Annotated in this window: 106 protein-coding genes, 1 tRNA gene and 5 pseudogenes (1 of these 112 only partly in view); 66 read left to right on the top strand and 46 right to left on the bottom strand. The window is 64.3% G+C overall.

The features are described 5' to 3' along the window. The 3 genes from AS156_RS14760 to AS156_RS14750 form a co-directional block, all read right to left on the bottom strand. Window positions 1-1337: the 5' portion of a rhodanese-like domain-containing protein gene (locus AS156_RS14760; protein WP_066505228.1), read on the bottom strand. It extends 256 nt beyond the left edge of the window; the window shows 1337 of its 1593 coding nt (coding positions 1-1337); it begins with the start codon at window positions 1335-1337; its stop codon lies beyond the left edge, outside the window. A 76-nt stretch (window positions 1338-1413) separates the two neighbouring features. After that, window positions 1414-2586, bottom strand: coding sequence for a cystathionine beta-lyase (gene metC / locus AS156_RS14755; RefSeq protein ID WP_066505225.1), 1173 nt, complete (start codon window positions 2584-2586; stop codon window positions 1414-1416). A gap of 4 nt (window positions 2587-2590) precedes the next feature. After that, the gene (locus AS156_RS14750) at window positions 2591-3076 is read right to left on the bottom strand and encodes a cysteine dioxygenase family protein (RefSeq protein WP_283807920.1); all 486 of its coding nucleotides are present in this window, start codon (window positions 3074-3076) and stop codon (window positions 2591-2593) included. Window positions 3077-3299: 223 nt separating this feature from the next. Here AS156_RS14750 and AS156_RS14745 point away from each other — a divergent pair, with 223 nt between their 5' ends. From AS156_RS14745 to AS156_RS14735, 4 genes and pseudogenes are all read left to right on the top strand, one after another. Then, entirely contained in the window at window positions 3300-4172 is an 873-nt protein-coding gene (locus tag AS156_RS14745) for a LysR substrate-binding domain-containing protein (RefSeq protein ID WP_066505222.1), read from the top strand. Between the two features lie 227 nt (window positions 4173-4399). Next, window positions 4400-5315 (top strand): annotated as a pseudogene (locus AS156_RS45995) (diguanylate cyclase); the annotation flags it as partial. 1 nt (window position 5316) lies between these two features. Beyond that, window positions 5317-7494, top strand: a 2178-nt coding sequence (locus tag AS156_RS14740; RefSeq protein WP_245312814.1) for a putative bifunctional diguanylate cyclase/phosphodiesterase, incomplete at its 5' end; no start/stop codon positions are given. A gap of 71 nt (window positions 7495-7565) precedes the next feature. After that, entirely contained in the window at window positions 7566-7970 is a 405-nt protein-coding gene (locus AS156_RS14735) for a YccF domain-containing protein (protein ID WP_066505220.1), read from the top strand. 9 nt (window positions 7971-7979) lie between these two features. Here AS156_RS14735 and AS156_RS14730 read toward each other — a convergent pair whose 3' ends face one another. From AS156_RS14730 to AS156_RS14710, 5 genes are read right to left on the bottom strand one after another with little or no spacing between them, the layout of a single operon-like run. Continuing rightward, complete coding sequence (locus AS156_RS14730) at window positions 7980-8372, bottom strand: VOC family protein (RefSeq protein WP_066505218.1); 393 nt, start codon at window positions 8370-8372, stop codon at window positions 7980-7982. A gap of 24 nt (window positions 8373-8396) precedes the next feature. Further along, a complete protein-coding gene (locus AS156_RS14725; RefSeq protein WP_066505362.1) occupies window positions 8397-9278 on the bottom strand; it encodes an isocitrate lyase/PEP mutase family protein in 882 nt (293 codons plus the stop codon). A 32-nt stretch (window positions 9279-9310) separates the two neighbouring features. Continuing rightward, the gene (locus AS156_RS14720; RefSeq protein ID WP_066505216.1) at window positions 9311-9727 is read right to left on the bottom strand and encodes a Rieske (2Fe-2S) protein; all 417 of its coding nucleotides are present in this window, start codon (window positions 9725-9727) and stop codon (window positions 9311-9313) included. Between the two features lie 10 nt (window positions 9728-9737). Continuing rightward, window positions 9738-10859: an amidohydrolase family protein gene (locus AS156_RS14715; protein WP_066505215.1), complete on the bottom strand. Its 1122-nt coding sequence runs from the start codon at window positions 10857-10859 to the stop codon at window positions 9738-9740. A 28-nt stretch (window positions 10860-10887) separates the two neighbouring features. Continuing rightward, on the bottom strand, window positions 10888-12276 hold the full coding sequence (locus AS156_RS14710) for an MFS transporter (protein ID WP_066505213.1): 1389 nt from the start codon (window positions 12274-12276) through the stop codon (window positions 10888-10890). An 88-nt stretch (window positions 12277-12364) separates the two neighbouring features. Here AS156_RS14710 and AS156_RS14705 point away from each other — a divergent pair, with 88 nt between their 5' ends. Beyond that, window positions 12365-13300, top strand: a complete 936-nt coding sequence (locus AS156_RS14705; RefSeq protein ID WP_066505211.1) for a LysR family transcriptional regulator — start codon at window positions 12365-12367, stop codon at window positions 13298-13300. A gap of 9 nt (window positions 13301-13309) precedes the next feature. Here the strand turns inward: AS156_RS14705 and AS156_RS14700 are convergent. Continuing rightward, window positions 13310-13756: pseudogene (locus AS156_RS14700) on the bottom strand (alpha/beta hydrolase); the annotation flags it as partial. A 151-nt stretch (window positions 13757-13907) separates the two neighbouring features. Beyond that, window positions 13908-14984 carry an LLM class flavin-dependent oxidoreductase gene (locus tag AS156_RS14695; protein WP_066505209.1) on the bottom strand — a complete coding sequence of 359 codons (1077 nt, stop codon included), beginning with the start codon at window positions 14982-14984 and terminating at the stop codon, window positions 13908-13910. A 138-nt stretch (window positions 14985-15122) separates the two neighbouring features. Between AS156_RS14695 and AS156_RS14690 the strand changes: the two genes are divergently transcribed. From AS156_RS14690 to AS156_RS14655, 8 genes are all read left to right on the top strand, one after another. Then, window positions 15123-15199: transfer RNA gene (locus tag AS156_RS14690), tRNA-Arg, on the top strand. Window positions 15200-15794: 595 nt separating this feature from the next. Continuing rightward, window positions 15795-17018, top strand: a complete 1224-nt coding sequence (locus AS156_RS14685) for a metallophosphoesterase (protein ID WP_066505202.1) — start codon at window positions 15795-15797, stop codon at window positions 17016-17018. A 219-nt stretch (window positions 17019-17237) separates the two neighbouring features. Next, complete coding sequence (locus AS156_RS14680) at window positions 17238-18803, top strand: sensor histidine kinase (RefSeq protein WP_082747515.1); 1566 nt, start codon at window positions 17238-17240, stop codon at window positions 18801-18803. Further along, window positions 18788-20206, top strand: coding sequence for a sigma-54-dependent transcriptional regulator (locus AS156_RS14675; protein ID WP_066505201.1), 1419 nt, complete (start codon window positions 18788-18790; stop codon window positions 20204-20206). The genes AS156_RS14680 and AS156_RS14675 overlap by 16 nt, the downstream gene beginning before the upstream one ends. Before the next feature lie 73 nt (window positions 20207-20279). Further along, window positions 20280-21011 (top strand): hypothetical protein, encoded by a 732-nt coding sequence (locus AS156_RS14670; RefSeq protein WP_136626225.1) that lies wholly within the window; start codon window positions 20280-20282, stop codon window positions 21009-21011. Window positions 21012-21055: 44 nt separating this feature from the next. Further along, window positions 21056-21673, top strand: coding sequence for a hypothetical protein (locus AS156_RS14665; RefSeq protein ID WP_066505197.1), 618 nt, complete (start codon window positions 21056-21058; stop codon window positions 21671-21673). A 58-nt stretch (window positions 21674-21731) separates the two neighbouring features. Further along, the gene (locus AS156_RS14660; protein WP_082747514.1) at window positions 21732-22994 is read left to right on the top strand and encodes an MFS transporter; all 1263 of its coding nucleotides are present in this window, start codon (window positions 21732-21734) and stop codon (window positions 22992-22994) included. Between the two features lie 3 nt (window positions 22995-22997). Next, window positions 22998-24398: an anion transporter gene (locus AS156_RS14655; protein ID WP_082747513.1), complete on the top strand. Its 1401-nt coding sequence runs from the start codon at window positions 22998-23000 to the stop codon at window positions 24396-24398. Window positions 24399-24960: 562 nt separating this feature from the next. Here the strand turns inward: AS156_RS14655 and AS156_RS43305 are convergent. Continuing rightward, the gene (locus AS156_RS43305) at window positions 24961-25128 is read right to left on the bottom strand and encodes a hypothetical protein (protein WP_201456041.1); all 168 of its coding nucleotides are present in this window, start codon (window positions 25126-25128) and stop codon (window positions 24961-24963) included. A 27-nt stretch (window positions 25129-25155) separates the two neighbouring features. Here AS156_RS43305 and crcB (AS156_RS14650) point away from each other — a divergent pair, with 27 nt between their 5' ends. From crcB (AS156_RS14650) to AS156_RS14630, 5 genes are all read left to right on the top strand, one after another. Beyond that, entirely contained in the window at window positions 25156-25545 is a 390-nt protein-coding gene (crcB, locus tag AS156_RS14650; RefSeq protein WP_245312813.1) for a fluoride efflux transporter CrcB, read from the top strand. Between the two features lie 8 nt (window positions 25546-25553). After that, a complete protein-coding gene (gene crcB / locus AS156_RS14645; RefSeq protein WP_066505359.1) occupies window positions 25554-25991 on the top strand; it encodes a fluoride efflux transporter CrcB in 438 nt (145 codons plus the stop codon). Window positions 25992-25993: 2 nt separating this feature from the next. Beyond that, entirely contained in the window at window positions 25994-26335 is a 342-nt protein-coding gene (locus AS156_RS14640) for a DUF190 domain-containing protein (protein ID WP_066505187.1), read from the top strand. Window positions 26336-26520: 185 nt separating this feature from the next. Further along, entirely contained in the window at window positions 26521-26709 is a 189-nt protein-coding gene (locus AS156_RS14635; RefSeq protein WP_066505185.1) for a thermonuclease family protein, read from the top strand. 314 nt (window positions 26710-27023) lie between these two features. Continuing rightward, complete coding sequence (locus AS156_RS14630) at window positions 27024-28244, top strand: S1C family serine protease (protein ID WP_082747512.1); 1221 nt, start codon at window positions 27024-27026, stop codon at window positions 28242-28244. A 433-nt stretch (window positions 28245-28677) separates the two neighbouring features. Here the strand turns inward: AS156_RS14630 and AS156_RS14620 are convergent, their stop codons facing one another. The 4 genes from AS156_RS14620 to AS156_RS14600 form a co-directional block, all read right to left on the bottom strand. Beyond that, complete coding sequence (locus AS156_RS14620; RefSeq protein ID WP_066505177.1) at window positions 28678-30708, bottom strand: YgiQ family radical SAM protein; 2031 nt, start codon at window positions 30706-30708, stop codon at window positions 28678-28680. A 151-nt stretch (window positions 30709-30859) separates the two neighbouring features. Continuing rightward, on the bottom strand, window positions 30860-34018 hold the full coding sequence (locus tag AS156_RS14615) for an efflux RND transporter permease subunit (protein WP_066505176.1): 3159 nt from the start codon (window positions 34016-34018) through the stop codon (window positions 30860-30862). After that, window positions 34015-35250, bottom strand: a complete 1236-nt coding sequence (locus AS156_RS14610) for an efflux RND transporter periplasmic adaptor subunit (RefSeq protein ID WP_082747511.1) — start codon at window positions 35248-35250, stop codon at window positions 34015-34017. Before AS156_RS14610 ends, AS156_RS14615 begins: the two co-directional genes overlap by 4 nt. Before the next feature lie 721 nt (window positions 35251-35971). Continuing rightward, entirely contained in the window at window positions 35972-37108 is a 1137-nt protein-coding gene (locus tag AS156_RS14600) for a hypothetical protein (protein WP_136626224.1), read from the bottom strand. 491 nt (window positions 37109-37599) lie between these two features. Between AS156_RS14600 and AS156_RS14595 the strand changes: the two genes are divergently transcribed. Next, complete coding sequence (locus AS156_RS14595) at window positions 37600-38712, top strand: helix-turn-helix transcriptional regulator (RefSeq protein WP_066505171.1); 1113 nt, start codon at window positions 37600-37602, stop codon at window positions 38710-38712. Window positions 38713-38740: 28 nt separating this feature from the next. On the opposite strand, the gene AS156_RS14590 is transcribed toward AS156_RS14595, so the two are convergent. After that, entirely contained in the window at window positions 38741-39508 is a 768-nt protein-coding gene (locus AS156_RS14590; RefSeq protein WP_066505168.1) for a dienelactone hydrolase family protein, read from the bottom strand. Between the two features lie 48 nt (window positions 39509-39556). Next, window positions 39557-40822, bottom strand: a complete 1266-nt coding sequence (locus AS156_RS14585; RefSeq protein WP_245312812.1) for a serine hydrolase domain-containing protein — start codon at window positions 40820-40822, stop codon at window positions 39557-39559. 183 nt (window positions 40823-41005) lie between these two features. Here AS156_RS14585 and AS156_RS14580 point away from each other — a divergent pair, with 183 nt between their 5' ends. Genes AS156_RS14580 through AS156_RS14570 form a run of 3 tightly spaced genes read left to right on the top strand, consistent with a single transcriptional unit; the run spans window position 41006 to window position 42495 of the window. Further along, the gene (locus AS156_RS14580; protein WP_066505165.1) at window positions 41006-41311 is read left to right on the top strand and encodes a hypothetical protein; all 306 of its coding nucleotides are present in this window, start codon (window positions 41006-41008) and stop codon (window positions 41309-41311) included. A gap of 13 nt (window positions 41312-41324) precedes the next feature. Continuing rightward, window positions 41325-41966: a glutathione S-transferase family protein gene (locus tag AS156_RS14575; protein ID WP_066505162.1), complete on the top strand. Its 642-nt coding sequence runs from the start codon at window positions 41325-41327 to the stop codon at window positions 41964-41966. Between the two features lie 7 nt (window positions 41967-41973). Further along, entirely contained in the window at window positions 41974-42495 is a 522-nt protein-coding gene (locus AS156_RS14570) for a DUF1697 domain-containing protein (protein ID WP_066505160.1), read from the top strand. Between the two features lie 152 nt (window positions 42496-42647). On the opposite strand, the gene AS156_RS14565 is transcribed toward AS156_RS14570, so the two are convergent. The 13 genes and pseudogenes from AS156_RS14565 to AS156_RS14510 all read right to left on the bottom strand — a co-directional run bounded on the left by AS156_RS14565 (window position 42648) and on the right by AS156_RS14510 (window position 50737). Further along, window positions 42648-43877: a threonine ammonia-lyase gene (locus AS156_RS14565; protein ID WP_066505158.1), complete on the bottom strand. Its 1230-nt coding sequence runs from the start codon at window positions 43875-43877 to the stop codon at window positions 42648-42650. A 167-nt stretch (window positions 43878-44044) separates the two neighbouring features. After that, window positions 44045-44194 carry a hypothetical protein gene (locus AS156_RS42850; RefSeq protein WP_160331096.1) on the bottom strand — a complete coding sequence of 50 codons (150 nt, stop codon included), beginning with the start codon at window positions 44192-44194 and terminating at the stop codon, window positions 44045-44047. Window positions 44195-44294: 100 nt separating this feature from the next. After that, window positions 44295-44441, bottom strand: a complete 147-nt coding sequence (locus AS156_RS14560) for a response regulator (RefSeq protein WP_066505156.1) — start codon at window positions 44439-44441, stop codon at window positions 44295-44297. Between the two features lie 63 nt (window positions 44442-44504). Beyond that, entirely contained in the window at window positions 44505-45002 is a 498-nt protein-coding gene (locus AS156_RS14555) for an aminoacyl-tRNA deacylase (protein WP_245312811.1), read from the bottom strand. Window positions 45003-45081: 79 nt separating this feature from the next. Continuing rightward, a pseudogene (locus AS156_RS40660) lies at window positions 45082-45635 on the bottom strand (magnesium-protoporphyrin IX monomethyl ester cyclase); the annotation flags it as partial. Window positions 45636-45752: 117 nt separating this feature from the next. Then, window positions 45753-46493, bottom strand: coding sequence for a di-trans,poly-cis-decaprenylcistransferase (locus AS156_RS14540; protein WP_066505140.1), 741 nt, complete (start codon window positions 46491-46493; stop codon window positions 45753-45755). 30 nt (window positions 46494-46523) lie between these two features. Next, complete coding sequence (locus AS156_RS14535; RefSeq protein ID WP_066505138.1) at window positions 46524-46904, bottom strand: transcriptional regulator; 381 nt, start codon at window positions 46902-46904, stop codon at window positions 46524-46526. Further along, window positions 46891-47508: a hypothetical protein gene (locus AS156_RS14530; RefSeq protein WP_066505132.1), complete on the bottom strand. Its 618-nt coding sequence runs from the start codon at window positions 47506-47508 to the stop codon at window positions 46891-46893. The genes AS156_RS14535 and AS156_RS14530 overlap by 14 nt, the downstream gene beginning before the upstream one ends. A 123-nt stretch (window positions 47509-47631) precedes the next feature. Then, a pseudogene (locus tag AS156_RS14525) lies at window positions 47632-47987 on the bottom strand (DUF1428 domain-containing protein). A 23-nt stretch (window positions 47988-48010) separates the two neighbouring features. After that, complete coding sequence (locus AS156_RS14520) at window positions 48011-48748, bottom strand: DUF899 domain-containing protein (RefSeq protein ID WP_066505129.1); 738 nt, start codon at window positions 48746-48748, stop codon at window positions 48011-48013. Window positions 48749-48770: 22 nt separating this feature from the next. Continuing rightward, a pseudogene (locus tag AS156_RS14515) lies at window positions 48771-49133 on the bottom strand (SRPBCC family protein); the annotation flags it as partial. Then, window positions 49118-49573 carry an ArsR/SmtB family transcription factor gene (locus AS156_RS40655; RefSeq protein WP_082747510.1) on the bottom strand — a complete coding sequence of 152 codons (456 nt, stop codon included), beginning with the start codon at window positions 49571-49573 and terminating at the stop codon, window positions 49118-49120. The gene AS156_RS40655 and the pseudogene AS156_RS14515, both read right to left, overlap by 16 nt. A 192-nt stretch (window positions 49574-49765) precedes the next feature. Beyond that, a complete protein-coding gene (locus AS156_RS14510) occupies window positions 49766-50737 on the bottom strand; it encodes a Bug family tripartite tricarboxylate transporter substrate binding protein (protein ID WP_066505119.1) in 972 nt (323 codons plus the stop codon). Window positions 50738-50978: 241 nt separating this feature from the next. Between AS156_RS14510 and AS156_RS14505 the strand changes: the two genes are divergently transcribed. Both AS156_RS14505 and AS156_RS14500 read left to right on the top strand, forming a co-directional pair. Next, window positions 50979-51398: a VOC family protein gene (locus AS156_RS14505; protein ID WP_066505117.1), complete on the top strand. Its 420-nt coding sequence runs from the start codon at window positions 50979-50981 to the stop codon at window positions 51396-51398. A 190-nt stretch (window positions 51399-51588) separates the two neighbouring features. Further along, window positions 51589-53169 (top strand): AMP-binding protein, encoded by a 1581-nt coding sequence (locus AS156_RS14500; protein WP_066505115.1) that lies wholly within the window; start codon window positions 51589-51591, stop codon window positions 53167-53169. A 70-nt stretch (window positions 53170-53239) separates the two neighbouring features. On the opposite strand, the gene AS156_RS14495 is transcribed toward AS156_RS14500, so the two are convergent. From AS156_RS14495 to AS156_RS14480, 4 genes are all read right to left on the bottom strand, one after another. Further along, a complete protein-coding gene (locus AS156_RS14495; RefSeq protein ID WP_066505113.1) occupies window positions 53240-54529 on the bottom strand; it encodes a cytochrome P450 in 1290 nt (429 codons plus the stop codon). 206 nt (window positions 54530-54735) lie between these two features. After that, window positions 54736-55830, bottom strand: a complete 1095-nt coding sequence (locus AS156_RS14490) for an HD domain-containing protein (protein WP_066505110.1) — start codon at window positions 55828-55830, stop codon at window positions 54736-54738. Window positions 55831-56039: 209 nt separating this feature from the next. Then, window positions 56040-58325, bottom strand: coding sequence for a xanthine dehydrogenase family protein molybdopterin-binding subunit (locus tag AS156_RS14485; RefSeq protein WP_066505108.1), 2286 nt, complete (start codon window positions 58323-58325; stop codon window positions 56040-56042). Further along, a complete protein-coding gene (locus AS156_RS14480) occupies window positions 58322-58813 on the bottom strand; it encodes a (2Fe-2S)-binding protein (RefSeq protein WP_066505105.1) in 492 nt (163 codons plus the stop codon). Before AS156_RS14480 ends, AS156_RS14485 begins: the two co-directional genes overlap by 4 nt. A gap of 307 nt (window positions 58814-59120) precedes the next feature. Here AS156_RS14480 and AS156_RS14475 point away from each other — a divergent pair, with 307 nt between their 5' ends. The 3 genes from AS156_RS14475 to AS156_RS14465 are packed head-to-tail and all read left to right on the top strand — an operon-like array spanning window position 59121 to window position 60970. Next, window positions 59121-59909 carry an alpha/beta fold hydrolase gene (locus tag AS156_RS14475; protein WP_066505095.1) on the top strand — a complete coding sequence of 263 codons (789 nt, stop codon included), beginning with the start codon at window positions 59121-59123 and terminating at the stop codon, window positions 59907-59909. After that, complete coding sequence (locus AS156_RS14470; protein WP_066505092.1) at window positions 59906-60244, top strand: hypothetical protein; 339 nt, start codon at window positions 59906-59908, stop codon at window positions 60242-60244. Before AS156_RS14475 ends, AS156_RS14470 begins: the two co-directional genes overlap by 4 nt. 54 nt (window positions 60245-60298) lie before the next feature. After that, window positions 60299-60970: a dienelactone hydrolase family protein gene (locus AS156_RS14465; RefSeq protein WP_066505089.1), complete on the top strand. Its 672-nt coding sequence runs from the start codon at window positions 60299-60301 to the stop codon at window positions 60968-60970. Between the two features lie 162 nt (window positions 60971-61132). Here the strand turns inward: AS156_RS14465 and AS156_RS14460 are convergent, their stop codons facing one another. From AS156_RS14460 to AS156_RS14450, 3 genes are all read right to left on the bottom strand, one after another. Continuing rightward, a complete protein-coding gene (locus tag AS156_RS14460; RefSeq protein ID WP_066505086.1) occupies window positions 61133-61885 on the bottom strand; it encodes a polysaccharide biosynthesis/export family protein in 753 nt (250 codons plus the stop codon). 108 nt (window positions 61886-61993) lie between these two features. Further along, window positions 61994-62650: a peptide-methionine (S)-S-oxide reductase MsrA gene (msrA, locus tag AS156_RS14455; RefSeq protein ID WP_066505085.1), complete on the bottom strand. Its 657-nt coding sequence runs from the start codon at window positions 62648-62650 to the stop codon at window positions 61994-61996. A 117-nt stretch (window positions 62651-62767) separates the two neighbouring features. Next, complete coding sequence (locus AS156_RS14450; RefSeq protein ID WP_066505083.1) at window positions 62768-63085, bottom strand: hypothetical protein; 318 nt, start codon at window positions 63083-63085, stop codon at window positions 62768-62770. Between the two features lie 372 nt (window positions 63086-63457). On the opposite strand from AS156_RS14450, the gene rpsT reads away from it, so the two are divergent. From rpsT to AS156_RS14405, 9 genes are all read left to right on the top strand, one after another. Next, window positions 63458-63724 carry a 30S ribosomal protein S20 gene (gene rpsT / locus AS156_RS14445; protein ID WP_066505081.1) on the top strand — a complete coding sequence of 89 codons (267 nt, stop codon included), beginning with the start codon at window positions 63458-63460 and terminating at the stop codon, window positions 63722-63724. Window positions 63725-64947: 1223 nt separating this feature from the next. Beyond that, entirely contained in the window at window positions 64948-66378 is a 1431-nt protein-coding gene (gene dnaA / locus AS156_RS14440) for a chromosomal replication initiator protein DnaA (RefSeq protein ID WP_066505079.1), read from the top strand. A 238-nt stretch (window positions 66379-66616) separates the two neighbouring features. Then, window positions 66617-67735, top strand: coding sequence for a DNA polymerase III subunit beta (gene dnaN / locus AS156_RS14435; protein ID WP_066505076.1), 1119 nt, complete (start codon window positions 66617-66619; stop codon window positions 67733-67735). A 51-nt stretch (window positions 67736-67786) separates the two neighbouring features. After that, entirely contained in the window at window positions 67787-68074 is a 288-nt protein-coding gene (locus AS156_RS14430) for a GIY-YIG nuclease family protein (RefSeq protein WP_066505073.1), read from the top strand. Window positions 68075-68120: 46 nt separating this feature from the next. Beyond that, the gene (gene recF, locus AS156_RS14425) at window positions 68121-69260 is read left to right on the top strand and encodes a DNA replication/repair protein RecF (RefSeq protein WP_066505072.1); all 1140 of its coding nucleotides are present in this window, start codon (window positions 68121-68123) and stop codon (window positions 69258-69260) included. Between the two features lie 232 nt (window positions 69261-69492). Next, window positions 69493-71928 carry a DNA topoisomerase (ATP-hydrolyzing) subunit B gene (gyrB, locus tag AS156_RS14420; RefSeq protein WP_066505064.1) on the top strand — a complete coding sequence of 812 codons (2436 nt, stop codon included), beginning with the start codon at window positions 69493-69495 and terminating at the stop codon, window positions 71926-71928. 15 nt (window positions 71929-71943) lie between these two features. Beyond that, window positions 71944-73236 (top strand): UDP-N-acetylglucosamine 1-carboxyvinyltransferase, encoded by a 1293-nt coding sequence (gene murA / locus AS156_RS14415; RefSeq protein ID WP_066505061.1) that lies wholly within the window; start codon window positions 71944-71946, stop codon window positions 73234-73236. 149 nt (window positions 73237-73385) lie between these two features. Continuing rightward, window positions 73386-74783, top strand: coding sequence for an MATE family efflux transporter (locus AS156_RS14410; RefSeq protein ID WP_066505057.1), 1398 nt, complete (start codon window positions 73386-73388; stop codon window positions 74781-74783). After that, entirely contained in the window at window positions 74780-75253 is a 474-nt protein-coding gene (locus tag AS156_RS14405) for a DUF2867 domain-containing protein (RefSeq protein WP_066505055.1), read from the top strand. Before AS156_RS14410 ends, AS156_RS14405 begins: the two co-directional genes overlap by 4 nt. Before the next feature lie 14 nt (window positions 75254-75267). On the opposite strand, the gene AS156_RS14400 is transcribed toward AS156_RS14405, so the two are convergent. Beyond that, window positions 75268-76407: an FUSC family protein gene (locus AS156_RS14400; RefSeq protein ID WP_066505053.1), complete on the bottom strand. Its 1140-nt coding sequence runs from the start codon at window positions 76405-76407 to the stop codon at window positions 75268-75270. 134 nt (window positions 76408-76541) lie between these two features. Here AS156_RS14400 and AS156_RS14395 point away from each other — a divergent pair, with 134 nt between their 5' ends. Further along, on the top strand, window positions 76542-77912 hold the full coding sequence (locus AS156_RS14395; protein ID WP_066505051.1) for an MmgE/PrpD family protein: 1371 nt from the start codon (window positions 76542-76544) through the stop codon (window positions 77910-77912). Between the two features lie 292 nt (window positions 77913-78204). Next, complete coding sequence (locus AS156_RS14390) at window positions 78205-79467, top strand: IS4 family transposase (RefSeq protein ID WP_136626221.1); 1263 nt, start codon at window positions 78205-78207, stop codon at window positions 79465-79467. A 119-nt stretch (window positions 79468-79586) separates the two neighbouring features. On the opposite strand, the gene AS156_RS14385 is transcribed toward AS156_RS14390, so the two are convergent. The 3 genes from AS156_RS14385 to AS156_RS14375 form a co-directional block, all read right to left on the bottom strand. Beyond that, a complete protein-coding gene (locus AS156_RS14385) occupies window positions 79587-81014 on the bottom strand; it encodes a serine hydrolase domain-containing protein (protein ID WP_066505047.1) in 1428 nt (475 codons plus the stop codon). Between the two features lie 305 nt (window positions 81015-81319). Beyond that, entirely contained in the window at window positions 81320-82381 is a 1062-nt protein-coding gene (locus tag AS156_RS14380) for a helix-turn-helix domain-containing protein (protein ID WP_066505045.1), read from the bottom strand. 53 nt (window positions 82382-82434) lie between these two features. Then, window positions 82435-83010, bottom strand: a complete 576-nt coding sequence (locus AS156_RS14375; RefSeq protein ID WP_066505044.1) for a GNAT family N-acetyltransferase — start codon at window positions 83008-83010, stop codon at window positions 82435-82437. A 233-nt stretch (window positions 83011-83243) separates the two neighbouring features. Here AS156_RS14375 and AS156_RS14370 point away from each other — a divergent pair, with 233 nt between their 5' ends. The 4 genes from AS156_RS14370 to AS156_RS14355 all read left to right on the top strand — a co-directional run bounded on the left by AS156_RS14370 (window position 83244) and on the right by AS156_RS14355 (window position 87184). Next, window positions 83244-84161 carry a pirin family protein gene (locus AS156_RS14370; RefSeq protein ID WP_066505041.1) on the top strand — a complete coding sequence of 306 codons (918 nt, stop codon included), beginning with the start codon at window positions 83244-83246 and terminating at the stop codon, window positions 84159-84161. 77 nt (window positions 84162-84238) lie between these two features. Further along, entirely contained in the window at window positions 84239-85153 is a 915-nt protein-coding gene (locus AS156_RS14365; protein WP_066505038.1) for a phosphoribosylaminoimidazolesuccinocarboxamide synthase, read from the top strand. A gap of 89 nt (window positions 85154-85242) precedes the next feature. Continuing rightward, window positions 85243-86049, top strand: coding sequence for a crotonase/enoyl-CoA hydratase family protein (locus tag AS156_RS14360; protein ID WP_066505037.1), 807 nt, complete (start codon window positions 85243-85245; stop codon window positions 86047-86049). An 88-nt stretch (window positions 86050-86137) separates the two neighbouring features. Next, on the top strand, window positions 86138-87184 hold the full coding sequence (locus tag AS156_RS14355) for an alpha/beta fold hydrolase (RefSeq protein ID WP_136626220.1): 1047 nt from the start codon (window positions 86138-86140) through the stop codon (window positions 87182-87184). Here the strand turns inward: AS156_RS14355 and AS156_RS14350 are convergent. After that, window positions 87181-88551: an NAD(P)/FAD-dependent oxidoreductase gene (locus AS156_RS14350; protein ID WP_066505032.1), complete on the bottom strand. Its 1371-nt coding sequence runs from the start codon at window positions 88549-88551 to the stop codon at window positions 87181-87183. The two genes, AS156_RS14355 and AS156_RS14350, sit on opposite strands and share 4 nt — an antisense overlap. Before the next feature lie 63 nt (window positions 88552-88614). Next, the gene (locus tag AS156_RS14345) at window positions 88615-89310 is read right to left on the bottom strand and encodes a GntR family transcriptional regulator (protein ID WP_066505031.1); all 696 of its coding nucleotides are present in this window, start codon (window positions 89308-89310) and stop codon (window positions 88615-88617) included. A gap of 139 nt (window positions 89311-89449) precedes the next feature. On the opposite strand from AS156_RS14345, the gene AS156_RS14340 reads away from it, so the two are divergent. The 6 genes from AS156_RS14340 to AS156_RS14315 all read left to right on the top strand — a co-directional run bounded on the left by AS156_RS14340 (window position 89450) and on the right by AS156_RS14315 (window position 92032). Further along, on the top strand, window positions 89450-90349 hold the full coding sequence (locus AS156_RS14340) for a transporter substrate-binding domain-containing protein (protein WP_066505028.1): 900 nt from the start codon (window positions 89450-89452) through the stop codon (window positions 90347-90349). A 148-nt stretch (window positions 90350-90497) separates the two neighbouring features. Beyond that, complete coding sequence (locus tag AS156_RS14335; protein WP_136626219.1) at window positions 90498-90731, top strand: hypothetical protein; 234 nt, start codon at window positions 90498-90500, stop codon at window positions 90729-90731. A gap of 13 nt (window positions 90732-90744) precedes the next feature. Beyond that, window positions 90745-90981, top strand: a complete 237-nt coding sequence (locus AS156_RS14330) for a RebB family R body protein (RefSeq protein WP_066505020.1) — start codon at window positions 90745-90747, stop codon at window positions 90979-90981. A 62-nt stretch (window positions 90982-91043) separates the two neighbouring features. Beyond that, window positions 91044-91298, top strand: coding sequence for a RebB family R body protein (locus tag AS156_RS14325; protein WP_066505019.1), 255 nt, complete (start codon window positions 91044-91046; stop codon window positions 91296-91298). Window positions 91299-91361: 63 nt separating this feature from the next. Next, the gene (locus AS156_RS14320; protein ID WP_066505016.1) at window positions 91362-91604 is read left to right on the top strand and encodes a RebB family R body protein; all 243 of its coding nucleotides are present in this window, start codon (window positions 91362-91364) and stop codon (window positions 91602-91604) included. Between the two features lie 50 nt (window positions 91605-91654). Beyond that, window positions 91655-92032, top strand: a complete 378-nt coding sequence (locus AS156_RS14315) for a RebB family R body protein (RefSeq protein ID WP_136626218.1) — start codon at window positions 91655-91657, stop codon at window positions 92030-92032. 109 nt (window positions 92033-92141) lie between these two features. On the opposite strand, the gene AS156_RS14310 is transcribed toward AS156_RS14315, so the two are convergent. Both AS156_RS14310 and AS156_RS14305 read right to left on the bottom strand, forming a co-directional pair. Then, the gene (locus AS156_RS14310; RefSeq protein WP_066505012.1) at window positions 92142-93635 is read right to left on the bottom strand and encodes an NAD-dependent succinate-semialdehyde dehydrogenase; all 1494 of its coding nucleotides are present in this window, start codon (window positions 93633-93635) and stop codon (window positions 92142-92144) included. 178 nt (window positions 93636-93813) lie between these two features. Then, entirely contained in the window at window positions 93814-94134 is a 321-nt protein-coding gene (locus AS156_RS14305; RefSeq protein WP_066505353.1) for a hypothetical protein, read from the bottom strand. A gap of 343 nt (window positions 94135-94477) precedes the next feature. Here AS156_RS14305 and AS156_RS14300 point away from each other — a divergent pair, with 343 nt between their 5' ends. Together AS156_RS14300 and AS156_RS14295 are read left to right on the top strand one after the other, a co-directional pair. Next, window positions 94478-95671 (top strand): serine hydrolase domain-containing protein, encoded by a 1194-nt coding sequence (locus tag AS156_RS14300; RefSeq protein ID WP_066505010.1) that lies wholly within the window; start codon window positions 94478-94480, stop codon window positions 95669-95671. A gap of 159 nt (window positions 95672-95830) precedes the next feature. Beyond that, the gene (locus AS156_RS14295) at window positions 95831-97525 is read left to right on the top strand and encodes an AMP-binding protein (RefSeq protein ID WP_066505351.1); all 1695 of its coding nucleotides are present in this window, start codon (window positions 95831-95833) and stop codon (window positions 97523-97525) included. A 129-nt stretch (window positions 97526-97654) separates the two neighbouring features. Here the strand turns inward: AS156_RS14295 and AS156_RS14290 are convergent, their stop codons facing one another. Then, on the bottom strand, window positions 97655-98656 hold the full coding sequence (locus AS156_RS14290; protein WP_066505007.1) for an adenosine kinase: 1002 nt from the start codon (window positions 98654-98656) through the stop codon (window positions 97655-97657). 165 nt (window positions 98657-98821) lie between these two features. On the opposite strand from AS156_RS14290, the gene murJ reads away from it, so the two are divergent. From murJ to AS156_RS14210, 16 genes are all read left to right on the top strand, one after another. Beyond that, complete coding sequence (gene murJ, locus AS156_RS14285; RefSeq protein ID WP_066504999.1) at window positions 98822-100360, top strand: murein biosynthesis integral membrane protein MurJ; 1539 nt, start codon at window positions 98822-98824, stop codon at window positions 100358-100360. A 130-nt stretch (window positions 100361-100490) separates the two neighbouring features. After that, a complete protein-coding gene (gene trpS, locus AS156_RS14280; RefSeq protein ID WP_066504996.1) occupies window positions 100491-101543 on the top strand; it encodes a tryptophan--tRNA ligase in 1053 nt (350 codons plus the stop codon). A gap of 165 nt (window positions 101544-101708) precedes the next feature. Further along, window positions 101709-102203, top strand: a complete 495-nt coding sequence (locus AS156_RS14275; RefSeq protein WP_066504993.1) for a universal stress protein — start codon at window positions 101709-101711, stop codon at window positions 102201-102203. Window positions 102204-102507: 304 nt separating this feature from the next. Next, window positions 102508-103077 (top strand): NifU family protein, encoded by a 570-nt coding sequence (locus tag AS156_RS14270; RefSeq protein WP_066504990.1) that lies wholly within the window; start codon window positions 102508-102510, stop codon window positions 103075-103077. Window positions 103078-103164: 87 nt separating this feature from the next. Then, window positions 103165-103863 (top strand): tRNA (adenosine(37)-N6)-threonylcarbamoyltransferase complex dimerization subunit type 1 TsaB, encoded by a 699-nt coding sequence (tsaB, locus tag AS156_RS14265; protein WP_066504984.1) that lies wholly within the window; start codon window positions 103165-103167, stop codon window positions 103861-103863. Beyond that, entirely contained in the window at window positions 103860-104345 is a 486-nt protein-coding gene (gene rimI, locus AS156_RS14260; RefSeq protein ID WP_066504983.1) for a ribosomal protein S18-alanine N-acetyltransferase, read from the top strand. The genes tsaB and rimI overlap by 4 nt, the downstream gene beginning before the upstream one ends. Window positions 104346-104398: 53 nt before the next feature. Beyond that, window positions 104399-104851: a Fur family transcriptional regulator gene (locus AS156_RS14255; RefSeq protein WP_066504975.1), complete on the top strand. Its 453-nt coding sequence runs from the start codon at window positions 104399-104401 to the stop codon at window positions 104849-104851. 61 nt (window positions 104852-104912) lie between these two features. Further along, window positions 104913-105587 carry an HAD family hydrolase gene (locus tag AS156_RS14250; RefSeq protein ID WP_066504973.1) on the top strand — a complete coding sequence of 225 codons (675 nt, stop codon included), beginning with the start codon at window positions 104913-104915 and terminating at the stop codon, window positions 105585-105587. A gap of 192 nt (window positions 105588-105779) precedes the next feature. Beyond that, window positions 105780-107171 carry a tRNA (N6-isopentenyl adenosine(37)-C2)-methylthiotransferase MiaB gene (gene miaB / locus AS156_RS14245; protein ID WP_066505347.1) on the top strand — a complete coding sequence of 464 codons (1392 nt, stop codon included), beginning with the start codon at window positions 105780-105782 and terminating at the stop codon, window positions 107169-107171. A gap of 5 nt (window positions 107172-107176) precedes the next feature. Next, window positions 107177-108232 (top strand): PhoH family protein, encoded by a 1056-nt coding sequence (locus tag AS156_RS14240; RefSeq protein ID WP_082747509.1) that lies wholly within the window; start codon window positions 107177-107179, stop codon window positions 108230-108232. A gap of 68 nt (window positions 108233-108300) precedes the next feature. Then, a complete protein-coding gene (gene ybeY / locus AS156_RS14235; RefSeq protein WP_066504970.1) occupies window positions 108301-108798 on the top strand; it encodes an rRNA maturation RNase YbeY in 498 nt (165 codons plus the stop codon). A gap of 1 nt (window position 108799) precedes the next feature. Next, complete coding sequence (locus AS156_RS14230) at window positions 108800-109915, top strand: hemolysin family protein (RefSeq protein ID WP_066504967.1); 1116 nt, start codon at window positions 108800-108802, stop codon at window positions 109913-109915. Then, a complete protein-coding gene (lnt, locus tag AS156_RS14225; RefSeq protein WP_066504965.1) occupies window positions 109912-111525 on the top strand; it encodes an apolipoprotein N-acyltransferase in 1614 nt (537 codons plus the stop codon). Before AS156_RS14230 ends, lnt begins: the two co-directional genes overlap by 4 nt. A gap of 262 nt (window positions 111526-111787) precedes the next feature. Then, on the top strand, window positions 111788-112210 hold the full coding sequence (locus tag AS156_RS14220) for a helix-turn-helix domain-containing protein (protein WP_066504963.1): 423 nt from the start codon (window positions 111788-111790) through the stop codon (window positions 112208-112210). Window positions 112211-112315: 105 nt separating this feature from the next. Next, window positions 112316-113440 carry a M20 family metallopeptidase gene (locus AS156_RS14215; protein ID WP_066504960.1) on the top strand — a complete coding sequence of 375 codons (1125 nt, stop codon included), beginning with the start codon at window positions 112316-112318 and terminating at the stop codon, window positions 113438-113440. Beyond that, on the top strand, window positions 113437-114177 hold the full coding sequence (locus AS156_RS14210; protein WP_066504956.1) for a tRNA (guanine(46)-N(7))-methyltransferase TrmB: 741 nt from the start codon (window positions 113437-113439) through the stop codon (window positions 114175-114177). The genes AS156_RS14215 and AS156_RS14210 overlap by 4 nt, the downstream gene beginning before the upstream one ends. The last annotated feature ends 47 nt before the right edge of the window (window positions 114178-114224 follow it).

The raw sequence follows: 114224 nt of genomic DNA, 5'->3' as shown, positions 1-114224 counted from the left end.
GCAAGAGCCGCAACGGCGGGCGACGAAGCGATCAGAATGACCGGCTTGTCCGGCACGAGGCGCAGGCTGTCGAGGCACGGGCGAATCGACCAGCGTGCTCCGGCGAGATGGCCGGCGCGAAACTCCATGCTCGAGCGGAGATCGACCAGCTGGCAGCCGCCATGCCGCAGTTCGTCCGCCAGCTCCTGAACAGACAACGCAACCGGTCGGGGCGGCCGGATCGCGGCCACCGGCGCCACGGCAACGCGGGCAGCGGTGCCCTGCTTCAGGACAACGGCTTCCCAACCCATCTGCGTCAGCCAGCTCGCCACGACCCGTGCACGGATCCCTTCGTCGTCGAACAGGATGAGCCGCGCGCGCTGCACACCGACATATTGATCGGTCGCCTGGATCAACTGCCCGCCCGGCGTATGCTGGGCGCCCGGCAGCGAGCCGCGCGCGAACTCCTCAGGCGTGCGCACGTCGCACAGGAAGGTCGTCCGGTCCGTCGCGGAGAGCCATTGTTGCGCCGTCGTCTCATCGACGACAACGACGCCGAATCGATCCGCGAGCGCCTCGGCCCGCGCCCGCCGGCCTTCGATCTCGGATGGCTGCACCACCTGGTCGTGGCGACGCTGCACGCCGTGTTCGAGCTCCAGATCCGCCAGGAACCAGCCCTGCGTGCCGTTCTCGAGAGCCAGGACTGGATTGGGCAGCCCAAGGTTGATCAGCGTCTGAGCCCCGATGATGCTGCGGGTGCGGCCCGCGCAGTTCACGACGATGGTAGTGTTTCTGTTCGGCACCAGATCGTCGATGCGAAGCGCGAGCTCTCCGTTCGGGCACGAGGTGGCGCCCGGGATGCTCATCTTCTTGAACTCCGCGAAGGTCCGCCCGTCGAGCACGACCAGATCGTCCTTTCTTTTGATCCGGTCCGCCAGCTCGCGGGCACCGATGCGCGGCGTATCGAAGACATGCTCGGCCAGTTCGCCGAATGTCTTGCTCGGCAGGTTGACGCCGGCGAATAGCCCGTAACCCGCGGCTGCCCATCCCTTCGTGCCTTCCTCAAGCACCGAGATGTCGGAATATCCCATGCGCGCGAGACGTGCGGCGGCGCGTTCAGCAATCCCGCGGCCGTCCTTGTCATAGACGACGATCCGGACGTTCAGCCGCGGCACCAGCCGCGTGATATCGCATTCGAGGCGGCTGAAGGGCACGTTCACCGCAAAGAACAGATGCGCCTCGCCGTATTGACCGTGTTCGCGGACATCGAGAAGCGCAATTTCCTGCTCATCGCCCAGCCAGGCTTTCAGGGCAGTTGCGCTGACGCGCCCGATCGTCGTTTTGGATTGTGGAGGCATCGTTCCTTGACTCATGAGATCGACAGGGCACTGTGGAGGCGGTGCGAAAAGTGTTCAAAGCCGGACCATCGCAGCATCAGGCCTCGAGCGACCGGAAGGCTTGACGAAGGTCGGCAATGAGATCCTCGGGATTCTCGAGCCCGATATGCAAGCGCACGACGCGCCCACGCTGCGACCAGTCGCTGATGGTGCGCGCCTTCGCCATATCGGTGGGCACCACGAGACTTTCGAAGCCGCCCCACGAGGCTCCCACGCCAAACAGCCGGAGCCGGTCGACGGCCGCCTCGACATCCGCCTGCGCGTATTCGCTGCGGAACTCGACCGACAACAGACCATTGGTGCCGTGGAAGTCGCGCCGCCAGAGCTCGTGTCCCGGATGGTTCGGAAGCGCCGGGCAGATCACCCGAGTGACTTGCGGCTGCTGCTCCAGCCACTGCGCCACCAGCATGGCATGGCGTTCGTGCATCGCCATCCGCGGCGCCAGGCTCCGCAACCCGCGCAGCACGAGATACGCGTCGTCGGCGCCTACGGTCTGACCGAAATCGACCGACGCAAGGTGGACCGCCTTCCATGCCCGCTCGTTGGTCACGAGCGCGCCCATCATCACGTCGGCATGGCCGCTTAGATATTTCGTCGCGGCGAGCACGGAGATGTCGGCCCCCAGGGATAGCGGACGATAGAGAAGGCCGGAGCCCCATGTGTTGTCGACAGCCAGCAGGCAGCCGCATCGCCGGGCCAGTTCGGCGACCGCCGGCAGGTCGATCATCTCGAACACCAGCGAACCCGGACATTCGGCATAGATCAGCTTGGTCTCGGGGCGCAGCCGCGCGGCGAGGTCGCTGCCGTCGGGCATGTAGAACTCGACGTTGATCCCAAGTCGCGCGAGATGCTTGGCGCAGAAGCGACGAACCGGCTCATAGACGGCGTCCGTGACCAAGACGTGATCGCCGGGTTGCAGCAGCCCGAGCATCACGTTCGCGATCGCGGCCTGCCCCGTTGGAAAGAGCTGTGCCCGATGGCCGCCTTCCAGCTCGACCAGCGCATCCTCAAGCGCGAAGGTGCTGTCGGTTCCGCGTGCCCCGTAGGAGGCAACGCGCTGCTCCTCCCGAACCGTGCGCGTTTGCCGCCAGTGCGAGACGCTTTCGAACACGTAGGTGCTCGCCCGCGTGACCGGCGTGTTCACCCATCCGACATGAGGTCGGCCGGCGCGCAGGAGCCGCGTCGAACCGCTGAGCGAGTCTTCTCCCACCGGCTCAGTTCCGCGTCTTCACGCCGATTTTCATCACCTCGCACGTGCCTTTGTCGAGATCGTAGACAAGGCGTTCGTCGAGCGTCTCCAATGCACGGCCGTACATGTGCAGGTGGCGGATGATGACGTCGTCGCCTTCGATGTGCACCGAATGAATGTCGTCAGGCATGAGCGCGATGCCGGAACCCGGCTCGATGATCACCTTTTTCGGGGCGCCAAGCACGCCGACCCCGGGCTTGGAACCGTCGTCCAGGCGCTCATAGAGGTAATTGGTCTCCGCGCCTTCGACGGCCGCGATGCAGGCCCACGTCGTGTGATTGTGCGGGGGGATCTTTTTGCCTGAGCGCATGACGTTGAGGTAGAGCGCGTAGGTCTGATCGTCGTCCTGCGCGATCAGATAGCGCGCCTGCTGCTCGCCGTCCGAGGGCGCCGGATACCGGTCGCTCGCCCACCAGTCGCGATGCGACGCGAGGTCCAGGACGACGCCCAAGGCGCCTTCCAGCTTCGCAGGCGTGACACCTCCACCTAAAGCATCTCTAATGTTTGAGACTGCCGAATGGATGGCGCTCATGTGAGGGTGGGCACTTGGCACGCTCGTATCCCCTTCTTTTCAAGGCTCTAGGCTTACGCTACCGTTTGAGCCGCCGACGGTACAAATTAGAATGACAGTTAAACACATTAGGAATTCTTATGTAATTTCCTAAGGAGACCTGATGATCAATCTCGATATCGACCTGCTCAGGACGCTTGTCGCCGTCGAACAGCACGGAACGTACGCCGCGGCGGCAGAGGCGGTGTTGAGAACACAATCCGCCGTGACGCAGCAGATGCAGCGCCTGGAGCAGATGCTCGGCATGCCCCTGTTCGAGCAACGCGGTCGCGGAAAAACCTTCACGCGGCAGGGAGAGATGCTTGCGCGCTACGCGCGGCAGATCCTCGTCATCAATGACGAAGCTGTCAGGGCCATGACCGGCAAGCAACTCGAAGGTACCGTGCGGATCGGGTCGCCGCTCGATGTCGCCGACTCCCTGCTGCCGACCATCCTCACTCACGTCGCGCGCTCCTTGCCCAGCATCAAGATGGAGATTCGCGTCGACCGCAGCCCGTTCCTGATGGATGCCCTCCATGCCGGCGACATCGATCTGACGGTTTCCACCAGGTTCGATCAAACCCTGGAAGGCATGGTGGTCCGCCGGACACCCACCGTCTGGCTGTGTTCCGCCGACTATGTTCACGACCCCGAGCAACCCGTCCCGCTGGTGCTCGCCGATGAGCCAAGTATTTTCAGACGTGTTGCCCTCAATGCGCTGGAGCAGTCGCGCGTTGCCTGGCGCGCAAATTACGTGGCGCCCAATCTCGTAGGCATCAAGGCGGGGTTGCGCGCGGGTCTTGGAATCACCGCGCGCGGGGTCGATTTCCTCAATCCCGAATTCAGGGTGCTGGGCGAGACCGACGGGCTGCCGAAGCTGCCTGACATGACCTATTTTCTCTGGACCAGACCCGGTGCACTGGTCCCGTTGACGCGGCACGTCTACGACCTTCTGACCCGCAGCATGGGCCTGACCGAACCCGGCCGACGGACCTGACATCGCCGCCTTGCCAGAAGCATTCGGTGGCCCGGCGAAACATATCAGTCCCCCCGCGCGGCATGGGTCTGCGCTGGAACCCGTATTCATCCGCAAAATGAGCGAGTTGCCCGCCTCACACAACCAGTGCGATCGACGATTCGACTCACCGATTAAGCGTTGAGTAACCGGTTTTCCTAACGGCTTGTGCGAACTCAGCGGCTTATCCATGCCGCCAGGGGATTGGCATGCGTGGATCGATGCAGGGGCAGGCGGACGTCCCATCAGAACAGGGCGAGAGACCATGGCGCACGGCGGCGCTCCGCGGGCCGGTGCTGTGGCTGACCGTCTGCGGCGCCCTGCTGGTCGCGGCAATCTTCGCCGGCACCATCATGATGGTCGGCGAATTCCGCGAGCGTGCCTTGGTCAACAGCGAGCGCGAGCTGGAGAATACCGTCCTGCTGCTCGCCCGCCACTTCGATCAGCAGTTCGAGGACTCCGACATCATCGCCGAGAACATGATCGACAAGCTGCGAATTTCCGACATCTCCTCGCCTGAGGTTTTCAGGGCGAAGATGGCGACGCCGGAAACGCATCAGATGCTCGAGGCCAGGGGCGTCTCGTTCCTCGGAAAGATCTCGTTGTTCGACAATGAGGGCAAGGTCATCACCTGGTCGGGCGATCTGCCGCCGCCGGCCAGGCTCGACATCTCCGGGCGCGACTATTTCAAGAGCTTCAAATTCGATGCACATCCGGAGCCGGTGCGCAGCGAAACCCTCCGCAGCCTGCTGGTCGGCGGCCTCAGCACCATCATCGCGCATCGCCTGAGCGGACCGGACGGCACCTTCCTCGGCGTCATGACCCGGCGCATCGACCCCCTGAACTACGAGAAGTTCTTTGCCTCGGTTACACCGGGGGCGAGCGCGACGATTACCATGGTCCACACCGACGGAACCCTGCTCGCACGTTATCCGCATGTCGATGCGTTGATCGGCCGCCAGCTCTCCCGCGCGCATCTGGTCGAACTCGCGGCGCGCGAGGGCGGCCAGCATACGATGCGCATGATCAGCCCGATCGACGGCAGCGCACGGCTCGGCTCCGCCGCGAAGCTCGGCCATTTTCCCGCCGTCGTGATCGCCACCAACACAGTGGAGGCCGCGCTCGNCGGGCGCAGACCCGCTTCCTGATCTCAGCAGCGACGCTCGCAGCCACGGTCGTCGCGCTGGTGCTGTATGTCCTGATCCGGCAGATCAGGCGGCAGAATCGCGAGGCGCAGCAGCGGCTCGAAGCGGAGCGGCAGCGGCTCGACACCGCGCTCAACAACATGATCCAGGGGCTCGTGCTGTTCGACGCCTCGGCGCGCATGGTGGTCTGCAACCAGCGTTATCTCGACATGTGCGGGCTCGCGGCCGACCTCATCAAGCCCGGCTGCAGCTTCGAGGAGGTGATGCGGCATCGCAAGGTGACCGGATCATTCGTCGGCGACGTCGACGAGTTCTGCGCGACGGTCCGCACCAATATCGCGAACGGACAGGTGACGGAGGTCGTCACTCCCACCATCGATGGGCGCAGCTTCTCGATCGTCAACCAGCCGCTGGCCCATGGCGGTTGGGTCGCCACGCTCGAGGACATCACGGAACGGCGCAACCTGGAACAGGAGCGCGACCGCAACAACGCCTTCCTGCGCGAGATCGTGGACCATATCCCCTCGCAGATCACGGTGAAGGATGCCCATACGCGCCGCTATCTGCTGGTCAACCGCGTCGCCGAGACCCATTTCGGCACCTCGCGCGAGAACATCATCGGCAAGACGGCGCTCGACATCTTCCCGCCGGCGCACGCCCAGGTGATCGCCGAAGACGACAACATGGTCCTGGAATCGGCCGACGGCTTCTTCAAGGATGAACACCGCTGGCTCAGCCATATCACCGGCGAGCATTACATCACCTCGCGCCGGATCGGCATCCGCGACCAGGCCGGCATGCCGCGCTATATCATCACCGTCGTGGACGACGTCACCGAGCGGCGGCGCGCCAACGAGCGGATCGCACATCTCGCTCACTACGACGCCCTGACGGATCTGCCGAACCGCGTGCTGTTCCGCGAGCAGATCGAGCGCGAGCTGGAGAAGGCAAAGCAAGGCCAGCAATTCGCCCTGCTCTACATCGACATCGACGAATTCAAGAGCATCAACGATTCGCTCGGCCACCATGTCGGCGACGAGCTGCTCAAGACCATTGCCGGCCGCATCAAGGCCTGTCTATGCGAAGGCGACCTCATCGCGCGGCTCGGCGGCGACGAGTTCGCGGTGATCCAGACCGCGATCCGCGGCATCAGCGATGTCGAGGATTTCGTCGCCAGCGTGCATCGCGCGATCCGGCAGCCCTGCGACTGCCTCGGCCATCATCTGTCGACCGACGCCAGCATCGGCGTCGCGCTGGCGCCGCGCGACGGTACCGACCTCGACCAGCTGATCCGCAATGCCGACATCGCGATGTACGGCGCCAAGGCCGAGGGCCGCCGCACCCACCGCTTCTTCGAGCCCGAGATGGGCGCGATGGCCCGCGCGCGGCTGACGATGGAACAGGATCTGCGCCAGGCGATGACCGACGGCGGCTTCGAGATCCACTATCAGCCGCTGCTCGACCTCAACAGCAACCAGGTGACGGGCTGCGAGGCGCTGCTGCGCTGGCGGCATGCCGAGCGCGGCTTGATCTCGCCGGCCGAATTCATCCCGATCGCCGAGGACACCGGCCTGATCGGCGAGCTCGGCGAATGGGTGCTGCGGACCGCCTGCATGGAAGCGGCGAAATGGCCCGATCACATCCGCCTTGCCGTCAACGTGTCCCCGATCCAGTTCAAGAACATCAGCCTGGCGCTGAAGGTCGCGAGCGCGCTCGACGCCTCCCGCCTGAAGCCGAGCCGGCTCGAGCTCGAGATCACGGAAGCCGTGCTGATCGGCGACGACGAGATGGCGCTCGCGATCCTGCACCAGCTGCGTGCCATCGGCGTGCGCATCGCGCTCGACGATTTCGGCACCGGTTATTCCTCGCTGAGCTACCTGAAGCGTTTCCCGTTCGACAAGATCAAGATCGACCGCAGCTTCGTCAGCGACATCACCGTCGACGGCTCGGCGACGATCGTGCAGTCGGTGGTGAACATCGCCACCTCGCGCAACATGACCACGACCGCGGAAGGCGTCGAAACCGAACAGCAGCGCGACCTGCTGCGCGAACTCGGCTGCACCGAGATGCAGGGCTATCTGTTCAGCCCGCCGAAGCCGGCCACCGAGCTCAGGCGCCTGCTCGGCCCATCCGGCGAACCGGCGCTCGTGCGCGCTTAAGGCGCACCTACCGCAGCGACTGCCGCCGGCCTATATTGAGCGCAGTTCCACGCGGCACGAAGGTGTTTGCCATGCAGCCTGTGTCTATCCTCCTGAACATCCTCTGGATTCTGATCGGCGGCGCGTGGATGGCGTTCGGCTGGCTGATTGCCGCCGTGATCATGGCAATCACCATCATCGGCCTGCCCTGGGCACGCGCCGCCTTCAACATCGCCGTTTACACGCTCCTGCCGTTTGGCTCGCGCGCCGTGCGCCGCGATGAAGTCACCGGCTATTCCGATATCGGCACCGGGCCACTCGGCATGATCGGCAATCTGATCTGGTTCATCCTGGCCGGCTGGTGGCTTGCGATCGGCCACGTGATCACCGCGATCCTGCTGGCGGTGACCATCATCGGCATCCCCTTCGCCTGGGCGCATCTCAAGCTCGCCGGCATCGCGCTGTGGCCGATCGGCAAGGTGATCGTGCCGGCGTAAGACGCGGCATCACGCCGCCGCGTAGGACGCGACCTCAATCAGATTGCCGTCCGGATCACTGCAATAGACTGATACGATGGGGCCGAGCGCGCCTGACCGCGTGACTGGTCCTGATATGTCGCGGACCTCGCAGTGCCGAAAATGGTCCAGCACCTGGTCCGGCGGCGACGTCGTGATGAAGCACAGGTCAAGCGAGCCGGGAGCATCCGCCGCACAAGTTTTCCAGTTCGCGGCCCCGGTCCGGCGTACGTTGAATTTCTGCTGGCCGAACACGAGCGCGGTTCGGCCATCGCCATAGCTCTCGGTCCTCATGCCGAGAACCTTCCGGTACCAGGCGACGGTCCGATCGGGATCCGTGCAGTTCAGAACAACGTGGTCGATCCGATCGAGCTCGAACGCCATGCGATGGCCCCCTCAGCGCGAAGATCAGCCGGCAAGCTTCAGCGAAGGATCGCGGAAGCGCTCGCGCAGCGGGTCCCATTCATTGGCGCCGACGCGCGCGAACCCGGCCTTGATATTCATGTCGCCCGCCGGGACCGGGTGCTTGTCCTGCGACCTCAGCCCGGCCAGCACGTCGTCGCAGGTGCCGATCACCGCCTTGAACAGCATGCCGGGGAAGATCATGATCCGGAAGCCCATGGCGCGCGCATCCGAGATCGTGACCTCCGGCGTCTTGCCCTTCCAGACGACGTTGAGCAGGCAGGGCCCCTTCACCAGCTTCGGGACCGCGCGCACTTCCTCCAGCGTCTGCGGCGCCTCGATGAAGGCGACGTCGGCGCCGGCATCGAGCGCGGCATTGGCGCGGCGCACGGCCTCGTCAAACCCGACGACGGCGCGCGCATCGGTGCGTGCGATGATCGTGAAGTTCGGATTGGCTTTCGCAGACTTCGCGGCGCGGATCTTGGGCAGGAACTCGTCCAGCCCGACCACTTCCTTGTTGTCGAGATGCCCGCAGCGCTTCGGAAAGGTCTGATCCTCGATCTGGATCGCGGCAACACCACGCTTCTCGTACTCGCGAACCGTCCGGATCACGTTGAGCTCATTGCCGTAGCCGGTATCGGCGTCGGCAATCAGCGGGATATTGAGGACGTTGGTCATGCGCGCCGCATTGTCAGCCATCTCGCTCATGGTCACGAGGCCGTAGTCCGGAAAGCCGAGCGTTGCCGCGACGCCCGCGCCGGTCATGTAGCAGGCGGAATAGCCCGCCTGCTCGACCATGCGCGCGGTGATACAGTCATAGGCGCCCGGCGCGACGATCATCTCGCCGCTCTTCAGCATGCTTGCGAACTTGTCGGCCTGGGTGGTCATGGCGTTCTCCTTCTCGGTCATTGCGTGTTGGCTCAGGCGGCTGAGGCGTCGGAATCCTGTGTGTCCGCCGCTCCCCTCGCAACCAGAAGATAGATCTTCCGCTCCCGCTCGATCACTTCGTAGAAGCGCAGCCGCGTCGGCACCTTCCTGTAGAGTTCGTCTCCCGTCTTCAGATCGTATTCGAAGCCGTGCCAGGGACAGACCAGAATTTCGCCCTCGCGGTCATAAGCGAGATCGCCCGGCGCCGAGGGGGGCCATGTGCCGCCGATGATCCCCTTGCAGATCGCCGCGCCCTTGTGCGGGCACCGGTTCCGCACGGCTCTGATCGTGCCGTCGCGCAAGCGCGTCACGCCGATGTTCAGCGTTCCCTGCTTGATGATCTTGAACTTGCCCTCGACCAGCTCAGCCGCGTCGCCGACGAGAATCTCCTCCCGTTCCGGGATTGCCATGCACGCCTCCTCAACTCAGCCGCAGAACATTGCGGGCATTCTGTCGCATGATCTTGTCGCGGTCGGCCGGCGCGAGCATGCGCAGCGATTGCATCGGCATGTCGTTGTCCCAGTGCGGATAGTCCGTACTGAAGCAGAGGTTGTCGACGCCGATCATCTTGACGATCCTTTCCAGATCGCGCGGATCGGCCGGCTCCTCGATCGGCTGGGTGGTGAACCACACATGTTCCGCGACATACTCGATCGGCGATTTCTTGACCCAGGGCACTTCGTGGCGCAGTCCGCGCCACAGCCGATCCATGCGCAACATCGCCGGCAACGGCCAGACGAAGCCATATTCCACGAACAGCACGCGCAGGCGCGGGAATCGCTCGAAGATTCCGTTCATGATCAGGCTGGTCAGGTTGGCCTCCGCGGCCTGCGATAAGGTGACGTAACGCTCGATATAGGTGTCAGGCAGCCCGCCGGCCGGCATCGGGGCGCCGGCATAAATGCCTTCGGCACCGGTGACGTGCAGGAAGATCGGCAGGTCAAGCTCCTGCGCCGCCTCGTAGATCGGCCACCAATATCGATTGCCGAGAGCGATTGCGATGGGCGGTACGGCGACGGCACAAATCTGACTGTGCTTGCCGACCCGGCGGATCTCCGACGCCGACGCGTTCGGATCCTGCGAGGGAACCACGATGGCGTAACGCAGCCGGCGATCGATCGGCAGCCATTCCTCGATGTAGTAGTCGTTGGCCGCGCTCGCGATGATCAGGCTTTCGTCCGCGCTCGCCAGCACCGCGCACATCGCGCCGGTCTGCAGGCTGTTGAGCGCGCAGATGCCGATGTCGTTGGCGTCGAGCAGGTCTGACACCAGAAAGTGCGGATCGGAGCCCGCGAACTCTCCGTCGCGCGGGCTGGCATCCTCCCGCACGATGAACCCATTGGGATGGGCGAAGCGCATGATCAGCCCGGCTGCGGCCTGGCCGGCGCGCTTGCGCTCGAAGCGCTCGCGCCACGCCAGCGGCATGTAGGGGTATAAGCTCGCAAAGCCCTGCTTCAGAAGCGGATGGACGTCGCAGTCGACGATGCCTGTCGCGACATCAGGACTGCCGGTCCCGCGCTCGAGCTCCGAAGTGACGCTCATGGTGTTGCTCCGTTCGGTTGATGGCGCTTCAGGCGTGAAGCCGGCGGCCGACTTCGGCGGGTGCTGTGGAGGCGGGCATCACCTCGATATCCTCCAGCGCGCGGCTCTGCGTCTCGCGTCCGAGGACAACGAGCGCGATAGCCTGAACGAGCAGGGCTCCGACCAGGAAGGCCGCCACGGCGGTCACGCCGAAATTCGTGAACAAGGCGACGATCACGAACTGGATGCCCGCGCCGGCGAGACGTCCGATGCTGTTCGCAACCGACACTCCGCGCAGACGCAGCCGTGTCGGGAAGAGCTCGGGAATGTAGAGGCCGAAGCCCAGCGCAACCAGCGCGTAGGCACAGAGCGTGAGGCCAAAGCCGACCGCGACGAGCTCGAGCTGGGTCTGGGTATAGACATAGAGCACGCCGAGGACACCCTGGAGCAGGGTCAACGTCACCAGCGTCTTGATGCGGCCGGTACGGTCTGCCAGCATGGCAGCTAACAGCCCGCCAAGCGGCGCACCGAGCCCCATCAACGCCGTGGAGGCCAGCGACGAATTCAGCGACAGTCCCTGCTTCACAAGAAAGGTCGGCACCCACGACAGGAAGCCGTAAAGCGAGATGCTGCCGACAATGCCGACAATGGTGCCGAGGATCGTCGAGCGGATCAGGTCCGGACCGAACAACTCCGAGAAGCGGCCAGTGTCGATCACCGCAGCCGTGCCCGGCTCGACTGGCGGCAGCGCGCCTTTCTTCGCCGCCTCGGCCTCGATCGCGCGAAGCAGCGCATCGGCCTCGCTTGCGCGGCCGCGCGACTCCAGCCAACGCGGCGACTCCGGCATGTTCTTGCGCATAACCCAAACCAGCAGCGCCGCGACACCGACGATCCCGAACATGTATTGCCAGCCGAAGGTTGGAATGATCCAGAGGCCGCCGAAACCGGTGGCGACCACCGCCGTATTGGTAAGGGCCGACAGGATAGCAACCGTCCGGCCACGCACCGCGCGCGGCATGAATTCCGACAGCGTCGAATAACCGATGACAATCTCCGCTCCCATCCCGATGCCCATCAGGAAGCGCAGCCCGATCAGCACCGCCATGTTCGGAGCGAAGGCGGCGGCGACCGAGGCGCCACCGAAGATCAGCAGATTGAACTGGTAGGAGAATCTGCGGCCGAGGCGATCACCGATCAGGCCGCTGGAGATGGTGCCGATCAGCATCCCGATGAAGGTCGCCGAGAGGAAGGTTGCGTTGGTGGCGAGGTCCGACCATCCGGACTTGATCAACGCGCTGAGAACGCCCGGCGCCATGTAGATGTCGCAGGCATCCAGGAACATCCCCGTGCCGATCAGGAGGATGATGCGACGGTGAAACGCGCAAAACGGAAGGCGGTCCAGTCGCGCGCCCGCATCGACGCCGATCGCTGCACTCATGGGAATTCCTCGCCGGCTTTTCTTGTGTTGCAATTTCGTTGCATGGGCCGGATTGAACAGCAAATCGGATTGTTCTATTGAACTATAAATGTCACTGATCAATATCTCGCCAGCGGATCTTGAGGCCTTCCTCACCGTCGCCGAGTCCGGCAGCTTCAGCCGAAGCGCCGCCACGCTCGGCCTGTCGCAGCCGGCGGTATCGGCGCGCATCAAGCATCTCGAAGACGTCCTCGGCGTTACGCTGTTCCACCGGACGAGCCGTCGGGTCGCCATCTCCGAATCCGGCGAGCGCTTGCGCATTCGCCTGGAACGCACCATGGGCGAACTGCGCGGCCTCCTGAAGGAGTTCGATGCCGAGGCTGGCTTGCGCAAGGGCCGCATCAGGATCGGCGCGTCGCCGTCGATCGCATCGAGCTTTCTTCCAACGGCGCTCGCGCAGTTCAACAAGCGCTGGCCGGAGATCGAGCTGTCGCTGCAGGATGACTTCTACGGGCGCGACCTCGCACGGCTGGCGAAGGGGGAAGTCGATTTCGCCGTCATTCCGTTCGACCAGTCGACCGAGCAGTTCCGCTTTGAGGGGCTGTTGCGCGATTCATTCGCGCCGATCGTCCCCAAAACGCACCGGCTCGCAAGCAAGAAGCGTGTCACACTGGCCGATCTGGCGAAGGAGCCGCTGGTGACAGTGCCGCCGGAGTCCGCCGCCTGGGCAACGCTGAAGGCTGCGTTCGGCAAGGCCGGGATCGCATTCCATCCGCACTTTCAAACCCGCAGCGCGCTGAGTGCGGTTGCAATGGTACGCGCCGGCATGGGCGTCGGATTCCTGACTCGGCTCGGCCGGGAGCAAATCATGACGAATGACGTGACAACTCTCGCCCTTGCGGATTTCGAGATCGGACGCAATGTCGGTATCGTCACCGTTCAGGGCCGGACCCTGTCTCGCGCCGCCACTACCTTGTGCAAGGTGCTTCGAGATGTGACGCGCGCCTATTCCGTCACGGCCAATGAAGGCCGAAGCAGAGCGTGAGATCTTTCTCTAGCGCGCGGCGGCGCAACCGGGAATGTCGAACACGGCGGTCAGGCCGCAGGGCGAGATCAGCATCTTGCCGCCCTCGTGGCCGACACCGGGCACATCCCATTCGCTGTGGTTCGGCGTGCCGTTGTCGTGGGCCTTCATGACATCGACATAGGTGTGCTCGCGCATGTAACGGTACGGGCCCTCGGCCTCCGCCATGCAGGATTTGTCGAGCGCAGGATGGTTGGGATTGGTGTCGAGCGTTCCCAGCAAATAGGTCACGCGCCGCGCGACATAGGCCTGCTCCAGCGCGGCGGGCGTCGGCGTGGCGAGATAGGGCGGACGATTTTCCATGCCGAACTTCCAGTCGTTGTAACCCTGGCAGCTCGCGGCGATCGCCGGCTCCGGGCGGTCCTCGGTGAAATAGGCGTATGAGGACGGGTTGGCGACCACATAACGCACGCCGATACCCTCCTGCAGCAACACCTGATCCATGGTTCGACTCCGGGGTGCTGTGCACGTGACGTGCACTTGGGCGGGACACGATCAGGCGGGATCATCGCGCGTTGCGCTCCGATTCACGCATGAACTTTCGGAAACCTGCTTCACATCTTCCGGATCATGCGAGCCGCCCGCGATTGTTGGCAGCGAGGATCGGGCGGACCAGCCGGCCGAACCGCTCGGCCTCCTCGTCATGCAGATAGCCGGACAGGCAGAAGGAGTGGCAACCGGCGTCGATGAATTGCTGCAGCGTGTCGGCGCATTGCTCGGGATTGCCGACCACGGCAATGCCGGCGCCGGGCCGCACCTTCGTGATGCCGGTCCACAGATGCGGCATCAGGAGATCGCCATAGTCGCGCGCGAGCTGTTGCACGCGCTGATTGGCCTCGGAGCGGTTGTAGAGTGTCTTCATCTCCTGCTTCTGCCGCTCGGTGGCGTGGCGCACCAACTGGTCCGCGGCCTCCCATGCATCCGCCTCGTTCTCGCGGCAGATCACCTGCAGCCGCATGCCGAAGCCGATCGCATCCTCGCGGTCATGTGCGCGCGCCATCTGCCTGATCTCGGCGATGTTCTGCGCAATGCGCTCCGGCAGGTCGCCCCAGAACAGATGCACGTCCGAATGTTTCGCCGACAATTCCCAGGCCTGCCGCGAGCCGCCGCCGAGATAGAATCGCGGAAACGGCTGCTGCAGCGGCCGTGGCCGGATCTGAGCGCCGGAGATCGTGTGGAACTTGCCTTCGAAATGCACCGGGCCGCGCGTGGTCCACAGCGCCTTCAGGATCGAGACCTCCTCCTCCATCAGCGCGTAGCGCTCCTCCTTCGGATAGCGCACGCCTTCGGACGCGACCTCGCTCTCGTTCTGGCCGGCGATCAGGTTGATGCAGATCCGCCCGCCCGACATCTGGTCGAAGGTCGAGATCATCTTGGCCAGCAGCACCGGGTTGATGTAGCCCGGCCGCGCCGCGATCAGCGGCTTGATCCGCTCCGAGCGCGCCGCCATGAACGCACCGGTGATCCAGGCCTCCCAGCACACCGAACCGACCGGAATCAGCAGATACTCGAAACCTGCATCTTCGGCGGCCTTGACCACGCGTTCGCAGAGTTCCGGCGACCCCGCGACCTGCGCCTCCATCAGCCCATAGGCCGTGGTGTCGCCATGAGTGGGCAGATACCAGCCGAATTCCAGCGGATGCATGCCAATCTCCCTCGAAATCGCGCCATTCCCCGTGCGCTTGACCATGTTCGAGGGCAGTTTACAGGCTGCCGCCAGCCCGACAACGCCCGCCAAGGCCGTTGCCGACACCGGACCAATCAGCTAAATGAGGCCCTGCACGCACCCGTAGCTCAGCTGGATAGAGCGTTGCCCTCCGAAGGCAAAGGTCACACGTTCGAATCGTGTCGGGTGCGCCAGATTTTCCTTATAGCGCGATACTCGCCTTCGGACTGAGACTCCAGATCTGCCTCATTCGAGCGAGCAATCTGGAGGAAAATCGTCGCCGAGTGCAGATTGCCTGGAAATGGCGATCTCCGTCGGGACGCTTCGCCTCCGGGCTAAGGCCTGCGATCTGCCCCCTCTTTTTGCCCACGTCGTCGCGCCGGCGGCAACGAACATCCAAACAGCCAGGTAGAGCGCCGCTTAGCGTGTTTCGGCGGCCACTTGGATCCTTCCCGCCTTGTGGGTTCGGCTGGAGTCTCTTGCGGCTGATCATACCGGTGCTCGATCCGCCATTGCTGTTCCCGATCCGGCAGCAGTCTTCCCGCTTTCAAGGCCGCAACGTCGAGCAACGATAATGCGGCGAACCGTCCGCTGATCAGACAACGGTTGTCGTGAATTCTGACAATTCGCGAGGGAACGCGCGCGGAAAATGCCGATGATTGTGTCGCTTCGCAGTTGGCACGAGCTTTGCGGAGGCGACGCTAGGCCTTGGGGCGCGCGCTCAAGTCGGATGGTGGCGCCCTCAACGATATCGATACGATCAATGCTCTTCGGTGAGAGGAAGCGGCAATGCCCACCAATGTCAACGACTGCTGCAATGTGGTCTCTTGGGTTCACTTTGGGGATCTGCATATCACCGGTGCCGATGAGCAGAACTATCAGGATTTTCTGACGCTCATTGCGCACGCCAACGCGAACCTCGCTGGCGGAGTCGACTTCGCGGTCCTACCTGGTGACAACGCCGAGGACGGGACCGAGGAGCAGTTTCTCCTCGTCAAGCAGGCGATCGACCGTCTGACGATCCCGTTGGAGATCATTCCCGGCGATCACGACTCGAAGACCGGCAGCCTCGACCTCTATCGCCGTTGGCTTGAACCCGAACTTTGGCGTTCCCGCTCGATCGGCTCCTATCGCTGCTTATTCCTCAATGCCAGGGACAATGGGAGTTCGAAGGGTTTTGGAATCGGCGCCGCCCAAATGGAGTGGCTCGCAAGGGATCTGGCCGAAGCCGACGCGAGGGAGCAACGGCCGGTCCTCTTCGTGCATACCTATCCGAGCGAGCTCGGAGACGGCGCCGCGACCGTAAGAGCGTTGATGCGGAAACACCGTGTCGTCATGGTCGACATGGGGCACACGCACTATAACGAGATCGCCAATGACGGCCGGACGATCTATGCAGCCACGCGCTCGACGGGTCAGATCGAGGAGGGACCGGCCGGCTTCTCCATCACCAATCTCGACGACGGCGTGGTGAGTTGGAAGTTCAAGCCGCTCGGCGGCTGGCCTTTCGTCATGATTACTTCGCCCGCGGATCAAGCCCTCATCATCGATCCGGATCAGCCTGAACAGCTCGTGCGCGGTGTCGCCGAGGTGCGCGCCAAGACCTGGGACGCCCTGGGAATCGTGTCCGCCATGTGCCGCGTCGATAGCGGGCCATGGCGACCGATGCGAAGGATCGGAACGAGTGCAGGCTGGTGCTGCGCGTGGGACTCCAGCGGGTCGGCTGATGGTGTCCATCGCCTCACAGTCCGCGTCAGGACTGTGGATGGCCGCGAGGCTTCCGACGCGATCTCAGTGCTGACCAGCCAGTTGGGCCACCATGAAATGCACCAGTGCCGGCCGGGCGATGAGGCCAATGCGATCGGCGCCTATCCGGAGAAGGGTATTCTTGGCACTCAACTTGGACCCAACAAGAACGGCCGGATGGTGAACGCAAAGGTCATAACCGCCAAGAAGTTGGCCCGAGTCTCTCTCGGACCAGGAGGCCACGATGCGATATCGGGCGCCGCTTGACTGGTTGAACTTCGCCCTCGCCGATGTCAGGGGCTCGTTGGGTCCGTACCTCGGAATCTTTCTGCTGACCGAACAGCAAAGGCCAGGAGACGCCGCTTATGTCTGCCTGCATCGCTAAAAGAGTTGGACACGACTATATTGGCGTGTCGTGACGAGGATGATCGCCTTGGAGCCTCGCACACGTGAACCAAGGGATAGCCAAGCTGCTCGGAGATCGTCATGCGCTCTGCCGCTCCCTATGACGCGAAGGCGTCTGTCGGGCGCCTAACCAGGATACATCGTCCAATCTCGCACCTTGCGGAGAGAGCCGTACCCCGCTCGATCATCGGCTGGTTCGTCGTCTGCTGGAGCGCCTTCCTGCTGGCCTCCGTTGTCGTGGGTGCGCTGCTGTTGTCTCTCTACGACCAGTCGACCACCGAACAGCTGCGGCGGGCATCAGCGGGCGTTGCCCATGGCTGTGATGCGATCGCGGCGCGCTACCGGTTCTTCACCACGGGTGCAACGCGCGCGCCGGCCGATCTCCACGCCCCTGACTTCACACGCTCCTTGACGGGGGTGGTCCAGATCGCGCTGCGCGATCTCTATGGCGTAGAGGGTGGTGTTTGGCAAAAAGACGAAGGCTCGCTTGCCTACGCGTTCCCGACCTACGAGGGGACCGGACAGAAGACCGACCTGCCGGAGGCCGAGCGGCCGAGCATACGAGAGGCAGCCGAGGCCGCGGCGCTCGACGGCGCTCCTTTCGACCGGCGCCGGGAAGGACGAGCACAGACCCTGCTGCTCCATGCCTGCCCTCTGCCGGGACCGATTCCGGGCCTTTCCGCCTGGACAATGGCACGCGTCCCAACCACGGGCGGTCGGGCCTACATCCAGGCCATGGCGGGGCTCAGCCTTCTGCTCCTTGTCGTGCTCGGGTCTGCCGCCTGGCTTGGGCGTTTGCTCCTTGGCTGGTCGCGGCGGCTGCGGAGGCTGGAATCGGCGCTCGCCACCAGCAGCGAAGAACTGCCCAAGCTCGAACTCACCGGGCAACAGGATCTCGATCGGATTGTCGAGGCCGTCAACCGCGCGGGTACCCGCCTGGCCGATGCCCGGCGCACCTCGGAGGCATTGGTGCGGCAAGTGGCCGAAGCCAACCGTCTCGCAACACTGGGTCGCGTCGTCGCCGGCGTCGCCCACGAGATCCGCAATCCGATCGCTGCGATGCGACTCAAGGCCGAGAATGCTGTCGCCGCCGGCCCCGATCTCGCGCGCAAGGACAACGCGCTCCGGGTCATCGTCGAGCAGATCGGACGCCTGGAGACCCTGTTGCGCAATCTCTTAAGCTCGGTACAGCGCGCGCCCCTGGTCTCGGTGCTGATCAACGACGTTGCAGCCTTCCTTGCGGAGCGCGTCGAGCTGTTCCGCGAGCAAGCGGCCCAGCAGGGGCTTCAACTCGAAGCGCAGGGAGATCGCGTCGAGGCGCGCTTCGACGCCGCGCGGATCGCACAAGCGATCGACAATCTCATACTCAATGCTATCCAGAACACGCCGACCGGCGGTCGCGTGACGCTCGGCGCGGAAGGGACAGGGGATCGCCTGCGTCTGTCCGTCGCTGACACGGGCCACGGTGTTCCAGAAGAGGTGAAAGCCCACCTTTTTGAGCCATTCGTGACAGGACGCTCCGAGGGCACCGGCCTCGGCCTCGCCGTTGTGCGGGAGATCGCCGAGGCGCATGGTGGGACGGTGCGCGCTCTTCACAGAAACGACGGGACCACGTTTGTATTGGAGCTACCATGGCAACCGTCTTGATTGTGGATGATGACGCAGCGCTGCGGGAAGGCCTAGCCGAGACGCTGAGTGATCTTGGCCACCAAGCGGTCGAAGCGCCGAGCGGACCCGTCGCGCTCGATATCGTCGGCCGCGAGCGGATCGATGCAGTTCTGCTCGATCTCCGCATGCCGGGGATGGATGGTCTCGAAATTCTTCAGCGCCTGCGCGCCGACCCCGCCAAGGCACCTCCTGTCGCCATCCTGACCGCCTACGCGAGTGCCGCGAACACCATCGAGGCGATGCGGCTGGGCGCCTTCGACCATCTGACGAAGCCGATCGCCCGTGCTGACCTCGATTTCCTGATGTCGCGGATGCTGCGCGCGCGGGCAGCTTCCGGCCCGACGCTTGCGACCCGCTCGTCGCTGGAGGACGAGGACCTTGTCGGGTCAAGCGATGTTATGCGCGCAGTCCAGAAGACCATTGGTCTTGTGGCCGACAGCGATGCAACTGTCCTGATCACCGGCGAGACCGGAACCGGAAAAGAGCTGGTGGCCCGCGCCATTCACCGCCACGGACGGCGCGACAGCGGGCCGTTCGTCGCCGTGAACTGCGCCGCCATTCCGGCGGATCTGCTCGAGAGCGAGTTGTTCGGTCACGTGCGAGGTGCGTTCACTGGCGCTCTTGCCGAGCGCAGCGGCGCATTCCGCGACGCCGACAGGGGAACGCTATTTCTCGATGAGGTCGGCGATATGGATCTCACGATGCAGGCGAAGATCCTGCGCGCGCTCCAGGAACGATACGTGACGCCAGTCGGCGGTCGTCCGGTTCGCGTCGACGTGCGCGTGCTGGCCGCAACCAACCGTGACCTCGCGGCCGCTGTCCACGATGGAAAGTTTCGAGAGGACCTGTTTTATCGACTCAATGTTGTACCAATTCACTTGGCGCCGCTGCGCGAACGGCTCTCGGACATCGTAGCGCTCGCGGAATATTTTCTGCACCAAGCAACCGACCCGCCTAAGCGTCTAAGCACGGAGGCTACCTTCTGCTTGTCTTCGCACGCTTGGCCCGGGAATGTGCGGGAACTCAAGAATGCGATCGAACGCGTGGCGATCCTCTGCCGTAGCGACACCATCGCAGCGTCGGACTTCGACTTCCTGTCGACGGCCGCCCGCGCGCATGGACCGGCCGGCGCGCCGGAATGGGCGGATGGCGACCTCGCCTCAGCGGTTAGTCGGCTGGAAGCGTTCATGATCACTCGAGCATTGCGCGCAGCTGGCGGTAACAGGACCGAGGCGGCTCGACGCCTCGGCATCCATCGCCAGTTGCTCTATGCGAAGGTGCTGAAGTACGCGATCGACGTCGACGAACCGTCCGCTGATCGGACGGCCGACGTCATGAAGCCGGACGACGCGCGCCGGCCTCCTCCAGAAAACACGAAGTAAATCAAAACCATCACGGTTGGCACGGCCCTTGCGAAAGACATGTCATCGCGGGGGCGAACAGGGAGTGCCAACCATGAAACGATCGCTGCGCCTTGTCACTATCGCTGGAACCGCGCTTGTCTCGAGCGCCATCCCGGCTCTGCTCTACGCCCAACCATTGCCACCATCACCCTCGGCAGGGGCTCCTCCGCCGCCGCCTCCCGGGCCCGCGGCTCCCGCCCCGGTCTATGATCCCCAGCAATTGCCTGCGATCAACGGGACTGTGACGCGCTACACGCTGACCCCGCGCGGAGACGTCGACGGTCTCATTCTCACCGATGGCACCGAGGTGCATTTTCCACCTCACCTCTCGACGCAACTCGTCTATGCGGTCAGGCCCAGTGACGCGGTCACCGTACGTGGCCTCAAGGCGCTGAGCGTCCCGCTGGTTGCCGCGGTCTCCATCACCAACGACCGCTCGGGTCAGACTGTCACCGACAATGGCCCCGGCTTCGGTCCCGGACCCAAGGGTCCGCGTGAGGCGGGTCAGCCTATGACCGTGCAAGGCCGTGTCCAGATGGCGCTGCATGGGCCACGCGGCGACGTGAACGGCGTGCTGATCGAGGACGGCACCATCCTGCGCCTGCCTCCCCCTGAGGCCGAAAGGTTTGTGGCGCTACTGGCTCCCGGCCAGGCGGTCACTGCGCAGGGTGACGCGATCACGACGCCAATGGGGCGCGTCCTCGATGTGCAGTCGATCGGCCCCTCTCCCACACAGCTCAGCTTCATCCAGCGGCCGCCGGGCAAGAAAGGCCCGCGTCCGTAAAGCTTCGAAACCCTTACGTCACTCAACGTCAAAAGGAGAAAACCATGCATTGGCTTGACCCTGACTATCTTCCGGTCACGACGGGCGTCGTTGAACGGTTCACGATCAATCTCGATGGCGATGTCGACGGCTTCTTGCTCACCGACCAAACCCTCATCCATACCCCACCGCATCTGTCGGACCAGTTGAAGGCGGCTATTGGCCCGGGCGACTCTATTCATGTGCGCGGCGTGAAACCGCGTTATGCCGATCTCATCGCCGCTGTTGCAATCGAAAAAGCAGGCGGTGCGATCGTGATCGATGATGGTCCTGAAGAAAAAGAGACGGACGACGCCGAGAAGCCAAGGACGCAACGCGCTTCGATGGAGGCGTCAGGGATCGTGCGGCTAACACTCTTCGCCCCGAAGGGGCAGGCCCGCGGCGCTCTGCTCCACGACGGCACCATTCTCCGTCTCGGACATAAGGAAGCGCGGCGGCACTCCGATCGATTTCGACCGGGCACGCAGATCTGCATCCGTGGCGAAGGTCTCGTCAACGAGCAGGGCCGCGTTATTGAAGTTCGCGAGATCGGCAAGCCCGACGGCAGCTTCGAACCGATCAAGCGGCCCAAGCACGAGGAAGCCAAAGCTGCCGAGCCAGATGCGATCCAAACGGTCGCGTGAGGAAACACACCGGAGCGTCGCATTGGTGACGCTCCGCTCTTCAAAGGCGGAGAGGACGATGAAAAACCGGCTTGCGCTCGATTGGGTCAATTTCCTGCTCGCAAACGTCAAGGATGGACTCGGCCCTTTCCTCGCCGTTTACTTGCTCGCCAGCCAGCACTGGGATGCCGGCAAGATCGGTCTGATCATGATGATCGCGGGTGTCGCAACCGTCGTTGCCCGGGCCCCACTGGGCGCGTTCGTCGACTGGACCCATTTGAAGCGCGCATTAATTATCGTGGCATCCGCAACCGTCGCTCTCGGCACGCTGGCGATGTCTCTATTTCCGGCTCTCATCCCGGTTGCCATCGCCCAGATCGCGATCGGGGTTGCAGACGCGGCCTTTCCGCCCGCGATTGCGGCCATTTCGCTGGGCCTCGTGGGCCCAAAGGCCTTCACGCATCGCGTCGGCCGGAATGAAGCGTTCACCCACGCGGGCACCGCATCGACAGCGGTCGCGGCCGGCGTGGCCGGGTGGCTCATCACGCCAAGTGCGGTCCTGTGGTTCATCGCTGCGCTCGCACTTGCGAGCATCTGGGCGACGCTCCGGATCGACGCAGCGTCTATCGATCACGCACTGGCGCGCGGCGCGGAGAGCGGACATGAAGAGCGACACACTGACTTGCGCAGCCTGCTGCAATCCAAACCGCTTCTTGCGTTTACTGCCGCAATCTCGCTCTTCCATTTCGCGAACGCCGCTATGCTGCCGCTGCTCGGCGAAAAGCTCGCACTCGGCAATCGAGAGACAGCGACCCTGTTCATGGCCGCCTGTATCACCACGGCCCAGATCGCGATGGTGCCGATGGCCATACTGGTTGGCCGCAAGGCCGATGCCTGGGGCCGGAAGCCGATCTTCCTTGCCGGCTTCGCCGTGTTGCCCCTGCGGGGTATCCTCTACACTTTGGCTCAGAACCCTTACGCCCTCGTCTCGATTCAAATTCTCGACGGCATCGGCGCCGGTATCTTCGGTGCGCTGTTCTACATCGTCGTCGCCGATCTAACGAAGGGCACCGGCCGCTACAATCTTGCCCAAGGAGCGACTGCGGCGGTGTGGGGGCTCGGCGCCGCGCTGAGCAATTCGGTCGCCGGCGTCATCGTCGATATGGCTGGCTACAACGCGGCTTTCCTTTTCCTCGCAGCGGTCGCGCTTGCCGCCTTCATCCTGTTTTGGATCGCGGTTCCCGAAACCGGCGAGCAGAGCAAGTCCATCGAGCCTGAAGTCAATGAGTCGCGCATGCCAGCCCAATCAATCCCGGTCGGGTTGCGCATCCCTGCGGAGTGAGTCATGGTGTCGATCGAAACTCAACCCGCCCAACCACCGGTTCAACCCGCAGCCACGAACAATGACGTCCGTCGAACCCGTACGTTCGGATGGATTGCAGTCGCGCTGACCGCAGCGGTGATTGTCCTTGGGATCCTTGGCGCACAATATTTCGGATTTCAGCTTCTCTCAATGGAAGCGCTTCGGGCCAACGCAACCGCAAGCATCGCCGTCGCGATCTTCGCAGGCACCTACCTGGTCATCGCCATCGGCAAGTTGCCCGGCTATCACCTTGACCGCGCCGGCGCCGCGCTGCTCGGCGCGAGCCTCATGGTCGGATCGGGCGTTATGTCGCTCGACGAGGCCTATCGAGCCATTGATTTCGATACGATCGCACTTCTGCTCGGGATGATGATCGTTGTCGCCAACCTGCGGCTCTCCGGCTTCTTCCGGCTAGTGAACAACTGGGTAGTCACGCGCGCCCGCTATCCGCTCGTGCTGCTTGCCTTGATCGTGTTGGTGGCGGGCACTCTCTCGGCTTTCCTGGTCAACGATACGATTTGTCTGGTGATGACGCCGCTCGTGCTCGACCTCGTCACCCGGCTCAAGCGGGATCCCATCCCATACCTGCTGGCGATCGCGATGGCCTCCAATGTCGGGAGCACGGCCACGATCACCGGCAATCCGCAGAACATGATCATCGGCGGACTTTCGCACATTCCTTACGGCACGTTCGCTGCCGCCTTGTGGCCGGTTGCGGCCATCGGTCTCCTCCTCACAGTGCTGCTCATCGCCCTCCTATATCGTAGCGAATTCTTCACCCGCGAGCATTTCTCCGCCGTTGTTATTGGTCCCGTGCGTTACCATGGCCCCCTCGTCGTGAAGTCGGCGCTGGTGACGGTCGCGATGGTCATCTTGTTCTTTGTCGGCCAGCCGGTTGCCAAGGTGGCTATCGTTGGCGGCGCGCTGTTGCTGTTCACGCGGCGACTAAAACCCGAAAAGGTCTACAGCGAGATCGATTGGACGCTACTGCTGATGTTCGTCGGACTGTTCATAGTAGTGGCTGGCTTGGAAACGACGGTGCTTGCGCCCGAGATGATCGCGAGAATCGGAGGGCTGCACCTCGATGCGGTGCCGATCTTGTCACTCGTCACCGCCGGCTTGTCGAACCTTTTCAGCAACGTGCCTGCCGTGCTGGTCCTGAAACCCTTTGTCGCCAACCTACAGAATCCGACGCAGGCGTGGCTCGTCGTCGCTATGGCCTCCACGCTTGCCGGCAATCTGACACTGGTGGGGTCAGTCGCCAATCTGATCGTTGCACAGCGCGCGCGCCGCCACGGCATCACGCTTGGCTTCTGGGCGTATTTCAAAGTCGGCGCGCCGTTGACGGTGCTGACGCTGCTGTTCGGCACCTGGTGGCTTTGATTGCTGCACGGTAGCGATAGCTTTGGGTTGATCCTAACTGATGCGGGTCGCATCCTGCTACGCTGCTCCGTCATCGTTTCCTTTTCTGAAGAAGAACGGACTGACGATTTTAGCCAGGCGACCAACGTTGGCCGACCCAGGCAAAGATCGGCACGGCAGCGTTCGGCCTGTTCACGGCTGGCTATGGTGTCGCCTGGTTTATTGGCAGCGCCATCATTCTATACAACCTGTCCGTCCCTGATCGCGTTCTGCGTTGTGGCGCAACTGAGCACCCTTCCTGTTTTTGCTTGAGTGGAGCGCCGCTATTCTCCGCGCGGCCCAGTGACATAGGGGCAGCAGCTTGCAGTCAACGATATCACCTTGGGTCCTGAAGCTGATTTTTTGAGGCCTACCGATGTAACGGCTTGCGAAGAGGCAGCCGGAACTTGAAACTGCATCAGCAGACGCCGAACCAATAGGTGCCATCACGACTCCATGATACAGTTCGAATTATCGGGCTACACAGGCTGTGGGCCGACGGCTATACGGTAATCTGGCTGGTCCTTGCACTGTTGCTTCTGAGCTAGATATCAAGTTTGCGCTCGAGCGCGGAGGTGTCGCTGCTCCAGCGCAATCGACAATCCTGCTGCTTCTCGCCGTTCTGATCCTGATCGTCGCGATCTGGCAAGCGGTTGGCCCGGGGATTGCTAGAATACACATGATCATCAGAGACATTGATCTTGAGCGGCAAGTACAGGCTTCAAAGAGGACGTGGAACGTGCTGAGTGGCTTTGTTTGCATCGTGATTGGCAGCGTGCTCGGGGGGTGTGCACGCTACTTCATCTCAGGCGTCGTCGCCCGAAACGTGGGCGAGACGTTTCCGTGGGGCACAATGATCATCAATGTCAGCGGAGCCTTCTTAATCGGAATCTTGGGTGGTCTGGCCACCAACCAGTCATCATTGATGGCGTCAACCAATCCGTGGCTATTTGCCGTGACGGGCTTTCTCGGTTGCTATACGACAGTTTCGTCGTTCAGCCTGCAGACGCTTTCGCTGGCCCGCGATGGCGAAACCGGTCGCGCGGTCAGCAACGTCTTACTTTCGCTGATACTCTGCCTTTCCGCGGTGACATGCGGTTTTTCGCTCAGTGAATGGCTTTCGACATAGACCCCCGCATGCTTCGCAAATCCAGTTCAACGATAGCCGATCGATGGAACACCGCGATCCTTTACGCCTGCGTGGCATCAGGGGCTGTAGTTGGCGGCCTGGCAAGATTTCTCGTATCAGTGGCTCTTCAAACAGGAACAGAGTTTCCATGGGCGACACTGTTCATCAACGCCACCGGCTCTTTCATCATTGGCCTTTACGCTACATTGACTGGCCCCGAGGGAAGGCTCTTCGCCAGTGCGCGGCAGCGCCAGTTCGTGATGACCGGCTTTTGCGGAGGCTACACAACGTTCTCCACCTTCAGCCTGGAAACCTTCAGGCTATTCCATTCGGGAATGAAGCAAACGGCTTTGATGTACATTATCGCCTCCACGATCACCTGGCTGGTTTCAGTATGGTTGGGGCAAACAATCGCGAGCCGACTTAACCGCTTGAAGGGGAGTTAACGATGCAAATTCCGAAACAGGCGATCCTACTCCGGATATTTATCGGCGAGGACGATCAGTGTAACGGATCACCGTTATACGAGGCGATCGTTCTGAAGGCGCGCGAACAGCATCTCGCCGGCGCAACAGTGTTGCGTGGTCCTATGGGTTTCGGCAAATCGAGCCGGCTCCATACGACAAAGATCCTCCGCCTTTCTGAAGATTTGCCACTGGTCATTGAGATCGTCGACAGCGAGGAAAACATCAACGGCTTCCTGCCGGTGCTCGATGGCATCATGACGAGCGGATTGATCACGTTGGAAAAGGTTCAAGTCCTGCGATACGGAGAGCAAGCGATGGCCTAGAGCATGATCCGGAAAAGTGTGAAGCGGTTTTCCGGATCATGCTCCAGGCAGCCAAGCGCCGCTCCTCTTCGTGCTCCGCTGAATGGGCGCTAGAAGCCTTCTTCAGGCGCGGGTCATCGATGGTGACACGATCGGCAGATCGGGGACTCGCATCCGTCTCGAGGGCATCGGCGCCCCCCGAAAGCATGCAGAGCTGCACGGACGCGGACGGCAAACCCTGGTCCTGCGGCATTTGTGCCACCCGCGAGTTGCGCAACTGCATTCGCGGACGAGAGGTCACGTGCGAGGAGAAGGCGCTCGACCGCTACAAGCGGATGCTGGCGATCTGCGAGCTCCCCGACGGCAGCGACATCAATGCGTGGATGGTGCGGTAAGGTTGGGTCATCGCTTACGGTTTCGCCAAGACCTATCAGCCGGAGCAGGACGAGGCAGAGCGCGCCAAGCGCGGAATATGGTCGGGGACCTTCGTGCCGCTGTCGGAATGGCGCCGACTCAACCCCAGGCGCGACCCCGATTGATGGGGCGCCGCTGGCGTCGACCAGTCTTTCCCGCATCATCGCATGACGGCCGCGGCGATAAGGACGGAACATTGCACGCAACCGCTCCGCATGCACGCGCGTTGACAGACAAAATGCAGTCGAAGAAGGCGACGGGGAACCGTGCCTCGCCGCGACAAGGGATATGACTCATGCAAGTTTGTCTCTGGAAGGCCGTCAGGCACCCGTCATGCGCCGCGCTGCTGTCTGCAACGTTGTTGACGCAAAGCATGGCGTCGACCCACGCGGAGGGGCCGCCGCACCTTGTTCCCAGCATGACACCGTTGCTTCATGCCGTAGCCGACGAACGAAGGCCCGGAAACTTTGCCGACATCGCCGAGAAGGTCGAGCCCGCCGTGATCAGCGTGAGTTCGAAGGTCGCGCCGCAGCGGAGGGAATCCACGCTTGATCGACCGTTCGGCCCCGGCGCTCCCGATCAGTCCGCGCCCAACGAGGAGATTCCAAAAGGACCGGACCAAGGTGATCAGGGTCAGGACCATGAGGCGTCAAAGGCCGGACAAATGACCACCAGCGGATCCGGCTTCTTCATCTCGGCTGATGGTTATGCTGTGACCAACAGTAAGGTCGTCGAAGGCGGCGGCACCGCCCGGATCCGCACCAATGACGGTAAGATTTACACGGCGAAGGTCGTCGGCAGGGACGCATTGAGCGATCTTGCCCTGATCAAAGTCGATGATCGTACGGACTTCAGCTATGTGACGTTTGCCGAGCAGCCGCCGCGCGTCGGTGACTGGGTGCTGGCCGTCGGCAATCGGTTCGGCCTCGGCGGCACGGTAACGGCGGGCATTGTTTCCGCACGCGAGCGCAACATCGAGGTGACGGGGGCGCCAGACGACCTCCTCCAGATCAGCGCTCCAATCAACAAGGGCGATTCTGGCGGCCCGAGCTTCGATACAGGTGGCAATGTCGTTGGCGTGAACAGCATGATTCTAGCGGCGCCTTCGGGGGACTCGGTCGGCGTTGCATTTGCCGTTCCTGCCGATACGGCCAGAAAAGTCATTCGGCAACTGAGAGATAAAGGTTCAGTCACGCGCGGATGGATCGGAGTTAGCATGCAGTCGGTCACGCCCGATATCGCCGAGGGGCTTGGCCAGAGCAATCTGCGCGGCGCAATCGTTGCCAGCGTGCAAGGCAATGGTCCGGCTGCGAAAGCGGGATTGGCCAATGGCGACGTGATCATCGCGGTGGGCGGCGATCAGATCAAGGGTGCCCATGATCTGACCGCCAAGATCCAGGATATGAAGCCGGGTTCCTCGGCTCAGCTCGGCGTGCTCCGCAACGGAAATCAGCGCTCGGTGAGCGTCACTGTCGGCGAGCTTCCCGATGGGCAAGGCAACGCGCGTGGACGATAGCGCCCGAAACCCCGATGGGGCATGATCCGCGAGGCCAGACATCAGCCTCCGCGCGGCAAGTACAAGGCGTCCAGGCGGAGGTTCTACTCAAGCAGAGAGCGGATCATGATGCGCGCCGCGCTTACCAATGCCGAATCAATGGACGCGCCGGAGAGGCGCTCCACTGCTGGGGCCAGCGGCATTGCGCGCCTCGTCGGAGAAGTTGCCTCTTTCCTGTATTTTTTATGGAAAAGCATCGGTCCCGTGCCTACGGGGGGTCGGACGTCTTCTCAGCTCACCGAAGCCTCAAATTTTTAATGATGTTTCAATGTCTTAACGGAATTCACGCGGCATCCAGCGGCGATCGCCGGCTACTTTGCATGAGGTTGTTTTCGACATTTTTGTTGCGGAGACGAAAGCGTCAGGCCGAGCCTGATCACATCCCCATTTCCCGTTACTTCATGATCCGCAGGCCCTTGGTGGTGAAGCGCTGTGTCCTCCCGCCGGGGCGCATGGGGCGTCGCGTGCCGGCGGCCTTGCCGGTGCCGGGTGGCTGATGGGCTGGCACGAGCTGATCGGGGCGCGAGCCGATCAGATCGGCGCGGCCCATCTCTTTCAGAGCCTCGCGCAGCAGCGGCCAGTTGTCCGGGTCGTGGTAGCGCAGGAACGCCTTGTGCAAGCGGCGCTGCCGCAGTCCCTTGATCGCCTCGACCTTGTCGCTTCCACCACGGCGCACGCCGCGCAGCGGATTGACGCCGGTGTGATACATCGCCGTCGCAGTCGCCATCGGTGACGGCAGGAACGTCTGCACCTGATCGGCACGGTAGCGGTTCTTCTTGAGCCAGAGCGCGAGGTTCATCATGTCCTCGTCGGTCGTGCCCGGATGCGCCGCGATGAAGTACGGGATCAGGTAATACTTCTTCCCAGCCTGCTCCGCGGCGGCATCGAACATCCGCTTGAAGCGATTATAGGCGCCGATGCCCGGCTTCATCATCTTGTCGAGCGGACCGCGCTCGGTGTGCTCGGGCGCGATCTTCAGATAGCCGCCGACGTGATGGGTCACGAGCTCCTTGATGTAAGCGGGGCTCTCCACCGCGAGGTCGTAGCGCACGCCCGAGGCGACCATCACCTTCTTGACGCCCTTCACCTCGCGCACCTTGCGATAGAGCCGGATCAGATCGTCATGCGAGGTGTTGAGGTTCGGACAGATCTCCGGGAAGACGCAGGACGGTCGACGGCACAGCGCTTCGACCTTGGGATCCTTGCACGCCATCCGGTACATGTTGGCGGTCGGGCCGCCGATGTCGGAGATCACGCCGGTGAAGCCCGGCGTCTTGTCTCTGATACGCTCGATCTCGCGCAGGATCGAGCCCTCCGAGCGGTTCTGGATGATGCGGCCCTCGTGCTCGGTGATCGAGCAGAAGGTGCAACCGCCGAAGCAGCCGCGCATGATCGTCACCGAGAACCTGATCATCTCCCACGCCGGGATCTTGGCATCGCCATAGGAAGGATGCGGTGCGCGCGCGTAAGGCAGATCGTAGACGGCATCCATCTCGGCCGTCGTCAGCGGGATCGGCGGCGGGTTGAGCCACAGATCGCGGTCGCCGTGACGCTGCACCAGCGGCCGCGCATTGCCGGGATTGCTCTCACGGTGCAGCACGCGCGAAGCGCGGGCATAGGCCTCGCGATCCTGCTCGACCTGCTCGCAAGCGGGCAGCCGGATCACGACATCGCCGGGATGGCGCGCCGCACCCTCATCGGCGGTGTCGAGATCGTCGGCATGCAACTCGGTGCAATCCTCGGGCACCCGGCGAAACAACGCAGTCCCCCTGATCGAGGCGAGATCGCGTGGCGCCTCGCCCGCGGCAAGCCGGTGCGCCACTTCGACGACGGCACGTTCGGCATTGCCGTAGAGCAGGATGTCCGCCTTGGCGTCGGCCAGCACCGAACGGCGCACCTTGTCGGACCAATAGTCGTAATGCGCGATACGGCGCAGCGACGCCTCGATGCCGCCGAGCACGATCGGCACGTCCTTGAACGCCTCGCGGCAACGCTGGGCGTAGACGATGGTGCAGCGGTCCGGCCGCCGGCCGCCTTCGCCCTCCGGCGTATAGGCGTCATCGTGGCGCAGCCGACGATCCGCCGTATAGCGGTTGACCATCGAATCCATGTTGCCGCCGGTGACGCCGAAGAATACGCGCGGCCTGCCCAGCGCCTTGAACGGCTCCGCCGACTGCCAGTCGGGCTGCGCGATGATGCCGACCCTGAAGCCCTGGGCCTCGAGCAGCCGGCCGACGATCGCCATGCCGAAGCTCGGATGGTCGACATAGGCATCGCCGGTCACCAGCACGATGTCGCAGGCATCCCAGCCGAGCATTGCCATCTCGGCGCGAGTCATCGGCAGGAACGGCGCCGGCTTGCCGGGATGCGCCCGGTGGCGGGGCCAGGAGCTCAGGGGCTTCGCAGAGGCGGTGAGGGTTTCCATGGCGCCACGCATAGGACTCTGGGACCGCGAATTCAACCGGCCGACACGTCTCCGAGCCCGACGGCCCCAGCCATTGCACCGTCGATGAGGCTCAATTCGCCACACAAATCAGGCCGTTACGCTCCGGGAACGCCCCTCGGGCGCTCCAGCGTCAATCTGCTGGCGGATGGGTCGGAGCCTCCGGCGTCTTGCCCCTTCCGCCGAACCGGCGCTTCACGCTCTCACGCCAGCGCTGGAAGGTCACGTAAAGCATCGGAACCAGGAAGATGCCGATCGAGCTTGCGGCGAGCATGCCGCCGAACACGGCCGTGCCGACCGCTCTGCGGCTGATCTGGGCAGCGCCGGTCGCAACCACCAGCGGAACGAGACCCAGGATGAAGGCGATCGACGTCATCATGACCGCGCGGAACCGCATCTGCGATCCGAGCAGCGCAGCCTCGGCGATCTCCATGCCGGCCTCGCGCTGCTCCTTGGCAAACTCGACGATCAGGATGCCGTTCTTGGCGGCGAGCGCGATCAGCACCACGAGGCCGATCTGGCCGTAGAGATTGAGATCCAGTCCGGCCACCTTGATCGCGAGGAAGGAGCCGAAAACGCCGACAGCGATCGACAGCAGCACGGGAATCGGGATCGTCCAGCTCTCGTACAACGCGACCAGGAACAGATAGGCGAACAGCACCGCGAGCGCGAGGATGATGCCGGTCTGGCCGGAGGCCGCCTGCTCCTGATAGGCAGTGCCGGTCCATTCAAAGGAATAGCCGGCCGGCAGCGTCGCCTTGGAGATCTCGGACATGGCCGCGATCGCGGTACCCGACGAGACGCCCGCTGCGGGACCGCCGTTCACGGTGACCGAACGATAGTTGTTGTAGCGGGTGATCACCTGCGGTCCGGTGACTATCCGCAGGCTCGCGATCGAGCGGATCGGCACCATCTCGCCGCCGCTGTTGCGCACATAGATCTGCCAGATGTCCGGGATGTCGGCGCGGTTGCCCGCTTCACCCTGCACATTGACCTGCCAGGTACGGCCAAACAGATTGAAGTTGTTGACGTAGATGCCACCGAGTGTGGCCTGCAGCGCAGTGAAGACGTCGGCCATGTTGAGGCCGAGCGCCTGCGCCTTGGCGCGATCGATGTCGAGATAGATCGACGGATTGGTCGCGGTGAAGGTCGAGAACACGCGGGTCAGCCTCGGGTCGCGGTTGGCGGCGCCGATGAGCCCGCCCATCACGCTGCCCAGCGCGGCCGGATCTTGTCCTTCGAGAGCTTCGAGCTGATACTCGAAGCCGCCCGACGTCGACAGCCCGATGATCGGTGGCAAGTTGAACGGCAGAATGGAGGCCTGACGGACCTGCGACCCCGCAATGAAGGTCTGGCGGATCGCGGCCTGCACCGAATCGGTGACGGCCTTGCGGTCGGCAAACGGCTTCATGCGGGCCACCATGAAGGCCGAATTGGGTTCGTTGACCCCGTCGAGCAGCGAGAAGCCGATGATCGAGAGCGTGTGCTCGATCGACGGATTCTTCTTCAGGATCGCTTCGACCTGCTTGGTCACTTCGCTGGTGCGCGACACCGATGCGCCGTCGGGCAATTGCACCGAAATGAAGAACGCGCCCTGGTCCTCCTCGGGCAGGAAGCCGGTCGGCGTGATCCGCGACACGCCGAAGATGCCGCCGGCGAACACGAGCACGGCGACGAGCGACAGCACTGCCAGGCGCAACAGCCGCCGCACTATCCCGGCATAGCGATCGCGCACCCAATCGATACCGCTCAGCACCCGCCCCATGATGCCGCGGCGCGGTCCGGTGTGGCGCAGGAATACCGCGCAGAGCGCCGGCGACAGCGTCAGCGCGTTCAGCGCCGAGATCACCATCGCCGCGCTGATCGTCACGGCAAACTGACGAAACAGCGTTCCGGAGATTCCAGGTATGAACGCGATCGGCACGAACACCGAGAGCAGCACCAGCGAGATCGCGATGATCGGCGCGGTGATCTGCGTCATCGCCTTCTTGGTGGCGTCGGCTGGCGAGAGCTCCGGCTCCTCCTCCATGACGCGCTCGACGTTCTCGACCACGACGATGGCGTCGTCGACCACGATGCCGATGGCGAGCACCATCGCCAGCAGGGAGACCGTATTTGCCGAATAGCCCATCGCGAGCAGCACGGCAAAGGTGCCGATCAGGCTGACCGGAACCGCGACTGCCGGAATCACGGTGGCGCGCAGATTGCCGAGGAACAGGAAAACCACGATCACGACGAGCACGAAGGCCTCGCCGAGCGTCTTCATCACTTCCTTGATCGTGTCGGAGACGAAGGTCGTGGAATCATACTGCACGAGATAGGTGAGGCCCGGCGGGAACCGCTCCGAAAGCTTGGCCAGCGTGGCCTGGACGGCCTTGGCCGTCGTCACCGCATTGGCGCCGGGAGCAAGGTAGATACCCATCGGCACGCCGGGATTGCCGTCGATCCGCGACTCGGAGTCCATGTTCTGCGCGCCGATCTCGACGCGCGCGACATCCTTGATCCGCAGCACCGATCCGTCCGGGTTGGCCCGCAGCACGATGTCGCCGAACTGTGCCGATGTCGTCAGGCGGCCCTGCGTCTGCACGTTGAACTGGAACTGCTGATCATTGCTGATCGGGCGCGCGCCGATGCGGCCGACCGGCGCCTGCACGCTTTGCGCCCTGATCGCCGCGATCACGTCGGACGGCGCCAGGTTGAGGCTGGTCAGACGCTGCGTGTCGAACCAGATCCGCATCGAGTAGTTCAGCTTCGCAAACAGCGACGCCTGTCCGACGCCGGGCGTGCGCGAGATCGCATCCAGCACATTGATGATGGCGTAGTTGGTGATGAACAGCGGATCCTGCTGGCTGTCCTTGCTGTACAGCACGATGAACTGCAGCACGGCCGAGGATTTCTTCTGCACCGTCAGGCCCTGCGCCTGCACCTCGGTCGGTAATTGCGCCAGCGCGCTCTGCACCCGATTGTTGACGTTGACCGTGTTGATATCCGGATTGGTGCCGAGCGCGAACGAGACCGTCAGCGTGTAGCTGCCGTCGTTGCCGCTGGTCGACTTCATATAGAGCATCTTGTCGACGCCCACGACCTGCGCTTCGAGCGGTTGGGCGACGCTGGATTCCACCACGTCGGCGGAAGCTCCGGGGAACGTCGCCGAGACTGTGACCTGCGGCGGCACGATGTCGGGGAACTGGGCGACCGGAATCTGCAGCAGCGCCAATGCGCCCGCGATCGTGATCACGAACGCGATGACGATCGCAAGCCGCGGACGATCGACGAAAACCGATGAAATCATGGGTTAGCGCCCGACTTCTGGCCGCCGGCCCCACCATTGTCCTCGGCCGAGGCCTTCATGCTCGACTGGATCAGCGCGCTGGCCGGCCCCGGGGCGACCACCTCGCCCGGCCGCACCTTCTGCAGCCCCTCGACGATCACCTTGTCGCCAAGCGAGATACCGCTCGTCACCGCCGCAATGGTGGATGTCGACTGCCCGAGCTTGATCCGGCGTTGCTCGGCCTTGTTGTCGGCGCCGACGACATAGACGTATTCACCCTCCTGGTCCGAAAGCACCGCCGCGCGCGGAATCGCCAGCACATCGACCGGCTCCACGCCCTGCAGCAGAACCGTCACGAATTCATTGTCGGTGAGCTCACGCACCGCGCCGCCGGTTTCAGCCGAAGTGTAGATTGTCGGATTCGGGATGGTGCCGCGCAGCGTGATCGTGTCCGTGTTCTGCGCGATGGTATTGTTGACAAAGTTCAGCTCGCCGACCTTGTCATAGAGCCGGCCGTCCGGCATGCGCAGCCTGATGACGACCGCCTTGAAGCCGCCGCGCGTTATGTAACGCTGGCGCAGCGTCAGCGCCTCGCGCACCGACACCGGGAACGTGACATACATCGGGTCCTGGCTGACGATCGTCGTCAATGTTCCCGAACTCGGCGTCACCACGTTGCCTTCGGTCACCGCGGTGCGCCCAATCCTGCCGTCGATCGGTGAATGGATCTCGGTGTAGTCGAGATTGATCTGGGAAAGATCGACCTGCGCCTGGGCGGCCTGGATCTGGGCCTCGAGGCTCTGCTGATTGGCAACCGCGGCGTCGACGTTCGATTGCTGGCCGGCCGGCCCGCTCATCAGGGTTTGTGCGCGTTGCGTGGTCAGCTTGGCGTTGACCAGCGTCGCCTGCAATTGAGCAACCTGCGCCTTCTTCGCCGCCAGATCGGCCTCGAACGGGCCGCGCTCGAGCTGATAGAGCAGATCGCCCGCTTTGACCTCGGCGCCTTCGACGAAGTTCCGCTTGTCCAGGAACGCCGTGACGCGCGCGACGACATTGACGCGATTGGGCGCTTCTATTCGCCCCAGAAACTCATTGGACTCGGTGATCGGCCGCTTGATCGTCTCGATCACGCCGACGGCAGGGGGACCCGGAGGAGCCATCTGGGCATCGACGGCCGAGATCCCCGCAAGCACCAATCCCGCCGATACGAGAAGACCTGCCGTTCGACCGAGCGCTCTTTCCGTACCATTCATGTTGTCGAACCCTTTTCGAACCCTTGGGCTACCGGCGGCTTCCACGAAGCGAATTCGAGGTCGAGTTCCTTCAGGCCGCGAAGATCAGGGATAGGCAGGCTGCGCTGCAGCAGATCATAACGCGCCCGATCCGACAATCCTGTAACCCGATGACCTTGTTCCGCATCTGTGCCCGTGGAGCAGCCTTTCGGACGATCGCGTTCATGCAGGAATAGCAGTGTCTGTCGGACTACGCGGGCCGGAACGGCGCGCCGCGCGGACACCGACCGTAAACGCAATTGTACTCAAATGCTCGCGAGCTGCGGCTTCGGTTCGGCGCGGTACAGCCGCGCAAGCGATCGCGGCGCGTGCGCATCTCAGGGGCGACCGTCATCAGGGCGTCGCGACGGCCATACCGAGGTAGCGAGCCAGAGCGGTATCGAACAACGCGGCCGTGGCGTGTTCGAGCCCGTCGATCACAACATGCGGAAGACGGATGACGCCCGCGCGACCAATCCGCAAGACGCGCGAACCATTCTTCGCGGGCCTCCGGATTGTCGTACGCACTGTACCCGCGGATTGCGATCTTCCGCAGCAGGATTTGAGTGGAGTCAAGCATCCCCGGGGCACGAACTGATCGCGCTGATCGAATCCTGCCTGTCCAGACGGCGCGCTAGAGCAGGCGCGAGATCGCGAGTCTACCGATCTTCGCGACCGGTGTGCGGGAGGCGACTGCAGCGCCTCACAGGGCGATGCTGTTCTTCAGGCGAGACGTGACCTGATAGGCGGGCGACGCCAGCCGCTCCTGCAGCCATGGCCGTGCGCGCTTGCCATTGACCTCGTGCACGCCTTCGAAAATCGTCATGCCGATCAGGTCCGCATGGCCGGATGACGCGTACACGGATCGCATCTCCGCGAACTTCTCCTCCCGCCCGTACTCGACCGAGTTTGCGATATCGCGGTTGCCGAGCTCGATGAAGAGTGGGCAGGGAGAGATCAGGCTCGCCAGCTCCCGCCCGACATATCTGGCGCGACTGTTGTTGAAATGGATGTATGTCGCGAGCTCGATGCCAAGATTCTTGCTGAAGGTCGGCGACATCAGAAACTTCCGTTCGTCGCGCATGTATCCGGAGACGACGGTCGGCCTCATGCGTCCGGTTGCGGCCTCGAGATGAAGCGCGAGAAACGCGCCCCAGGACGCGCCGTACACGCCGACATTCAGATCGGACAGTCCGGTCAATCTCCTGCAGATGATCTCGCCGGCATCGATCGATGCGCACGACACGTTGTGCGCGGAGATGCGATGCGACGCCAGCATCGCGGCGATGTTGTTCTGGCTTTCCTGATTCCCGATCTGGACGATGTACGGGCACCAGACAATAAAGCCATCCTGGCACAGCTGCTTGCCGATGGCGTTCATGTAGTCGGGATCATCGTCGACGAAGCACCGCTCCGGTGTGCTGGCCATGCCGTGAGCGAGCAGCATCAGTCCCTTGACCCCTTCGTCGGGAATTCCGAGGCATCCCCTCACCGGTAGCCCGCATTCCAGATTGAACTCGACCTTCACGACGGAAAAGCCGTCCTGCTTCCGCCGCCAGAGGATCTGCATCGCCTCCCTGGCCGGACGGTAGAGGCGGCGCTGCAGGAACAGCGATCTCATCTCCCTTCGAATCTCGGGACCCGTTGCGCCAGCCCGCAACTTTCCACCGGCCGCGAGGTCGAAGAAGGATCGGCAGAACACGTCATAGCCAAGCGCCGGCAGGTCGACGTTGGCGCATGCTCCACGGCAATGGCCGAGCCCCAGTTCGTCGCTGCCGGCAATCGAGGCCGGCCCGACCAGGGTCATCAACAATCCGGACAGCGCCCTACGGCTGATCATCGGTCCTCTCGCGCCCGCTGGTTGTCTAGCTGGCGTGAGAACTTATCGGGAGGCAAATTAAACGATGTTCATCGTCGAAGATTCGCAAGCGACGTTGCAAACGTGCGACGTTTCCAGGTTCGCCTCCGCGAGATTCCCGCCGGATTTGTTTCTGCACGCTTCAGAACGTTTCGATCCGTCAATGACGTTCGATCCACGACATACTGGAGCTCGTCTGCGCGTAGCGCGTGGTCGCCAGCGTCTGCTGCGAATGCGACGCCCACGGGATGGCCTCTACTGCACGATCTTGGGCTTGGCGTCGGCGACCTTGTCGGTGGCCGGCATCGAAGCGGAAGTCGCGTACAAAGCCGGCATGACACGGCAATCCGCAGGCGGGCGCTGTCATGCCCCCGGACTCTCCCGGTCTCCCGCGCCAGGGCGAATCGCACTAACGAGATATTTCCGTGATCGGCGCGTATATCTGTCGGGCAACAACCCTTCCGGAACAAGCGATGAAGAACGACCTGAACGGGCATCTGATCGAGTTGATCTATGAGGCCGCGGTTGTGCCGGAGCTGTGGCCGCAAGTCCTGCATAAGGTCGGCGGCATCGCACGCGCCCGCGGCATCGTGCTGCTGACGGCCGACCCCCACGATGTGCGCTGGGTTGCGTCACCCGACATGCACGACGACACCGTCGCCTATGTCGAGGGCCGCTGGCACGAGCGGAATGGACGACTGCCGCGGCTGCTCGCGGCCAATCATGCCGGCTTTCTGCGAGACATCGACGTGTTCGATTCTCCCGAAGAAGTGCAGCAGGACCTGCAGATTCGTGAATTCTTCCGTCCGCGCGGGCTCGGCTGGGGCGCAGGCACCGCGATCCCCGTGCCGAGCGGCGACGTGCTGATTTACAGCGTCGAGCGCGACTACGACCGCGGACCGATCGAGCAGGAAGCGATCGAACAGCTCGACGCGCTGCGCCCCCATCTCGCGCGTGCGGCGCTGCTGTCGGCGCGGCTCGGCATGGAACGCGCCAGGGCCGCCACCGCGTCGCTGGCGATGCTCGGGCTGCCCGCGGCGGTGCTGCGGCACGGCGGTCGGCTGATGACGGCCAATGCGTTGTTCGACCGCCTGGTGCCCGATGTGATGCAGGATCGCGCCGACCGCCTCGCGCTGGCATCGACGGCTGCCGACGCGCTGTTCGCGCAGGCGCTGGCAGCGCTCAATCACGGGCTCATCAGCATCGAGGTGCGCTCGGTGCCGATCGCGGCGCAGAACGATCGCCCGCCAATGATCGTGCATCTGGTGCCGATTCACGGCGCGGCGCACGACCTGTTCGACCGCGCATCGGCGATCGTGATGGTGACCCCGGTGGTGCCTTCGGAGGTGCCGACGGCGGAGGTGCTGCAGGGCTTGTTCGACCTGACGCCGGCGGAAGCTCGCGTCGCGCGCGGCATTAGCGAGGGACGCACCGTCGATGCGATTGCCACAGCGTTCGGCATCTCCCGCGAAACGGTGCGCAACCAGCTCAAGGCGGTGCTGGCGAAGACCGGGCTGAGACGGCAGGTGGAACTGGCCGGGCTGCTTGCCGGCGCAAAGGTGCCGCCGGGGTCGACCGCAGAGTGAGAGCCGGGACACGGCCGACCGGTGCCGCTCAGGTCGGGTTCAGGCGAGCCTGAAGAAAGCGGGACACGCGGCCGACGGCATCGGACGTCGTCGGATCGTTGTCCGCGAAGTCGAAGCCGTGGCCCTTCCCCGGATATGTGACGATCTCCGCCGGCGCGCCGACCGACTTTCCCAACCTGACCAGCGCCTCGCCCGCCGCGAGCGGCACGTTGCGGTCAGCCTTGCCGTGCAGTTCGAGCATCGGCGGCAGATGCTTCACCTGTGGCGCAATCTTCTCCGGCATACCGGCGTACAGCACGGCCAGCGCATTTACCCGCTCGTCGCGCGCCGCCGTTACGGCGGCAACATAGCCACCCAGCGAGAAGCCGAGCAGGCCGACCCGGCCGGAACTGTCCGTGCGCGACAAGATGGTGGCGACCACGGACGAGACGCGTGCGGCCCAGGCATCGAAACGCGCGGTCTCATAGGCCTCGCGGCTCTCGCGCGAGTGCATCGTCTCGATCGCATGCTCGTCGGCCGGTGTGTAGTAACGAACGAAATAAGTATCGATGCCATCGGCGGTGAGCGCGTCAGCGTAGCGTTCATAGGCGCGCAACCTGAGACCGAAGCCGCGCGAGCCGTGCAGAACAAGCACGGCAGGACGCTTGCCGCTGCCGGCGGAGATATAGCGGCTCACCGCGACGGGCTCATCGCGCGCATCGATGCTCAGCTTCTCGGCGGTCGCCGCCAGAAGCGGACGGGACGCCGCGACGAGAGCGAGGCCCGCAAGCAGGCTTCGTCGGCTGAATGTTCGCATCGCCCCCTCAATTGGACTGCGCGGTCTGCGGCTGCGTCGACGGCTATATCACGTCGCAACGCGCGCATGGTAGAGCGCGCGTTCGAAGGCCCGATAGGTTGCCAGCGCACGTGCATCCGCAAAGGGCAGGATCTGCATCATGATCACGCCGGCAAGGCCCGACGCCGGGTCGATCCAGTAATAAGTGTTGTAGAGGCCGGCCCAGGTAAGGCTGCCGGCCTTGCGCCCGCCGTCGACCGGATCGAGGTTGATCATGTGGCCGAGGCCCCAGCGCAACCGGACGCCGGGAAAGAAGTCGACATCGTTCGAGATCGCCGGATTGGTCGTCTTCATCACACCGGCGTCGAGATCGCCGATCTGGTTGGCCGCCATCAGCGCCACCGTCTGCGGCCGCAGGATCGATTTTCCCCCGAAGCTGCCGCCGTTCAGGAGCGTCTGCAGCAGAGTGAGGTAATCAGGCGCGGTGGAATAGATGCCGCCGCCACCCGAGAATATCCTGGGCACCGTGTGCCTTTCCAGCGGCTGAGCGGCCAGCGAGCCATCGCTCTGGCGGACATGCAGATGCGCCTCGCGGGCGCGCTGCTGCTCGGAGAGCGTGAAGCCGGTATCGTTCATGCTGAGCGGACGCAGGATGTGATCCCTGAAATAGCGGTCGAGCGTCACCCCGCTTGCGATCTCCACCAGCCGGCCGACATGGTCGAGGCTAGCCCCATAGGCCCAGCGGCTACCGGGATCGAACATCAGCACATTGCGCGGCAGCGCCGGATCGGATCGCGCAGCGCGTAAGTAGTGCACGACGTCGGCGTCCCACAACGGATAGCTGAAGCCCGACGTATGCGAGAGCAGGTTGCGCAGCGTGATCGGCCGCCGTGCGGGGCGCAGTTGCGGGATGCCCTTGGCATCGAAGCCGATGAGAACCTGCAGCGAAGCGAGCTTCGGATCGATATGGCTTGCGGGCTCGTCCAGCTTCAGCCTGCCCTGCTCGACGAGCTGGAGCGCTGCAACCGAGGTCAGGAGCTTGACCATCGAGGCGATGCGAAACACGGTATCGACCGACATTTTCGCCGGCGCATCCTGGGCGCGGAGGCCGAATGCCCCCTCATAGATCGTGGCCTGGGCGCCGGCGGCCATCGCGACGATACCGGGTACTTCTCCGCTGTTGACCCTGGCCTGCAGCGCCGCGTCGATGTCTCTGATATCCCGCAGGGCGCGGAACGGTGCCGACCTCGCGAGGGGCACATTTGCCATCGTGCCCACGGCGGCCATCGCCGCCGCATGCATCACCACGTCGCGCCGACTGAACCGCGCAATCATCCGCGGGCGCTCTCCTCAGGGCTGGCCAGTTATGCCGGAGCCGCCGGGCGGAGACAATCTTTGCGGCCGTTGGACGGCCGCAAAGGAGCGCATGTTCAAACCGCGCCGGGTGCGCTAGTGATAGCGCCCTTCCCAGACCCGTGCGCCCCTCCCGGCGCACATCCAGTTTATGAGTGCACCTGAATGGCTGAAGCCGACCTCGACGCCGTCATCCGGCAAACCGCAAGAGCGCAGACCAAGGCCCTGATGGCGGCCGCGAAGAAACGCCAGGCCGTGTGGACGGCCCGAGCCGCCAAGGCCAGGGACAAGGACGCCAAGGCGCGGTTCCGCTTCATGGCGAAGAGCACCATGCTGAACGCGACCGCGACCGCCAAACGGTTGCAGAACTCGGCAGAGAACGCCGCTGACGCCTATGCCCGCGCCATCAAGAAGGCGCTGGAGGAGCCGCCGCCGGCGAAGAAGCCCGCGAAGAAGACAGAGGACGCTTGAGAAGGGCACGGACATGCTGACCGTCCATCACCTCGGCAGGTCACAATCGGAGCGGATTGTCTGGCTCTGCGAGGAGCTCGGGATCCCGTATGAGCTGAAATGCTACACGCGCGATCCCGTCACAATGCTCGCGCCGGCCGACTACAAAGCGCTGCATCCGACCGGCACCGCACCCGTCATCACCGACGGCGAACTGGTGCTGGCCGAATCAGGTGCGGTCGTCGAATACATCATTGCCAGATACGGCGACGGACGGCTGGCGCTGAAGTCCGATCATCCCGACTTCGCGCAATTCCTGTACTGGTTCCACTTCGCCAACGGTACGCTGCAGGCCCAGATGGGCCGCAACATGATCCTCGATCGGCTCAACCTCGCCGCCGACAATCCGATGCTGGTCGCGACCAAGGCGCGGGTGGATCGCTCCTTCGACATGGTCGACGCGCGCGTGCGCGACGCGACATATCTCGCCGGTGACGAGTTCACCTCGGCCGACATCATGATCGGCTTCTCGCTGACGACCATGCGCTATTTCCTGCCCTATGATCTCGGCCGCTGCCCTAACATCAGGAACTACGTCGGCCTCGTTGCCGCGCGCCCGGCCTACCGGCGCGCGATGGAGAAGGGCGATCCTGGCATGGCCCTGCTGCTGACGTGAGACCCTGATGCCCCGTTACGTCGCCCTGTTGCGCGCGGTCAATGTCGGCGGCACCGGCAAGCTGCCGATGACCGAGTTGAAGGCGATGTGCGTCGAGGAAGGGTTCGGCGACGTGCAAACCTACATTGCGAGCGGCAATGTGGTGTTCTCATCGAAGCTCGGCGCGGCCAAGGTCAAGGCGGCGCTGGAGAAGCGGCTGCATGCCTATGCCGGCAAGCCGGTCGGCGTCGTGGTCCGCAGCGCCGGCGAGATCGCCGCGGTGCTGAAGGCCAACCCGTTCCCGAAGGCGCCACCGAATTACACAGTCGCGATCTTCCTCGACGATCCGCCGGCGAAGGATGCCTTGAAGGACATCAAGGGCCAGCAGGACGAGCAGGTGCGGATCGGCAAGCGCGAGATCTATGTCGCCTATGGCGGCGGCATGGGCCGCTCGAAGCTGAAGATCCCCGCAGCCGCCAACGGCACCGCGCGCAACATCAACACGATCGCCAAGCTCGCCAAGATGGCGGCTGAAGATGCGTCGACGTGAGGCCATGAACCCGTCATCCTGAGGAGCTTGCGCAGCAGGCGTCTCGAAGGATCGACGGCCACCAGCCGGGCCGCGCATGCTTCGAGACGCGCGTTCCGCGCTCCTCAGCATGACGGAAGGGCCAGCGCAATGCGCGCGGACGCCCCGTGGCTTCAAGTCTCCCGCACAACGAATCCGGCAGCGCCGAGTCTCGCCAGCACGTCTTCCAGGTGCGCGCGATCCCGAGTCTCGATCACGAGCTCCAGCAGCGTTGCCTTCGCCGGCAGATCGGAGAAGGTGCGCTGATGCGAGACCTCGATGATATTTGCGCCGGCCTCCGCGAGCAGGATCGACACCGCTGCGAGTTGCCCGGGCCGGTCGACGATATCGAGCGCAAGCTGCGTCAACCGGCCCTCGCGCGCGAGCTCGCGAGTCAAGACCGAGGCGATCAGGCGCGTATCGATATTGCCGCCGGTCAGCACGAGGCCGACATTGCGGCCGACAAAGCGTTCCGGCGCCGCGAGCACGGCGGCAAGCCCGGCCGCACCGGCGCCTTCGACGACCGTCTTCTCGATAGAGATCAGCATTGCGACCGCGCGCTCGATCTGGTCCTCGCTGACCAGCACGACATCGTCGACGAGCTCGCGAACGATCTTCGTGGTGATCTGCCCCGGTGCCTTGACCGCGATGCCCTCGGCAAGCGTATCGCCACGCATCGGCAGCTGCTCGCCGCGGACCGCGTTGTACATCGACGGATAGAGCTGCGCCTGCACGCCGATCACCTGAATGGATGGCTTCAGCGCCTTCGCCGCGGTCGCGATGCCCGAGATCAGCCCGCCGCCGCCGATCGGTATCACCAGGATGTCGAGCTCCGGCACCGCCTCGAGCATCTCAAGCCCGATCGTGCCCTGGCCGGCAATGATCAGGGGATCGTCATAGGGATGAACCAAAATCAAGCCGTGCTCCGCGGCATGCGACCTGACGAATGTGAAACACTCCTCCAGGGTCTGCCCGGTGATGATGACCTCGGCGCCGTGACGCCTGGTGTTCTCGATCTTCACCATCGGCGTGCCGATCGGCATCACGATGGTGGCGGGAATGCCGAGCCGCTTGGCATGGTATGCCACGCCCTGGGCATGATTGCCGGCCGACATTGCGATCACGCCGCGCTTGCGCTCCTCGGGCGACAGCGCCTGCAGACGGTTCAGCGCGCCGCGCTCCTTGAAGGTCGCGGTGAACTGCAGGTTCTCGAATTTGAGGAACAGGCGGCAGCCGCAGATCTCGCCCAGCGTGCGGCTTTCATTGCACACGGTGACCATGACCGAGTCGCGGATCACGGAAGCGGCACGGCGTACGTCCGCGAGCGTCACGGCGGTTTGGGCACTCTCGGGATATCGCGGCATCGGTTGGCTTCGCTTCGAACGTTTCGGAAAGCGAAGCCTAGAGCATTTTAGGTTCCGATAGAATCAGAACCGAAGCTCTGGATTCCTGTTTTGACGCGTTTTCTTCACGCGAACCGACGTCCACCTCGCTCGAAAACGCTCCAGCGGATTTCAGAACCAAAACCGCGCTATCGCGCGGTTAACACTTCTTCCGCCCGCTCGACCGGCCGGGCCAGCTCGACCTCATCGCATTTGAGGCATACCAGCGCGGTGCGGAAATGCTTGTCGAGCACAATCGTTCGCGTCCTGCCGCACTGGCAGCGCATCGGCTTGTCCATGAGAGATCGGCCCAGGTTCGAGATGCAAGGGAAGCGTGCGCTTAGCTAGCCCGATGCGGTTAAGCTAATATGACTTGCGGCTGAAAAAAGCGTCGTCGGCCTAAAAGAAGCCCGGGCTGAGGTCGAGGCCATAGGTTGCCCTGAGGACCGCAACGAACAGCACGGCCAGCGCGAATAACAGCAGATTCCGGATAATGGTGATTTGCAACGAATTCGCAGAAAACGCACGGACGATCGACTGAGCCAAAGCAGTCATTCACGACCTCCAAAGCCATACCTCGGAGGTAGGTCGCGCGTCATGCGTCGAGGTTCAATGCTTGTCGAATATCGGCCGGCGTCGGCCGGCTGCCGCGCGTTCGGGATCACGTTGCACGCGCCCGCGATTTCTGAAGCGATGACCGACGACGATTAGCGCGCCCGGTGCACGGGTCATGGCCTCGGCCACCGGCGGCGGCGCCGGCGCAAGATTGTCCTGTGTCACAGCTTCCAATCCGCGCAGGAACTCGCGGCCGGCGGATGTGATCTGCCACCCTTCGGCGTCACGCAACACGTAACCGCTGCCAAAGATATTGATATCAGGGACCCGCGCCGCCAGACGCTTGATCCGCATCTGCCAATCGGCACCACTCGTTGAGAGAATTGCGAGATCGTGCTTGAGGGAATTGAGCGTAGCTCGACCGCTGCCGTGACTCGCCAAAACCTTTAGAATCGCAACTTGTATGCTCACTCCAACGCCTCGACCGCCACGGTTCTTTTTGTTCTGCGCAGCCGATCTGGAAATTATCGTGCGGATGACTCGACGGTCCACCCGCTGGCGGTCGTTATCCAGAACTCAGCACGACGGTATGAACTTACGCTGCGCGCGAGGCGCCGGCGCCAGCTCCTTCGAAGCGCACGGGATCGCGATGCCGCCATCGCGTCCAGAAGCCGCGCTGGCCGCAATAGTTGCAGAGATGCGGACAGCCGCGCGAGAACTGCACGACGACCGCGCGCAAGCCGCCCCAATAGCTGTAGCGCGCGTGATCGATCAGTTCCCAGCCCACGCGATAGGCATCGAGGTCGCGGATCACGGGCGCGGGCTGTGTGGCACGTGGCCCGTGCCTATCGTGGAACGCGATGCCAGCGACGGCCCCCAGATCGCCGTGATGTTCGAGCGCACGCATCAGCCGTCGCGCCGTCTCCTCGCCTTCACTGCGCACGATGGCGGCGACATAGGGCTCCTCGTGGAATGGCCGAACAACACCGCGTCCGGCGCGAAGGCCGTGGCTTCTTCGATCGCCTGCACCGGCTGCGGCCCGAATTCGGCGTCGACAAGACGAACGTCATGCCCGTCGTCGATCAACGGCCCGCCGATCGACAGCAGGCCGAGCGGCGGCAAATGGTCATCAGGAATCCGGCTGCCGATCGAGGGATGCGGCACGTTGACAAGAGGAACGCGCATGGATGATCGCTCCCGCTGTGGTTGGCGTGACCGGTCGTCCCCGCATCTTTGTCAGAGAGAGCTCCCCCCCGGTCGGGCTTTTGAAGGAGCTGTCGCAGAACGCGCTCGCTCCTCGCGCTAGAGGTTCGGCACCACCTCCGGTGCGATCGCCGTCAACCCGCCGAAGCGGCGCTCACGGCGATGGAAAGAGGCGAGCGCATCGGCGAGATCCTCGGCCTCGAATTCGGGCCACATCCGTTCGGTGAAGTGCAACTCGGCATAGGCGCCCTCCCAGAGCAGGAAGTCCGACAGCCGCTTCTCGCCCGAGGTGCGGATGATCAGATCGACGTCGCGCAGGCCGGCCTCGCCGGTGATGAGATCGGCGAAGGTCTCGCGGCTGAGCTCGCCGACAGCGCCGGCACGTACGGCCGCGTTCAGGATCGCGTCGCGCGCCGAATAATCGATCGCGATGCGCAGATGCAGCGTCGTGCCGCCGGCGGTCGCAGCCTCCGCACGCGCGATGGCGCTGGCGATGCCGTCGGGCAGCCGGTCACGCCTGCCGATCACGGTGAGGCGGACGCCGTTGCGCACGAGCGCGGCGACCTCGTTCGCGAGATAAAGGCGCAGCAGCGCCATCAGCGCGGCGACTTCTGTCCTTGGACGCCGCCAGTTGTCGCTCGAGAAAGCGTAGAGCGTCAGCGTTCCCACGCCCTGGTCCGGCGCAGCCTCGACCACGCGGCGGATGGCTTCCACCCCCGCCTCGTGCCCGCGCAACCGCGATAGCCCGCGCCGAGTCGCCCAGCGGCCGTTGCCGTCCATGATGATGCCGACATGCAGCCGGGCGGCAGCTTCCGGCTTGAGCGCGACGTTGCTTTGCATCACAAAGTCTCCAGGCAAAAATGGGGATGATCAGACCGGCTGGATACCGAGCCGGCGCGACGCGCCTTCGTCGGGACCCGCGGCCTTCGCGGCATCGCGCACCAGCTGTTCGAGCACGACTAGATAGTCGAGGAAGCGGCGGCGACCGGTCTTGGTGAGACGGCAGGTGGTATGCGGGCGGTTGCCCTCATAGCCCTTGATGACGTCGACCAGGCCCGCCTCCTGCAGCACCTGCAGATGCCGGCTGAGATTGCCGTCGGTCAGGCGGCAGAGCTGCTTGAGGTCGGCGAAGGCGAGCCCTTTCGGGTGCGCCATCAGCGAGGTCAGCAGGCCGAGCCGCGCTTTCTCGTGAATAACGCGGTCAAGGCCGTCATAGGCGAATGGCGCGCTGGTCGCGTCAATCTTCGACATCGATCTCTCCGGAGGCGAAATAAAGCAGCGTGGCAAGCACGAGCTGGCCGATCACAAAGGGCAGCCCCATGGTCCAGGGCGACAGCGCGTGGCTCTGGCTTGCGATCAACAGCACCGTGAAGCCCGACAGAAAATACCAGGCGCCGCCAAGCGCAATCGTGCGCGGCAGCGAGCGAACTGAAGCAAACACGCCGAGACTGACCAGGACCTGCCACAGGCCGGGCAGCATCCACAGCGTCTCGGGCGCGAATTTCCATTGCAGGATCGCAAGCAGCACGCCGGCGATGGCCGCGGGAAGGAACTGCTCGATCGCCTGCTGGATCATCGCATCGGCAAGGCCGGAGTGATGCCGCCGCGAGCGCGCCTGCATCTCGATCCAGATCAGCACGGCGGACACCAGGGCCGCGACGGCCCAGCCGGCGAGGAACGCAATCGGATGGCCCGTGGGATCGTCGAGCCAGAGGTGTTGGGCGAGTGCGGTGATGAGCGCAATGCCGCTGGTGGCGGCGACAGTCGCAGGACCATAGCCACGGAATGCAGTTCCCGCCGCAATCTGGCTGCGAATCGCGAGAATATCGGCCAAGGCCTTGTCGAGGTCGCGCATCGGTTCACCCGAACTTTGTACCGCAAAGTATACGGGATTACCAAGCAAAGGCAAGCCGGATCACAACGGCGGACCCATCAACATGTTTAACGGTCAGTTACTGCAAGAATGAGGCGAACCGCCTCACACTTTCACCAAGCTCGCAAAGCCGCCATAGATCATCCGCTTGGGATCGAACGGCGCGGTCTTCGCGTCCATCATCGCCAGACGAGGATCCGCCATCACCTTGGCGTTGATCCTGTCGCGCTGTGCGCGAGACTTATAGGTGATCCAGGCGAACACGACGGTTTCGCGGCCTTCAGCTTCACGCTCTGCGGAAACGACGTCAGCTTGCCCGGCTTGACGTCGTCCGCGACCCATTCCTGATAATCGAGCGCACCATGTTCGCGCCAGACCTTGCCGGCCTTCTTCGACAGTTGCGCATAGGCCTTGAGCTTCTTCTTCGGCACGGCGACGATGAATCCATCGACGTAAGGCATGGGCGATTCCCGTTGCTACACCGTCAACTATGACAGCAGGATGCCTGAACCTGTGACGGTTGGTACTGGTCACGTAGCCGCACCCAATCCATCGGATAGGGCAGCCCTTCCTCATGACGCCCGAGCGGCGTCAGATCGAGATAGTGATAGGCGGCATTCATCATGTCGAGGCCGCGCGCGAAGGTGGAATAGGTGTGGAACACACTGCCGGTCTCGTCGCGATAGAACACACTGATTCCCGGCAATTCGTCGCCATAGGGCGGCGTTGTTCCGAAGTTGTAGCGCGCTTCGCCCTTTTCCATCTGCTCGCGGGTAAACGACACGCCGTAATCGTAGTTGAAGTCATTACTCCCCGACGAAACCCAGTCGAAGGTCCAGCCCATCCGCGCCTTGAAGGCCTCGAGCTTGGCCAGCGGCGCACGCGAGATCGCGACCATCGTGGTGTCGCGCGCCGCCAGGTGCGGCACCATGCGCTCGTAGCCATCGGCCCAGAACGAGCAACTCTTGCAGGCTGCGTCCCATTCGGGCGCGAACATCACATGCTGCACCACGAGCTGCGGCCTGCCTCTGAAGAGATCGCCGAGCGTGAGCTTGCCGTTCGGCCCGTCGAACACATAGTCCTTGTCGACCTTGACCCAGGGCAGTTCGCGCCGCGCCCGGCTGAGCGCTTCGCGCGCCTGCGTGAGCTCCTTCTCGCGGGCCATGAGGGCCTTGCGCGCCGCAGTCCATTCTTCGCGGGAGACGATCTTGTGCGCTTGCATCGGATGCTCCTTGTGTTGGCTTTCAGGTAGCGACGAAATTTTCCAGATTGCCGAGGAATTCGGTCCAGCCGCGCTGGTGATTGTCGCGAGCGGCCTCATCGACGAACTGCGCGTGATTGAAGGTGAGCAGCGTGCCGCCGGCGTCGGGTTTGATCGAGATCGTCACGACGGACTCGCGTTCCGGCGTCGAATGCCACGCCCAGCTGAACACCAGCCTTTCGTTCGGCACCACCTCGCGATAGACACCGCCGACCTCGTGATACTCACCGTTCGACCCGGTGAAGCTGATGCGGTAGCGCCCGCCGACCCGAACATCGAGATCCGCGCGTGTGGTGCCGGGCTTGACCTGCCCCGGCCCGAACCACCGCGCTAGGTTTTCCGGCTCGGTCCACGCGGCGTAGACCTTTTCCGGCCGCGCGCGGAGCCGCCGCGCGAGGGTGAGGCTTGGGCGCGCGGCGAGGCCGGCGTCGGCGGCGACTGCGGATTTGTCGGCCATGGGTTATCCTCCACGAAGGCGGCAAGACGGTCGAGGTTGTCGGACCAGAACTGCGCGTAGCGATTGAGCCAATTCATCGCCTGCTCCATCGGCCGGGCGGTGAGCCGGCACGCCACCGTGCGGCCGGTCTTTTCGCGTGCGACCAGGCCGGCATCCGAGAGCACGTCGAGATGCTTCATGATCGCCGGCAGCGACATCGCAAACGGCTGGGCCAGTTCGCTCACCGACAGACTGTCACGTTCACCGAGCCGCGCCAGCAGAGCCCGGCGGGTGGGATCGGACAGCGCGGCGAACGTGCGGTCCAGCGTCTCGTCCTGATACTTAACCATAAGGTTTAGTATAGCCGCAAACGGCGCCACGTCAAGCACCGCGCTTCACGATGGCGTTAATGCCGGCACGCCGCCGATACGAATGTCAGGAATGTTCACCGAGCGCCTTGTGGCCGGGGCTGCCTCTGGCAACAAACCCCGGCGGCAACGGCGCGACACGTCAATCGCGCCGCCGCTCGGTTGAGAAAGAGCCTATTCGACCTTGAGGCCGGCGAACTGAACCACCTTCTGCCACTTGTCGGTCTCGGCCTTGATGTCGTTGCCAAAAGCTTCCGGCGTCTGGATCAGGGGATCGCCGCCGAGCTCGACCAGGCGCTTCTTCATCTCGGGTTCGGCCAGAACGGCATTGATCTCGGCATTGAGCTTGGCGATGTATTCCTTCGGCATGTTCTTCGGCGCCCCCATGCCGAACAGCGCACTCGCCTCATAGCCCTTCACGGTCTCGGCGATCGCCTGCACGTCGGGCAGTTGCGAGGAACGCTCCGCCGTCGTCACGCCGAGCGCGCGCAGCGCGCCCGAGCGGATGTGCTGGATGATCGACGGCATATTATCGAAGATCACCTGCACCTGGCCGCCGAGCATGTCGGTGATGGCGGGCGCAGCACCACGGTAGGGCACGTGCTGCATTTTGCAGCCGGTCATCGACATGAACATCTCGCCGGAGAGATGCACCGAGGTGCCGTTGCCGGAGGACGCCATGTTGACCTTGCCGGGATTGGCCTTCACGTATTCGATGAACTCCGCAACGTTCTTGGCGGGCACATCCTTGTTGACCGTCATCACGTTCGGCACACGATTGAAGGAGGCGATCGGCGCGACGTCGCGCACGAAATTGAACTTCAGGTTCGCATAGAGCGAGGCGTTGATGTAGTTCGCCGGATTGACCAGCAGCACGGTATAGCCGTCCGGCTCGGCATTGACGGCGGCCTCCGTGCCAATATTGTTGCCCGCACCCGGCTTATTCTCGATCACGAATTGCTGCCCGAACTTCTCCGACAGCCGCTGTCCGATCAGGCGTGCGATGATGTCGGTGGCGCCGCCCGGCGGATAGCCGACGATCCACCGCACCGGCCGCGCCGGATAATCGGCGGCAGTTGCGCGGCCGATCGCAAATGTCGAAATCCCCGATCCGATCAGGCCCAGCGCAGTGCGGCGTGAAATCATGAAGTTGCCTCCCGATGCGGCAGGGTTTGGCTCCCTGCCCGTTTCTGTTGAATTACTCGCGCGGCGATTCTAACAAACAAAGCCGGAAGCGACCAGTGCGACACTCCGACCGCGACGAAAGGCTAAGCTTCAGCTCTGACGGCATCAGAACCGACGCTCTGAATTCTTGTTTTGACGCGTTTTCTTCAGGCGAACCGGCGTCCACTTCGCTCGAAAACGCTCTGGACCGAAGGGATCAATCATGTCCGTCAAGGTGAATGCGCTCGACCACATCGTGATCAATGTCGCCGATGTCGCGCGCTCGGTTGTCTGGTACAGCAAGATCCTCGGCATGGAGGCGAAGGTGTTCGATCCCGGCCAGGGCAAGACACCGCGGACCTCGCTGGTGTTCGGCAACCAGAAGATCAACGTGCGGCCGCAAGACGCCGACAAGGTCGATTGGTTCACCGCCGATCACGAGACCGCCGGCAGCGACGATCTGTGCTTCCTTACCGCGAGCACGCCCGAGGAGGTGGTCGCGCATCTCAAGGCCAATGGCGTTGCGATCGAGGAAGGTCCGGTGGCCAAGCAGGGCGCACGCGGCACGCTGCACTCGGTCTACTGCCGAGATCCCGACGGCAGCCTGATCGAGATTTCGTCGTATGAGGGAAACGCGGGCTGACCTCTCCACGTCATTGCGAGGAGCGTAGCGACGAAGCAATCCACGCCTCCCGTGGAAGGTATGGATTGCTTCGCTCCGCTCGCAATGACGCGGAAAGACGACGCCAAACTCCGATTTGCTCCCCACCGCAAGCGGTGGCACAAAGGCCCGACAACAAGCAAGCAGCCGCTGAAGCGACGCGGGAGGACACATGACCAATGCAAAAGCAGCGCCGGGCGTCGTAGGACCGTTTGCGGGGCTCGACGTGCCGTGGCTGCTCGGGATGCGCGCCCAGGTGCGCCGCGATCACCCGTTCCTGATCTGGGCACCGTTCGACGCGCCGGCACGGCGCTGGACCTACGGCGAATTCCATGAGCGCGTCGGCGCGCTCGCAGCCGGTCTTGCGAAGCGCGGCATCAGGCAGGGTGACTACGTCCTGATCCATCTCGACAATTGCATCGAGGCGGTCATGTCGTGGTTCGCCTGCGTCGAACTCGGCGCCATTGCCGTCACCACGAACACCCGCTCGGCCGCGGCCGAGATCGAATATTTCGCCGATCATTGCGGCGCGGTCGCCGCGATCACCCAGCCGGCCTATGCCGAACTGGTATCAGCCAACTGCAAGAGCCTGCGCTGGATCGCCGTGACCGCGCACGACGCGGGACAACCGCCGGCCCAGGCACCAACGGGCGGTGACCGCTTCGAATCGCTGTTTGCCGACAGCGCCGACCGGCCGCGACGCGCAATCGATCCGCTCGCGCCGTGCAGCGTGCAATACACCTCCGGCACGACATCGCGCCCGAAGGCGGTGCTGTGGACGCATGCGAACGCCCTTTGGGGCGCCAAGATCAACGCGGCGCATCAGGACCTGCATGCCTTTGACGTGCACCAGACCTACCTGCCGCTGTTCCACACCAACGCGTTGGCCTATTCGATGCTGTCGACGCTGTGGGTCGGCGGCACCTGCGTGATCCAGCCGCGCTTCTCCGCCAGCCGCTTCTGGCCGGTGGCGCTCGAACACGGCAGCACCTGGACCTCGACGATCCCGTTCTGCATGAAGGCGCTGCTGGAGCACGAGATCCCGAAGAACCACAAATTCCGGCTCTGGGGCACCGCGGTGAACGAGCCGCCGCCATTCGCGGTGTTCGGCGTCAAGATCATCGGCTGGTGGGGCATGACCGAGACCATCACCCACGGCATCATCGGCGAGGTTGATCAGCCCAACACGCCGATGTCGATCGGCCGCGCCGCACCGGAATACGAGATCCGCATCACCAATGACGACGGCACGCCGACCGGCGTCGGCGAGACCGGCAACCTGCTGATCAAAGGCATTCCCGGCCTGTCGCTGTTCGCAGAATATCTGCACAACGAGAAGGCGACGCGCGAGAGCTTCGACGAGCACGGCTATTTCATCACCGGCGACCGCGTCACGATGCTCGAGCGCGGCTACATCAAGTTCGGCGACCGCTCAAAGGACATGTTGAAGGTCGGCGGCGAGAATGTCGCCGCATCCGAAATCGAGCAGGTGATCGCGGTGGTGCCGGGCGTGCGCGAGGCGGCGGTGGTGGCGAAGAAGCACCCGATGCTGGACGAAGTGCCGGTCGTCTTCATCATTCCGCACGCCGGTGTCGCCGCATTGCCCGCCGACCTGCACGACAACGTCATGGCCGCCTGCCGCTCCGGTCTCGCCGACTTCAAGGTGCCCCGGGAAATCCGCTTCGTCGACGACATGCCGCGCTCGACGCTGGAGAAGGTAGCGAAGGCGGAACTGCGGAAGATGCTGGAGTGAGCTCCCTGCTGCCGTCATTGCGAGGAGCGAAGGCGCTTCACCTTGCCCACCTCAGCGGGGACGAGAGTTCTCAATTCACCTCGAACCGGATCGGCAGCTTCTTCGGCCCATTCACGAAGTAGGCCTGCGTCATCTTCACCTCGCCGTCGAGCGAGAGCGATTTCAGCCGCGGCAGCAGCTCCTCGAACAGGATGCGCATCTCGAGCTTGGCCAGATACTGGCCGAGACAGAGATGCGCGCCGTAGCCGAAGGCGACGTGGCGGTTGGGCTTGCGGTCGCTGCGGAAGCGATAGGGATCCTCGAACACCTCCTCGTCGCGATTGCCCGAGGCGTAGCACAGCATCAGCCAGTCGCCCTTCGCGATTCTGCGGCCGCCGAGTTCGGTATCCGCCGTCGCCGAGCGCATGAAATGCTTGACCGGCGTCATCCAGCGGATCGCCTCGTCGACCAGACCCGGGATCAGCTCCGGATTGGCCTTCACCTTGGCGAACTCGGCCGGGTCCTCGGCCAGCGCCCAGATCGCACCGGCGGTCGAGGACGAGGTGGTGTCGTGCCCAGCGGTGGCGACGATCATGTAGTAGCTGGTCTGATCGTGCTCGGGCATGTAGTCGCCGCCGATCTTCGCGTTGGCGATGACGGTGGCGAGATCGTCGCGCGGGTTGCGGCGGCGATCCTCGGTGATCTTGCGGAAATAGGCCGAGAAGTCTGCGACCACCGCCTGCATCATCGCGGAGAACAGCTCCGCGCTCAGCGACTCGCGGCTGCGCGCCGTGTCGGGATCCTGCGGACCGAACAACTCCTGCGTCAACTTGAGCATGCGCGGCTCGTCCGCCTCCGGCACGCCGAGGATCTCCATGATGACATGCAGGGGATAGCCGAGCGCGACGTCCTCGACGAAATCGCAGGCGCCGCCCTTGTCGAGCATGCGCTGCACCGTGGCCCGCGCGATCTCGCGAACGCGGGCTTCGAACTTCCCGAGATTGGCCGGCATGAACCAGCCCTGCGTCAGTGCGCGGTATTTCGGATGGTCGGGCGCATCCATCTGCACCAGCGAGCGCACCAGATTGGGCCCGCCGGTGATCTTGCGGACGCGCTCCTCGACCGCCTGGTTCGTCAGCGTGGTCGGGCGGTCGGCGTTGTGGAACAGTTCGTTCTGCCGGCTGATCGCCTGGATATGCGCGTGCTTGGTCACCACCCAGAACGGATCGAACCGCTCCGGCCTTGCGATGCCGAGCGGATTGTTGGCGCGCAGCCAGCGATAGCTGTCGTGGATGCGATGGTCGGCATAGGCCACCGGATCGACGAGAGTGGCCGCAATATCCGCGGGAATGTCGAGATTCCCGGCCGCTGTCGTATCCATGGTGGTCCTCGCCGCCTGCGCCTTGGTCGCGCCGATGATCGCCGGAATCTAGGCGGAGGTAAGGACAGCGACTTGCGTTGAATGGCTAAGTACCTCGCCACTCGCGTCATTGCGAGGAGCGAAGCGACGAAGCAATCCATCTCACCGCGCATGTCGAGCGATGGATCGCTTCGCTCCGCTCGCAATGACGCGAGGATCTTGGCGGCTCAATAATGCCCGAACGCCACCGGGCGGAACGCCTGCAGCAGCTGCTGGTCGAGCTTGCCGCTCATGTCCTCCATCATGGAGAACGCCTTGGCGTGGGTGAACTGCAGCCGATATGCGCGCTTCTCCACCAGCGCAGCATAGACGTCGACGATCGTGGTGACGCGGACGATGTCGCTGATCTGGTTGCCGCTGAGGCCGTTGGGGTAGCCGGTGCCATCGAGGAATTCGTGGTGATGCAGGATCACGTCGAGCATTTCCGGCGGGAAGCCGCCCTGCGCGGACAACGCCTCATAGCCGCGGCGCGGATGTTCGCGCATCTCGGCCATTTCCTCGACCGTCAGCGCGCCCGGCTTGTCGAGCAGCGCCACCGGGACGAACGCCTTGCCGACATCGTGCAGCAAAGCGGCGCGAGCGAGCCGCCGCTGATCGTCCTCGCGCATGCCGAGATGCTGGGCGAACGCCACGGCAAAGCCGGTCACGAACAGGCAGTGGCGATAGGTCTCATGGTGATGGCAGCCGACGGTGGTCAGCCATTCGCGCAGCGAGTTGTGCTTGATCGCCTTGATGATCTTGTTCTCGGCTGCGACGATGTCGTCGAACTTCAGCGGCTCGCCGGCGCGCATCCGCTCGAACATCTTGACCATCACCGCATGCGCAGCCTCGACGCCGCGGTTGAGCGCCTTGCCGCGATCGGTCTCGTCGTAGCCGCTGTTGTCGGGAAATGCGGCGCGGATGCGCTGCAGGATGCCGCGCGCATCGAACGGCCGCGAGATCGTGTCGGTGGCGCCGAGCGCCCAGGCCTGCATCGAGGCATGATGCAGCGCGTCCGCCAGCACGAACAGCCGCGGCATCTCGCGATAGGCCTCGCCCTGCAGCTTGGCGCGGACGAGCTGCACGCTTTCCGGCGAACGCAGGTTGATGTCGACCACAATGCCGGAGAGATCGCGGGCGGGCTGCTCGGGAATTTCCGAGGTCGGGATGGTATCGACCTCTCCCACCGACCGCAGGATGCTGGCGAGCTCGTTGCTCTGATCGCTTCTGTCAGACGCCAGCAGCAGGCGGCGCTTCGAAGTCTTGTTCATTAAGGCAGTCATGGAATCCCCGTCGCGGTAACGACCGACGGCCAACGCTTAACCTGTGAGGGGTTCCCTCCGGCTTAATGGGGATGCTGAACGGCGATTGAGCGGAATGGATACAATTTGAAGAGCCGCAGATTCCGGCAGCAGAATCAGCGCGGCCGGACAAGGAAAATCCGCCGAGGGGGCTCCTCGGCGGATTATCTTTTTTGGATGGCGAAAGCTCCTTACGCCTTCATCGCCCCCTTCACCGCCTCGGCGGAGATCGGCAGGCTACGAACGCGGGCACCGACCGCGTTGAAGACGGCGTTGCCGATCGCCGGCGCCACCACCGTCACCGCGGGCTCGCCGACGCCGGTCGCCTTTTCGCCATTGGCGATGACGTTGACCGCGACCTCCGGCAGCTGGCTCATCCGCAACGGGGTGTAGCTGTCGAAGTTGGTCTGCTCGATGCCGCCGTCCTTCAACGTCGCCTTCTCGAACAGCGCAAGCGACATGCCCCACAGCGCCGCGCCCTCGACCTGGGCCCGGATGCCGTCGGGATTGACCTGCGTGCCGACGTCGGTTGCGACCGTCAGCTTCTTCACCGTCACCTCGCCCGACGGCGCGACCGCGACGTGGGCGACACAGGCGGTCCAGCTGGCGGTGGCGCGCTCCTGCGACGACACGCAGGCAACGCCCATGCCCTCACCCTTCGGCAGCTTCTTGGTGCCGTAGCCGGCAAGACCCATCGCTGCCAGCAGCGTGTTACGCAGCCGCTGTGCGCCGCCGTCGTTCTTGCCCTTGCCGTCAAGCAGTTCGACCCGGAACAGGGCCGGATCCTTGCCGGTCGCATGCGCGATCTCGTCGATCATGCTTTCGACCGCCCAGAAAGTCCAACCCGGGGCCACCGAGCGGAGCTGACCGGACGGGGTGGCGTTGTGCGCCATCTCGTTCTTGATCGCCCGCACATAGTGGTTGGGCACGGTGTAGAAGAAGTCCGCACCGTTGACAGTGAAGGCGTCGAGCGGCCCCTTCTTGTCGACCGAGGGCGACAGGAAATCGGGGATTCCCCACCGCGCGGTCGGCCAGGCCGAGACCACGTCGTGGCTCAGCGCGATGAGCTTGCCGTCGCCGTCCATGCCGGCCTTGATCTTCTGGTAGGTGAGCGGACGCGAGAAATCCATCGTCATGTCGTTCTCGCGCGAGTAGATCACCTTGACCGGCTTGCCGACGGCCTTCGCCGCCTGCACCGCAGGCACCATCATGTCGGCGTCGAGACGCCGGCCGAAGCCGCCGCCCAGCCACATCTGGTGCATCACGACATACTTCGGATCGATCCCGGCCGCGCCCGCGGCGATCGCGCCGGAGCGTGTCGCGAACTGGTTGCCGGAATAGATATGCAGGATGTCGCCCTTGAACTCGGCCGTGGCGTTCATCGGCTCCATCGGGCAGTGGATGTTGATGTTGGTGGTGTATTCCGCCTCCATCACCTTGGCCGCCGAGCCATAGGTCGCGTCCGGATCGCCGTCCTTGACGAAGAACTGGCCGGAGTCGCTCAAGCCCTGCAGCCGCTTGGCTTCAGTCAGCAACGACTCGCTGGACAGCTTCGCGTTCGGACCGCCGTCATAGTCGATCTTGAGCGCCTCCGCCGCCTTGCGGGCATTGGCGTAGGTGTTCGCGACCGCGACCACCCAACCGGTCGTGGTGGTGGTCTTGTCGTCCAGCGTGACGGCCTTGATAAAGCCGGGCACCTTCTTGGCCGCGGAGTCGTCGACCGATTTCACCGTGGCGCCGTAGCGTACCGGCGGAGTGACCAGCGCGCCGTACACCATGCCGGGCAGCATGACGTCGATGCCGTACTTCGCGGTGCCGTTGGTCTTGTAGGGGATGTCGATCTGCGGCACCGAGACGCCGATCTTCGTATATTGATCGGGCGTCTTCAGCGTGATCGCCTTGAGATCGTCAGCCGTGAAGGTCTTGGTCGCCTTGCCGCCCTTGACCACATCGGCAAACGACATCGACTTCTTCGACTTCGGATGGCTGATCACGGAATCGCGGACCACCAGCTCGCTGGCCGGAACGCCCATCGCGCCTGCTGCCGCTTCGGTCAATGCGATGCGGCCGGCGGCACCGGCGCGGCTCATCGCATCGAAGTTCATCATCGTCGACCAGCTGCCGCCGGTGATCTGCGCGCCCAGTACGGGGTCGTTGAACTTCGGATCGTTGGAGGCGAGCTGGACCCGCATATCCCTCCAGTTCGCGCCGAGCTCCTCGGCCACGATCTGCGCCATGGTCGAGGCGATATGCTGGCCCATGTCGGCCTTGCCGCAGGTCACGGTGACAAGCCCATCGGGCGCGATCGAGTACCAGACGGTCGGCTCGAAATGCGCCGGTGCCGCGGCAAGCGCATGATCGATGCCGGGAACGGCGGCGTAGCCGAGCACGAGACCGGTCGCAGCGGTGCCGACGAGGAAGGAACGGCGGCTGAGGTCGGCGGATGTGCTTTGCGGAATCTTCACGTGGCTATTCATGTGGCCCTCCGCTCGCTTCCGGTGGCCGATGCGGTGCGCATGTCCGACGCAGCCCGCATGATCGCCTTCTGGATTCGTGAGTAAGTCATGCAACGGCAGAGATTGCCGTCCATATGCGCGACCACTTCCTCTTTTGTCGGGTTGGTGTTCTTCGACAGCAGCGCCGCCGCCTGCATGATCTGCCCGGACTGGCAGTAACCGCATTGCGGCACTTGCTCGGCGATCCAGGCCTTCTGCAAGGGATGATCGCCCTTGGCGGAGAGCCCTTCGATGGTGGTGATCTTCTTGCCGACGGCGTCGGCAAGCGAGGTCTGGCAAGACCGCACTGCTTCGCCGTTGAGATGGACCGTGCAGGCGCCACAGAGGCCCGCGCCGCAACCGAATTTGGTGCCGGTCATCTGCAGTTGCTCGCGGATGACCCAGAGCAGCGGTGTATCGTTCGCCGCTTCGACGGACATATTCCGCCCGTTGATATTGAGATTAGGCATCTCTCTCCCCTTCCGGTGTATGAAGCCGCTTACGGCGGCATCTCACTGTTGGGTCTTGGCTGGCGCCCACCGGGTAAGCGACAGTTGCCGAGACAATGATCCGGTTACCGGCAGGAGGCAATCCAATTTGGAACCGTTCGAAAAGAATAAGTTCCGAAACAACCGATTGTGCGATGCGGCAGGGATTTGTCGCGTCGACCTCAACAATGACGCGCCAAGTTGCTGGCATCCTCTGCCGTCTGCGCATTTCTCAACGGCAAATGGATCGCGCTAGGATCGCCAGGGGTTGGAAAATTGGGAAGCCAGAATGCCAAAGCTCAATCGCGACGGGGTCAACATCCACTATGAGGTTTACGGCAGCGGCCCACCGCTGATCCTCACCCACGGCTATTCGTCGACGTCGGCGATGTGGCAGGGCCAGATCGCGGCGCTCTCGAAACACCACAAGCTCGTGCTGTGGGACATGCGCGGCCACGGACAATCGGACTATCCCGACGATCCCGCAAGCTACAGCGAAGCCCTGACGGTCGGCGACATCGCCGGCCTGCTCGACGCCGTCGGCGCCGACAACGCGATCGTGGGAGGCCTGTCGCTCGGCGGCTACATGTCGCTCGCTTTCCATCGCGCCCACCCCGAACGGGTGCGCGCGCTCCTGATCATCGACACCGGCCCGGGCTTCAAGAAGGATGACGCCCGCGAGGTCTGGAACAAGCGTGCCCGCGACACCGGCGACCGGTTTGATCGCGAAGGGCTCGAAGTCTTGAAGTCGCTGAGCGCCGAGCGCTCATCCGTGACGCATCGCGACGCCAAGGGCCTGGCGCGCGCCGCCCGCGGCATGCTGGCGCAACGCGATGCGCGGGTGATCGAATCGCTGCCCGATATCAAGGTGCCGTCGCTGGTCGTGGTCGGCGCCGACGATACGCCGTTCCTGGCCGCCTCCGACTACATGGCGGCGAAAATCCCGGGCGCGGGCAAGGTGGTGATCCCGAACGCCGGCCACGCCGTCAACATCGACCAGCCGCAGGCGTTCATCGATGCCGTGCGGCCATTCCTGGATGAGCTTGAGGCCGGCGCGCGGGGAAAGGCCGCCTCGTGAAGACGGTCGTCATCGCCCTGCTGCTGGCCGCCGGCACCACGGCTGCCAGCGCGCAGAAGCTACCGCCATTCGGCGGCTCGGCGTCCTCGTTCACCGCAACGCTGTCGAACAACACGCCGCTGGTGTTCGGCATGGGCGTCGACCAAGCCCAGCGCGCGCTCGGCACGCCCTTCACCCGTGTCAGCGGTCGGCCCGGCGAGGAGGTCTTCCTGACCTTCCGCGATATCGGCGGCAGCGGGCTATTCCCACACCATGACCGTCTCTATCTGCAGTTCCGCAAGGGCCGGCTTGCCGGCTGGAAGGGCGATTGGGGCGAGAACTGGATGTGGCGATAGCGCCTCGCGTGGACCGAGACCTTCATGCAACCCGCAACCAGACAAGGATGAATCATGGGACAAGATATCAAGCTCAAGGCTTCGGACGGCTTTGAATCCGGCGCCTATCGCGCCGATCCCGCCGGTGCGCCCAAGGGCGCGATCGTCGTGATCCAGGAGATATTCGGCGTCAATCACCACATCCGCTCGGTCTGCGACCGGCTGGCGACGGAGGGCTACGTCGCCGTCGCGCCGTCGATCTTCGACCGTATCGAGCCGAACTTCCAGAGCGGCTATTCGCCCGACGAGATCGCCAACGCGCGGAAGTTCGTCGCCAATCCGGACTGGGCCGCGATACTGCGCGACACCCAGGCCGCGATCGACGCGGTGAAATCCGTTGGCCCGGTCGGCATCGTGGGCTTCTGCCTCGGCGGCAGCGTCGCCTATGCGGCCGCCACCAAGCTGTCCGGACTTTCAGCTGCGATCGGCTATTACGGCGGCGCGGTGGTGCGCTTTGCCGACGACAAGCCGACCGTGCCGACGCAATTGCATTTCGGCGAGAAGGATGCCGGCATCCCCTTGAGCGATGTCGAGACCATCAAGTCGAAGCGGCCCGAGGTCGAGATCTTCATCTATCCCGGCGCCCAGCACGGCTTCCACTGCGACGAGCGCGCAAGCTACGACAAGGCGAGTGCCGACGTCGCCTGGCCGCGCAGCATGGCGTTCTTCGCCAAGCATCTGCGCTGAAACGTCATTGCCGGGCTTGCCGCCTCCGCTAAAGCTTCGGCGTGCCTCAGACCATTAGCCCCGTCGAAGCCTTGGCGCAGACGGGACCCGGCAATCCATCGCCTTCGAAAAAGTTCTTGCCGGATGCATGCGCGGGTCAAGCCCGCGCATGACGAGCTGTGATCAGAACCAGCGCTCGTTGACGAACACAGTGTCGCCGGGGTTCATCGGTGTGCCGAGCGGCACCACGAAGCGGCCGGAGCCCGACGCATCGGAGTGCGTCAAGGTGACGCTGTCGCGCTTGGCGCGCGGCGAGAAACCGCCGGCGATCGCCACCGCGCTCTCGACCGTCATGTTGGGGACGTAAGGATATTGCCCGGGGGCCGCGACCTCGCCGAGGATGAAGAACGGGCGATAGGCCTCGATCTCGACCGCCACCGACGGCTCGCGGATATAGCCGTTGCGCAGACGTCCCGTGATCTCGGCGGCGAGCCCGGCCGGCGTGCGGCCGCGTGCCGGCACCGAGCCGATCAGCGGCATGGTGATCGCGCCTGCGGCGTCGATCGCATAGGTGTTGGTGAGGCCTTCCTGGCCGTAGACCACGACGCGAAGCCGGTCGCCGGCATCGAGATGATAGCTGCTGTCGTAGCGGGCCGGTCCGGCCGGCGCGGCGTAGACGACCGGGGCCGCGACCGGCGCAGCATAGCCTCGGGGGGAACTTGCAAAGGCCGAGCGCATCGCGCTGATGGCACCGCCACCGCTCGCATCCGCGACTGGAGCCGGCGCATAGACCTGGCCGTAGGCGACGGAATCGGGACTGCCTTGCGGGCCGACGGCCACCGGACCGGACGTGCTCATGCAGCCCGACAGCGCGAGCGCCGTCGTGACGGCAATGATCGGCAATCGTAACGCGCGTGCAACCGGCACCGGACCCATCCCTCAAACGAGACAGCCCCAGTCTTGCACCGGTTATGGTTAACAAAGGGTTTTCGGCGCGATATCGAACGGGAAGCCGGCACGGCTTCCCGTTGACGCATGGCGCGATCAGGCCGTGACGCCGACGCCGATCGGGCAGGACACGCCGGTGCCGCCGAGCCCGCAATAGCCCGCCGGATTCTTGGCGAGATACTGCTGGTGGTAGTCCTCGGCGAAGTAGAACTCGCCGGCCGGCGCGATCTCGGTGGTGATGGCGCCGAGGCCCTTGGCGGCGAGCGCCTTCTGATACATCGCACTGGATGCTTCCGCGGCTTTGTGCTGCGCATCGCCGACGGTGTAGATCGCCGAACGATACTGCGTGCCGATGTCGTTGCCCTGCCGCATTCCCTGCGTCGGGTTGTGGTTTTCCCAGAACGTCTTCAGCAGCTTCTCGTAAGAGATCTTCTTCGGGTCGAACACGACGAGCACCACCTCGGTGTGGCCGGTGCGACCGGAGCAGACCTCTTCATAGGTCGGGTTCGGCGTGTGGCCTCCGGCATAGCCGGCGGCGGTGGTGTAGATGCCGTCGCCAAGCTCCCAGAACTTGCGCTCCGCGCCCCAGAAACAGCCAAGTCCGAACACCGCGTGCTCGAGGCCCTGCGGATACGGCGGCTGCAATCTGCTGCCGTTGACGAAATGGGTGGTCGCGGTCGGGATCGGCGTCGCGCGGCCCGGCAGCGCTTCGGCGGCGCTCGGCAACGCAGTGGTCTTGCGCATGAACAACATGGATCACCTCCAGGCAGGACATCGGCCGACGCGGCAATGCCTGCGGGCCGGCTGCCAACTATATATGTCCTTACGCTGAAGATGGCAGTCCTGTTACGGGCTTGTAGCGGCGATCGCTCAGTCCCGCGCGTAGCCTATCAGCGGCTTGCGAGGCCGGAACAGCAGCATCAGGAGAATGCCGGCGATGCCGAGCACCGCGAACGCCGGCTGGTCCAGCACGACCCTGATCACGTCGTTCCAGAGCCACGGCGCGTGGCTCTCCACCCAGACGCGGAATGCCTGCTGGCTGGACTGGTGGATGTCGTTCCAGAACTGGCCGAACCGGGTGAAACGCAGGCTCTGGTCGGCGACATAGCGGGCGCCGTCATAGACCAGGAAGATGAATCCGCCGGCCAGCAGCACGAGGCCGATGAGACGGAAAAAACCGCGGATCATGCGTCACCCTCATTCCCTGTCGCGCCCCAGGCGTCGTCAGGCCTTACCGGGCGCCCCCAGGAAATTCAACCTCTTCAGCAGCTTATCCGGCCATCGCGGGCCCAATTTCAGGCTCTTTTTGGTCTGGAAAGCGTTGACGGTGAAGGCTGCGGCATCTATAAGACCGGCCGATGGCGGCGGGCGCAATCCTGCCGCCGCTGTTCTTTGGACAGTGCCGCATGTGGGGGCAGCGTTTCGCTCCCTGGCATGGCCGCCTCAAGAACACCCTTGCTCAAGAACACCCTTGAACAATACACCCGAGTAGAGATTTGAACCGGCCGGTGCGCGCGAGCCCGACCACCGAGCGATCACCGCCGAAGGACAGTTGAGACCATGGCCAATACCACTTCCGCCAAGAAGGCGACCCGCAAGATTGCCCGCCGCACCATCATCAACAAGTCGCGTCGCACGCAGATGCGTGGCGCGGTTCGCACCGTCGAGGATGCGATCAAGCGCGGCGACCGCGATGCAGCAGTCAAGGCGATGACGCGCGCGGAGCCCGAACTGATGAAGGCAGCGCAGCGCAACATCGTTCACAAGAACAACGCGAGCCGGAAGGTGTCGCGCCTCTCGCGTCAGATCGCGAAGCTCGCGAAGTGAGCTGACTGAGAAACTCAGCTGACTGAGAAACCTATTCGTCACGAAGCCCGGCTCGCGCCGGGCTTTTTGTTTTTCAACCGTGGATAGTTTCGTCACGCAAGAAGGATTGGGTTGCGGCGCAGACGATGGCGCGCCATGTTTCGTCATGTCCGTAGTTCTACCGGATCGATCTGATCGACGCGTTAAGCTTGCGCGTAAACTCTTCTCAGCTACGCAACGCAGATGGAATAGCGCGACGCAACTTCGTCTCGAGAATTATGGGGTGGGAGTTACCCTGTAAAAGTAATCGTGAAAAATGACGCTTCGCGAATTACTTATGCACATAGTGCTGAAGAGCGATTGGAAAAACGACCATCGCAAGAGCAAATGTAAATTTTCTATGAAAATTTTTTGGTATTGCACCGTGGTTTGTGACACGCAGGATTCTACGCGCTGATTCAAAAACTTGCTTTCGCGGTGTCGCATTTGCAGCATCGCAACAGTCGCGAAGAGTCTCGATGTCAGTCGAATCCACGGATTGTCAGGAAATCCGCTTGGTGTATTTATTTGTTGTCCGCGACGCCCACGGCTCTCCAGATCAGCGCGGTTTGAGACCCAGGGGCGGACGTGCAAATCGGCGGCGGTGTGCGCGTTAGCGACGCTTTCCAAGCGAAGCTAGATTGGTAGCTCATAGCGATATGAGGACGGTCGACCTGTGTCAAAATTTCTCCAGTGATGCCCCCGGTTCTCCGGATGCGTCAAACAAGAGAGACCAGGATGACCGTCGGAATCTGGCAGCGGGAACGCGAAGCGAGTGGACGGGTTGAAAAGGAAGACACGCGGCGGCGCAGCGCCGGGCATCTCGATGTTCGGTAGCGGCAATCGAATTTGAAGACACAAGCGAGCTGATAGCTTGCCGCGATACGTCGCGGCGGGAGGGGGAGGACTTATGACTTACGGGATCATCACTGCAGTCGACACCACGACCGCTGGCGTGCAGATTTCCAATGGTACCGTAATCAACCCCTCGGACTCCGGCTCTAACTCCCAGAGACCGTCGAGTACCCGCTGACCTCGCGAGAGGCTTCTTCTCCAAACGTCTGATCTGACATGTGACGCATTGTCGTCACACGGGAGATCTTTGTCTGGAGCAGACAGCGCCCGCTAGAGGTCGCGCCGTCGCAAGAAATCTGCGCGGCGCTTACGCAACGAACATCCCTCAGTTTTGGAAAAGTACGAAGGCAATGACGAATATGGAACAGGAGCGCTGGTCGCGGGTGAAGGGGCGGTTGCGGACGAGCGTTGGCGAGGACGTCTATACGAGCTGGTTCGCACGGATGGATCTGGAAAGCGTGCATGACGAGAGCGTGCACCTGTCGGTTCCGACCCGGTTCCTGAAGAGCTGGATCCAGGCGCACTATGCCGATCGCGTCCTCACCTGCTGGCAGGCCGAGATGCCCGAAGTGCATCGCATCGACCTGACCGTGCGCTCCGCGATCCGTGCGATGGCTCCGGTGAAGGAAGCGGCAGCGCCGGTCGAAGCGCGCCGCGTCGAGCGCACCGACGGCCGTCCGGCGCCCGAGTTGCGCTCGGTTGCAATCGCGCCGGTGTCGGCAAGCCATGACGCGCTCGGCGGCTCGCCGCTCGATCCGCGCCTGACCTTCGCAAGCTTCGTCGTCGGCCGTTCCAACACGCTGGCGCATGCCGCCGCGCGCCAGGTCGCCGAAGGTCGCCGCGGCGATCCGGTGATGTTCAACCCGCTCTACATTCATGCCGGCGTGGGCTTGGGCAAAACCCACCTGCTGCAGGCGGTGACTTGGGCCGGCAACTCCGGCAGTGAGCGCAAGGTGCTGTATCTCACCGCCGAGAAATTCATGTACGGCTTCGTCGCTGCGCTGAAGACGCAGACGGCGCTTGCGTTCAAGGAAGCGCTGCGCGGCATCGACGTGCTCGTGATCGACGACCTGCAATTCCTGCAGGGCAAGTCGACCCAGGCCGAGTTCTGCCACACGCTGAACGCGCTGATCGATGCCGGCCGTCAGGTCGTGATCGCGGCCGACCGTCCGCCGTCGGATCTGGAAAGCCTTGACGACCGCGTCCGCTCGCGGCTCGCCGGCGGTCTGGTGGTCGAGATGGGGTCGCTCGGCGAGGAGCTGCGCCTCGGCATCCTCAAGTCGCGCGTCGCCGCGGCCCGTGTGCATCATGCGAGCTTCGACGTGCCGGAAGAGGTGCTCGACTATCTGGCACGCACCATCACCCATAACGGCCGCGACCTCGAAGGCGCGATCAACCGCCTGCTGGCGCACTCCAAGCTCAACAACCAGCCGGTGACGCTGGAGATGGCCGAGCGCGAGGTGCGCGACCTGATCCGCCCGCAGGAACCGAAGCGGATCAAGATCGAGGATATCCAGCGCGTGGTCGCCCGGCAGTACAATGTCAGCCGCTCCGACCTCTTGTCGTCCCGCCGCACCGCCAATGTGGTGCGACCGCGCCAGGTCGCGATGTATCTGGCGAAGACGCTGACCTTGCGCTCGCTGCCCGAGATCGGCCGGCGCTTCGGCGGCCGCGACCACACCACGGTGCTGCACGCCGTGCGCAAGATTGAGGCACTGGTCGCCAAGGATACCGCCCTCTCCGAAGAGGTCGAATCGCTGAAGCGCCAGCTGCAGGAGTAAGGCAGCCGCCTTTTCCTCGCCCTCCCCTCTCACGCGGGGAGGGCGGCGCATTTTCCGGCCCAAAACGTGGGGAACGGGCGCCGTTTCCCTTGCGTCGGCCCGCCATCCGCGCCACCTTGCGGTCCCCCGTGGGTTTGATCAAATCCGATACTGATCAGCTTTTCGGGTTTCCAATGCCGTGGTGCTGCCGTCAACGGCCGCCGGGCTTTTCCATCTGAGGGATCTGGCGGGTATTGCAATGAAGGTCACCGTCGAGCGCGCGCAACTCCTGAAATCGCTGGGCCACGTCCATCGCGTGGTCGAGCGTCGCAACACCATCCCGATCCTCGGCAACGTGCTGATCCGCGCCGAGGGCGCCAAACTGTCGCTGAAGGCGACCGACCTCGACCTCGAAGTGACGGAGACGCTGGCCGCCGAAACCGGAACCGCCGGCTCGACCACCGTGCCCGCGCACATGTTCTACGACATCGTCCGCAAGCTGCCCGACGGCTCGCAGATCGTGCTGGAAGCCGACGGCGACCGCTCGATCCTGGCCGTACGTGCCGGCCGCTCGCGCTTCACGCTGCAGACGCTGCCCGAGAGCGATTTCCCGGATCTCGCCGCCGGCGACATGACGCACTCGTTCTCGCTGCCGGCTTCCGACATCAAGCGCCTGATCGACCGCACGCAGTTTGCGATCTCGACCGAGGAGACCCGCTACTACCTCAACGGCATCTATCTGCACTCGGCCGGCAGCGCCAAGGCTGCGACCCTGCGTGGCGTCGCGACCGACGGCCACCGCCTGGCGCAGATCGACCTGACCTTGCCCAAGGGCGCGACCGGCATGCCCGGCGTGATCGTGCCGCGCAAGACCGTCGGCGAAGTGCAACGGCTGATCGAGGACGGCGAGGCCGAGATTGCGATCGAGCTGTCGCAAGGCAAGATCCGCTTTTCGCTCGGCAATGTGGTGCTGACCTCGAAGCTGATCGACGGCACCTTCCCAGACTACGGCCGTGTCATTCCGCAGAACAACGACAAGGAACTGGTCGTCGACAAGAAGGATTTCGAGGCTGCCGTCGACCGCGTCTCGACCATCTCCAGTGAGCGCGGCCGCGCCGTGAAGCTCGCGCTCTCCGCGGGCAAGCTGGTGCTCTCGGTCACCAATCCGGACTCCGGCAGCGCCACCGAAGAGCTCGAGGTCGAGTACGCCTCCGACGCGCTCGATATCGGCTTCAACTCCCGCTACCTGCTCGACATCGCCGCTCAGATCGAGGGCGAGGTCGCCGTGCTGAAGCTCGCCGACCCCGGCTCGCCCACCCTGGTGCAGGACAAGGACAACAAGGGCGCGCTCTACGTGCTGATGCCGATGCGGGTGTGATTTCTCCTCTCGTCATGGCCGGGCTTGACCCGGCCATCCATCAAACCAGAAATGACCTATTGGGTGCAAATCCTCGCCAGCAAGCCCGGTGGGACCCTATACGTCGGCATCACGAACAATCTGATCCGGCGTGTCTACGAGCATCGTGAGGGTCTCGCAGAGGGCTTTACGAAGAAGTACGGCGTCAAAACGCTCGTCTACTTCGAGACGCATGAAACGATCGCAGCGGCCCTCCAGCGTGAAAAGAACATCAAGCATTGGTCCCGCGAGTGGAAAATTGACCTGATCGTTGCCGGCAATCCCGAGTGGCGCGACCTATATGATGAGATTGTCCGCTAACGCGGACGATGGATTGCCGGGTCAGGCCCGGCAATGACAAGGAAACATGACCCCGTCCCGCATTCATCGCCTGTCGCTGACGCATTTCCGCAATTACCGGGCGGCGACACTGTCCGCGCGGGGTGACATGGTGGTGCTGGTCGGGCCGAATGGCGCCGGCAAGACCAATTGCCTGGAAGCGATCTCCTTCCTGTCGCCAGGCCGCGGCCTGCGCCGCGCCACGCTTGAGGACATCGCCGACAATCAGGGTAACGGCTCCTGGGCGGTGTCGGCGGAAGTCGAAGGCGCGCTGGGGCTCGCAACGCTCGGCACCGGTATCGATGCGCCCGCCGGCGAAGCGAACTCCACCAGCCGGCGCTGCCGGATCGACCGCGAGCCGGTGGGTTCCGCGACTGCCTTCGGCGATCATCTGCGTATCGTGTGGCTGACGCCTGCGATGGATGGCCTGTTCATGGGCGCGGCGTCGGAACGGCGGCGCTTCTTCGACCGTCTGGTGCTGGCGATCGATTCCGACCATTCCAGCCGCGTCTCGGCGCTGGAGCGCTCGCTGCGTTCGCGCAACCGGCTGCTCGAAGTGCGCAATTATGACGACCATTGGTGTGACGCGATCGAGCGCGAGACCGCGGAACTCGCCGTCGCTGTCGCCGCATCGCGCGGCCAGACCGCCGCCAAGCTCGCCGTGATGCTGCGCGAGCGCGGTGCGGCCTCGGTCTTTCCCTCCGCCGAGATCGCACTCGACGGCTGGATGGAGAATGCGCTGCTGCAGGAGCCGGCGACCGCGGTCGAGGACCGCTGCCGCGAGATGCTGCGCGCCAGCCGTCCGCGCGACGCCGCCGCCGGCCGCACGCTCGACGGGCCGCATCTGACCGACCTGCAGGTGGTCTACGCGCCGAAGAACATGCCGGCGCGCGACGCTTCGACCGGCGAGCAGAAGGCGCTCCTGATCGGTCTGGTGCTGGCGCATGCGACGATGGTCGCGGAGATGACCGGCATCGTGCCGTTGCTGTTGCTCGACGAGGTCGTCGCGCATCTCGATCCCAACAGGCGCAAGGCGCTGTTCGACGAGCTCGCCAAGCTCGGTGCGCAGGTCTGGATGACCGGCGCCGATCCCGCCGCCTTCGTCGACATCGGCCCGACCGGCGAGATCTTCGACGTCGAATCCGGCCGCGCCACAAGGCGCGGCTGAGACGTGCCGAATCGCGGCCAAAAGAGGCGCCGAATCCGCACCCGAATCGGACTTTTTCGAGCCATAAGAATCGGCTCTTGAAGACCTTGAAAAAGAGCTAAAAAACCCCATCTATTCAACACTTTGTGGAGAGAGACTTTGCGCTAGGCGCAACTCCGCTTTCATGGCACAAATAGCGTAATCAGCGCCTCATATTGCGCAGCTGATTCGGGACATTCCTCGAAGGCTTCACATGACAGAACCTGCCCGGCAGACCCCTGCCGAATCTGAGCATCCCATTCCTGCCGAATACGGCGCGGAATCGATCCGGGTGCTGAAGGGCCTTGATGCCGTGCGCAAGCGGCCCGGCATGTATATCGGCGACACCGACGACGGTTCCGGCCTGCACCACATGGTCTACGAAGTCGTCGACAACGCGATCGACGAAGCGCTCGCGGGCCATGCGAGCCGCGTGCTGGTGACCCTCAACGCCGACAATTCCGTCACGGTGTACGACGACGGCCGCGGCATTCCGGTCGACATCCACAAGGGCGAAGGCGTCTCGGCGGCCGAGGTCATCATGACCCAGCTCCATGCCGGCGGCAAATTCGACCAGAACTCCTACAAGGTCTCCGGCGGCCTGCACGGGGTCGGCGTCTCCGTCGTCAACGCGCTGTCCAGCAAGCTCGCGCTGCGCATCTGGCGCGACGACAAGGAGCACTACATCGAATTCGCACACGGTGATGCCGTCGCACCGCTCAAGGTTGTCGGCGATGCTCCGGGCAAGCGCGGCACCGAAGTCACCTTCCTTGCCTCGACCGAGACCTTCAAGAACATCGAGTATGATTTCGCGACGCTCGAGCACCGCCTGCGCGAGCTCGCCTTCCTCAATTCCGGCGTCCACATCGTGCTCTCCGACATGCGTCACGCGGTCGAGAAGCGCGAGGAGATGCATTATTCCGGCGGCGTCGAGGAATTCGTCAAATATCTCGACCGCAACAAGAAGGCGATCGTGCCGGCGCCGATCATGGTGCGCTCGGAAGCCAACGGCATCGGCGTCGAGGCTGCGTTGTGGTGGAACGACAGCTACCATGAGAACGTGCTGTGCTTCACCAACAATATCCCACAACGCGACGGCGGCACCCATCTCGCCGGTTTCCGCGGCGCGCTGACGCGCCAGGTCAACGGCTACGCCGAGGCCAACGCGAAGAAGGAAAAGATCGCGCTGACCGGCGATGACTGCCGCGAGGGACTCACCGCCGTATTGTCGGTGAAGGTGCCCGACCCGAAATTCTCGTCGCAGACCAAAGACAAGCTGGTGTCCTCGGAAGTCCGCCCGGTGGTCGAGAACGTCCTCAACGAGGCGCTCGCGGCCTGGTTCGAGGAGAATCCGAAGGAAGCCAAGGAGATCGTCGGCAAGGTGATCCAGGCGGCGGCTGCCCGCGAGGCGGCCCGAAAGGCGCGCGAGCTGACGCGGAAGAGCCCGCTCAGCGTCTCCTCGCTGCCCGGCAAGCTCGCCGACTGCCAGGAGAAGGATCCGGCCAAGTCCGAACTCTTCATCGTCGAGGGTGACTCGGCAGGCGGCAGCGCCAAGCAGGGCCGCAACCGCGAGTTCCAGGCGGTGCTGCCGCTGCGCGGCAAGATCCTCAATGTCGAGCGCGTCCGTCCCGACAAGATGCTGTCGAGCGAGCAGATCGGCACGCTGATCACCGCGCTCGGCACCGGTATCAGCGACGATTTCTCCGTCGACAAGCTGCGCTATCACAAGATCATCGTGATGACCGACGCCGACGTTGACGGCGCCCATATCCGCACGCTGCTCCTGACCTTCTTCTACCGGCAGATGCGCGACATCATCGACGGCGGCTACCTCTATATCGCGCAGCCGCCGCTCTATAAGGTCTCGCGCGGTAAGTCCGAGCAGTACCTGAAGGACGAGCGTGCGCTTGAGGATTATCTGATCTCGACCGGGCTCGACGAATGCGTGTTCAAGCCGGCCTCCGGTGGCGACCGCTCCGGCCGCGACCTGCTGTCGCTGGTTGAGGACGCCCGCATCATCCGCAGCGTGCTGCGCAATCTGCACAGCCGCTACAATCGAAAGGTCGTCGAACAGGCCGCGGTTGCAGGCCTGTTCGGACGGGACATCTACACCGACGTGGCAACCGCCAACGACGCGGCGGACTACATGGCAAGACGGCTCGACACGCAAGCCGACGAAGTGGAGCGCGGCTGGAGCGGAAAGTTCGTGGAAGGCCAGGGCTTTGTTTTCGAACGCACGGTTCGCGGTGTGAAGGATGTCGCTATCATCGACGACGCCTTCCTCGGCTCGGCCGACGCACGCAAGCTGCACGAATACCGGGAGAGGCTGCAGGACGTTTACGCACGCCCCGGGAAGCTCCGCCGCAAGGATACGGAGACGATCATTTATGGCCCGGTCGACCTGTTCGAGGCTGTGACCGATGCCGCACGCAAAGGCGTGACGCTGCAGCGCTATAAAGGTCTCGGCGAGATGAACCCGGAGCAGCTGTGGGAGACCACGCTCGATACCGATGCCCGATCGCTGCTGCAAGTGAAGGTCAAGGAAGTCGACGAGGCCGACGATATCTTCACCAAACTGATGGGCGACGTGGTAGAACCGCGCCGCGACTTCATCCAGGAAAACTCGCTCAGCGCCACCATCGACATCTAAGGGGTCCGTTTCCGCGTGCCGCCGATCCAATACATCGTAGAAGGCGGCCGCCGGCTCTCCGGCACCATCGAGCCGTCCGGCAACAAGAACTCGGCGCTGCCGATCATCGCAGCGGCGCTCCTGACCGAGCATCCGGTCACGCTGACCAACGTGCCGCGGATCCGCGACACGGAGACGCTGGTCGAGCTGTGCCGCTCGGTCGGCGCGACGGCCGAATGGACCGAGCGCAACACGCTTCAGATTCATGCCAAGGAGATTCGCGCCGCCGATCTCGATCCGGCTCTGTGCGCGCGAATCCGTGCCTCGATCCTGCTCGCGGGTCCCCTGCTCGCGCGCTGCGGCGAGGTCGCGCTGCCGCCGCCGGGCGGTGACGTGATCGGGCGACGCCGCCTCGACACGCATTTCCTGGCCTTCGAGCAGCTCGGCGCCACCGTCACCGCAACGCATCGGCTCGAGTTCCGCGCCTCGCGCCTGAAGGGCGCCGACGTGTTCCTCGACGAGCCCAGCGTCACCGCGACCGAGAATGCGCTGGTGGCTGCCGTGGCCGCCCGCGGCACCACCTATCTGCGCAACGCAGCCTCCGAGCCGCATGTGCAGGATCTCGCGAATTTTCTGGTCGCGCTCGGCGCCAAGATCGAGGGCATCGGCACCAACACCATCATCGTACAAGGACCGGCGACGCTCGGCGGCACGACTTTCGCGATCCAGCCCGACCATATCGAGGTAGGGTCGCTGATCGGGCTCGCCGCCGTGACCCGCTCGCCGCTGCGCATCGCGCGCGCCGGTGTCGAGCATCTGCGCTCGATCCGGATGGGCTTTGAGCGGCTCGGCATCGTCTGCGGCGTCGAGGGCGACGACCTCGTCGTGCCGTCGAACCAGACCATGAAGATCCACGACGATTTCGGCGGCCACGTGCCGAAGCTCGAGGATCAGCCCTGGCCGGCCTTCCCGGCCGACCTGATGTCGATTGCGATCGTCACCGCGACGCAGTGCGACGGCGTCATCCTGATGCACGAGAAGATGTTCGAGTCGCGGATGTTCTTCGTCGACAATTTGATCGCGATGGGTGGCCGCATCGTGTTGTGCGACCCGCACCGGGCAATTGTCGCAGGGCCGAGCCGGCTGCGCGGCGCGCCGATGAATTCGCCCGACATCCGCGCCGGCATGGCGATGCTGCTCGCCGCGGTCTGTGCCAACGGCACCTCCACGATCAACAATGCCGACCAGATCGAACGCGGCTATGAGCGGATCGAGGAGCGGCTGAACGCGCTCGGCGCCAAGATCAAGCGGATCCCGGCAAGATCGTGATCAGAGCATGATCCGGAAAGTGTGAAGCGGTTTTCCGGCCGGATCATGCTCAAACGACAACCTAAGACGCGACGATCTCTGCGTGAGATCGTCGCGTTTGGGCAGCTTGGCCATCCTTTTGGCCTGCTCGTCGTGCTAGACATGCCGTCATGACCTGCATCGACAAGATCGACCCGGCCGCGCCGCGCGCGGCCGTTGCCGTCACTAGCAATCACCTTGCGGCCGAGCTCTCGGAAACGCTGAAGCTCGCGGTGCCGCTTGCGCTGACCCAGCTTGGCCAGATCGCGATGATGTCGACCGACCTCGCCTTCATCGGCCGCCTGGGCAGCGAGGCCGTAGCGGCCGCTGCGCTGGCGCACACGGTGTTCTTCGTCAGCTTTACGTTCGGCATGGGACTGGTCTCGGCGGTCGCCCCGCTGGCGGCGCAGGCATTCGGAGCCCGCGACCCGCATGTGATGCGGCGCGCGCTGCGGGTCGGCCTGTGGGTGGCGCTGTTCATGGCGTTGCCGCTGATGTTCCTGCCGTTCCACGGCGAAAGCGTCCTGCTCGCGCTCGGCCAGGCGCCGGCCGCAGCCCACCTCGCCCAGCAATATCTGTTCGGACTTGTCTGGGGCATCCTGCCGGCGCTGTGGTTCATCGCACTGCGCGGCTTCATGAGCGCGGTGAACCGGCCGGAGCCGGTATTGTGGATCACGCTGGCTGCGATCCCCGCCAATGCGCTGCTGGTCTATCTGCTGCTCTACGGCAAATGGGGCATGCCCGAATTCGGCCTGTTCGGCGCCGGACTGGCCACGACCACCGTCAACCTCGGCATGTTCCTGGCCGGCGTCTGGTTTGCCGCGCGCCGCCGGCCGTTCCGGAAATACCATGTCTTCAGCCGCATCTGGCGGATCGACCGGCCGCTGATGGGCAAGCTGGTGGCGATCGGCGCGCCGATCTCGCTGTCGTTCCTGCTCGAATACGGAATGTTCGGCGCCGCGGGCCTTTTGATGGGCCTGATCAGCACCCCCGCGCTTGCGGCGCACCAGATCGCGCTGCAGATCGCGGCGATCTTGTTCATGGTGCCGTTCGGCGTCGGCATGGCGGCGACGGTGCGGGTCGGCCACGCAGTCGGCCGGCGCGACCCTGACGGCCTGCGGCGCGCCGGCTATGTCGCGGTTTTAATCAGCGGCACCTTCATGAGCGTCATGACGCTCGCGGTGATCCTGGCGCGCTTCGAGATCGCGACGATCTTCCTTGGAGAGGCCAGCGACACCGCGGCGCAACTGACCGCAATGCTGCTCTTGATCGGCGCGACCTTCTTCATCGCCGACGGGGTCCAGACCACCACGGCCGGCGCGCTGCGCGGCATGAACGATACCCAGGTGCCGCTGCTCTTCGCCACCATCAGCTACTGGCTGGTCGGCTTCGCGTCGGCTTATGCCCTCGCCTTCTGGACCAGGCTCGGCGCACCCGGCGTCTGGATCGGGCTGTCGCTCGGGACCGCTGTTTACGCCACCCTCCTGATCTTGCGTTTCCGCCTGCTGGCACGCAGACTGGGCAAATGAGGGTTGACGAGGTCACGCCGAACGTGGACTCCGCCGCGCTGCTCGCCGGTGCGCAGTTCATCGACGCTTTCCGGATCGCGACCACGAACCCCGACCTCGATGCGCGGCATGCGACGGAAGCGATGGTGGCGCGGCAGCCGCGCTGGGCCGAGTTGCTGATTGCGCTGCGCAATTTTCTAATGGCGCCGCTCGGCCTGAAGACATCGGGCGCAGCGGAAGGCACGGCGCACGGCATGATCGGCATCTTTCCGGTCGTGAGCGAGACGCCGGAGCGGCTGGTCGCCGGGTTCAACGACAAGCATCTCGACTTCCGGCTCGTCGTCGACGTCGCAGCCGCCGGCGCGGCGCGCAACGTCACGGCGACCACGCTGGTGCTCACGCATAATTGGTTCGGGCGCGTCTATCTCGCGGTGATTCTGCCGTTCCATCGCCTGATCGTGCCGGCGATGCTGCGCAAGGTTGGAGACTGAGTCACAGCCCAACATCACGCTGCGCTCTTCTTCGATGTATCGGCGACGATCTTCTCCGTAGCCTCGCTGCTCGTGCACCAATTGCCGTGGCAGCGCTTGAGGTCGTTCAGATTCTGCCGCATCTGGTCGAGCGAGAAGCCGAGCGCGAATAAGCGCTCCATGGCATCGACCGGGAGACCCCGGGTCAGGCCCTCGCTGCGCACTTTCGCGACCTCTGCGCTGTAGGCTTGCAGCGCCGCATCGACAGGCGCCATGTCCGCAGGGCCGCTGCCGGCACGCAGGGCCGTCGCGACTGCCTTCATATAGGTGACGATGGCATTGCTCACGTCGGACAACGGCCGCGCCAGCCTGGTCTGGATCTCGGCCGGCAGCGGCACGACGCAGGCACGCCCGATCATCACGACGTCGTGCCGCAGCCGCTGGATCGTCCGCAGCAACGGACCGGTATCGGGCCCCGACGACAGATGCATGGAGCGCTCGCGCTCGGCCTCCAGGCCTGTCGCCTGCAGGTTGGTCACCGCAACGCCGATACCGTCCTGGATCCGGTGCAGTGCTTCATTGTCGAGACCGCGCGTCAGGCCGGCGAGCAGTTCAGCGAACGCCGCCGCGAGCAGTTCCAGCAGCTTCGATGCATTGACCCGGATCTGGCTGACCGCGCGCGACGGCAGCACCAGGAACGAAATCGCAAGCCCGGTCAGCGCGCCGACCGTGACCTCGAGGACGCGGTCGACCGCGGAGTCCAGCGGATTGGATTGATGCATCGTCGGCAGCAGCAGCACGATCACGGCCGTCACCGTCGCCGAGTTCAGGCTCGGATTGAGCGAGGCGATGAAGGCGAGCGGCACGATCGCCAGCACCAGCAGCGCCAGCAGGCTGCCCTCGCCCGAATGCGGAATCAGCACCGCGATCGCGCCGCCATAGATGGCGCCGCCGATGGTGCCGAGCATGTAGTCGCGGGTCGCCTTCAGCGAGCGGCCGACGCTCATCTGGGTGACGATCAGCGACGTCAGCACCGCCCAGAGCGGTAGCAAGAGGTGCAGCGCCAGGGCGATGGCATAGGCCGCCACCCCGGATGCCGCGATCCGGACCGCCAGCGCCAATTGCGTCTTGCGGGCCCAAAGCTGGTCGAACATGCGTTTTGCGAAGGTCCTCATGCGCCGCGATCCGGAATCAATGCCGACGTTCGTGTTAAGTCACTTCCAGCATGGCTGCTGCCCGCAGGCGGCACGGCGGCTTGAAAGGCCAAACCGCCCCGCCTACCCTTGCGCCGCAAGATTGAGGAAACACGATGGCCCACGAAACCGCAACGCTCGCCGCCTATGTCGCCGACCTGAAATATCAGGATATCCCGCCCGAGGTGCTGGAGCGTGCCAAGGTCCTCACGCTGGATTTCCTCGGCAGTACCATCCGCGCCCGCCGCGATGCGGAATCGACGCCGTCGCTGATGAAGATGCTGGAAGCGCTGGCGCTGGACGGCAAGGGCGAGTCCACCGTGTTCGGCGATACCAAGACCTGGACCCCGGCGGTTGCTGCCCTGCTCAACGGCGCGCTCGGCCATTCGCTCGATTTCGACGACACCCATGCCGATTCCTCGCTGCATCCGAGCGCGCCGGTGGTGCCCGCCGCCTTTGCGGTCGGCGAGATGGTCGGCGCGTCCGGCCGCGACGTGCTGACCGCGATCGTCGCGGGCTATGAGGTGTGCTGCCGGCTCGGCAACGCGCTCGACCCGACCTCGCATTACGCCCGCGGCTTCCACCCGACCGCGACCGCCGGCACTTACGGCGCCGCAGCGGCAGCGGCCAAGCTGTTCGGCCTGTCCAAGGAGCAGATCGTCTCGGCGTTCGGCGTCTCGGGCAGCCAGGCCGCGGGCTCGCTGCAGTTCCTGGTCAACGGCGCCTGGAACAAGCGCTATCAGGTCGGCGCCGCCGCGATGAACGGCGTGATCGCAGCCACCCTGGCGCGCAACGACTTCGTCGGCTCGAGCGAGTCGGTCGAGGGCAAGCACGGCCTCTTGGTCGGCTACAGCGACGATGCGCATCCGGACAAGGCCGTCGCCGGCCTCGGCAACACCTACGAGACAATGAAGATCGGCGTGAAGCCCTATCCGAGCTGCCGCTACACCCACGCTGCGATCGACGCGCTGATCGCGATGCGCCGCGAGCACAATCTGACGCCGGCCCAGATCAGGAAGGTCGAGATCGGCCTGCACCGCAACGGCATCACGCTGACCGGCGACGCCGCCACCAAGCGCCACCCGACCTCGATCGTCGGCGGCCAGTTTTCGATGTTCTTCACCGGCGCGATCGCGCTCGACCAGGGCCACTTCGGCTGGGATGATTACGACCGGCTCGGCGACAAGGCGATCGACACGCTCGCCGACAAGTTCGACGTGGTGCAGGACGACCGCCTCGAGATCGGCCGCACCCACCCGTTCGGCGCCCGCGTCTCCATCACCACCGACGACGGCATCCATGAGCGCCTCTACGCCGATCCGTCCGGCGAGCCGACCTCGTTTCCCGACGCGCAGGCCATGCAGCAGAAATTCCTGACGCTGGCCCGCCCGGTACTCGACAAGCGCGCCGACCAGCTCGCCGATGCCATCCTGACGCTGGAGCGTTTCGACCGCGTCGAGAAGGCGACGCAGCTCGGGCGGCAGTAGGAACGACGGATTCACAATCGTCGTCCTGACGAAATGGCAGGACGACGCGGATCGGTTTCTCGCTCGATCATTTCCACGGTCATGGCTATGAGAGCGGCTGGTTTCGCATTCAATCGCCAAGCAACCGGCGTCATCGCCCGGACGAGCCCTACGATATGCACACATCTCCCAGCCCTCTTGCGGCGGCCTCCATTCTCTGAATCGATGATGGTCCCGCAACGTAAGGGGGGCAGAGGATGGCAGGCAGTTTGGGACGGTTCGGCGACCGGCGCCTGGAAAAAGGGGAGCTGGTTTGCTGGCCGGTTTGGTCAGTGTCGGCCAATCCGGCATCAGCGTACGTCGCGTGGGTGGCAATCGCGCCGGCGAGATGCGTATTACGCGCTTCTTGCGTAATCCGCGTGTGAGACCGGAAGAAATGGTCGCGACCGCTCGCGCGCGCACCGCTGGGCTGGTCAAGGGGCGTCACATCCTGGCGATCCAGGACACGACGACCCTGCGCGACGACGGCAAGCAGCGCAGTTTGAACTTGCATCCAATGATCGCGGTAGACGCCCACGATGGCGGACTGCTCGGACTTGTCGATGCGGTGTTCCTCAATCACGTTGGCGGCAAGAAGCATCTCTGCAAAAAACGGCCTTTCGCTGAAAAAGAGAGCAGCCGTTGGCTTAACGCGACAAATACAGCGGCCAGCCTGGTCGCGGCCGGAGCGGCCTGCGTGACCGTCGTCGCCGATCGGGAAGGCGATATCTATGAGGAATTCGCCTGCCGTCCCGTTGAGACGGAACTGCTGATCCGCGCCCATCATGATCGCGTGCTGGAAGGTGGAGGCATGCTCTATGGCTGCACGGAGGGCATCGCCGAACTGGGCCGCGAGACGATCGATTTGCCGGCCAATCCGGGCCGACCCGCCCGGCAGGCGGTACTGGCGCTGCGCGCGCGCAAGGTCACCCTGGTGCGGCCGAAACGTAACCATCCTGCCGAGGCGGCAAAACTGCCGAAGAATGTCACACTCACCTTGGTCGAAGCGCGTGAGATCGATCCGCCCGACGCAGTAACGCCGGTGCATTGGCGACTACTGACAACACATACCGTGACCACGCTCGCGGATGCATGTCGGATCACGGGCTTCTATCGCCAGCGCTGGACCATCGAGCAAGTGTTCCGCGTTATGAAAACCAAAGGCTTTGACATCGAAGCGGTGCGTGTCGCCGAGGATGGACCATTCGAGAACTTGACCACCGCGACGCTGATCGCGGCCATTCAAGTGCTGCAGATGGTGCGCGAGCGCGATGGCGTGGCCGGGCGCCCGCTGCAGGACGCGCTCGATCCCGAGGATCAGCCAGCGCTGGAGGCGATTTGTCAAACCCTCGAAGGCAAAACCGAGAAACAGAAGAACCCTCATCCCAAAGGGTCGTTGGCATATGCCAGTTGGGTGTGTGCCCGGCTTGGCGGATGGACCGGCTACTACGGAAAACCGGGACCCATTGTCATGATGCAAGGCCTCCAATCCCTCAAAGCCATGCTTCATGGCTGGAAACTCCGCCGAGATGTGTGAATCTCGTAGGGTCAAGCCGGGCGATGACAGTTGGGATGTCGAGATTCCGGGTTCGATGCCGTCGCATCGCCCCGGAATGACGGGAATGGTGTCGCGGGTGCGCTCGCTCACACGCACTTTCAATTCCCGCCCGCGAGCTGCGCCTTGCCTGAGGTCGCCGCGACGACATCGCGGACCAGATCGAACACGCCGTCGACATTCGGCGGCGCGTTGGGCGAGCGGCCGAGACGGACGATGACGAGATGCTCGGACGGCACGATAACAACGTATTGCCCGATCGTGCCCTTGGCGAAGAAGGCGTCGCGCGGCCAGCCGTGCTCGACGCGATAGCTGGCGCCGTAGCTGTAGCCGCGATTGGTCCAGAAGCCGGCGCCATAGCCGACCCACGCATTCCGCGTCGGTGACGCGGCGTAGTTCACCCAGCCCTCGGGCAGGATGCGCTTGCCGCCGGCCATGCCGTCGTTGAGATAGAGCTGGCCGAAGCGCGCCCAGTCGCGCGCACTCGCCATCATCTGGCTCCCTCCCTCCGGCGTTCCGACGCCGTCGAACGGCAGCACGACATTGCGCATGCCGAGCGGGCCGAACAGCTCGCGGCGCGCAAAGCGCATGACATCGGCCGCATGCCCGCCGGCCGCATTGCGGATCAGGTGCGAGAGAATGATGTAGTTGCCGTCGTGGTAATTCCAGACCTGGCCGGGCGTGCTCTCCAGCGGGAAGCTCTCGGCAAAGGCGGCCATGTCCGTTTCCGTGAACTGCATCCGGTTGACCGGCTCGAGCGCCGACGCCAGCGAGGCCTGCAGCGAACTGCCGAGCGCCAGCCCCGCGGTGTGGCGCAACAACTGATCGACCGTGATCGCGTGGCGCGGATCATCCGGGTTCTGCCAGGCTGCGATCGGGACCGGCTGATCGCGCGTCAGCTTTCCGTCGCGGACCAGAATTCCGATCAACGCCGAGATCACCGACTTGGTCGCGGAGAATCCGAGCAGCGGCGTCTCGATGCCGATGCCGTCGGCGTAGCGTTCGGCGACGATGTGGCCGTCCTTCATCACCACGATCGCACGGGTGCGGCGGAACGGCGGCTGCGCCGGCTCGGCGAAAGCGCGGTCGAGCGCGGCGGCGAGTTGCGGGCTCTGCGGCGCCACGAGCGACGGCCCCGCGATCTCGGGCAGCGACGCGGCTTGCGGCGTCGCCGGCGGCAGCGGTCCGTCGGCGAACGCCTCGCCGTGATCGAGAGTGCAGCCCATTCCTTCGCGATAGACCGCATGGCTGCGGCCGAGGCCGAACAGCGTCACGGTGACATCTTTGGTGACGCGATCGACCTGATAGTTCATCGCCCAGGTGATCAGGCCGACGCCCGGCATCGCCTCCGTGGTCTCGGAGAAATTGCGCGCCGGGTCGAGCCCGGTCACGAAGGTTTCGGAACAGAGGATGCCGACGACAAACCCGGTCGCAACCTTGGGCACGTCGCGGGCGCGGGCAGCGGAGAAGACTAGCGCGCTGAGCGCTGATGTGGCGGCAAGGGTGAGAATGAGCTTTCGACGGGTCACGGTGATCCTCCGGCATGGCGCGATGAGTGCGTGGCGGGGATGAAGCCGGATGCGGCGCGGGGACGCTCGCCGGATTTGGAAGTCGGGCTGGCCGAGGATTGAGGCGGACTCGCCGATTCTGGAATTGTTGTGTGATTACAATGGCCGCTGCCGCGACCTCGCTTCACCTCTCCCGCTTGCGGGGGAGGTCGGATCGCATCGAACGATGCGATCCGGGTGGGGGCTCTCTCCCCAAAATGAGAGTGCGTACTTCGCTGAAACACCCCCACCCCGGCCCTCCCCCGCTAGCGGGAGAGGGAGAAGAATCACACCACGCTCGCCTTCAGCCGCCGGTATTCCGTCGGCGTCACGCCCGTCGTCGCCTTGAAGGCGCGGTTGAAGGGGCCGAGTGACTGGAAGCCGGCGTCCATGGCGATGGTGATGACCGGGACTTCGGCCTGCGTGGGATCGGCGAGCGCCACCTTGGCTTCCTCGATCCGGTGGTTGTTGAGGAAGACGTTGAAATTGCGATAGCCGAGCCGCTGATTGATCAGCCGGCGCAGGCGGTATTCCGGGATCTTGAGCCGCGTCGCCAGCGTTCCGATGGTGATGTTGTCATGGCGGTAGATGCGCTCGTCCGCCATCAGCCGCATCAAGCCATCGACCAGCTTCTGGTCCGCCGCGTCCTCCGCTGCGGCCGGCGGCGCGTTGGCGACCACCGGCTCGACCGGCGCGGCGAACAGGTCGGCGCCATCGACGCGCATCATCGTCCAGGTAATGGCCGCGACGATGGCGGCGAGCATGGCCGCGTTGAGCAGGTTGGCCCACTCCACGGTCACGCGGCTGCCGGCATACGCGATCTGCAGCAGCGCGTTCATTCCGCCGTACAGCGCTGACGCAGCGACGATGAAGACGCGGACACGGCGGCGACGCTCGACCAGATCCGCCGACCATGATCCGATGGTCTGCCCCACGGCAAGCGCGATGAAGACGAGCCCCAGCAAATTGACCGTGGTAATCGCTGCCTGCGCGTGGCCGCCGGGCGCGATCCACATGCAATTGACAAAGCTGAACGCCACCACCGCGATCCAGATCAGGCCGTGCCACCAGCGCAGGACGAAGGCGTCATCAAACAGCGCGCGGGTGAACAGCCAGAACACCACGATGTCGCCGGTGGCGAGCGCGATCAGCGGCGCGTGCCAAACCGAGATCGGCTCCCCTGCGCCGATCGACGCGGTCACCGCATGCGCGGCCGCGCCGAGCGCGAAGGCAATCACGAGCCGCCCCGCCAGCACTTTGCGGAAATCCGCGAACATCGAGGCCGCAAGCACCAGCAGCAGCGTCACGGCGGCGGCGCGCAGGCAGAGTTCGGTTGCGGCCAATGTCATCAGTCGAAAGGACCTCCGGGTCAGCCGAACAATCGTCGCTCAAGCGGCGTTTTTCAAGCTGGATCGCGGCGCCAGCGTTGACGCGTCGTCACCCAGATGTCGACGATGTCGCCCTCAAGTTCGCCCGGGCCTTCGTTCACGGCGCCCAGCCGCCGCGCCACCGCCTGCGAGGCGACGTTGACCGGATCGATGCAATGGATGATGCGGTCGAGCGTGAAATTTCCGAACACCCAGTCGATCGCCGCGCGCGACGCTTCCACCGCATAGCCCCGACCACGATAGTCCCTCGCGATACCCCAGCCGACCTCGAAGCCCGGCCACCCCGGCGGATAATAGGGGCCGACACGGCCGATGTAGCGGCCGGAGGCTTTGTCCTCGACCGCGAACATGCCGAAGCCATGCAGCGCCCAGTGCCCGGCGATCACGGCCGCGTTACGCCAGCCATTGATTTCCGACGTCACCGGTCTGTGGTTCGGCGTGATGAAGCGCGCGGTTTCGGGATCGGACAGCATCAGCGTGTTCGCCGCGATGTCGGACGCGCGCCACGGCCGCAGGATCAGGCGCGCGGTCTCGATCGCGGGGCCGTCGACCTGCAAGAGCTTCGCACCTGGCTTGAACAGGGAAACCATCGCTCGCTCCAGTTTCCAAGATTGCTCTGTTATCACGTGTGTGCACGCGCCAGAAGTATATCGTCGTCCCTGCGAAAGCAGGGACCCATAACACCAATATCTGTTGGTACGCAGGGGTGGGGCGGCAGCCTTCGTAAAATAGGCATTTGGGGTTATGGGTCCCGGCTCGCGCTTCGCTTGGCCGGGACGACGGATAGAGAGTACGATCGTCGCGCCAGAGAAGGAGTTTTGCGATGAGCTGGATGCCCTCGACCGATCCCGAACTCGGCGATCCCAAGACCTGCGATGCGCTGGATCTCGTCATCGTGCCGCGCACCCGCGATCTCGGCGACGGCTTTGCCGTGCGCCGCGCGTTGCCGCACGGCAAGCGGCAGATGGTCGGGCCCTTCATCTTCTTCGATCATTTCGGACCGGTGCAGTATCTCGCCGGCAAGGGCATGGACGTGCGGCCGCATCCGCATATCGGGCTCGCCACCGTCACCTATCTGTTCGACGGCAGCATCATGCATCGCGACAGCGAGGGCAACGTCCAGGAGATCGAGCCGGGCGCGATGAACCTGATGACCGCCGGCCGCGGCATCGCGCATTCCGAGCGCACGCCAGACGTACAGCGCCGCGACGGGCAGAAGATGCTGGGGCTGCAAAGCTGGATCGCGCTGCCGGCCGGTAAAGAAGAGATCGCGCCGTCGTTCCAGCACTACTCGGCCGGCGACCTGCCGATGATCTCGGAGCGCGACTTCAACGCGCGGGTGATCGCGGGCTCTGCCTTCGGCATCACCTCGCCGGTCAGCATGGTCTCGCCGTGGTTCTACACCGAGGTGACGGCAAAGGCCGGCACAAGCGTGCCGCTCGATCCCGATCACGAGGAGCGCGCGATCTACATCGTCGACGGCGAGGTCGAGATCGCCAATGAGCGTTACGAGGGACCGCGGCTCCTGATCTTCCGGCCCGGCGACCGCATCACCGTGAAGACGCGGCAGCCGACCAGGATGATGTTTTTGGGCGGCGACGCACTGGAAGGCCCGCGCCACATCTGGTGGAATTTCGTTTCCTCCTCCAAGGAGCGGATCGAGCAGGCCAAACAGGACTGGAAAACCGGCCGTTTCGCCGCGGTTCCGCAGGAACACGAGTTCATTCCGCTGCCGGAGTGAGCTATCTCCTGCAGCAGTCTCCTTGCCGCCCGCGTGTCGAGCGCGGGCGGGCCGCTTTTGCCAGAAAGACCACGCCCATGACCGCGATGCTATCAAGCGATTTGCCCCTGCCCCGGATCGGCCGCGGCAAGGTGCGCGATATCTATGCCGTCGGCGACGACCGCGTGCTGCTGCTCACCACCGACCGCATCTCGGCGTTCGACGTGGTGATGGCGGAGACCATCCCGATGAAGGGCGCGGTGCTGACCCAGATCAGCGCCTGGTGGTTCCGGCAGCTCGAAGGCACCGTGCCGCATCACATGATCAGCGCCGATGCCGACGAGATCATCCGCGCCGTGCCCGCGCTGAAGGACCATCGCGCCGACATCCTGGGTCGCGCGATGCTGTGCAAGCGGACCACGGTGTTTCCGATCGAATGCGTGATCCGCGGCTACATCTCCGGCTCGGCCTGGAAGGAATATGCCGCCGAAGGCACGCTCGCCGGCGAGAAGCTGCCCGCGGGTCTCGTCGAGAGCCAGAAGCTCGAACCCGCGATCTTCAGCCCGGCGACCAAGGCCGAGGCCGGCCACGACGAGAACATCACGGTCGCGAAGGTGCGCGAGATCGTAGGTAGCGACGTGGCGGCCACGCTGGAGAAGATGGCGCGCGACGTCTACGGCTATGGCGAGCAGACCAGCCGCGCCCGCGGCATCATCATCGCCGACACCAAGTTCGAATTCGGCCGCGAGCAGGACGGCCGCATCATCCTGATCGACGAGGTGATGACGCCGGACTCCTCGCGCTTCTGGGCGGTCGACGCCTACAAGCCCGGCCAGCCGCAGCCGAGCTTCGACAAGCAGCCGCTGCGCGACTATCTCGACGCCGAGCGCAAAGCCGGCCGCTGGAACGGCGACGCCCCCGCGCCAGCGCTGCCGGCAAGCGTGGTCGACGCGACGAGCAAGCGCTATCTCGAAGCTTACAGGCGCGTGACGGGGAGCGAGCTGAAGGTCTAGCTCCGCGCGCAATGACGGCGCTGGGATTGCCCAAACCTCACTGCTGATGTCACTCTGCGGACAGAACAAAAGCATCAGGGAGTGCCCCCATGTCCGAGGCCGATAGCGTGGTTGTCGAGCGCGATGGCGCCATCACCATCATCTCGATCAACCGTCCGCATTGCCGCAACGCTGTCGACGGCGCCACCGCGCGCAAGCTGTATGACGCGTTCCTGGCGTTCGACGCCGATGCCAGCGCATCGGTCGCGGTGTTCACCGGCACCGGCGGCTACTTCTGCGCCGGCGCGGATTTGAAGGCTGTTGCCACAGGCGATCCCAACAAGAAGCGCGAGATCGGCGGCCACAACACCATCGCGCCGATGGGGCCGAGCCGGTTGCGATTGTCAAAGCCGGTGATCGCAGCGGTCGAGGGTTTTGCAGTCGCCGGCGGCATGGAGCTCGCGCTCTGGGCCGACATGCGCGTGGTCGCGGAAGACGCAACCTTCGGCATCTTCTGCCGCCGCTTCGGCGTGCCGCTGATCGATCTCGGCACCATCCGCCTGCCGCGGCTGATCGGCCATTCGCAGGCGATCGACCTGATCCTCACCGGACGCCCGGTCGGCGGACCCGAAGCGCAGCGCATGGGGCTAGCGAACCGGCTGGTGCCGAAGGGCGAAGCCCGTGCGCATGCGATCGCGCTCGCCAAGAACATCGCAAAATTCCCGCAGAACTGCATGCGCGCCGACCGGCTGTCGGCGCTGCGGCAATGGGATCTCGAGGAGGAAGACGCGATCAGGAACGAGATGCGCGGCGGGCTCGAGGTGATCGCCTCCGGCGAAACGCTATCCGGCGCGATGCGCTTTGCGTCCGGCATCGGCCGGCACGGCGCGTTCGGCAGTGAAGGCGGCAACGGGTAGTCTCAAAGCGCCGGCCTTTCAAGGCGCCGGCCTTTGCGTTCGCGCCGCGAACGTGCTGAGCTGCCGCACCCATTCCGGAAGCAAGAAGATGTCCGCACAATCGATCGCAACCGAGCTGAAAAACTTCACCACATCCGATATCCGGCTGCAGAACGGCAGCGTGCTGCCGGAGGTCACGATCGCGTACCGCACCGTCGGTACGCTAGCGCCCAACCGTGACAATGTCGTGCTGATCACCCACGGCAACACCAGCGGGCCGCAGATGATCGATCCGGGCGGATCGACCGGCGAAGGCAGCTGGTCTGAGATCGTCGGGCCCGGCAAGCCCGTCGATACCAATCGCTACTTCGCGATCTGCCCGAACATGCTGGGCTCGTCCTACGGCTCGACCAACGCGGCGAGCATCGACCCGCGGACGGGCCGGCGTTACGGGCCGCGCTTCCCTGATATCACCGTCACCGACATCGTCGCCACCCAGCGCGCACTGCTCGATGATCTCGGCATCGAGAAGCTCGTTGCGGTCGTCGGCCCGTCCTATGGCGGCTTCCAGGCGCTGCAATGGGCCGTGAACTATCCCGACGCCATGCGCGGCATCGCTGCTGTCGTCACCGCGCCGCTGGTGCCGCGCGAGCGCGCCGAGGGCAACGTCGCTCGCCTGATGGCGGCACTGTCGCGGGATCCGAACTGGAGCGGCGGCGACTATTACGATCATGGCGGCGTGCTCGAGAGCATGATCCAGATCCGCACGGCGACGCTGAAGACCTACGGCATCGAAACGCGGCTGCGCGATACGCTGACCGATCCCGCGGACATCGAGGCCGCGGTCCGCGCCGAAGCGGCGGAATGGGCCCGAGGGTTCGACGCCAACTCGCTGCTGACGCTTGCCAAGGCGCTGCGCGGCTTCGACGTGACGGCGCAGTTCGGACGGATCAGGGCCAAGGTGCTCTATGTGCTGTCGCGAACCGACAAGCTGTTCCCGCCGGAGCTCGCGCCGCAGGTGATGCCGGCGCTGAAGGCCGCCGGCGTCGACGCCGATTATTTTCTGCTCGACAGCGACTACGGCCACTCCGCATCGGGCCGCGACGCGCACAAATGGGCGCCTCGGCTGCGCACGTTCATGGACAGCCTCGGTTAGAGCAGACCCCGGCTCTCGCTCGCCTCGAGCTGCTTCATCAACGACTGGTCCTGATAGCGCGCGAGCGAAAGGCTGCGTGCGAATGGCGGGACGGGCGCGCCGACGACCGCGCGGGCGCAGAGATCGCCCGTGGCACAAGCGCCCATCGTGCCGTAACCCGAGAGCGCGGTCGCGAGGAACACGCCCGGCGTTTTCGCGGCGCCAATCAGCGGCCAGTTCTCCTTCGTCATCGGATAGTAGCCGCCGTAATGCACCCGGTTGCGCGGCAGTGCGCCGAGATATTGCGCAAGTGCCGGCTGCAATCGGCTCGCTGCGCGGAGCACGACTTCAGGGAAGTACGGATTGAGCTCCGGCTCGCGCACCGGATCGGTGGTCGCCTCGGCATTGAAGGCCCAGCCAAGCTTGATCCATTCGCCATGATCGCCACCATCGGGCCGGCAATGGATGCTGCCGGGCATCGGCGCCAGCAGCCTTGCGAATTCCGGCGCCGACGCAAGCGCCTCGCGCTCGTCATCCGACCAGGCAAGCGTCTGGCCATCGAGATCGATCGCAAACGGCATGCGGCGATCGACCGCGCGATTGCGATCGGCGAACGCGATCTTCTGCTGCAGCACGTTGAAGATCGGCAGCTCCTCGCCATGCATTGCGGCGACGTGCGCGGCGAACGGTCCTACAGCGTTGACAATGATGTCGGCCTTGATGGTTTGGCTCGCGCCATCGGCAAGCACATCGACAACGAAGCGGTCCGTCTTGGCGATGCCGAGAACCTTGGCTTGCTGAAACTGCGCGCCGGTCGGACGCATCGTCTCCAGCATGTATTGCCCGAGCTGCTGGCCGCTGATGTCGCCTGCCCTGCGGATGTGCAGGGCAGTCGCGATCTCCTTGTCGAACCTCGGATAGTATGTCTGGATCAGATCGCGGCCGAGCAGGACATCGACGCCGTCAGGCGCGCTTTGCCAGTCCGCCGAATGCGGCGGCAGATAATTGCCGCCCGATCCCTCATGCAGACGAATCTGTTTCGCGGCCTGCTCGCCATAGCCGGCGTATAATTGCTGCAGCAGCTCGCCGGGCTTCTCTTCGCGCGTGACCAGCAGGTATCCGCGCCGCGTCATGTGGATGCGATTGTCCGTGCGGCGCGCGATATCTTCCATCAGGTCGGTCGAGTAGTTGGTGAAATCGGCCATCGTCGGATGCGGCCACCAGTTGCGGTAGTTCTCGCCCGATTGCGCCGAAGTCAGCGCCATCGGCTGGCCCTCGTCGACCATCAGGAGGCGCGAGCGCTTGTACTGGACGGCAAGATAATAGGCCGTGGCGATGCCGACGATGCCGGCACCGATCACCAGGATTTCGACGTCATTGATCTTCACACGCACTCTCCTGCGGCCCGATGGCACGGCCGGCGATGGTTGATTTCGAAGCGGCGGTCGCGATCAGCTCTCGGCGCCCGCGTCGCGCGCGGCCTGACGCTGCGCCGATCGCAGCGTCTTCTGCGTCTCCTCGATGTGCTCGCGCAAAAGGCGGGACGCCTTCTTGACCTCGCCGTCGCGGCACAGCTCGAGCAGCCGGTAATGCTCGCGCTGCGGACGCTCCTTGCCGGTCGCCTGCGACACCAGCGCGCGCGTGAAGCGGCTGACATGGCCGTAATTCGCCTCGATCATCGCGAGCAGGCGCGGGCGATTGCACGGCGCGTAGAGCGTCGCGTGGAATTTCCAGTTGAAGGCGCCCCATTTCGCCGGATCAGGCTCCGTGTCGTAGGCGCGCAGGATCCGTGTTGCTTCGTCGAGATCGATCTCGCCCATCGCGGGGATCGCCAGCCGCAACGCGTGGCATTCGAGCGCGATACGGATTTCAAGCAGCTCGATCACCTCGTCGATCGACAAATCGGAGACAACCGCGCCGCGATTCGGCAGGATCGTCACGAAGCCTTCGGCCTCCAGTTGCCGGAGCGCTTCCCGCACCGGAATGCGGCTGGTTCCGAACCGCTCGGCCAGTTCGTCCTGGCGAAGCTGAAGCCCGGGGACCAGCTCGCCTGAGCTGATGGCCCGCCGCAGCGCCTCGCGCACCGCGTCAGGCGCGGAGCCGTGAGTTCCCGCCCCTCGGCCGCCTGTGGCGGTTCCAGTTCCCATCCGGCTTCCCTCGCTGCCTATGCAGACTACGATATCCGATCGTACGTTTATTGTATAAAATTGCGTTGTCGATTATGCAACCGTGCGTACAAAATCCTGCCTTGTTGCATCCACTTCCGCCAACGTTCGGGATCGTGTGATGAATTCAGTCCACAAGCGCCTGATTTTCCTAGTCTTTCTGGCAATCCTGGCATCCGGGCCGACTCACGCCCAGTCTCCGGGTGGCACGCTGGCCAATATCCGCGACAGCGGCGAGATCCGGCTTGGGCACCGCGACGTCTCGGTCCCCTTCTCCTATCTCGACGACAACCAGAAGCCGGTCGGCTTCGCGATGGACCTCTGCGCGCGGATCGTCGATGCCGTGAAACGGGAGCTCAAGCTGCCGTCGCTGCAGACCAGGTTGCAGCCGATCCAGCTCTCGACCCAGATTCCGCTGATCGAGAACGGCACCATCGACATCGTCTGCGGTCCCGCGACCAACACGGTGGAACGGCAGAAGGTGGTCGCCTTCAGCGACACCATCTTCGTGTCGAGCATCCGCGCCGTGGTGCGCAAGGATTCGCCGATCAGGACCTTCGAGGATCTGAGCGGGCGGCCGGTGTCGTTAACCTCGGGCTCAACCTCGATCGGCCTGCTGGCGGCACGTGCCCAGGAGAAGAATTTCCAGACCAAGAATATCCTGACCCCGGATCATGGCGCGTCGTTCCTCGCGCTGACGACGGGACGCAGCGAAGCCTTCATCATGGACGACATCCTGCTCGCCAGCCTGATCGCGGGCAGCGCCAATCCGTCCGACTGGCGCATCATCGACGACAGTCTGCGCACCGAGCCCTACGGACTGATCATTCGCAAGGGCGATCCCGAGTTCAAGGCGCTGGTCGACAACACGCTGACCGGCATGATGAAGGACAACGAATTCCAGGAACTCTACGCCAAATGGTTCACGCGCCCGATCCCGCCGAAGAATGTGAACCTGAACTTCCCGATGACCGCGCCGCTGAAGGACGCGGTGGCCAATCCAAACGACAAGGGCGTGTGACGGCCGCTTCCGCGATCGCGTCGAGCGGGCATGCCTGGCCGTTGCCCCATGATGGATCAACTCAACCTCAGCGGGAATTCACTTGACTCGCTGATGTCGAGCCGCAATAGTCCGCGCACATTATCTATTCTGGCTTATGGAGCCCGTTATGGTTGAGGCCACTGACCAGGCGAGTGACACTCCTGCCCTGCCGAACGCTCAACCTGCTTTAAAAAAGGACGATAAGCCGATTCCAAGCAAGCAAGAGACCGCCGCCGCGGAAGCCAAGGCGTCATGGGGGGAGGTTCTGAACGCGATGCACGCCGCCGAGGACGCTGTGTCCAAGGCTGTGCAAGGCATGGCGGACTCTCAGAAGCAATCCATTTCAGACAATCTTAAGTAGAAAGCTATGCAACATGGCATTTCCGACATCACTCAATTCGGCAATCACCGACTCCGTCAGCCAGACCAACGTCCAGGTTCTCGGCGACGCACCCGCGACCGCGATGGGAAATCTCTTTCAGGCGGCGGCACAGGCGCTTGCGAACGCGGCCCTGAACGCAACGAACGCCCAGCAACAGAACTTCGCACTGGCCGAGGCGGTCACCGCGAGCTGCGTGCGGACCCTGCTGGGCTCCGCCGCAACAGCCTAATCGACGCCGCACCAGAAACCCGAGACAGATCATAGCCACATCAGGCAACAGGAAGACACGCCATGGCATTTCCGACATCCGTGAACGATCAGATTACCGATTCCGTGACCCAGGCCGACGTTCACGTGCTCGGCGATGCGCCTGCGGTCGCAATGGGGAATGTCTTTCAAGCGTTTGCGCTGGCCCAGGCGAGCGCATTCCAGAACGCCGCAAATGCGCAGCAGCAGAACCTTGTCATGACCCAGGCCGCGACCACGCGCGGCGTGCAAATCCTGCTGGGCTCGGTCGCGGCGCCGGCAGCCGCGACGCGATCGTAACGCCGAACACCGTCACGAATTCCACGATCCGCAATTGACATCAAGGAACAGGACAAAGCTCCCATGGCATTTCCGACTGCAGTAAACAGCCAGATCACCGATTCCGTAACCCAGGCCGACGTGCAGGTTCTCGGCGACGCGCCGGCGATCGCGATGGGGAACGTCTACATGGCGGTGGCGCAGGCGCTCGCGACCGCCGCGCAGAACGCCACCAACGCGCAACAACAGAACTTCGCGCTCGCCCAGGCCGTGACCACGCGCTGCATTCAGGTCCTGCTGGGCTCGGCCGCGGCTGTGAAGGCGTAAGCGGCGCCGCGACGCTTCGCTGCGTGAATGTTTTCGAAAGGCTCTTCGACATGACCGATGCTGCTGCTCGCGCGGAGTCTCCGGGCGCCGAATTGAACGACCAGATCAGGGATGCCGTCGAGCAGTTGAACGAATCGTTCAAGGGCATGAACCCAAATGTGCCCGAAGCCATCGCCTATCAGGCGATGGCGCATGCGGTCGCACTGGCCCTGCAGAACACGGTCCTGCAACAACAACACGACTACATGCTGCGTAACTCCCTGACGACAGCCGCGGCAGCGTCTCTGCTCGAAGGCCGACGCGAGGAGGCGGAAGCCGTGCTGAAGCTGGCGGACGAGAAGCTCGGCGGCCGGCTGAACCTCAGCGAGGAGATCGCCAGGATCGGCGAGGCGCTGAAAGGCATCGGCGAACAGTTCAGAACGCACTGACTGCCCGCCGCAACGTTCGCCGAGCCAATTCTGATTTGGGATCACGGCAGGCTTCGTCGAGGCAGAATTGCCGTCGTCCAGCAAGCGCCGGACGACAGCATAGGCCGGGTTAGACGCCGGCCATCATCACGTATTTGATCTCGACATATTCTTCCATGCCGTGGCGCGAGCCTTCGCGGCCGAGACCGCTTTCCTTCACGCCGCCGAACGGTGCGACTTCCGTCGTGATCAGGCCGGAGTTGACGCCGACCATGCCCGACTCCAGCGCTTCGGCGACGCGCCAGACGCGGCCGATGTCGCGGGAATAGAAGTAGGAAGCGAGGCCGAACGGCGAGGCGTTGCACATCGCGATCACATCGGCTTCGTCCTTGAAGCGGATCACCGGCGCAAGCGGGCCGAAGGTTTCCTCACGCGCCACCAGCGCGTCCGGCTTCACGTCCGACAGCACGGTCGGCTCGAAGAAGCTGCCGCCGAGCGGCGAGCGCTTGCCGCCGGTCACGACCTTGGCGCCGCCCTTCACCGCGTCGGCGATATGCCGCTCGACCTTCTCGATCGCTTCCATGTTGATCAGCGGCCCCTGCACCACGCCGGCTTCAGTGCCGTCGCCGATCTTCATCTCGGCAACCTTCTTCGAGAGCTTCTGCACGAACTGATCGTAGATCTTGTCCTGGGCGTAGAGGCGGTTGGCGCAAACGCAGGTCTGGCCCATGTTGCGGTACTTGGAGACGAGCGCGCCCTCGATGGCGGCATCGATATCGGCATCGTCAAACACCACGAAGGGTGCGTTGCCGCCGAGCTCGAGGCCTAGCTTCTTCACGCCGACCGCGGCCTGCCGGTACAGGATCTTGCCGACCTCGGTCGAACCGGTGAAGCCGACGAAGCGCACCGCCGGATGCTCGCACAGCACCTTGCCGATCGGCGGCGCGTCTCCGGTGATGATGTTGAACACGCCCTTCGGCACGCCGGCCTTCTCGGCCAGCGCGGCGAGCGCAAGCGCGGAGAGCGGCGTCTCGTTGGCGGGCTTGAGCACGACCATGCAGCCGGCGGCCAGCGCCGGCGACACCTTGCGCGTGATCATCGAGTTCGGGAAATTCCACGGCGTGATCGCGCCGCAAACGCCGATCGGCTGCCGGATCGCCAGCAGGCGGGCATCCGGCCGCTGGGTCGGGATGGTCTCGCCATAGACGCGGCGCGCCTCTTCGGCGAAGAACTCGACATAGGCCGCGCCGATATCGACCTCGCCGAGGGCTTCCGCCAGTGGCTTGCCCTGCTCGGAGGTCAGGATCAGCGCGAGGTCCTCGCGATTGGCGATGATCAGGTCGAACCACTTGCGCAGGATGTTGGAGCGCTGCTTGGCGGTCAGCTTGGCCCAGGCCGGAAATGCGCGCTCGGCGGCTTCGACGGCCTTGGTCGCGTCCGCAGCGTTCATTTGGGGGATCTTGATCAGTTCCGCGCCGGTGGCCGGATTGTTGACGGCGAACTCCGGCGTGCCGACCCAGGCACCATCGATATAGCAGCGGTCGCGCAGCAGGGACGGATCCTTCAGGCGGTCGTGGAGGGATGCTGCGGATTGCGAAGCGCGTGCGGCAACGGGTGGGGTCATAGCGTTACTCCTGAACGTCCTGGTGGGGATTCGCGGCCTATATAGGCCGAAACACGCCGCGATGCATTGTCTGCGACGCGGCTCTGCTTGCACGCAAATGCGGTGCTGAGACCGGATCGCTGAGGGCTCGATCCGGGGCGTCCGGAGGACGAACCCGGAATGACAGTTTCATGTGATGTCAGGCCGCGCCGCTCATATAAGTCTCGCGGCGGCCGATCATGCGCTGGGCGGCGGCCTTGGCATCCGCCTTGGTCGAGGTCGCACAGGTGCGATATTCAAGATCAGCCTGCGCCTTGGTGTCGCGGCGGCCGAACCAGGATCGCGAGCCGGTCTGCAGCAGCGCCAGAGCCTGCGCGACATTGTCGACCGCCTCGAACGAGTGCAGCGCTCCGGTACCCGCGTAGCGAACTTCATAGAGGCCGGGGCTGATTGGCGCTTCGATATTCTCGCCGCGGCCGGGCCGCGGATAGCGCTTCCATTCACTCCACGTCGAAATCATCACAGCGTCCCCGCAACCCCGGCCGTCACGGCCAGCTTTCTTCAAATCATCGGTTTAGGCCGCACTGTTTATGCAGCGATCTGAATGCGTTAATGCAAAACAACAGGCACGGAAATCAACCTCGCAATCACGTTACCGTGGGTCGCCCCCGGGGTCATCAGGGTTGCGGCGGAGTTCGCGACGAAATCTGCGCGCGTGGTGAATGCAGGCCGCGCAAGACCGTTCCTGTTGCGCTGCCCTCACGAGATCGCGACGCGATCGCCCCGCGCCCTGCTTGCGGGGCTCCCAAAGCGGGAGGATGATCGCCTCACTCCAGAACAATAACCCACCGGAGGAAATCCCAATGCAAGGCAAGGCTCAGATCGATCAGCTTCTGCGTCAGAAGAGCGACGCCAAGGAGATACCCGGTGTTGTCGCGGTCGCGGCAACCGGCAAGGACGTGATCTATCAGGGCGCGTTCGGCAAACGCGACCTGTCCAAGGACGATGCCATGACCGCCGACAGCGTGTTCTGGATCGCCTCGATGACCAAGGCCGTGACCTCGGCCGGCGCGATGCAACTCGTCGAACAGGGCAAGCTGTCGCTCGACGAACCGATCGGCAAGCTGTTGCCCGACCTCGCCGCCCCCCAGGTGCTCGACGGCTTCGACGCCAATGGCGAGCCGAAGCTGCGGCCGGCGAAAGCGCCGATCACGCTGCGCAAGCTCATGACCCACACCGCCGGCTTCTGCTACGACCTGTGGAACGCCGACATGGGGAAATATATGGAGAAGACCGGCACGCCCGGGATCATCTCCTGCCTGAATGCCGCGCTGAAGACGCCGCTCGCGAGCGATCCGGGCACGCGCTGGGAATACGGCATCAATATCGACTTCGTCGGCAAGGCGGTGGAAGCCGCATCCGGCAAGAAGCTCGATGCGTATCTGCATGACAATATGTTCGCGCCGCTCGGCATGAGCGACACCGCCTTCAAGATCACGGACAACATGCGCAAGCGGCTGGTCGGCATGCACGCGCGGGGCGAGGACGGAGCGCTGGCGGCGATGCCATTCGAGCTCGAGCAGAATCCGGAATTCCACATGGGTGGCGGCGGGCTGTATTCGACCGCGGCCGACTACATCAAGTTCTGCCAGATGATCCTCAACAAAGGCGAAGGCAACGGCAACCAGCTGTTGAAGCCCGAGACCGTCGCGGCGATGGCGCAGAACCAGATGGGCGATCTCACCGTCGGCAAGATGACGACGGCGGCGCCGCCGTACACCAACGATGTCGACCTCTATCCCGACATGATCAAGAAATGGGGGCTGAGCTTCCTCATCAACGCCGCCAAGACGCCGGAAGGCCGTAGCCCCGGCAGCCTCGCCTGGGCGGGATTGGCCAACACCTATTACTGGATCGATCCGGCGCGCGACGTCTGCGGCGTGATCCTGACGCAGCTGTTGCCGTTCGCGGACAAGCACAGCCTGGAAGCCTTTGCGGGGTTCGAGCGCGGCATCTATGACGGGCTCGATGCCGGCAGCGGCCAGAAGGCGGCCTAAGGTTCCATTGCATGACAGCAGAGGTCCCTTCTTCGCGGGAGGGACCTCTTCAATACCCGCCATAGGTCGGGCGTGTCCGGCCGGCGCCAAGAGTCTAAGATCGCGCAAAACGCGACGTGAAACGCGATCAGGAGGAGGACGATCTTGGCACCCAAGATTCTGGCATCCAAGGCGGAGAGTTATGTTTGCGGCGTGTCCGATACGCCGCTGCTCGGCGAAACCATCGGTCGCAGCCTTGACCGCGCCCGCGCGCGCTGGGGCAGCCGCGAGGCGCTGGTCTCGCCCAGCCACAATGTGCGCTGGACCTGGAACGAATTCGCCGAGCGCGTCGAGGCGCTGGCCGCGGGCTTTCTCGCGCTCGGGCTCACGCGCGGCGAGCGGATCGGCATCTGGTCGCTGAACCGGCCGGAATGGACACTGACGCAATTTGCTGCTGCGAAAGCGGGGCTGATCCTCGTCACCATCAATCCGGCGTATCGGCTGAGCGAGCTCGAATTCGCGCTCGGCAAGGTCGGCTGCGCCGCGATCGTGACGGCGACCGCGTTCAAGACCTCGGCCTATATGGACATGCTGAACACGCTGCTGCCCGAGCTTGCGAGCTCGGAGCCCGGCCGCCTGCAATCGGCGCGGCTGCCGCAATTGCGCGCGGTGATCCAGATCGGCGGTCCGGCTGCGCCCGGCGCTATTCCGTTCGAGGACGTGACGCGCATGGGCGGGCCGCGCCATCTCGAGCAGCTCGCGGCGCTGGCCGAGAGCCTGCAGTTCGACGATCCCGTCAACATCCAGTTCACCAGCGGCACCACGGGCTCGCCCAAGGGCGTGACGCTGACCCACCACAACATCCTCAACAACGGCTACTTCGTCGGCCGCGCGATGCGGCTGACCGAACAGGATCGCCTCTGCATTCCGGTGCCGCTCTATCACTGCTTCGGCATGGTGATGGGCAACCTTGTCTCCGTCACGCTCGGCACCACCATGGTCTATCCCGGCGAAGGCTTCGATCCGCTGGCGACGCTGACGACCCTGGCGCAGGAGAAATGCACCGCGGTGTACGGCGTGCCGACCATGTTCATCGCCGAGCTCGATCATCCGGAATTCTCGCGCTTCGATCTCACGTCGCTGCGCACCGGCATCATGGCCGGCGCGCCCTGCCCGATCGAGGTGATGAAGCGCGTCAACACCGAGATGAACATGAGCGAGGTGACGATCGCCTACGGCATGACCGAGACCAGCCCGGTGAGCTTCCAGAGCGCGACCGACGATCCGCTGGAACGCCGCGTCTCGACGGTCGGGCGCATCCTTCCGCATGTCGAGGTCAAGATCGTCGATCTCGACGGCAAGGTGGTGCCGCGCGGCGAGCGCGGCGAGCTCTGCACCCGCGGCTACAGCGTGATGCTCGGCTATTGGGACGAGAAGGAGAAGACCGCTGACGTGCTCGACGCCAATGGCTGGATGCACACAGGCGACCTCGCCGTGATCGACGACGAGGGTTATTGCAACATTGTCGGCCGCATCAAGGACATGGTCATCCGCGGCGGCGAGAATCTCTATCCAAGAGAGATAGAGGAATTCCTGTACCGCCATCCGAAGATTCAGGACGTGCAGATATTCGGCGTCGCCGACGACCGCTATGGCGAGGAGCTGTGCGCGTGGATCAGGATCCGCCAGGGCGAGACGCTGACCGCAGACGAGGTCCGCGCGTTCTGCCAGGGCCAGATCGCCCACAACAAGATCCCGCGCTATGTCGAGTTCGTGGACGAATTTCCGATGACGGTGACCGGCAAGATCCAGAAATTCGTAATGCGCGAGGCGGTCGAGGCGCGGCTGGGATTGAAGGCCGCGAAGACGGCGTGATGCGCGACCTCACGCTCAACACCGTCATGCCCGGGCTTGTCCCGGGCATCCACGTCTTCCGGTCCGCTCGCGAAGAAAGACGTGGATGGCCGGGTCGAACCCAGCCATGACGGATGGAGAGGTCCTGCCCTAAACCGGAAGCCCCTTCTGCTTCGCCAGATCCTTCAGCGACACCACCGGCCGCGCGCCGATGTGCTGGATGACCTCTGCCGCGGCGAGTGCACCGAGACGGCCGGCGTTTTCATAGCCCGCGTTGCGCACGAGACCGAACATGAAGCCGGCGGCGAACAGATCGCCGGCGCCGGTGGTGTCGACGAGCCTGTCAATCGGGCAGGCCGGCACCGCCGTGACGCCGTCCTTGGCGACGACGACGCAGCCCTTCTCGCTGCGGGTGACGACGCCGAGCTTTGTATCCTTGCCGAACTGTTTCAGCGCGGTGTCGAAATCCGAGGTCTGGTACAGCGAGTGCATCTCGGATTCATTGGCGAACACCAGATCCACCGTGCCCTTGCGCATCAGCTCGAGGAATTCATCGCGGTAGCGATCGACGCAGAATGAATCCGACAGCGTCAGCGCCACCTGGCGTCCCGCGCCATGCGCGATCGTCGCCGCCTTGACGAACGCATCCTTGGCGTTCTTCGGGTCCCACAGATAGCCTTCGAGATAGATGATGCTGGCGGCTTCGATCTGCGCCGGATCGATGTCGTCGGGCGTCAGGTCCTGCGCGGCGCCGAGATAGGTGTTCATGGTGCGCTCGCCGTCCGGCGTGACCAGGATGTAGGAGCAACCGGTGGCTGGCCCGGCCGTCGCGGGCCTGGTGTCGAAGCTCACGCCGGCGGCGCGGATGTCGTGCACGTAGAGCTTGCCGATCTGATCGTCCTTGACCTTGCCGACATAGGCCGCGCGCGCGCCGAGATTGCCGACGCCGACGATGGTGTTGGCCGCGGAGCCGCCCGACATCTCGGTCGCCTGGCCCATATCACCGTAGATCGCGGCGGCGCGGGCTTCGTCGATCAGTTGCATCGAGCCCTTGGTCATGCCGTGACGGGCGAGGAGTGCCTCATCGGTTTGCACCAGCACGTCGAAGATCGCATTGCCGATCCCGAGAACGTCATATTTTGCGTCAGCCATTGACCTGCCCTGTTACGGCTATCCAAGAAGGCTGCGGCCTATCACGTTCGTCCCCGTGGCAGCAAGCCGGGCTCCCTGTGTTCCGTCATCCCCGCGCAAAGGCTTCGCCTTCGTCGCTGGAGGAGCGCTACTGGCAGCGGCGCGCCCTGCTGCTATAGAGGCGCGATGATCCGCTCGTTTCTCACGGTCTCCTCGGGAACGCTGGCCTCGCGACTGCTCGGCTTCGTGCGCGATTCCGTGATCGCGGCACTGCTCGGGGCGGGACCCGTGGCGGATGCCTTCCTGGCGGCATTTCAGCTTGTGAACGTGGTGCGGCGGCTGTTGTCCGAGGGCGGGCTGAACGCCGCGATGGTGCCGGCCTGGCTCAAGGTTCGCGACCGCGATGGCGTCGCCGCCGCAGCCGCCTTTGCGGGCCGGGTGCTCGGCACCGTAAGCGCCACCGTGGTCGTAGCCGCGCTCGTGCTCGGCGTGCTGATGCCGCTGGTGATCGCGGCGATCGCGCCCGGCTTCGTCGGCCGCGACACGCTGCAATTCGCGGTCAGCAATGCGCGGCTGATGCTGCCTTATCTGGCCTTCGCCGGCCCCGTCACCGTGATGATGGCGCTGCTCAACGCGCAGGGCCGCTTCGCGCTGACTGCGTTCTCGCCGCTGCTGTTCAACATCGCACTGATCGCTGTGATGGCCGTGCTGCTGGTGCGGCAGCAGGATCCAGTTCAAGCCGCGCAGATCATGGCAGCGACGATCGGCGTAGCCGGCTTCCTGCAACTCTCGATGCTGGTCCTGCGCGGCGGCCAGGCCGCCTCGCCGCTTCGCGTCTCCTTCGATGGCGAGATGCGCGGCTTCCTCGCCCGTGCGGTTCCCGGCATGGTCGCAAGCAGCGCGCCGCAATGGTTGATGGTGGCGGGCGCGGTGATCGCCTCGACGTCGCCATCGGCGGTATCCTGGCTCTATTTCGCCAATCGCCTGCTCGAGCTGCCGCTCGGCATCGTCGGCGTCGCGATGGGCACCGTGCTGGTGCCGGAGATGACGCGGGCGGTGCGGAGTGGCGAGCACACCGCGATCGCGCATGCGGAATCGCGCGGCCTCGAGCTTGCGGTCGGGCTGGCGTTCCCGGCCACGCTCGGCCTGATGGTGCTGAGCGCGCCGATCACGCGCATCCTGTTCGAGCGCGGCGCATTCACGGCCGATGACACCGCTGCGACCGCGCAGGCCCTGATCTGGCTCGCGCTCGCTCTGCCGGCCCATGTGCTGGTGAAGGCCTTGTCGCCGGCGTTCTTTGCCCGCGAGGACACGCTGACGCCCTTGCTCGCGACTCTGAATGCCATCGTGGTCGCGATCGCCGCCTCGTTCCTGCTCGGGCATTTCCTCGGCGCCAACGGAATCGCCGCCGGTATCGCGCTCGGCGCCTGGAGCAATGCGCTGGCGCTGCTCCGGAAGGGTGCGACCAGCTTCGGCTTCTCGATCGATGCCGACGCGCGCCGCCGCCTGCCGCGCATCCTCGCCGCAGCCGCCGCGATGGGCGCGGCGCTGTGGCTTGCGGAAGGCGTCCTTCCGGTTGCCGGCGCACACGGTTTTGTGCAGGCGGTGTCGCTTCTGCTGCTGATCGCAGCCGGCATGGCGAGCTACGGGCTGTTTTTGCAGCTTTTCGGCGTCGCCGGCTGGCGCGAGGTGATTAACGCCATCAGGCAAAAGCGACCTGCCTGACTTGCGCACGCGGGGCTTAAATGGCAAACGACGCCGCAGACTCATCGTTTGACGCGTTTTCTTCACGCGAACCGATGCCCACTTCGCTCGAAAACGCTTCTAAAGGCAGCCATTTCCGGGAATTTGAACCATGGCGTTCGTTGAACGGGTTTTCTCAGGCGTCCAGCCGACGGGCAACCTGCACCTCGGCAACTACCTCGGCGCGATCGTCAACTTCGTGAAGATGCAGGAGACGTATAACTGCATCTACTGCGTGGTCGACATGCACGCGATCACGCAAGGCGTCGACGTCTGGGGCGGCCCGGCCGAGCTCGCGCGCAACACCCGTGAGGTGACCGCGGCCTTCATCGCCGCGGGTATCGATGCCAAGAAGCACATCGTGTTCAACCAGAGCCAGATCGCCGGCCACGCCGAGCTGACCTGGATCTTCAACTGCGTCGCGCGCATCGGCTGGCTGAACCGCATGACCCAGTTCAAGGAGAAGGCCGGCAAGGACCGCGAGAACGCATCCGTCGGACTCTACGACTATCCGGTGCTGATGGCCGCCGACATCCTGCTCTACCGCGCCACCCACGTGCCGGTCGGCGAGGACCAGAAGCAGCATCTGGAGCTGTCCCGCGACATCGCGCAGAAATTCAACAACGACTTCGTCGATTCAATTCGTGGTCATGGCTTCGCCGACGGCCTGTTCTTCCCGCAGCCCGAGCCGCTGATCACCGGACCCGCGACGCGGGTGATGAGCCTGCGCGACGGCACCAAGAAGATGTCGAAGTCGGACGCATCAGACAATTCGCGCATCAACCTCACCGACGACGCCGACACCATCGCGCAGAAGATCCGCAAGGCAAAGACCGATCCGGAGCCGCTGCCGTCGGAGGAGAAGGGCCTGGAGACGCGACCGGAGGCCGACAATCTGGTCGGCATCTACGCGGCGCTCGCCGGCATCAGCAAGCAGGATGTGCTGAAGCAGTTCGGCGGCGGGCAGTTCTCGAGCTTCAAGAACGCGCTGGTCGAGGTGTGCGTCACCAAACTGGCGCCGATCGCCGCCGAGATGAAGAAGCTGGTCGCCGATCCCGGCCATGTCGACGCGGTGCTGGCCGACGGCGCCAACCGCGCCCGCGGCATCGCCGACGAGACCATGCGCCTGACCAAGGACATCGTCGGCTTCATCCGCCAGCGCTAACGCGACACGGCGAACAGGAACCACGGCGCCCTCTCCCAAACGGAGAGGGAGTGTGGCAGCATGGGCCTCGTTAGAGCATGATCTGTTCGGAAAACCGCTGCACATTTTTCGCTGACGCGGCCCTCCGGGTCCGGATCATGCTGTTGGCTCAGCACCGGGACATGCATGACCACCCAGCGACGCAGCTACGAGACGGGTCACAAGCCGAAGTGCCTGGTCATCGTCGACGACACCGCGGAATGGGACCGCGCCGTCTATTATGCCAGCCGGTGGGCCAAGCGGGTCGGCGGCGGTGTGGTGATGCTGCGGGTGATCGAGACCGAGGACCAGAACCAGCAATGGCTTGGCGTCGCCGACATCATGCGCGCCGAGGCCGAGGAGACCGCCAGTGAGGCGCTCGACCGCGCCGCCGGCCGCGCCAACGGGATTGCCGCGATCACCCCGGAGCGGGTGATTCGCGAGGGCGACCCGACGACGCAGATCCTCGATGTGATCGAGAAGGACGTCGATATCGCGATGCTGGTGCTGGCCGCGAGCCCCGGTCCCGAGGGGCCGGGCCCCATCATCACCACCATGGCCAAGACCATGGGCGCGTTCCCGATTCCCGTCACCATCGTGCCCGGTGGGCTGACCGACCCCGAGGTCGACGCGCTGTCTTAGATGGAATCCGCAGACCTCCGTCATGGCCGGGCATAGCCAGCCGAAGGACGGCGTCGCTTCCGCTCGCCTATGTCCCGGCCATCCACGTCTTTCTAGCGTGCGGCACCGAAGAGGTGGATGCCCGGCACAAGGCCGGGCATGACGAGCTTGGGAATGCAGCCCTTCATTGTCGGCCTCGCCACTCAGAATCAGCTGCTGCAGGCCCGGAACCGCGGTTTTACGCCTTGATCGCTGCCTTTTTAGTTGCCATTTGATAAGGGAACCCAACGTGCCGGCCTTGAACCGGCGACGCCGGAGACAGCAAATGTTCATTCAGACCGAAGCCACGCCCAATCCCGCCACCCTGAAGTTCATTCCGGGCCGCATGGTGCTCGAAAGCGGCACCATGGAATTCTCCTCGCCGGAGTCGGCCGCACGCTCGCCGCTGGCCGAACGGCTGTTCGCCGTATCAGGCGTCACCGGCGTGTTCTACGGCTCCGACTTCGTGACCGTGACGAAAGCGGACGGCGACTGGCAGCACCTGAAGCCCGCGATCCTCGGCGCGATCATGGAGCACTACATGTCGGGCGCGCCGCTGCTCGCCGACGGCTCCGCCGGCAGCGACGATCTCAGCGATGAAGAAGACGAGTTCTTCAGCGAGGAAGACGCCGAGACCGTCGCGCAGATCAAGGACCTGATAGAGACCCGCGTGCGTCCCGCGGTCGCCAATGACGGCGGCGACATCACCTTCCGCGGCTTCAAGGACGGCATCGTCTATCTCAACATGAAGGGCTCCTGCTCGGGCTGCCCGTCATCGACCGCCACGCTGCAACACGGCATCCAGAACCTGCTCCGGCACTTCGTGCCCGACGTGCAGGAAGTCCGGCCGATGTAACGGGAGGCGAATGGTGAATGGCGAATGGCGAATAGCAATCCGCTCTGATTCCCTATTCGCTACTCCCTGCTCGCCATTCGCCCCCTCATGATCGTCCTCGCCATCGATACCGCACTCGACGCCTGCTCTGCGGCCGTGCTCGACACGACCGCCGGCACGACCATCGCAATCGAATCTCAGGCGATGCAGCGCGGCCACGCCGAGGCGTTGATGCCGCTGATCGCGCGCGTGATGCAAGACAGCGGCATCGCCTTCACCGCGCTCGACCGCATCGCAGTCACCACGGGTCCCGGCAGCTTCACCGGCTTGCGCGTCGGCCTCTCGGCTGCGCGCGGCATCGCGCTCGCCGCGGAGAAGCCGGTAGTCGGGCTGACCACCCTCGCCGCCTATGCCGCACCTGTGGTCGCCGAGAATAGCGAGCATCCGATCCTGTCGGCGATCGACGCGCGGCACGATCACGTCTATTTCCAGGTGGTGGGCGGCGGCGGCGATCCGCTGGTGAAGCCAAAGGTGGCGCCGATCGCGGAGGCGCTCGAGGCCGCCAAGCTCGGCACGCTGCATCTGGTCGGCAACGCCGCGAAGATCCTCGCCGAACGCTGGCCTGCGGACGCTGCGCCGCCGTTCAAGGTCGACACGCAACCCGCGCCCGACATCACCTGGGTCGCCTGGGTTGGCGCGGCGATCGATCCGACAACCGCGCCGCCGCGTCCGTTCTATCTGCGCGCCCCCGATGCGAAGCCGCCGCGGAATCAGTTCCAGCTCAGCGCGCAGCCGTCAGCCAAATGATCCCCTGGCTTTCACGATGGTGGGGCGGCGATACGCCCGCGATCGAGCCCGCGACCCTGCGCGACGCGGCGCGGCTCGCGCAATTGCACGCCGCGTCGTTTCATCGCGGCTGGGGCGAAGGCGAGTTCGAGACGATGCTGACCGAACGCAACACGCTGGTGCATCGCCTGAGGCAGGGACGCAAGGTGATCGGCTTTGCGGTCTCGCGCATGGCTGCGGACGAGGCCGAAATCCTGTCGATCGCGATCGATGCCGGCCAGCGCGGGCGCGGCCTGTCGCGCGATCTGCTGCTGACCCATCTCGGCCACCTGGCCGGCCGCGGCATCCGCACCATCTTTCTCGAGGTGGAAGAAAATAATCAGCCGGCGCGACGGCTCTATGAACGGGTCGGATTCGGTGTGATCGGCCGCCGCGAACGCTACTACAAGCAACCGGGCGGGGAACATTTGAATGCGCTTCTGATGCGGCGCGACTTGTCGTAACATCCGCGCAGTGGCAGAACAGCGCCTACTCCGCCACCCAAGGCCCGAAACCCATGACCACGGTGAAAATCCCGCCTGCGCCGAAGCACACCGGTATCGAGGCGCGCTGCGCCGCGACCGGCATGCGCATGACCGAACAGCGCCGCGTCATCGCGCGCGTGCTGGCGGAAGCCATGGATCATCCCGATGTCGAGGAACTGTACCGGCGCTGCGTCGCGGTCGACGACAAGATCTCGATCTCGACGGTGTATCGCACCGTCAAGCTGTTCGAGGACGCCGGCATTATCGAGCGGCACGATTTCCGCGAGGGCCGCGCGCGTTACGAGCAGATGCCGGAGAGCCACCACGACCACCTGATCAATCTGCGCGACGGCAAGGTGATCGAATTCACCTCCGAGGAGATCGAGAAGCTGCAGACCGAGATCGCGCGCAAGCTCGGCTACAAGCTGGTCGATCACCGCCTCGAGCTCTATTGCGTGCCGCTCGACGACGACAGCAAGTCGTGATCGATAGCGTTTTCAAGCGAAGTGGACACCGGTTCGCGTGAAGAAAACGCGTCAACAAATCATGAGCTTCGATCTCGTTATTTTCGATTGCGACGGCGTGCTCGTCGACAGTGAAGTGATTTCCTGTCGCGCGCATGCGGACACGCTGACGCGCCACGGCTATCCGATCACGCCGGATGGCGTGCTGAAGCGTTTCCTCGGCGTGTCTGATCGCGAGGCGCGGCAGATTGTGGAGACCGAAATCGGTCGCAAGCTGCCCGACAGCTTCGAGGCCGAGGTCAAGCAGGCGACACTCAGCTTCTACGCCGACGACCTCAGCGCGATCGCGCATGTGGGCGACGCGATTGCAGCGCTCGATCTGCCGAAATGCGTGGCCTCCAGCGGAACGCCGGAAAAGATCCGCCACGGATTGACCTGCGCCGGGCTCTACCACCAGCTCACGCCACACATTTTCTCCGCAACGCAGGTCAAGCACGGCAAGCCCGCACCAGACATCTTCCTGTTCGCGGCCGAGCAGATGGGCGCGCGGCCAGAGCACTGCATCGTGATCGAGGACAGCGTGCACGGCGTCACCGGCGCCCGCGCCGCGGGGATGACCGTGCTTGGCTTCCACGGCGGCAGCCATTGCACGGCGGAACACGAGGACATGCTGCGCAGGGCCGGAGCGGCTGCAACCTTTGCGGATATGCGCGAATTGCCCGGGTTGATGAACCGGATCGACGGCGAATCTCGATAGCCTGAATGTTCGGCACTGTCATTCCGGGGCGACGCGTCAGCATCGAACTATGGCGCGCCCTTGCGCGCCTGAGGTCTGGTCCCTCGGACCATCCCGGAATGACCGGGCGGACCGCTGGATTTTCGCCCCTTTAGGCTATATTTGAGCACCGGCGCCCTGATGGCGCCGTTTCCATTCCGTGATCCGGGTTCCATGACGACGCCGCGCAAGCTGCACATCAAGTCCTATGGCTGCCAGATGAACGTCTACGATGCGCAACGCATGGTGGACACTCTGGCCGGCGAAGGCTTTGTCGAGACGGCGAGCGCAGACGATGCGGATCTCGTGATCCTCAATACCTGCCACATCCGCGAGAAGGCGTCGGAGAAGGTCTACTCCGAGCTCGGCCGTCTCAGGGTCGCCAAGGAAGAGGCCGCGCGCCAGGGGCGCGACATGAAGATCGCGGTCGCCGGCTGCGTCGCGCAGGCCGAAGGCGAGGAGATCGTCCATCGCGCGCCGACGGTCGACATCGTGGTCGGGCCGCAGAGCTATCACCATCTGCCGCAACTGCTGAAGCGCGCCAAGGAAAGCGGCCGCGCGCTGGAGACGGAATTCCCGGTCGAGGACAAGTTCGGCTTCCTGCCGCAGCCGAAGCCGGACGCGATCCGCGCGCGCGGCATCTCGGCCTTCGTCACGGTGCAGGAAGGTTGCGACAAGTTCTGCACCTTCTGCGTGGTGCCCTATACGCGCGGCGCCGAAGTTTCGCGTCCGGTTGCGAAGATCATCGACGACGTCACGCAGCTCACCGAGAACGGCGTGCGCGAGATCACGCTGATCGGACAGAACGTCAACGCCTATCACGGCGACGGCCCCGATGGCCGCGCCTGGCCGCTCGGCAAACTGTTGCAGCGGCTGGCCCAGATCCCCGGCGTGGCACGGTTGCGCTACTCGACCAGCCATCCGCGCGACGTCGACGACTCGTTGATCGCCGCGCATCGCGATTTGCCGGAATTGATGCCGTTCGTGCACCTGCCGGTCCAGTCCGGCGCGGACCGGATCCTCGCAGCCATGAACCGCAAACATACCGCCGATGATTACAGGCGTGTCATCGACCGGTTCCGCGCCGCACGGCAAGATATTGCTTTTTCATCGGATTTTATCGTCGGCTTCCCCGGGGAGACGGAGGAAGAATTTTCCGCCACTCTCGCGCTTGTCACGCAAATCGGGTACGCTGCGGCGTATTCATTCAAATATTCGCCACGGCCCGGCACGCCGGCGGCGGAGATGCGGGAGACGGTGTCAGCAGCAGAGATGGACGAACGCTTGGGGCGGCTTCAGGAATTGATCGACAGCCAGCAATCGGCCTTCAATCGGGCTGCGATCGGCACAACGGTCGATGTGCTATTCGAGCGCGCCGCGCGCAATCCCGGCCAGATCGTCGGCCGCACCGCTTATCTGCAGCCCGCGCATGTGATGGCTTCGCCTGACATTATCGGCAAGATCCTTCCGGTGCGGATCGACAGCCTCGAGCGCTACAGCCTGATCGGCGAGCTTGCGGCATCGTCCACGCCAAGCCTCGTTTCACAGACGACCATTGGAGCCTGAAATCCTTGCCCAAAAGCGCATCGGATTCGTCTTCGCTCGCTCCCAGCCGCAAACCAGACCGCGACATGCAAATGCCACCTGAGACCCAGGTCGTCATCGATTTCGACGACAACCGCGCTGCTTCCGCGCTGGTCGGCCCTTACGGCCAGAATCTCGCGCTGATCGAGCGTCGGCTCGGCGTCGTCGTGGATTCCCGGGGCAATCACGTCACGATCGCCGGCTCGCGCGACGGCTGCGATGCGGCACGGCGCGTGCTCGAGACGCTCTATGCGCAGGCCGTCGAGGGGCACGACCTCGATCAGGGCGAAGTCGAGGGCGCGATCCGCGCCGTGATCGCACAGGGCTCGCTGTTCGAGCTCGACAACAAGGCGGCCAAGCCGACATTCGAGACGATCAACCTGCGCAAGCGGCCCGTGCGGGCACGCACCGCCGCGCAGGACTCCTACATCCGCGCGCTGAAGCGGCACGAGCTGGTATTCGGCATCGGCCCGGCCGGCACCGGCAAGACCTGGCTCGCCGTCGCCCATGCCGCACAGCTGTTCGAACGCAAGGAAGTCGACCGGATCATCCTGACGCGGCCTGCGGTCGAGGCCGGCGAGCGGCTCGGCTTCCTGCCCGGCGACCTCAAGGAGAAAGTCGATCCCTATCTGCGCCCGATCTATGACGCGCTGTACGATCTGATGGACGCGCGCGTGGTCGAACGCGCGCTGCAGGGCAACGAGATCGAGATCGCGCCGCTCGCCTTCATGCGGGGCCGCACGCTGACCAACGCCGCCATCATTCTCGACGAAGCGCAGAACACCACATCGATGCAGATGAAGATGTTCCTGACGCGTCTCGGCGAGAACAGCCGGATGATCGTCACCGGCGATCCCTCGCAGATCGACCTGCCGAACGGGCAGACCTCGGGGCTTGCCGAGGCGGTGAAGCTGCTCGACGGTGTCGAGGGCATCGCGCAGGTGCATTTCACGGCCGGAGACGTCATCCGCCATGAGCTGGTGGCGCGCATCGTGGCCGCTTATGAGGGATTGCCGCAGCGGCCGGCAAACGCCAGATCTTGAGACCAATAGCTTCGGCCGGCAGCCCGCGCGATGCGGGTTCCGGCCACAACGCAGATTTTGGAACCACCGTGTCCTCCTTTCCCGCAACCGAGGTTCTCGTCACCGCCGAATGCTGGCAGACCGAGCCCGACGCCGAAGCGGTGATCCATCGCGCCATCGAAGCGGCCGCCGATGTTGCCGATGCCGATGTCGGGGACGCTGAACTCGCGATCATGCTGACCGACGATGCGGGCATCCGCACCCTGAACAACAACTGGCGTGGCATCGACAAGCCGACCAACGTGCTGTCGTTTCCCGCGTTGCAGCCGGCCGGCGACGGCGGACCGGACGACGCTCCGCCCATGCTCGGCGACATCGCGATCGCCTACGAGACGACGCGGCGTGAAGCCGACGAGGAAGGCAAGCCGTTCGACCAACATCTGAGCCATCTTGCCGTGCACGGCTTCCTGCATTTGATCGGCTACGATCACGAGAATGACGACGATGCCGAGGACATGGAAAATCTCGAGCGCGAGATTCTCGGCCAACTCGGTATCCCCGACCCCTATGCGGATCGGATCGACTGACATGCCGGATTCCGAACCAACCCATGACAATCCGCGCAACGTGAGCAATCTGCCGGCCGTGGTGCATGACGGCGAGGTGCAGCGCCCCGCAGCCGAGAGCTGGCTGGTGCGCGCGATCCGCACATTGTTCGGCTGGAAGGCCGGCTCGGTGCGCGACGACCTGCAAGTTGTGCTCGACGCCTCGACGCCGGACGATGTCGGCTTCTCCGCGATCGAGCGCACCATGCTGCGCAACATCCTGTCGCTCAACGAGCGACGGATCGCCGACGTCATGGTGCACCGTGCCGACATCGTCGCGGTCAAGCGCGACATTCCGCTCGGCGAGCTGATGAGCCTGTTCGAAAGCGCGGCGCATTCGCGGCTCGTGGTCTACAACGAGACCCTCGATGATCCCGAAGGCATGGTGCATATCCGCGACCTGCTCGCCTTCATGACCGCGAAGGCGCGGGTCGCCGACATGACCAAGACGCGGCGCAAGAAGCCGTTCCCGGCTGGGCTAGACCTGCGCTCGGTCGACCTCGCGCTGCCGCTGTCGGAAGCCCATATCATCCGCAAGCTGCTCTACATCCCGCCATCGATGCGGGCGATCGACCTGCTGGCGCAGATGCAGGCCTCGCGCATCCACCTCGCGCTGGTGGTCGACGAATATGGCGGCACCGACGGGCTTGTCTCGATCGAGGACATCGTCGAGGAGATCGTCGGCGAGATCGACGACGAGCACGATTCCGACGAGCCGCCGGCGATCGTCCGCCAGGCCGATAACTCTTTCATTGCCGACGCGCGCGCCAGCCTCGACGACGTGCGCTCGGTGATCGGCGAGGATTTCGTCACCGGCGAGGCCGGCGAGGAAGTCGAGACGCTGGGCGGTTATCTCGTCTCCTTCGTCGGCCGCCTGCCGGTGCGCGGCGAGGTGATTTCGGGACCGGGCCATTTCGAGGTCGAGGTACTCGACGCCGACCCGCGGCGCGTGAAGCGCCTGCGGATCACCACGCGCAAGGAACGGCCGACGCCGCGCAAGGAGCGCGAGCGGCGCCGCGAGCAGGCTCCGGACTCCGGAACACCGCAGGCCAATGACAACACCCCGCCGGCATCCGGCGATGGAGCCGGTCAGCAGTGAGATTCTCCGATAAACTTCGCGCCGCCGGGCTTGCGATCATCCTGACCTGGGGCTGGAAGCGTGCGCTTATCGCGCTCGCCGCCGGCGCCTTGTCCGCGCTGGCGATGGCGCCGTTCAACGCCTGGCCGGTGCTGTTTCTCACCTTTTCGGTCGCGGTCTGGCTGATCGACGGTGCGGCAGCCGGGCGCTGGAACGGCGTGTCCGCGGCGGCGCTATCCGGCTTCTGGTTCGGCTTCGGCTACTTCGTGCCCGGACTGTACTGGCTCGGCTACGCCTTCTTCGTCGATGCGCAGACTTTCGCCTGGCTGACGCCGTTCGCAGTGCTCGGCCTGCCCGCTTATCTTTCGTTGTTCACCGCCTTCGGCTTCGGCCTCGCCCGGCTGATCTGGCCGCGCGATGCCTCGCGCGTGCTCGCGCTCGCGGCCAGCCTGACGATCTCGGAATGGCTGCGCGGTCATCTGCTGACCGGTTTTCCGTGGAACACGTTCGGCTATGCGCTGAGTGAACCGCTGGCGCTGGCGCAAACCGCGTCGCTGATCGGGCTGTGGGGCATGACGTTCCTCGCGGTTGCGATCTTCGCAAGCCCGGCGGTGCTGATCGACGGCTCTTCGCGCGGCCGCAAGCCATGGCGCGCGCCGGTCGCGGCGGTGCTGGTTCTGGCGGCGATGCTCGCGTTCGGCGCGGTGCGGCTGTCACAGCACCCGACCGCGATGGTCGCGGGCACCAAGCTCCGCATCATGCAACCCGACCTGCAGCAGGACGCCAAGTTCAACTACTCCGCCAAGGCGGCGGTGATGCAGAAGTATCTCACATTGTCGGATAAGGCGTCCGGGCCGCAATCCACCGGCGTGCGCGATGCCAATATCCTGATCTGGCCCGAATCAGCGTTTCCCTTCTTCCTGACGCGGGAAGCCGACGCGATGGCGCAGATCGCCGATCTCTTGCCGAAGGGAACCGTGCTGATCACCGGATCGGTGCGCGCGCCCGATCTACCGCCCGGCGTCCGCATCACGCGTGCCTACAATTCCATCTATGTCATCGACCATGACGGAAGCGTGCTGTCGGTCTACGACAAGCTGCATCTGGTGCCGTTCGGCGAATATCTGCCGTTCCAGTCGTGGATGGAGAAGCTCGGCTTCCAGCAGCTCACCAAGGTGGTGGGCGGCTTCATCCCGGGCACGATCCGCCGGCCGCTCGACGTGCCAAATGCGCCGCCCGCGCTGCCTTTGATCTGCTACGAGGCGATTTTTCCCGGCAACATTGTCAATCGCGACGAGCGTCCGGGCTGGATCATCAACGTCACCAATGACGGCTGGTTTGGAATCTCGACCGGTCCCTACCAGCATCTGCAGCAGGCACGGCTCCGCTCGATCGAGGAAGGGCTGCCGCTGGTGCGTGCCGCAAATACGGGCATTTCCGCCGTCGTTGATCCCGTAGGGCGAATCGTCGCGCGACTGGGATTAGGCATCGAAGGCGTGCTCGACGCCGGCCTCCCGGTGGCCATCGCACCGACGATCTATGCGCGCATCGGGAATATCCCGGCCGCTGTAATTGTGATCGTTGCCCTTGCAATCGTATTGCGGCGGCGTTTTGTCAGGCGAAAAGCCTGACGAATATATATTGCCGGTTGTCGCCGAACCCGAAAAAACGTCGAAATTCGCCTCGGCGCGATTCCACCAGTTGACAGATTGACCGTGCGCTTCGCATTGTACGGTCCGAGCGAAATCCCAAGCCAAGTCAGCCCCTTTGCGCAAATTGTCCGCATTTCGTCCCGATCCTCCTCGCAGGATTTGACGGCACCGGCGCCTGAGGCATATTCCGATTCCACCCTGCCTCATCGTCGGGCGCGCACAATCCCTAGGAGAGTTGGAGATGTCTACGAAAGCGCCCAACCCTGTTGACAAATATGTCGGCAGCCGCGTCCGCATGCGACGCATCATGCTTGGCATGAGTCAGGAGAAACTGGGCGAAGCGCTCGGCCTGACCTTCCAGCAGGTGCAGAAATACGAGAAGGGGACCAACCGCGTCGGCGCCAGCCGGCTGCAGCAGATCTCCGAGATCCTGCAGGTGCCGGTTTCCTTTCTGTTCGATGGCGGCCCGAGCGGCGTCAGGACGGCCGACGGCTTCGGCGAGGGCGCCTCGCCCGCCTATGTCTCGGATTTCCTCGCGACCTCCGAGGGACTGGCGCTGACCCGCGCCTTCACCCGCATCGCCGATGCCAAGCTCCGCCGCAGCATCGTCGAATTGGTCGAGCAGATCGCAGCACGCGAAGCAGCCGACCAAGCCTCACGCTGACCATATCCGTTTGAGGGATCGCCAAATCTGGAATATGTCATTCCGGCGCGCGCCCGGTCGTGCGCGCAATACAATAAGGACGAGTTCACAGGCGTCGACATCACCATGTCCAGCAACCCGTTTGAAGCAGCAGCGATTCTCGACGGCATCCGCCGCTGGGTCGAGATCGAATCTCCGACCGAGCGGCCCGATCAGGTCAACAAGCTCGTTGACCTCGTGGCATCAGGTTATCGCGATCTGCCGGCGACGGTGGAGCGCGTCGCGGGACGCGACGGCTGCGGCGATCATCTGGTCGCGCGCTCGTCCTGGGGCCAGGAGGCTCCGGGCGTTCTGGTGCTGAGCCATCTCGACACCGTGCATCCGATGGGATTCATCGAGCGCCTGCCGTTCAAGGTCGAGGGCGACAGTGCGTTCGGCCCCGGCATCTACGATATGAAAGGCGGCGCTTATCTCGCCTATCACGCCTTCCGGCGAATCTGCGCCGATGGCGCACGCGCCCCGCTCGGCATCACACAGCTCTACGTGTCCGACGAAGAGATCGGCAGCCCGACGTCGCGCGCGCTGATCGAGGCCGAAGGCCGCAAGGCCAAATATGTGCTGGTGACCGAGCCGGCGCGCGACGGCGGCAAGATCGTCACCGGACGCAAGGGTGTCGGACGGTTCGACGTGTTCATCAAGGGCGCGCCGGCGCATGCCGGCACGCGTCCCGAGGACGGCCGCAGCGCGATCCGCGAGCTCGGCAACGTGATCCAGACGCTGGAAGCGATGAACGACTTGAAGCGCGGCGTCACCGTCAATGTCGGCGTCGTCAGGGGCGGCACCAAGCCGAACGTGATCGCCGAAGAGGCCTACGCCGAGGTCGACCTGCGCGTACCGACGATGGCCGACGCCAACGAGCTCGTGCCGAAGATCCTCGGCATCACGTCGCGCACCAAGGGCGTCAGCGTGAAGGTAACCGGTGACCTGAATCGTCCGCCCTATGAGAAGAGCAATTCGGGTGCAGCGCTCTACGAGCACGCCCGGACGCTCGCCGCCGAACTCGGCTTCGACCTGCTCGATGTCTTCACCGGTGGCGGCTCCGACGGCAATTTCACGGCGCCGCATACCGCGACCCTTGATGGCCTCGGCGTCGACGGCAAGGGCGCGCATACCCATTACGAGCAGCTCTATGTCTCCTCGCTCGAGCCACGCGCGCGGCTCCTGCACCGGCTTTACCAGACGCTGCGATGATCGCTGCACCGCGCGATGCCGGCGACAATGACGGGCCCGCAGACGATGGCGCGGCTGCCCATTCGCGCGGATCGTTCTTCGGGCGGCGCAAGGGCCACAAGCTGCGCGCGCATCAGGCCGACCTGATCGACAATCTGCTGCCGCATCTGGCGCTCGAGATCGGCGCGCCGGCACCCGAAAGCCTGACCGAGCTGTTCGATGACGGCACCGAGAGCGTCAGGCTCGAGATCGGTTTCGGCGGCGGCGAGCATCTGATCGCGGAAGCGCAGGCGTTTCGCAGCACGGGCTTCATCGGTTGCGAGCCCTACGTCAACGGGATGGCGAAGATCCTGACGCAAATCGAGGCGCTCAATGTCGGCAATATCAGGCTGTTCGCCGGCGACGCCGCGGAGCTATTGGCGTGGGCGCCGGCGCGCTCGCTCGCGCGCATCGACCTGATCCATCCCGATCCCTGGCCGAAACGGCGGCACTGGAAGCGGCGCTTCGTGCAGGATGCGACGGTTGCCGCGATGGCGCGGATCCTCACACCCGGCGGCGAATTCCGCTTCGTCAGCGACATCGACGATTATTGCGCCTGGACGCTATCGCATCTGATGCGCGCGCCGGATTTTGCCTGGCTCGCCGAACGCGCCATCGACTGGCAGCAGCCGTGGCCGGACTACACGATGACGCGCTACGGCGCCAAGGCCGAGCGAGAGGGACGCAAGGCGGCGTATTTGCGGTTTCGAAGACTCTAACATCTCGTCATGGCCGGGCTTGACCCGGGCGTCCACGACTTAGGGCC

Origin of the sequence: Bradyrhizobium macuxiense (assembly GCF_001542415.1) — a bacterium.
In the GTDB taxonomy this organism is placed as follows: Bacteria; Pseudomonadota; Alphaproteobacteria; order Rhizobiales; family Xanthobacteraceae; genus Bradyrhizobium; species Bradyrhizobium macuxiense.
This window is presented reverse-complemented; position numbering and strand designations above follow the sequence as displayed.

What these genes read in the sequence shown, in the direction of transcription:
- AS156_RS14745 (WP_066505222.1), top strand. Translation starts at nt 3,300, where the DNA reads ATGATCAATCTCGATATCGACCTGCTCAGGACGCTTGTCGCCGTCGAA.
- AS156_RS14735 (WP_066505220.1), top strand. Translation starts at nt 7,566, where the DNA reads ATGCAGCCTGTGTCTATCCTCCTGAACATCCTCTGGATTCTGATCGGC.
- AS156_RS14730 (WP_066505218.1), bottom strand. Translation starts at nt 8,372, where the DNA reads ATGGCGTTCGAGCTCGATCGGATCGACCACGTTGTTCTGAACTGCACG.
- AS156_RS14725 (WP_066505362.1), bottom strand. Translation starts at nt 9,278, where the DNA reads ATGACCACCCAGGCCGACAAGTTCGCAAGCATGCTGAAGAGCGGCGAG.
- AS156_RS14720 (WP_066505216.1), bottom strand. Translation starts at nt 9,727, where the DNA reads ATGGCAATCCCGGAACGGGAGGAGATTCTCGTCGGCGACGCGGCTGAG.
- AS156_RS14715 (WP_066505215.1), bottom strand. Translation starts at nt 10,859, where the DNA reads ATGAGCGTCACTTCGGAGCTCGAGCGCGGGACCGGCAGTCCTGATGTC.
- AS156_RS14710 (WP_066505213.1), bottom strand. Translation starts at nt 12,276, where the DNA reads ATGAGTGCAGCGATCGGCGTCGATGCGGGCGCGCGACTGGACCGCCTT.
- AS156_RS14705 (WP_066505211.1), top strand. Translation starts at nt 12,365, where the DNA reads ATGTCACTGATCAATATCTCGCCAGCGGATCTTGAGGCCTTCCTCACC.
- AS156_RS14695 (WP_066505209.1), bottom strand. Translation starts at nt 14,984, where the DNA reads ATGCATCCGCTGGAATTCGGCTGGTATCTGCCCACTCATGGCGACACC.
- AS156_RS14685 (WP_066505202.1), top strand. Translation starts at nt 15,795, where the DNA reads ATGCCCACCAATGTCAACGACTGCTGCAATGTGGTCTCTTGGGTTCAC.
- AS156_RS14680 (WP_082747515.1), top strand. Translation starts at nt 17,238, where the DNA reads ATGCGCTCTGCCGCTCCCTATGACGCGAAGGCGTCTGTCGGGCGCCTA.
- AS156_RS14675 (WP_066505201.1), top strand. Translation starts at nt 18,788, where the DNA reads ATGGCAACCGTCTTGATTGTGGATGATGACGCAGCGCTGCGGGAAGGC.
- AS156_RS14670 (WP_136626225.1), top strand. Translation starts at nt 20,280, where the DNA reads ATGAAACGATCGCTGCGCCTTGTCACTATCGCTGGAACCGCGCTTGTC.
- AS156_RS14665 (WP_066505197.1), top strand. Translation starts at nt 21,056, where the DNA reads ATGCATTGGCTTGACCCTGACTATCTTCCGGTCACGACGGGCGTCGTT.
- AS156_RS14660 (WP_082747514.1), top strand. Translation starts at nt 21,732, where the DNA reads ATGAAAAACCGGCTTGCGCTCGATTGGGTCAATTTCCTGCTCGCAAAC.
- AS156_RS14655 (WP_082747513.1), top strand. Translation starts at nt 22,998, where the DNA reads ATGGTGTCGATCGAAACTCAACCCGCCCAACCACCGGTTCAACCCGCA.
- crcB (WP_066505359.1), top strand. Translation starts at nt 25,554, where the DNA reads ATGCTTCGCAAATCCAGTTCAACGATAGCCGATCGATGGAACACCGCG.
- AS156_RS14640 (WP_066505187.1), top strand. Translation starts at nt 25,994, where the DNA reads ATGCAAATTCCGAAACAGGCGATCCTACTCCGGATATTTATCGGCGAG.
- AS156_RS14635 (WP_066505185.1), top strand. Translation starts at nt 26,521, where the DNA reads ATGCAGAGCTGCACGGACGCGGACGGCAAACCCTGGTCCTGCGGCATT.
- AS156_RS14630 (WP_082747512.1), top strand. Translation starts at nt 27,024, where the DNA reads ATGCAAGTTTGTCTCTGGAAGGCCGTCAGGCACCCGTCATGCGCCGCG.
- AS156_RS14620 (WP_066505177.1), bottom strand. Translation starts at nt 30,708, where the DNA reads ATGGAAACCCTCACCGCCTCTGCGAAGCCCCTGAGCTCCTGGCCCCGC.
- AS156_RS14615 (WP_066505176.1), bottom strand. Translation starts at nt 34,018, where the DNA reads ATGATTTCATCGGTTTTCGTCGATCGTCCGCGGCTTGCGATCGTCATC.
- AS156_RS14610 (WP_082747511.1), bottom strand. Translation starts at nt 35,250, where the DNA reads ATGAATGGTACGGAAAGAGCGCTCGGTCGAACGGCAGGTCTTCTCGTA.
- AS156_RS14600 (WP_136626224.1), bottom strand. Translation starts at nt 37,108, where the DNA reads ATGATCAGCCGTAGGGCGCTGTCCGGATTGTTGATGACCCTGGTCGGG.
- AS156_RS14595 (WP_066505171.1), top strand. Translation starts at nt 37,600, where the DNA reads ATGAAGAACGACCTGAACGGGCATCTGATCGAGTTGATCTATGAGGCC.
- AS156_RS14590 (WP_066505168.1), bottom strand. Translation starts at nt 39,508, where the DNA reads ATGCGAACATTCAGCCGACGAAGCCTGCTTGCGGGCCTCGCTCTCGTC.
- AS156_RS14585 (WP_245312812.1), bottom strand. Translation starts at nt 40,822, where the DNA reads ATGATTGCGCGGTTCAGTCGGCGCGACGTGGTGATGCATGCGGCGGCG.
- AS156_RS14580 (WP_066505165.1), top strand. Translation starts at nt 41,006, where the DNA reads ATGGCTGAAGCCGACCTCGACGCCGTCATCCGGCAAACCGCAAGAGCG.
- AS156_RS14575 (WP_066505162.1), top strand. Translation starts at nt 41,325, where the DNA reads ATGCTGACCGTCCATCACCTCGGCAGGTCACAATCGGAGCGGATTGTC.
- AS156_RS14570 (WP_066505160.1), top strand. Translation starts at nt 41,974, where the DNA reads ATGCCCCGTTACGTCGCCCTGTTGCGCGCGGTCAATGTCGGCGGCACC.
- AS156_RS14565 (WP_066505158.1), bottom strand. Translation starts at nt 43,877, where the DNA reads ATGCCGCGATATCCCGAGAGTGCCCAAACCGCCGTGACGCTCGCGGAC.
- AS156_RS42850 (WP_160331096.1), bottom strand. Translation starts at nt 44,194, where the DNA reads ATGGACAAGCCGATGCGCTGCCAGTGCGGCAGGACGCGAACGATTGTG.
- AS156_RS14540 (WP_066505140.1), bottom strand. Translation starts at nt 46,493, where the DNA reads ATGCAAAGCAACGTCGCGCTCAAGCCGGAAGCTGCCGCCCGGCTGCAT.
- AS156_RS14535 (WP_066505138.1), bottom strand. Translation starts at nt 46,904, where the DNA reads ATGTCGAAGATTGACGCGACCAGCGCGCCATTCGCCTATGACGGCCTT.
- AS156_RS14530 (WP_066505132.1), bottom strand. Translation starts at nt 47,508, where the DNA reads ATGCGCGACCTCGACAAGGCCTTGGCCGATATTCTCGCGATTCGCAGC.
- AS156_RS14520 (WP_066505129.1), bottom strand. Translation starts at nt 48,748, where the DNA reads ATGCAAGCGCACAAGATCGTCTCCCGCGAAGAATGGACTGCGGCGCGC.
- AS156_RS40655 (WP_082747510.1), bottom strand. Translation starts at nt 49,573, where the DNA reads ATGGTTAAGTATCAGGACGAGACGCTGGACCGCACGTTCGCCGCGCTG.
- AS156_RS14510 (WP_066505119.1), bottom strand. Translation starts at nt 50,737, where the DNA reads ATGATTTCACGCCGCACTGCGCTGGGCCTGATCGGATCGGGGATTTCG.
- AS156_RS14505 (WP_066505117.1), top strand. Translation starts at nt 50,979, where the DNA reads ATGTCCGTCAAGGTGAATGCGCTCGACCACATCGTGATCAATGTCGCC.
- AS156_RS14500 (WP_066505115.1), top strand. Translation starts at nt 51,589, where the DNA reads ATGACCAATGCAAAAGCAGCGCCGGGCGTCGTAGGACCGTTTGCGGGG.
- AS156_RS14495 (WP_066505113.1), bottom strand. Translation starts at nt 54,529, where the DNA reads ATGGATACGACAGCGGCCGGGAATCTCGACATTCCCGCGGATATTGCG.
- AS156_RS14490 (WP_066505110.1), bottom strand. Translation starts at nt 55,830, where the DNA reads ATGACTGCCTTAATGAACAAGACTTCGAAGCGCCGCCTGCTGCTGGCG.
- AS156_RS14485 (WP_066505108.1), bottom strand. Translation starts at nt 58,325, where the DNA reads ATGAATAGCCACGTGAAGATTCCGCAAAGCACATCCGCCGACCTCAGC.
- AS156_RS14480 (WP_066505105.1), bottom strand. Translation starts at nt 58,813, where the DNA reads ATGCCTAATCTCAATATCAACGGGCGGAATATGTCCGTCGAAGCGGCG.
- AS156_RS14475 (WP_066505095.1), top strand. Translation starts at nt 59,121, where the DNA reads ATGCCAAAGCTCAATCGCGACGGGGTCAACATCCACTATGAGGTTTAC.
- AS156_RS14465 (WP_066505089.1), top strand. Translation starts at nt 60,299, where the DNA reads ATGGGACAAGATATCAAGCTCAAGGCTTCGGACGGCTTTGAATCCGGC.
- AS156_RS14460 (WP_066505086.1), bottom strand. Translation starts at nt 61,885, where the DNA reads ATGGGTCCGGTGCCGGTTGCACGCGCGTTACGATTGCCGATCATTGCC.
- msrA (WP_066505085.1), bottom strand. Translation starts at nt 62,650, where the DNA reads ATGTTGTTCATGCGCAAGACCACTGCGTTGCCGAGCGCCGCCGAAGCG.
- AS156_RS14450 (WP_066505083.1), bottom strand. Translation starts at nt 63,085, where the DNA reads ATGATCCGCGGTTTTTTCCGTCTCATCGGCCTCGTGCTGCTGGCCGGC.
- rpsT (WP_066505081.1), top strand. Translation starts at nt 63,458, where the DNA reads ATGGCCAATACCACTTCCGCCAAGAAGGCGACCCGCAAGATTGCCCGC.
- dnaA (WP_066505079.1), top strand. Translation starts at nt 64,948, where the DNA reads ATGACGAATATGGAACAGGAGCGCTGGTCGCGGGTGAAGGGGCGGTTG.
- dnaN (WP_066505076.1), top strand. Translation starts at nt 66,617, where the DNA reads ATGAAGGTCACCGTCGAGCGCGCGCAACTCCTGAAATCGCTGGGCCAC.
- AS156_RS14430 (WP_066505073.1), top strand. Translation starts at nt 67,787, where the DNA reads ATGACCTATTGGGTGCAAATCCTCGCCAGCAAGCCCGGTGGGACCCTA.
- recF (WP_066505072.1), top strand. Translation starts at nt 68,121, where the DNA reads ATGACCCCGTCCCGCATTCATCGCCTGTCGCTGACGCATTTCCGCAAT.
- gyrB (WP_066505064.1), top strand. Translation starts at nt 69,493, where the DNA reads ATGACAGAACCTGCCCGGCAGACCCCTGCCGAATCTGAGCATCCCATT.
- AS156_RS14410 (WP_066505057.1), top strand. Translation starts at nt 73,386, where the DNA reads ATGACCTGCATCGACAAGATCGACCCGGCCGCGCCGCGCGCGGCCGTT.
- AS156_RS14405 (WP_066505055.1), top strand. Translation starts at nt 74,780, where the DNA reads ATGAGGGTTGACGAGGTCACGCCGAACGTGGACTCCGCCGCGCTGCTC.
- AS156_RS14400 (WP_066505053.1), bottom strand. Translation starts at nt 76,407, where the DNA reads ATGAGGACCTTCGCAAAACGCATGTTCGACCAGCTTTGGGCCCGCAAG.
- AS156_RS14395 (WP_066505051.1), top strand. Translation starts at nt 76,542, where the DNA reads ATGGCCCACGAAACCGCAACGCTCGCCGCCTATGTCGCCGACCTGAAA.
- AS156_RS14380 (WP_066505045.1), bottom strand. Translation starts at nt 82,381, where the DNA reads ATGACATTGGCCGCAACCGAACTCTGCCTGCGCGCCGCCGCCGTGACG.
- AS156_RS14375 (WP_066505044.1), bottom strand. Translation starts at nt 83,010, where the DNA reads ATGGTTTCCCTGTTCAAGCCAGGTGCGAAGCTCTTGCAGGTCGACGGC.
- AS156_RS14370 (WP_066505041.1), top strand. Translation starts at nt 83,244, where the DNA reads ATGAGCTGGATGCCCTCGACCGATCCCGAACTCGGCGATCCCAAGACC.
- AS156_RS14365 (WP_066505038.1), top strand. Translation starts at nt 84,239, where the DNA reads ATGACCGCGATGCTATCAAGCGATTTGCCCCTGCCCCGGATCGGCCGC.
- AS156_RS14360 (WP_066505037.1), top strand. Translation starts at nt 85,243, where the DNA reads ATGTCCGAGGCCGATAGCGTGGTTGTCGAGCGCGATGGCGCCATCACC.
- AS156_RS14355 (WP_136626220.1), top strand. Translation starts at nt 86,138, where the DNA reads ATGTCCGCACAATCGATCGCAACCGAGCTGAAAAACTTCACCACATCC.
- AS156_RS14345 (WP_066505031.1), bottom strand. Translation starts at nt 89,310, where the DNA reads ATGGGAACTGGAACCGCCACAGGCGGCCGAGGGGCGGGAACTCACGGC.
- AS156_RS14340 (WP_066505028.1), top strand. Translation starts at nt 89,450, where the DNA reads ATGAATTCAGTCCACAAGCGCCTGATTTTCCTAGTCTTTCTGGCAATC.
- AS156_RS14335 (WP_136626219.1), top strand. Translation starts at nt 90,498, where the DNA reads ATGGTTGAGGCCACTGACCAGGCGAGTGACACTCCTGCCCTGCCGAAC.
- AS156_RS14330 (WP_066505020.1), top strand. Translation starts at nt 90,745, where the DNA reads ATGGCATTTCCGACATCACTCAATTCGGCAATCACCGACTCCGTCAGC.
- AS156_RS14325 (WP_066505019.1), top strand. Translation starts at nt 91,044, where the DNA reads ATGGCATTTCCGACATCCGTGAACGATCAGATTACCGATTCCGTGACC.
- AS156_RS14320 (WP_066505016.1), top strand. Translation starts at nt 91,362, where the DNA reads ATGGCATTTCCGACTGCAGTAAACAGCCAGATCACCGATTCCGTAACC.
- AS156_RS14315 (WP_136626218.1), top strand. Translation starts at nt 91,655, where the DNA reads ATGACCGATGCTGCTGCTCGCGCGGAGTCTCCGGGCGCCGAATTGAAC.
- AS156_RS14310 (WP_066505012.1), bottom strand. Translation starts at nt 93,635, where the DNA reads ATGACCCCACCCGTTGCCGCACGCGCTTCGCAATCCGCAGCATCCCTC.
- AS156_RS14305 (WP_066505353.1), bottom strand. Translation starts at nt 94,134, where the DNA reads ATGATTTCGACGTGGAGTGAATGGAAGCGCTATCCGCGGCCCGGCCGC.
- AS156_RS14300 (WP_066505010.1), top strand. Translation starts at nt 94,478, where the DNA reads ATGCAAGGCAAGGCTCAGATCGATCAGCTTCTGCGTCAGAAGAGCGAC.
- AS156_RS14290 (WP_066505007.1), bottom strand. Translation starts at nt 98,656, where the DNA reads ATGGCTGACGCAAAATATGACGTTCTCGGGATCGGCAATGCGATCTTC.
- murJ (WP_066504999.1), top strand. Translation starts at nt 98,822, where the DNA reads ATGATCCGCTCGTTTCTCACGGTCTCCTCGGGAACGCTGGCCTCGCGA.
- trpS (WP_066504996.1), top strand. Translation starts at nt 100,491, where the DNA reads ATGGCGTTCGTTGAACGGGTTTTCTCAGGCGTCCAGCCGACGGGCAAC.
- AS156_RS14275 (WP_066504993.1), top strand. Translation starts at nt 101,709, where the DNA reads ATGACCACCCAGCGACGCAGCTACGAGACGGGTCACAAGCCGAAGTGC.
- AS156_RS14270 (WP_066504990.1), top strand. Translation starts at nt 102,508, where the DNA reads ATGTTCATTCAGACCGAAGCCACGCCCAATCCCGCCACCCTGAAGTTC.
- tsaB (WP_066504984.1), top strand. Translation starts at nt 103,165, where the DNA reads ATGATCGTCCTCGCCATCGATACCGCACTCGACGCCTGCTCTGCGGCC.
- rimI (WP_066504983.1), top strand. Translation starts at nt 103,860, where the DNA reads ATGATCCCCTGGCTTTCACGATGGTGGGGCGGCGATACGCCCGCGATC.
- AS156_RS14255 (WP_066504975.1), top strand. Translation starts at nt 104,399, where the DNA reads ATGACCACGGTGAAAATCCCGCCTGCGCCGAAGCACACCGGTATCGAG.
- AS156_RS14250 (WP_066504973.1), top strand. Translation starts at nt 104,913, where the DNA reads ATGAGCTTCGATCTCGTTATTTTCGATTGCGACGGCGTGCTCGTCGAC.
- miaB (WP_066505347.1), top strand. Translation starts at nt 105,780, where the DNA reads ATGACGACGCCGCGCAAGCTGCACATCAAGTCCTATGGCTGCCAGATG.
- AS156_RS14230 (WP_066504967.1), top strand. Translation starts at nt 108,800, where the DNA reads ATGCCGGATTCCGAACCAACCCATGACAATCCGCGCAACGTGAGCAAT.
- AS156_RS14220 (WP_066504963.1), top strand. Translation starts at nt 111,788, where the DNA reads ATGTCTACGAAAGCGCCCAACCCTGTTGACAAATATGTCGGCAGCCGC.
- AS156_RS14215 (WP_066504960.1), top strand. Translation starts at nt 112,316, where the DNA reads ATGTCCAGCAACCCGTTTGAAGCAGCAGCGATTCTCGACGGCATCCGC.
- AS156_RS14210 (WP_066504956.1), top strand. Translation starts at nt 113,437, where the DNA reads ATGATCGCTGCACCGCGCGATGCCGGCGACAATGACGGGCCCGCAGAC.